Source organism: Leclercia sp. UBA2479 (assembly GCF_002341985.1).
Taxonomy (GTDB): domain Bacteria; phylum Pseudomonadota; class Gammaproteobacteria; order Enterobacterales; family Enterobacteriaceae; genus Enterobacter; species Enterobacter pneumoniae.
In genome coordinates this window covers 1-115,343 of the sequence record NZ_DDPB01000002.1, presented here as the reverse complement: position 1 = coordinate 115,343, position 115,343 = coordinate 1, and the positions used below count along the sequence as shown (strand labels likewise).

General features: G+C 55.0%; 96 protein-coding genes, 1 tRNA gene and 1 pseudogene (1 of these 98 running past the window's edge). 42 read left to right on the top strand and 56 right to left on the bottom strand.

Annotation, left to right across the window (positions count from 1 at the left end):
* Positions 1–949, bottom strand: partial view of a bifunctional glucose-1-phosphatase/inositol phosphatase gene (agp, locus tag B3B59_RS01650; RefSeq protein WP_046886642.1) — the 5' portion only. Its footprint begins 293 nt before the window's first position; the window shows 949 of its 1,242 coding nt (coding positions 1–949); the start codon lies at positions 947–949; its stop codon lies beyond the left edge, outside the window.
* 658 nt (positions 950–1,607) lie between these two features.
* Positions 1,608–2,219, bottom strand: a complete 612-nt coding sequence (locus B3B59_RS01645) for a hypothetical protein (RefSeq protein ID WP_286807974.1) — start codon at positions 2,217–2,219, stop codon at positions 1,608–1,610.
* 746 nt (positions 2,220–2,965) lie between these two features.
* On the opposite strand from B3B59_RS01645, the gene B3B59_RS01640 reads away from it, so the two are divergent.
* The gene (locus tag B3B59_RS01640) at positions 2,966–4,225 is read left to right on the top strand and encodes an amino acid permease (protein WP_414671901.1); all 1,260 of its coding nucleotides are present in this window, start codon (positions 2,966–2,968) and stop codon (positions 4,223–4,225) included.
* 481 nt (positions 4,226–4,706) lie between these two features.
* On the opposite strand, the gene B3B59_RS01635 is transcribed toward B3B59_RS01640, so the two are convergent.
* Positions 4,707–5,102, bottom strand: a complete 396-nt coding sequence (locus B3B59_RS01635) for a VOC family protein (RefSeq protein WP_286807972.1) — start codon at positions 5,100–5,102, stop codon at positions 4,707–4,709.
* A gap of 167 nt (positions 5,103–5,269) precedes the next feature.
* The gene (locus B3B59_RS01630) at positions 5,270–6,346 is read right to left on the bottom strand and encodes a LacI family DNA-binding transcriptional regulator (RefSeq protein WP_040076244.1); all 1,077 of its coding nucleotides are present in this window, start codon (positions 6,344–6,346) and stop codon (positions 5,270–5,272) included.
* A gap of 269 nt (positions 6,347–6,615) precedes the next feature.
* Between B3B59_RS01630 and B3B59_RS01625 the strand changes: the two genes are divergently transcribed.
* A complete protein-coding gene (locus B3B59_RS01625; protein ID WP_286807971.1) occupies positions 6,616–7,881 on the top strand; it encodes a maltoporin in 1,266 nt (421 codons plus the stop codon).
* 103 nt (positions 7,882–7,984) lie between these two features.
* Here B3B59_RS01625 and B3B59_RS01620 read toward each other — a convergent pair whose 3' ends face one another.
* The 6 genes from B3B59_RS01620 to B3B59_RS01595 all read right to left on the bottom strand — a co-directional run bounded on the left by B3B59_RS01620 (position 7,985) and on the right by B3B59_RS01595 (position 15,112).
* Positions 7,985–8,233 carry a PTS transporter subunit EIIB gene (locus tag B3B59_RS01620; protein ID WP_080346648.1) on the bottom strand — a complete coding sequence of 83 codons (249 nt, stop codon included), beginning with the start codon at positions 8,231–8,233 and terminating at the stop codon, positions 7,985–7,987.
* Positions 8,234–8,376: 143 nt separating this feature from the next.
* Complete coding sequence (locus B3B59_RS01615) at positions 8,377–10,434, bottom strand: beta-galactosidase (RefSeq protein ID WP_286807970.1); 2,058 nt, start codon at positions 10,432–10,434, stop codon at positions 8,377–8,379.
* A 29-nt stretch (positions 10,435–10,463) separates the two neighbouring features.
* Entirely contained in the window at positions 10,464–11,666 is a 1,203-nt protein-coding gene (locus B3B59_RS01610; RefSeq protein WP_286807969.1) for a glycoside hydrolase family 53 protein, read from the bottom strand.
* 4 nt (positions 11,667–11,670) lie between these two features.
* The gene (locus B3B59_RS01605; protein WP_207293435.1) at positions 11,671–12,522 is read right to left on the bottom strand and encodes a sugar ABC transporter permease; all 852 of its coding nucleotides are present in this window, start codon (positions 12,520–12,522) and stop codon (positions 11,671–11,673) included.
* An 11-nt stretch (positions 12,523–12,533) separates the two neighbouring features.
* Positions 12,534–13,838 carry a carbohydrate ABC transporter permease gene (locus B3B59_RS01600; RefSeq protein WP_286807968.1) on the bottom strand — a complete coding sequence of 435 codons (1,305 nt, stop codon included), beginning with the start codon at positions 13,836–13,838 and terminating at the stop codon, positions 12,534–12,536.
* A 56-nt stretch (positions 13,839–13,894) separates the two neighbouring features.
* Complete coding sequence (locus B3B59_RS01595; protein WP_286807967.1) at positions 13,895–15,112, bottom strand: extracellular solute-binding protein; 1,218 nt, start codon at positions 15,110–15,112, stop codon at positions 13,895–13,897.
* A 329-nt stretch (positions 15,113–15,441) separates the two neighbouring features.
* Between B3B59_RS01595 and B3B59_RS01590 the strand changes: the two genes are divergently transcribed.
* Positions 15,442–16,557: an ABC transporter ATP-binding protein gene (locus B3B59_RS01590; RefSeq protein WP_046886652.1), complete on the top strand. Its 1,116-nt coding sequence runs from the start codon at positions 15,442–15,444 to the stop codon at positions 16,555–16,557.
* Positions 16,558–16,580: 23 nt separating this feature from the next.
* Here B3B59_RS01590 and B3B59_RS01585 read toward each other — a convergent pair whose 3' ends face one another.
* Complete coding sequence (locus B3B59_RS01585; RefSeq protein ID WP_046886653.1) at positions 16,581–17,042, bottom strand: MarR family winged helix-turn-helix transcriptional regulator; 462 nt, start codon at positions 17,040–17,042, stop codon at positions 16,581–16,583.
* A gap of 91 nt (positions 17,043–17,133) precedes the next feature.
* On the opposite strand from B3B59_RS01585, the gene B3B59_RS01580 reads away from it, so the two are divergent.
* The 11 genes from B3B59_RS01580 (at position 17,134) to B3B59_RS01530 (ending at position 28,700) form a co-directional block, all read left to right on the top strand.
* Positions 17,134–17,703, top strand: a complete 570-nt coding sequence (locus B3B59_RS01580; RefSeq protein ID WP_286807966.1) for a UbiX family flavin prenyltransferase — start codon at positions 17,134–17,136, stop codon at positions 17,701–17,703.
* Between the two features lie 10 nt (positions 17,704–17,713).
* Positions 17,714–19,171 (top strand): UbiD family decarboxylase, encoded by a 1,458-nt coding sequence (locus B3B59_RS01575; protein ID WP_286807964.1) that lies wholly within the window; start codon positions 17,714–17,716, stop codon positions 19,169–19,171.
* Between the two features lie 129 nt (positions 19,172–19,300).
* Positions 19,301–20,314 carry an alpha/beta fold hydrolase gene (locus tag B3B59_RS01570; protein ID WP_286807963.1) on the top strand — a complete coding sequence of 338 codons (1,014 nt, stop codon included), beginning with the start codon at positions 19,301–19,303 and terminating at the stop codon, positions 20,312–20,314.
* 146 nt (positions 20,315–20,460) lie between these two features.
* A complete protein-coding gene (locus tag B3B59_RS01565) occupies positions 20,461–21,483 on the top strand; it encodes an ABC transporter substrate-binding protein (RefSeq protein WP_286807961.1) in 1,023 nt (340 codons plus the stop codon).
* Positions 21,480–22,532, top strand: a complete 1,053-nt coding sequence (locus tag B3B59_RS01560; RefSeq protein WP_286807960.1) for a FecCD family ABC transporter permease — start codon at positions 21,480–21,482, stop codon at positions 22,530–22,532. The genes B3B59_RS01565 and B3B59_RS01560 overlap by 4 nt, the downstream gene beginning before the upstream one ends.
* The gene (locus B3B59_RS01555; RefSeq protein WP_286807959.1) at positions 22,529–23,287 is read left to right on the top strand and encodes an ABC transporter ATP-binding protein; all 759 of its coding nucleotides are present in this window, start codon (positions 22,529–22,531) and stop codon (positions 23,285–23,287) included. Before B3B59_RS01560 ends, B3B59_RS01555 begins: the two co-directional genes overlap by 4 nt.
* Positions 23,288–23,410: 123 nt before the next feature.
* On the top strand, positions 23,411–24,082 hold the full coding sequence (gene paoA / locus B3B59_RS01550) for an aldehyde dehydrogenase iron-sulfur subunit PaoA (protein ID WP_040076262.1): 672 nt from the start codon (positions 23,411–23,413) through the stop codon (positions 24,080–24,082).
* The gene (locus tag B3B59_RS01545; protein WP_207293424.1) at positions 24,079–25,035 is read left to right on the top strand and encodes an FAD binding domain-containing protein; all 957 of its coding nucleotides are present in this window, start codon (positions 24,079–24,081) and stop codon (positions 25,033–25,035) included. The genes paoA and B3B59_RS01545 overlap by 4 nt, the downstream gene beginning before the upstream one ends.
* The gene (gene paoC / locus B3B59_RS01540) at positions 25,032–27,230 is read left to right on the top strand and encodes an aldehyde oxidoreductase molybdenum-binding subunit PaoC (RefSeq protein WP_286807958.1); all 2,199 of its coding nucleotides are present in this window, start codon (positions 25,032–25,034) and stop codon (positions 27,228–27,230) included. The genes B3B59_RS01545 and paoC overlap by 4 nt, the downstream gene beginning before the upstream one ends.
* 7 nt (positions 27,231–27,237) lie before the next feature.
* Positions 27,238–28,164 (top strand): XdhC family protein, encoded by a 927-nt coding sequence (locus tag B3B59_RS01535; protein WP_286807957.1) that lies wholly within the window; start codon positions 27,238–27,240, stop codon positions 28,162–28,164.
* Positions 28,164–28,700, top strand: a complete 537-nt coding sequence (locus B3B59_RS01530) for a nucleotidyltransferase family protein (RefSeq protein ID WP_286807956.1) — start codon at positions 28,164–28,166, stop codon at positions 28,698–28,700. Before B3B59_RS01535 ends, B3B59_RS01530 begins: the two co-directional genes overlap by 1 nt.
* A 44-nt stretch (positions 28,701–28,744) precedes the next feature.
* Here B3B59_RS01530 and B3B59_RS01525 read toward each other — a convergent pair.
* Both B3B59_RS01525 and B3B59_RS01520 read right to left on the bottom strand, forming a co-directional pair.
* Positions 28,745–28,832: transfer RNA gene (locus B3B59_RS01525), tRNA-Ser, on the bottom strand.
* A gap of 144 nt (positions 28,833–28,976) precedes the next feature.
* Positions 28,977–30,605: an ABC transporter substrate-binding protein gene (locus B3B59_RS01520; RefSeq protein WP_286807955.1), complete on the bottom strand. Its 1,629-nt coding sequence runs from the start codon at positions 30,603–30,605 to the stop codon at positions 28,977–28,979.
* Positions 30,606–30,874: 269 nt separating this feature from the next.
* Between B3B59_RS01520 and yccA the strand changes: the two genes are divergently transcribed.
* Both yccA and tusE read left to right on the top strand, forming a co-directional pair.
* Positions 30,875–31,534, top strand: a complete 660-nt coding sequence (gene yccA / locus B3B59_RS01515; protein ID WP_286807954.1) for an FtsH protease modulator YccA — start codon at positions 30,875–30,877, stop codon at positions 31,532–31,534.
* A 92-nt stretch (positions 31,535–31,626) separates the two neighbouring features.
* Positions 31,627–31,956 carry a sulfurtransferase TusE gene (gene tusE, locus B3B59_RS01510; RefSeq protein WP_040076271.1) on the top strand — a complete coding sequence of 110 codons (330 nt, stop codon included), beginning with the start codon at positions 31,627–31,629 and terminating at the stop codon, positions 31,954–31,956.
* On the opposite strand, the gene yccX is transcribed toward tusE, so the two are convergent.
* Complete coding sequence (gene yccX / locus B3B59_RS01505) at positions 31,953–32,234, bottom strand: acylphosphatase (protein WP_172657829.1); 282 nt, start codon at positions 32,232–32,234, stop codon at positions 31,953–31,955. The genes tusE and yccX overlap by 4 nt on opposite strands.
* Before the next feature lie 92 nt (positions 32,235–32,326).
* Between yccX and rlmI the strand changes: the two genes are divergently transcribed.
* Complete coding sequence (gene rlmI / locus B3B59_RS01500; protein ID WP_233803883.1) at positions 32,327–33,517, top strand: 23S rRNA (cytosine(1962)-C(5))-methyltransferase RlmI; 1,191 nt, start codon at positions 32,327–32,329, stop codon at positions 33,515–33,517.
* Positions 33,518–33,577: 60 nt separating this feature from the next.
* The gene (gene hspQ, locus B3B59_RS01495; protein ID WP_040076275.1) at positions 33,578–33,895 is read left to right on the top strand and encodes a heat shock protein HspQ; all 318 of its coding nucleotides are present in this window, start codon (positions 33,578–33,580) and stop codon (positions 33,893–33,895) included.
* A gap of 37 nt (positions 33,896–33,932) precedes the next feature.
* Here hspQ and B3B59_RS01490 read toward each other — a convergent pair whose 3' ends face one another.
* Positions 33,933–34,346: a CoA-binding protein gene (locus B3B59_RS01490; RefSeq protein WP_040076277.1), complete on the bottom strand. Its 414-nt coding sequence runs from the start codon at positions 34,344–34,346 to the stop codon at positions 33,933–33,935.
* A gap of 171 nt (positions 34,347–34,517) precedes the next feature.
* Here B3B59_RS01490 and csgI point away from each other — a divergent pair, with 171 nt between their 5' ends.
* Together csgI and mgsA are read left to right on the top strand one after the other, a co-directional pair.
* Positions 34,518–35,180 (top strand): curli synthesis inhibitor, encoded by a 663-nt coding sequence (csgI, locus tag B3B59_RS01485; protein ID WP_040076278.1) that lies wholly within the window; start codon positions 34,518–34,520, stop codon positions 35,178–35,180.
* Positions 35,181–35,260: 80 nt separating this feature from the next.
* Entirely contained in the window at positions 35,261–35,719 is a 459-nt protein-coding gene (mgsA, locus tag B3B59_RS01480) for a methylglyoxal synthase (RefSeq protein WP_040076279.1), read from the top strand.
* A 34-nt stretch (positions 35,720–35,753) separates the two neighbouring features.
* Here mgsA and helD read toward each other — a convergent pair whose 3' ends face one another.
* Entirely contained in the window at positions 35,754–37,808 is a 2,055-nt protein-coding gene (gene helD, locus B3B59_RS01475) for a DNA helicase IV (protein ID WP_286807951.1), read from the bottom strand.
* A gap of 122 nt (positions 37,809–37,930) precedes the next feature.
* On the opposite strand from helD, the gene B3B59_RS01470 reads away from it, so the two are divergent.
* Complete coding sequence (locus B3B59_RS01470) at positions 37,931–38,380, top strand: YccF domain-containing protein (RefSeq protein WP_040076281.1); 450 nt, start codon at positions 37,931–37,933, stop codon at positions 38,378–38,380.
* 15 nt (positions 38,381–38,395) lie between these two features.
* A complete protein-coding gene (gene yccS, locus B3B59_RS01465) occupies positions 38,396–40,531 on the top strand; it encodes a YccS family putative transporter (protein ID WP_286807949.1) in 2,136 nt (711 codons plus the stop codon).
* Positions 40,532–40,533: 2 nt separating this feature from the next.
* On the opposite strand, the gene B3B59_RS01460 is transcribed toward yccS, so the two are convergent.
* Positions 40,534–41,139 (bottom strand): TfoX/Sxy family DNA transformation protein, encoded by a 606-nt coding sequence (locus B3B59_RS01460; RefSeq protein WP_286807948.1) that lies wholly within the window; start codon positions 41,137–41,139, stop codon positions 40,534–40,536.
* Between the two features lie 216 nt (positions 41,140–41,355).
* Between B3B59_RS01460 and sulA the strand changes: the two genes are divergently transcribed.
* Together sulA and ompA are read left to right on the top strand one after the other, a co-directional pair.
* The gene (gene sulA, locus B3B59_RS01455) at positions 41,356–41,865 is read left to right on the top strand and encodes an SOS-induced cell division inhibitor SulA (protein ID WP_046886668.1); all 510 of its coding nucleotides are present in this window, start codon (positions 41,356–41,358) and stop codon (positions 41,863–41,865) included.
* A 356-nt stretch (positions 41,866–42,221) separates the two neighbouring features.
* On the top strand, positions 42,222–43,277 hold the full coding sequence (gene ompA, locus B3B59_RS01450) for a porin OmpA (RefSeq protein WP_046886669.1): 1,056 nt from the start codon (positions 42,222–42,224) through the stop codon (positions 43,275–43,277).
* Positions 43,278–43,340: 63 nt separating this feature from the next.
* Here the strand turns inward: ompA and matP are convergent, their stop codons facing one another.
* Positions 43,341–43,793 (bottom strand): macrodomain Ter protein MatP, encoded by a 453-nt coding sequence (gene matP, locus B3B59_RS01445; RefSeq protein WP_040076287.1) that lies wholly within the window; start codon positions 43,791–43,793, stop codon positions 43,341–43,343.
* A gap of 185 nt (positions 43,794–43,978) precedes the next feature.
* On the opposite strand from matP, the gene B3B59_RS01440 reads away from it, so the two are divergent.
* Together B3B59_RS01440 and fabA are read left to right on the top strand one after the other, a co-directional pair.
* Positions 43,979–45,739 carry a Lon protease family protein gene (locus B3B59_RS01440; RefSeq protein WP_286807947.1) on the top strand — a complete coding sequence of 587 codons (1,761 nt, stop codon included), beginning with the start codon at positions 43,979–43,981 and terminating at the stop codon, positions 45,737–45,739.
* Between the two features lie 68 nt (positions 45,740–45,807).
* Positions 45,808–46,326: a bifunctional 3-hydroxydecanoyl-ACP dehydratase/trans-2-decenoyl-ACP isomerase gene (gene fabA / locus B3B59_RS01435; RefSeq protein WP_040076289.1), complete on the top strand. Its 519-nt coding sequence runs from the start codon at positions 45,808–45,810 to the stop codon at positions 46,324–46,326.
* 67 nt (positions 46,327–46,393) lie between these two features.
* On the opposite strand, the gene rmf is transcribed toward fabA, so the two are convergent.
* The 6 genes from rmf to rlmKL all read right to left on the bottom strand — a co-directional run bounded on the left by rmf (position 46,394) and on the right by rlmKL (position 54,323).
* Positions 46,394–46,561 (bottom strand): ribosome modulation factor, encoded by a 168-nt coding sequence (gene rmf / locus B3B59_RS01430; RefSeq protein ID WP_010429337.1) that lies wholly within the window; start codon positions 46,559–46,561, stop codon positions 46,394–46,396.
* A 254-nt stretch (positions 46,562–46,815) separates the two neighbouring features.
* The gene (pqiC, locus tag B3B59_RS01425) at positions 46,816–47,382 is read right to left on the bottom strand and encodes a membrane integrity-associated transporter subunit PqiC (protein ID WP_040076290.1); all 567 of its coding nucleotides are present in this window, start codon (positions 47,380–47,382) and stop codon (positions 46,816–46,818) included.
* A complete protein-coding gene (gene pqiB / locus B3B59_RS01420; protein WP_046886671.1) occupies positions 47,382–49,019 on the bottom strand; it encodes an intermembrane transport protein PqiB in 1,638 nt (545 codons plus the stop codon). The genes pqiC and pqiB overlap by 1 nt, the downstream gene beginning before the upstream one ends.
* Entirely contained in the window at positions 49,012–50,277 is a 1,266-nt protein-coding gene (gene pqiA, locus B3B59_RS01415; protein WP_286807945.1) for a membrane integrity-associated transporter subunit PqiA, read from the bottom strand. Before pqiA ends, pqiB begins: the two co-directional genes overlap by 8 nt.
* 17 nt (positions 50,278–50,294) lie before the next feature.
* The gene (locus B3B59_RS01410; protein ID WP_040076294.1) at positions 50,295–52,202 is read right to left on the bottom strand and encodes an ABC transporter ATP-binding protein; all 1,908 of its coding nucleotides are present in this window, start codon (positions 52,200–52,202) and stop codon (positions 50,295–50,297) included.
* A 12-nt stretch (positions 52,203–52,214) separates the two neighbouring features.
* Entirely contained in the window at positions 52,215–54,323 is a 2,109-nt protein-coding gene (gene rlmKL / locus B3B59_RS01405; RefSeq protein WP_212477533.1) for a bifunctional 23S rRNA (guanine(2069)-N(7))-methyltransferase RlmK/23S rRNA (guanine(2445)-N(2))-methyltransferase RlmL, read from the bottom strand.
* 98 nt (positions 54,324–54,421) lie between these two features.
* On the opposite strand from rlmKL, the gene B3B59_RS01400 reads away from it, so the two are divergent.
* Positions 54,422–55,531, top strand: coding sequence for a YcbX family protein (locus B3B59_RS01400; protein ID WP_286807944.1), 1,110 nt, complete (start codon positions 54,422–54,424; stop codon positions 55,529–55,531).
* On the opposite strand, the gene zapC is transcribed toward B3B59_RS01400, so the two are convergent.
* Together zapC and pyrD are read right to left on the bottom strand one after the other, a co-directional pair.
* Positions 55,528–56,070 (bottom strand): cell division protein ZapC, encoded by a 543-nt coding sequence (gene zapC / locus B3B59_RS01395; RefSeq protein WP_040076298.1) that lies wholly within the window; start codon positions 56,068–56,070, stop codon positions 55,528–55,530. The genes B3B59_RS01400 and zapC overlap by 4 nt on opposite strands.
* Before the next feature lie 166 nt (positions 56,071–56,236).
* The gene (gene pyrD, locus B3B59_RS01390) at positions 56,237–57,247 is read right to left on the bottom strand and encodes a quinone-dependent dihydroorotate dehydrogenase (protein WP_040076299.1); all 1,011 of its coding nucleotides are present in this window, start codon (positions 57,245–57,247) and stop codon (positions 56,237–56,239) included.
* Between the two features lie 248 nt (positions 57,248–57,495).
* On the opposite strand from pyrD, the gene ssuE reads away from it, so the two are divergent.
* From ssuE to ssuB, 5 genes are read left to right on the top strand one after another with little or no spacing between them, the layout of a single operon-like run.
* The gene (gene ssuE, locus B3B59_RS01385; RefSeq protein WP_046886677.1) at positions 57,496–58,071 is read left to right on the top strand and encodes an NADPH-dependent FMN reductase; all 576 of its coding nucleotides are present in this window, start codon (positions 57,496–57,498) and stop codon (positions 58,069–58,071) included.
* Positions 58,064–59,026: a sulfonate ABC transporter substrate-binding protein gene (locus tag B3B59_RS01380; RefSeq protein ID WP_286807942.1), complete on the top strand. Its 963-nt coding sequence runs from the start codon at positions 58,064–58,066 to the stop codon at positions 59,024–59,026. The genes ssuE and B3B59_RS01380 overlap by 8 nt, the downstream gene beginning before the upstream one ends.
* A complete protein-coding gene (gene ssuD, locus B3B59_RS01375) occupies positions 59,023–60,168 on the top strand; it encodes an FMNH2-dependent alkanesulfonate monooxygenase (protein ID WP_286807941.1) in 1,146 nt (381 codons plus the stop codon). Before B3B59_RS01380 ends, ssuD begins: the two co-directional genes overlap by 4 nt.
* Before the next feature lie 9 nt (positions 60,169–60,177).
* A complete protein-coding gene (gene ssuC, locus B3B59_RS01370; RefSeq protein WP_040076304.1) occupies positions 60,178–60,969 on the top strand; it encodes an aliphatic sulfonate ABC transporter permease SsuC in 792 nt (263 codons plus the stop codon).
* Positions 60,966–61,736, top strand: coding sequence for an aliphatic sulfonates ABC transporter ATP-binding protein (gene ssuB, locus B3B59_RS01365; RefSeq protein ID WP_286807939.1), 771 nt, complete (start codon positions 60,966–60,968; stop codon positions 61,734–61,736). Before ssuC ends, ssuB begins: the two co-directional genes overlap by 4 nt.
* An 85-nt stretch (positions 61,737–61,821) precedes the next feature.
* Here the strand turns inward: ssuB and pepN are convergent, their stop codons facing one another.
* Positions 61,822–64,434, bottom strand: coding sequence for an aminopeptidase N (gene pepN, locus B3B59_RS01360; protein WP_286807938.1), 2,613 nt, complete (start codon positions 64,432–64,434; stop codon positions 61,822–61,824).
* A gap of 265 nt (positions 64,435–64,699) precedes the next feature.
* Here pepN and pncB point away from each other — a divergent pair, with 265 nt between their 5' ends.
* From pncB to aspC, 4 genes are all read left to right on the top strand, one after another.
* Positions 64,700–65,902, top strand: a complete 1,203-nt coding sequence (pncB, locus tag B3B59_RS01355; RefSeq protein WP_046886683.1) for a nicotinate phosphoribosyltransferase — start codon at positions 64,700–64,702, stop codon at positions 65,900–65,902.
* Positions 65,903–66,068: 166 nt separating this feature from the next.
* On the top strand, positions 66,069–67,469 hold the full coding sequence (gene asnS, locus B3B59_RS01350; RefSeq protein WP_046886684.1) for an asparagine--tRNA ligase: 1,401 nt from the start codon (positions 66,069–66,071) through the stop codon (positions 67,467–67,469).
* A gap of 600 nt (positions 67,470–68,069) precedes the next feature.
* Positions 68,070–69,164 carry a porin gene (locus B3B59_RS01345; RefSeq protein WP_286807937.1) on the top strand — a complete coding sequence of 365 codons (1,095 nt, stop codon included), beginning with the start codon at positions 68,070–68,072 and terminating at the stop codon, positions 69,162–69,164.
* A gap of 184 nt (positions 69,165–69,348) precedes the next feature.
* Positions 69,349–70,539, top strand: coding sequence for an aspartate transaminase (aspC, locus tag B3B59_RS01340; protein ID WP_046886686.1), 1,191 nt, complete (start codon positions 69,349–69,351; stop codon positions 70,537–70,539).
* Positions 70,540–70,582: 43 nt separating this feature from the next.
* On the opposite strand, the gene B3B59_RS01335 is transcribed toward aspC, so the two are convergent.
* The 7 genes from B3B59_RS01335 to cmoM form a co-directional block, all read right to left on the bottom strand.
* The gene (locus tag B3B59_RS01335) at positions 70,583–71,230 is read right to left on the bottom strand and encodes an MBL fold metallo-hydrolase (RefSeq protein WP_046886687.1); all 648 of its coding nucleotides are present in this window, start codon (positions 71,228–71,230) and stop codon (positions 70,583–70,585) included.
* A 19-nt stretch (positions 71,231–71,249) separates the two neighbouring features.
* Positions 71,250–71,798 (bottom strand): YcbK family protein, encoded by a 549-nt coding sequence (locus tag B3B59_RS01330; protein WP_286807936.1) that lies wholly within the window; start codon positions 71,796–71,798, stop codon positions 71,250–71,252.
* 178 nt (positions 71,799–71,976) lie between these two features.
* Positions 71,977–73,800 (bottom strand): L,D-transpeptidase, encoded by a 1,824-nt coding sequence (ldtD, locus tag B3B59_RS01325; RefSeq protein WP_263616811.1) that lies wholly within the window; start codon positions 73,798–73,800, stop codon positions 71,977–71,979.
* Positions 73,801–73,980: 180 nt separating this feature from the next.
* Positions 73,981–78,429 carry a chromosome partition protein MukB gene (gene mukB / locus B3B59_RS01320; RefSeq protein ID WP_286807935.1) on the bottom strand — a complete coding sequence of 1,483 codons (4,449 nt, stop codon included), beginning with the start codon at positions 78,427–78,429 and terminating at the stop codon, positions 73,981–73,983.
* Entirely contained in the window at positions 78,429–79,133 is a 705-nt protein-coding gene (gene mukE / locus B3B59_RS01315) for a chromosome partition protein MukE (RefSeq protein ID WP_046887179.1), read from the bottom strand. The genes mukB and mukE overlap by 1 nt, the downstream gene beginning before the upstream one ends.
* Entirely contained in the window at positions 79,114–80,436 is a 1,323-nt protein-coding gene (gene mukF, locus B3B59_RS01310; protein WP_040076318.1) for a chromosome partition protein MukF, read from the bottom strand. Before mukF ends, mukE begins: the two co-directional genes overlap by 20 nt.
* Before the next feature lie 3 nt (positions 80,437–80,439).
* Positions 80,440–81,219, bottom strand: a complete 780-nt coding sequence (gene cmoM / locus B3B59_RS01305) for a tRNA uridine 5-oxyacetic acid(34) methyltransferase CmoM (RefSeq protein WP_040076319.1) — start codon at positions 81,217–81,219, stop codon at positions 80,440–80,442.
* A 124-nt stretch (positions 81,220–81,343) separates the two neighbouring features.
* Between cmoM and elyC the strand changes: the two genes are divergently transcribed.
* On the top strand, positions 81,344–82,123 hold the full coding sequence (gene elyC / locus B3B59_RS01300; RefSeq protein WP_286807933.1) for an envelope biogenesis factor ElyC: 780 nt from the start codon (positions 81,344–81,346) through the stop codon (positions 82,121–82,123).
* Here elyC and B3B59_RS01295 read toward each other — a convergent pair.
* From B3B59_RS01295 to B3B59_RS01235, 13 genes are all read right to left on the bottom strand, one after another.
* Positions 82,100–82,993 (bottom strand): YcbJ family phosphotransferase, encoded by an 894-nt coding sequence (locus B3B59_RS01295; protein ID WP_286807932.1) that lies wholly within the window; start codon positions 82,991–82,993, stop codon positions 82,100–82,102. The genes elyC and B3B59_RS01295 overlap by 24 nt on opposite strands.
* Before the next feature lie 137 nt (positions 82,994–83,130).
* Positions 83,131–83,877: a 3-deoxy-manno-octulosonate cytidylyltransferase gene (gene kdsB / locus B3B59_RS01290; protein ID WP_040076322.1), complete on the bottom strand. Its 747-nt coding sequence runs from the start codon at positions 83,875–83,877 to the stop codon at positions 83,131–83,133.
* Complete coding sequence (gene ycaR / locus B3B59_RS01285) at positions 83,874–84,056, bottom strand: protein YcaR (protein WP_040076323.1); 183 nt, start codon at positions 84,054–84,056, stop codon at positions 83,874–83,876. The genes kdsB and ycaR overlap by 4 nt, the downstream gene beginning before the upstream one ends.
* Before the next feature lie 45 nt (positions 84,057–84,101).
* On the bottom strand, positions 84,102–85,331 hold the full coding sequence (locus B3B59_RS01280) for a winged helix-turn-helix domain-containing protein (RefSeq protein ID WP_286807931.1): 1,230 nt from the start codon (positions 85,329–85,331) through the stop codon (positions 84,102–84,104).
* 15 nt (positions 85,332–85,346) lie between these two features.
* A complete protein-coding gene (gene lpxK / locus B3B59_RS01275) occupies positions 85,347–86,351 on the bottom strand; it encodes a tetraacyldisaccharide 4'-kinase (protein ID WP_286807930.1) in 1,005 nt (334 codons plus the stop codon).
* Complete coding sequence (gene msbA / locus B3B59_RS01270; RefSeq protein ID WP_040076326.1) at positions 86,348–88,096, bottom strand: lipid A ABC transporter ATP-binding protein/permease MsbA; 1,749 nt, start codon at positions 88,094–88,096, stop codon at positions 86,348–86,350. Before msbA ends, lpxK begins: the two co-directional genes overlap by 4 nt.
* Positions 88,097–88,132: 36 nt before the next feature.
* Complete coding sequence (locus tag B3B59_RS01265) at positions 88,133–90,397, bottom strand: ComEC family protein (protein ID WP_286807929.1); 2,265 nt, start codon at positions 90,395–90,397, stop codon at positions 88,133–88,135.
* 212 nt (positions 90,398–90,609) lie between these two features.
* Positions 90,610–90,897 (bottom strand): integration host factor subunit beta, encoded by a 288-nt coding sequence (ihfB, locus tag B3B59_RS01260; RefSeq protein ID WP_040076328.1) that lies wholly within the window; start codon positions 90,895–90,897, stop codon positions 90,610–90,612.
* A 168-nt stretch (positions 90,898–91,065) separates the two neighbouring features.
* On the bottom strand, positions 91,066–92,739 hold the full coding sequence (gene rpsA, locus B3B59_RS01255) for a 30S ribosomal protein S1 (protein ID WP_006174462.1): 1,674 nt from the start codon (positions 92,737–92,739) through the stop codon (positions 91,066–91,068).
* 111 nt (positions 92,740–92,850) lie between these two features.
* A complete protein-coding gene (gene cmk / locus B3B59_RS01250) occupies positions 92,851–93,534 on the bottom strand; it encodes a (d)CMP kinase (protein ID WP_040076329.1) in 684 nt (227 codons plus the stop codon).
* Between the two features lie 185 nt (positions 93,535–93,719).
* A complete protein-coding gene (gene aroA, locus B3B59_RS01245; RefSeq protein ID WP_046887185.1) occupies positions 93,720–95,003 on the bottom strand; it encodes a 3-phosphoshikimate 1-carboxyvinyltransferase in 1,284 nt (427 codons plus the stop codon).
* A 68-nt stretch (positions 95,004–95,071) separates the two neighbouring features.
* Entirely contained in the window at positions 95,072–96,160 is a 1,089-nt protein-coding gene (gene serC, locus B3B59_RS01240) for a 3-phosphoserine/phosphohydroxythreonine transaminase (protein ID WP_286807928.1), read from the bottom strand.
* Positions 96,161–96,322: 162 nt separating this feature from the next.
* The gene (locus tag B3B59_RS01235) at positions 96,323–97,015 is read right to left on the bottom strand and encodes a DUF421 domain-containing protein (RefSeq protein WP_046887186.1); all 693 of its coding nucleotides are present in this window, start codon (positions 97,013–97,015) and stop codon (positions 96,323–96,325) included.
* A gap of 206 nt (positions 97,016–97,221) precedes the next feature.
* Between B3B59_RS01235 and B3B59_RS01230 the strand changes: the two genes are divergently transcribed.
* The 5 genes from B3B59_RS01230 to pflA all read left to right on the top strand — a co-directional run bounded on the left by B3B59_RS01230 (position 97,222) and on the right by pflA (position 103,856).
* Complete coding sequence (locus B3B59_RS01230; protein WP_207293363.1) at positions 97,222–97,449, top strand: hypothetical protein; 228 nt, start codon at positions 97,222–97,224, stop codon at positions 97,447–97,449.
* A 107-nt stretch (positions 97,450–97,556) separates the two neighbouring features.
* Positions 97,557–99,317, top strand: a complete 1,761-nt coding sequence (ycaO, locus tag B3B59_RS01225; RefSeq protein WP_046887188.1) for a 30S ribosomal protein S12 methylthiotransferase accessory factor YcaO — start codon at positions 97,557–97,559, stop codon at positions 99,315–99,317.
* 405 nt (positions 99,318–99,722) lie between these two features.
* Positions 99,723–100,580 (top strand): formate transporter FocA, encoded by an 858-nt coding sequence (gene focA / locus B3B59_RS01220; RefSeq protein WP_046887189.1) that lies wholly within the window; start codon positions 99,723–99,725, stop codon positions 100,578–100,580.
* Between the two features lie 50 nt (positions 100,581–100,630).
* The gene (gene pflB / locus B3B59_RS01215; RefSeq protein ID WP_046887190.1) at positions 100,631–102,913 is read left to right on the top strand and encodes a formate C-acetyltransferase; all 2,283 of its coding nucleotides are present in this window, start codon (positions 100,631–100,633) and stop codon (positions 102,911–102,913) included.
* A gap of 202 nt (positions 102,914–103,115) precedes the next feature.
* Complete coding sequence (pflA, locus tag B3B59_RS01210) at positions 103,116–103,856, top strand: pyruvate formate lyase 1-activating protein (RefSeq protein WP_040076337.1); 741 nt, start codon at positions 103,116–103,118, stop codon at positions 103,854–103,856.
* Between the two features lie 35 nt (positions 103,857–103,891).
* On the opposite strand, the gene B3B59_RS01205 is transcribed toward pflA, so the two are convergent.
* From B3B59_RS01205 to ftsK, 9 genes and pseudogenes are all read right to left on the bottom strand, one after another.
* Positions 103,892–104,398, bottom strand: coding sequence for an anti-virulence regulator CigR family protein (locus B3B59_RS01205; RefSeq protein WP_286807927.1), 507 nt, complete (start codon positions 104,396–104,398; stop codon positions 103,892–103,894).
* Positions 104,399–104,521: 123 nt separating this feature from the next.
* The gene (locus tag B3B59_RS01200; protein ID WP_046887192.1) at positions 104,522–105,670 is read right to left on the bottom strand and encodes an MFS transporter; all 1,149 of its coding nucleotides are present in this window, start codon (positions 105,668–105,670) and stop codon (positions 104,522–104,524) included.
* A 274-nt stretch (positions 105,671–105,944) separates the two neighbouring features.
* Positions 105,945–106,808, bottom strand: coding sequence for a dimethyl sulfoxide reductase anchor subunit family protein (locus tag B3B59_RS01195; protein WP_286807926.1), 864 nt, complete (start codon positions 106,806–106,808; stop codon positions 105,945–105,947).
* A gap of 1 nt (position 106,809) precedes the next feature.
* Positions 106,810–107,427: a DMSO/selenate family reductase complex B subunit gene (locus tag B3B59_RS01190; protein WP_040075798.1), complete on the bottom strand. Its 618-nt coding sequence runs from the start codon at positions 107,425–107,427 to the stop codon at positions 106,810–106,812.
* 10 nt (positions 107,428–107,437) lie between these two features.
* The gene (gene dmsA / locus B3B59_RS01185) at positions 107,438–109,882 is read right to left on the bottom strand and encodes a dimethylsulfoxide reductase subunit A (protein WP_286807925.1); all 2,445 of its coding nucleotides are present in this window, start codon (positions 109,880–109,882) and stop codon (positions 107,438–107,440) included.
* A 210-nt stretch (positions 109,883–110,092) separates the two neighbouring features.
* Positions 110,093–111,385: a serine--tRNA ligase gene (serS, locus tag B3B59_RS01180; protein ID WP_040076342.1), complete on the bottom strand. Its 1,293-nt coding sequence runs from the start codon at positions 111,383–111,385 to the stop codon at positions 110,093–110,095.
* Positions 111,386–111,557: 172 nt separating this feature from the next.
* Entirely contained in the window at positions 111,558–112,901 is a 1,344-nt protein-coding gene (rarA, locus tag B3B59_RS01175) for a replication-associated recombination protein RarA (RefSeq protein ID WP_286807924.1), read from the bottom strand.
* A 9-nt stretch (positions 112,902–112,910) separates the two neighbouring features.
* A complete protein-coding gene (lolA, locus tag B3B59_RS01170; RefSeq protein WP_286807923.1) occupies positions 112,911–113,525 on the bottom strand; it encodes an outer membrane lipoprotein chaperone LolA in 615 nt (204 codons plus the stop codon).
* 132 nt (positions 113,526–113,657) lie between these two features.
* Positions 113,658–115,343 (bottom strand): annotated as a pseudogene (gene ftsK / locus B3B59_RS01165) (DNA translocase FtsK); the annotation flags it as partial.

Below are 115,343 nucleotides of genomic sequence, written 5' to 3'. Positions count from 1 at the left end.
AAGCGATATTGGAATCATGCCCGACCAGTACCGTGATTTTCGGCGCCTTCGCCTGGTCGGTGACCAGCGCGTTATCGATATATTTCACCAGCGGTTTAGCCACGTTACGTGCCACCTCTGGCGAGGTGAACAGCGAATCCTGATAGCCATTTTTCAGCTTCGACAGTAGCCGCCACTGCTGGTCGGTTTTGATTTCGCCCCACGCCACCTGATCCATCGGGAAGCCTTCGTAATACTGCAGCGTAAAGGCATCCACCAGCGAGTTCCCCACCTTCAACGGGCCCGAAACGCCCGGCTCTTTTTGGTAGTCTGCACTGAAGGTGTCTTTCGCCTCGCTCAAATCACACACCTGCTTCTCCTTACAGGAGGGGGAGTCGGCATAGTGGGTCATCTGCTCCAGCAGTTTGTAACTCTCACCAAGCTGCATCTTTTGCCGCTCGGCCTCCATCGCCTTAAGGGCTTTTTCTTTAAACGCTGGAGAGTTATCGGTAATCACCGGGTTGAAGGTCGGATCCATGGTGCCCATCTGTTCTTGATGATGGACAGGCACGTCGCAGCCCGGGAAGGCGCCGGTGATAAAGAACTGCGCGGTAGCGACCGTGCGTTGTAGGCTGTTGGCGTAGGCATAGACGTTACTGGCCGGCGGACACTCCCCAGCCTTAACCATCCCCTCGTCGGCGAGCCATTCCCGCATGTAATGGCCCATATACACTTCCAGGACGCCGCCCTTGGTGGTGAGCTGCCCGCCCGGTACATCCCACTCCGGCCACTGGCTGGGCGTGGATTGTTCGAGTACGCTGCCGTTATTGGCCAGCGGAGCGCGCAGATTATGGCGGCTCATAATTAAAACCTGCTGAAGCTGATACCCTTCCGGCGCGGTTTGCGCCTGTACCCCAGAACTGAGTGCGACGCTGCTTGCCACGGCGATCGCCAGGAGTGCTCTTTTCATCCCTTCTTCCTCTTTTTTTTACGCATCGCCTTGAGTGTGACATGTTTATGACAGATTGCGCGGATGCGGGTCGCAAAGTGAAACGTTCGACGGTTCACGCCACGAAACGGGTTTTACGCGGTCACCCGAGTTACAACCCCGGCTTGCATCTTCATTAACGAAGGCAATATAGCGCAGACTGTGAAGAAACCACGCCGCAGAGGTGGGATAATCTGGGCTTAGTATTCGTTAGCATGAGGATATGATGGCGAAGTTTGAGATCATTCGCATGGGCGACGAGAGAGGCATCGGCAGTATCGTTCAGCGGAGGGGACTCTTTGGCAGAAAATCCACCTGGACGGTGAAGCCATCCCGGGACGCCAGATGTAAAGATGACTGGTTTCTTGATGAGTGGATATGCAGAGAGGACACCCGGGCGGTCTACCGGGACGATACGCCCCTCGACGCGTTTTATACGGCTCAGTACGCGTTGCAATGCGGTAAGGCGTGAGCACACTCCTCACTTTTTATGAAGGAGAGAGATAGTCGGTTTCGCTTTGTGACGGCCGTTAAATATCCCCCTTTCGCGGCATAAAGAGGGGGAGTCGAGCCTGGCTGCTATTTTTGTTTTGCCATCATGCCGTAAAAACACAGCATGACGACTCGTGATAGCGATTAATTATGTGCGCGTTATCGATGCTTCTCTGTTATCGGTACGGTTTCGAACCGGATGTGCTAAGGCTAATTTATCAATCCGCATGTAATAACATGCCGTCACAAATAGTGCGACCATAAAGGGTATTTCATACAGCTCTTCAATAATATCCTGATGTTCAGGGCGATCAACGAAAAGGAAGGCGAGCACTCTTTTATGCTCAACCGTATCGGAGATGAGGAAAGAGATGAGCGCCAGGGAAAAGATAGCCACCGGGAAAGGAATATCTCTGATTTTGCGTGCTATTTCTGCCCTGAGAGCCCTGGAAAAAAGCGCAACGATCAGCGGTGCAATCCAGAGCACGGAGATGATACGGAAACAGAGATGTGGCACATCCGGGAAATATTCACGCCCCCAGCTAATGCTTCTCCCCAGCAGTACAAACCACCAGTATGCAGACCAGATCCAGAATAGCCGGGTGGGCTTACTAAGGGAGAGTGGCAACATCGCGGCCAGTGTGAATACGCCGCAAAAGAGTAACCAGAGTGCCTGATAATTTTCTATCTGACCCACCATAGAGGCATCAAATAAGGGTAAGGGAGAGAACCGTACCGCCATAAACAGTAACGGCAGCATTAAGGTGAACCAGAACGCAGGACTAAGGTTTTTGGATATTTTCATAATGTTATAACTTTGACAAAAAATTAGGGTAACTTATGAAAATGGCCATCTTTTGTTAATAGATGCTATAAAATTATCAAATTTGTGCGGTTTAGCGATCATTGCTGCCGACCTGTGACAATATATAAACAAACAGACAAAATTCACCCAACCGGCAATGTCCTGTCGCCACAAAATTATGGCATCCCACACTCGCTATTTTCAGCAGCACCCTTAGCGCGCATAACGCTATAGGCTGGTTATGAGATTGTATTGTTTATGATTTTTTAATTCCCCCCAAGCGCATCTATTCAGCTCCGCTATAAAATATTCGAATAAGCTTCTCCTTCAGAAATAAAATTACTTATGGTAATTAATTATTAAGGTATTTTTTTCTGATTAACAGGCGTACAGGCAGGGAAAGTCAGGCGTTATTTAGTCGTTAATGTCACAAATGCCTTTTCTTATTAACCGCCTGTTAAAGCATACTCTATAAATAATGACAGTTGCTTACAGGTATACTGACAAGGTTTTGAGTATGCGAAAGCACCTCCTCTCGGCCCAGTACGTGATAGCACTGGACGTTATGTCTCTACCGCGATTTCCAGAGGCAGATGATCTCCTTTTTACACCCCTCACTGGCAAGATGACCGGCAACACTTATTCGATTTCCCGGTTTGGTCTCCCTGTTTCAGGCTTTATTCTCCACGCGGTAAAACATGATGAATAGTTCAACGACGACAGTCACCCTCCCTGTACGTAAGGGCTGGCGCTGGCAGGACAATATCTGGACCCTGGGTCTGTATGGCACAGCGGTCGGGGCGGGAACGCTTTTCCTGCCGGTGGAAATTGGTACGCGCGGGCCGGTCATCTTCCTGGTGATGCTGCTGCTGGGCCTGCCATTATCCCTGATACCGCACCTGCTCTTATGTCGGGTCTATCTGCGGGAGGAGCAGACCGAAAAAGGTATGCTGCCCATCTTCGGTTCTTTCTTTAGTGGTCACGGCGAGAAGTTGATGACCTTATTCTACTGCGTGACCTTCTTCCCTGTGACCCTCGTTTACGGGGTGGCGCTGGTCAATGCGCTGGATAACTTCCTCGTGGATCATCTGCAGATGACCAGCATCCGCCGTGGGCCGCTTTCATTTATCGTGGTCGCTGCGCTATATGGGGTACTGAGTAAGGGGCGCGATAAGGTCGTCGCGACGATGAGCGCGCTGGCACTGCCCTTCGCGGCATCGGTGCTGCTTATCGCCGTTTCACTGATCCCGGAGTGGCATCTTGCAAATTTCACCGGTGCGGTTGCTGAGGTGAAAACCACTCCGCTGCCGGTGACGCTGAAAGGCATCTGGCTGACGCTGCCGCTGATTACGTTTTCGTTCTGTTGTGCGCCGATGATCTCCCCCCTCACCTCCTGGTATAAAGAGAAAAAAGCCGGGGGCGAGGAAAAGGCGTTGTGGGTGATCCGCGTGGCTTATATCGCCATCTTTACCAGTATCATCTTCTTCGTGCTGAGCTGCGTGCTAAGTATTCCGCATGACAGCTTCGTGCAGGCGAAGGCGGAGAACCTGAACGTGCTCTCTGTGATTAAAGGAAACGGCAGCTTCAACTTCATCTTTTATGTGGCCCCGTTCATCGCCATACTCGGCATGACAAAATCTTTCCTCGGGGTGGGCCTGTCGGTAGCAGAAACCTTTAGCCAGCTGGTGGCCAGCGGATCGGGTAAAAACGCGGCGTCCCGCAAGCGCGCCGCCTCTCTGGGACTTTTTCTGCTCACGTTCGGCATCGTCTACGCGAACCCGGACGTCATCAACCTGATCGAGACGTTTTGTGGGCCGCTCATTGCGGTGATCGTGTTCCTCATTCCCGCCTGGCTTATTTGCACGCGTACTGCGCTGGCGCAGCTGCGTGGCATGACCGTGGTGTGGGTGGTTCTCGGCGGGCTGGCGACTCTCTCGGCGCTACTCTGGCCGATGTTGTAGGACAACGCTGGCAGCTCCAGTGCGTTGTTCCTCAGCCTCCGCCAGACGCCCCGAAATGCCCGGTGCGAAACGAAGCATTTAACAAAAAGAGCGCACTGGATTATTAAGGGAGGAAAATTTGAAAACAGCGTCTACGCTTTCTGAGAAACGTGTTATCAGAAGGGATTAACCGATGGCAAATTTTGTATTGCTGGCCGCTTTGGCAGCGCTCATAGTGTTGGGTCTTATCAGTGTGTTGAAGGCGTTACTCGGCGCCTGGTGCGGTTCAGAACAGCGTTAACAGAACACGCTTTTTTGGGCAGGCCATAAGGTACAAAAAACTGTAATTTCACGTGCTATCTGCGCCTTTATTTTCACTCTAAAGGCGCAGTCTCCCGTGGTGGGATAACGCATACAGCCATTCCTGTTGTTTATCGCGTGCGTAAGCCTGTGTGCATGGCGATTCTGCATGCGTACCAGGCAGTGCCGACATTCTGATCCGTTATTTAGGTGACTCCCAGGCTCGGTTCTGGATAACGACCCTGTACCCGTCAGGATCAATAAAGGTTGCCCCCTGCTTATCCCAGTATGGATTGAACGCGCTCACCACCCTGAAGCCCGCCGCGCTCATCTTTTCACAGGCCTCTTCCCACGCCTGCTTTTCCGGATAGTACATGACCAGCAGATCTTCTGCTGTCGGGGAAGGCTGTACCGGATGGTGCAGACAGAGGGTTAACTCCATATGCCAGTGCAGCCCGGCACGGCCCAGCATGATGCCGCTAAAGCCGTCATGATCGTCAAAGTCGGCAATCTTTTGCAGCCCCAGGCCGCTAGCGTACATATGGAAAGATCGTGCAAGATCGGTCACGGGTCTGGCAATGCGCAGGTGAGGAAACATTCAGCGGGCTCCTGTTGGGCTATTTTCCGGGGTCAGAAGCCTGAGTTTATCGCTGAATCTTATAGGTATTTGTCCATTAGAGCTTACCTCCCTGCCGCTGCCCTTGCGCCTCTGTGCGTGAGGCACGCTCAGAGGCAACTCTGCCCAGTCGCCATAATGAGGGGGCTTTACCGCTCCTCCAGTTGATGGGCAATGGCCCGCAGCTGGTCGGCGAGCGCCTGCAGGTTTTTACCCTTCTCCCCTTTCGGGCCGGTGGAGTGCCGCACCACCAGCCGCGCCGGTAGGATGGACGACAAGCGCAGCGTACTTTCCTCTCCGTGGTCCAGAATGCGGCGCACCGCTTCTTTACCCTGCAGATCCAGATCCAGCGAGACGGTCGTCAGTGCCGGATAGAAGAATGAGCTTTCATAGGTGTCATCGTAACCAATCACCGATTTCTCGCCCGGAATCGGGATCTGATGTTGATGGAAGGCGCTTAGCACCCCCAGCGCCATCTGGTCGTTCCCCACCAGCACGGCGGTAAAGTGGGCTGTCTCACGCAGCATTTGCAGCGCCCCCGCGTAACCGCTCTGCGCATCCCAGTTGCCGCGCACGATGGTGGCAGGCTCCAGGCCATAACTCTTCAACGTCTCCACCCAGCTTTTCAGGCGCAGCTCTGCCGAGACTGAACTGGCCGGTCCCGCCAGCAGCGCGATCTCTCGGTGGCCGAGTTCATGCAGATATTTCACGCTGGCGCGCGTGCCATCCGCCGGGTTAAACGAAACGTTAAACACAGAGCTGTAGGGATCAACATCCAGGAACAGGCAGACGATGTCGTCGTTATCTGACGCGATTTTCTGCGCCTCGTCAGCCTCCAGCGGCACGTTGATGATCACTTTGTTTACCAGCTGAGACTTCAATTCGTTGATCGAATCCTGAATGCTGTGGTTGACGTTCTCATCGATCATGGAGATCAGCACCTGGTAACCTTCAAGATTGGCATAGCGTTTTACCGCCGCCGCCACCTGTGAAGGGGCATGCAGGGCCAGAGATATGGTGACCAGCCCTACGGTCTGCGTCTGCTTGCCGACCAGTTGCTGTGCCAGCCGGTTCGGAACATAACGCAGTATTTCAATGGCTTTCTCCACCTTATGGCGCGTGGCTTCGGATACATTGGCAGATTTGTTCAGTACCCTGGACACGGTCTGATAGGAGACGCCCGCATGGCGAGCCACATCCTCTAACGTCGCGCTTTTCGACTTCATGGTCCGGTTCCTTGTGTCGTTATTGTTTAATTGTAACAGGGGCCATTTAAAAAAACGCTCATCGCAGCATCATGGCGCGGCTCACGCTCTAAAAAAGTATGACGCTCACATTGCCACATTTCTGTCTGAATCTCATCTCTCGTAACAAATATCGCTGTTTTATTTGCACTTAATCACACATTTATGACATCACAATTGCCACGAAAAGAGTTTAGGCATTTTATGACAGCGGATTTGTGAACGTATTACAAAACAATAAGAGGGTTACAATGAACACTACGATCCGCTCTGTATCCGTTGCGTTGGCGGCTGCGCTGGCCTCACCTTCGCTGTTAGCGGCGTCTTCAGTACCTATTGATTTCCATGGATATCTTCGCTCTGGTGTGGGCGTCTCGCGGGATGGCGGGATGGAAGAGTGGCAAAAAAACAAGATTGGTCGTCTGGGTAACGAGACCGACACCTACGGTGAGCTGGAGTTAGGCTCAGAAGTTTACAAGAAGAACGATGTCAGTTTTTACCTCGACAGTATGGTCAGCATGGTGTCCGATGGCTCGAATGACAACGAATCGACCCTGGATGACGACGCCGAGTTCGGCTTGCGTCAGCTCAACCTGCAGATCAAAGGGCTGATCCCGGGCGATCCTAACGCGGTAATTTGGGGCGGTAAACGCTATTACCAGCGTCATGACCTGCACATCATCGATACCAAATACTGGAACATTTCCGGCACCGGTGCCGGTATTGAAAACTATACCCTCGGCCCCGGTGCCATCTCCGTGGCGTGGATCCGTGGCGATGCCAATGACGTGGATTACCGCGTGGATGGCGACAACGATGTCAACATCAACTATATCGACGTACGCTACGCCGGCTGGAAACCCTGGGCAGGCGCGTGGACCGAAGTGGGCATCGATTACGCGATGCCAAACCCCACCAACAAGCAGAAAGAGTACGGCGGCTTGTATGACGCTGATAACGGCGTGATGGTCACCGGCGAGATTAGCCAGGAGATGCTGGGAGGCTATAACAAGCTGGTGCTGCAGTATGCCAACAAAGGGCTGGCGCAGAATATGGTCTCTCAGGGCGGAGGCTGGTATGACATGTGGAACTATGTCAACGATGCTTCGGGTTACCGTGTTATCAACACCGGCTTGATTCCCATCACCGATAAGCTCTCTTTCAACCACGTTCTCACCTGGGGCTCGGCGGATGACACCACCCTCTACACCGAGAAGTCACGCCTGATCTCCCTCGTCGGCCGCGCGCAGTATCAGTTTACGGAGTATGTGCGTCTTATCGGCGAGGTAGGCGGGTTCTATCAGAAAGACACTTACACCGACGGCGCGAAATACAAACAGAGCGGCGAGAAGTACACCATCGCTCTGGGTCTGGCGGATGGCCCTGATTTTATGTCGCGTCCGGAACTGCGCGTGTTTGCCTCTTATCTGAATGACTCTGAGAAGGGTCAATCATTCCAGGATGGCACCGCGAATAATAACTGGAACTTTGGCATCCAGGTTGAAGCCTGGTGGTAAGCATTATTCTCTGATTTGCCTGTTATCATTATTTTATCTCCAACACTGGGTAGTTATTTTGGCCTTTACGGGATAACCATTTATTGGCTATCCCGTTTTTTATTTATTTACGGCCATTAAAATGGTCGTCGAGTAATTGGCGCAAGGTATCGGATTGTCGGCCAAATATCGCATGGACTTGTTGCCCAATAATAATGACCCCTAACGCCCCCTCCTCCTGTATTGCCTGCGAATCCACCTTATTTAAATCTTTTACCGTGACGCGCAGGCGGGTAATACAGGCTTCGATATGTTCGATATTCTCTTCTCCGCCAAACGCCGGAATTAAACGCTGAGTGATTTTGGTATCCATCAGTAGCCTCTCAGTTATATCCGTCATCCTTCACGCTGCAAACGCGATACGCATCCTGGTCTGCAAGCCGAATGATTTAGGGTATCCAGGGGTAAAAAAATGCCTGCTCATTTGAGCAGGCGTGTTATGCGTGGCGCCGGGCGTTATGCCCTGCGCTTCAGCACGCGACAATCCCACGGCAGGAGCACGGTGTCGCCCACCGCCGCGGCATCGGTCATACTGTCGGTATAGCCCTCTGGCAGCGTGACCAGTTGCTGCTGCGCCGTGAAGTTCTGCACAAATACCCAGGTACTCTCGCCATCAGTACGGGCGGTAGCCACCACGCCCGGTGGGAAGTCAGCATTGACGGCCTGCGGCAGCGCCAGTTCGTTAATAATGCCTGCGAAGAAGTCACGCTGGAATTGCAGATCGTTGCGCGACGCCACGTGCCAGGCTTTGCCGTTGCCAAAGCGGTTAACCGTTACCGCCGGTCGACCGGCATAAAAATCATCCCGGTAGGTCGCCAGCGCCTGGGCGGTTTCGGTGTGGATCAGCTCGCAGAGATGACGCACCTGGTACGGCCCCTGCAGACCCGACGCATTGCCCGCCAGCCCCTGCACCAGGTTACGTTCCCCCTCGCCCAGACAGTCGATCTCTTCCGCCCAGATCCCGAGCAGCTTGCGCAGCGGGCCAGGGAAGCCGCCCGTAAAGCAGAGATCGGTTTCATCCACAATACCGCTCCAGTAGGTCGTGACCAGATGGCCTCCCTCGGCCACAAAGGCTTCGGCGCGTTCGGCGAATCCCTGGCGGACCATGTAGAGCATAGGGGCAATCACCAGCGCGTACTGGCTCAACGGCTGGTCGGCATCGATCACGTCAACGGCAATGCCTTTCTCCCAGAAGGGACGGTAGTGCTCATTCACGGTTTTTTCGTACTCCAGGCCCATATTGCGCGGGCCTGCGGCATCGTCCATCGCCCAGCGGCTCTGCTGGTCAAAGATTATGGCCACCCGCGCCTCGGTGCGGCAACCCGCCACAACCGACAGACGCGCCAGCATATCGCCGAGCTTGCTCACTTCACGCCCGACGCGGGTATCCAGATGCCCCACATGGTCGATAACTGCCCCGTGGAACTTCTCTACCGAGCCGCGGCTTTTACGCCACTGGAAATACTGCACCGAATCCGCCCCGTGAGCCACCGCCTGTAAAGACGAGAGGATGTGCATCCCCGGTTTTTTCAGCTTACTGATGGGCTGCCAGTTGGTGGTGCTGGGCGTAGACTCCATCAGCACAAAAGGCTTGCCGCCTTTAAGCGAACGCATCATGTCGTGATACATGGCGGTGTAGCAGGCCAGCGTCGTTTCCTCTTTCTCACGGTGCCACATCGGATAGCTGTCCCAGGAGATAAAATCGATCTCTTTCGCCAGCTGCCAGTAGTCGTAATCGTAAAAGTACTCCATAAAGTTGGTGGTCACCGGCAGGTCGACATTTACCGCTTTGAGTGGCGCCACTTCATGACGGCAGAAGTCGCTCACCTGCGCGGTGTTAAAGCGTCGCCAGTCCAGATTCAGGCCGTGGATGGAGACCTCACCCTGCGGCGCGGGCGATTCAATTTGCGACCAGTCCGTGTAGGTGTGACTCCAGAAGGTGCTCCACCACGCATGGTTGAGTGCATCCAGCGTCTTATAACGCGCTTTCAGCCAGTCGCGGAATTTTTGCTGACACAGGCCGCAGTGGCACTCGCCACCATATTCATTAGAGATATGCCAGCCCAGCACGGCGGGGTGCTGCGAGTAGCGCTCCGCCAGCAGGCGATTAATCTTCAGCGTTTTTTCACGATAGACCGGCGAGGTCATGCAGTGGTTGTGTCGCCCACCGTGCAGCGCCGGTACGCGGTCACGCCCTACCCGAAGCACTTCCGGATATTTTTGCGACATCCACGCCGGACGCGCACCGCTCGGGGTGGCGAGGAATATATGAATACCCGCCGCGTAAAGTTTCTCAATTACCGCATCCAGCCAGGCAAAATCATATTCCCCTTCGCGCGGTTCGAGTTTCGCCCAGCTAAATATCCCGACTGACATCACATTACATTTTGCCTGCTGCATCATGGTAATGTCTTTTTCAATAATACCGGGGTAATTTCCCCATTGTTCCGGGTTATAATCGGCGCCATGCAGTAACGCAGCAACCTTAGGAAATAAAGGCGCGAATTTAGTCATATTTACAGCTTCCTGAAATCAGAGGGGGATTATTTAAATACTGTCATTGATGGCAACACTTTTCCCTGACAATCAAACAGGGCCTGATTCTCGCGGGCATTGCCCTCTTTCCACTCATCGTGGATATATTTCATGCCAGCTTTAGTGGCCCATGTGGTACCCGGAACGGCAATCCAGGTTGGCTCCCAATAAAAGATGCCTTTGCCACGCTGCGCCGGCACATCAATAACGGTCTGCATGAGGTCGTGTATATAGTCGTACTGGCCCTGGACGGTGCCAGGATAACCGCCATCTTTCTCTTCTTTGGCCCGGAAGCTATTTTCTGCGTTGTCACAGTTTTCCAGGGTATAGCCATAGGCGGCTTCCACTACGATCACATCTTTGTTGTAGCGTTGGCTGATGTCATCCATGTTGGCCTTCAGCGCGCTGAGGGGGCCGTTCCAGTAGGTGTACATTGACAGGCCGATAATATCGAACGGCACGTTACGCTTTGTGATTTCATCAAACCACCAGCGGAAGGTGTCATTTTTCGTACCTTCAGCCAGATGCAGCATAATTTTCACCTGCTCGCCTTCGGTGAGGTTCTCTTTCAGGCCGTCGATGGCCGCATTCAGCAGCCCGGCTAAGCGGTCAAACTCCCCGCCGTTTTGCCCCCAGCTTTTTCCCTCCGGCCAGAGGATCCCGCCGTTAATTTCGTTGCCAATCTGCACCATATCCGGCAACACACCCTCTTTCTTGAAGCGGGCTATAACGTCGTGGGTGTAATCGTGGATCGCCGTTTTAAGCTGCGGATAGTCCATTTTCTCCCAGGCTTTTGGTTTGTACTGTTTGCCCGGGTCGGTCCAGAAATCGCTGTAGTGGAAATCGAGCAGTAATTTGATCCCCTGGGCCTTTACGCGTTTCGCCAGCGCGAGCGTGTTCTCCAGGTTGTTGCTGCCGCCGCCATAGGTATTGCCCTGGCCGTCCTGCGGGTCAACCCACAGGCGCAGGCGTACGTAATTCACACCGTTCGCTTTCAGAATCGCAATGGCGTCCTGCTTCTGGTTTTGCGCATTGTAAAACGTCGCCCCATGCTGCTCGGCCTCCAGCAAGGTGGAGATATCCGCGCCTTTGATAAAATCATCCGGCATGCCGTTAAACGGACGGGTTTTCAGCGCATCAGCAGCGAAGGTGCTGACGGCGAATCCGCACGAGAGGCAGAGCGCAAGCAGAGCGGGCTGGAATCTTTTCATGTGCTTATCCTTTGGTACTGCCGGAGGTGAGGCCGGAGACGAAGTATTTTTGTAACGCCAGATAGAGGATCGCCACCGGCACGGCAATCAGCACTGCCCCTGCCGCGTAGGTGGTGTAACTGGCACCCATTTTTTGTGCCACCAGGTTATAAAGCCCGATGGGTAAGGTGTATTTGTCCGGGGTACGCAAAATGGTGCTGGAAAGAATGAAATCCCCCAGCGGCCCGGTGAAGGAGAAGAGCGCCACCACCGCCAGAATCGGCTTTGACAGCGGCATAATGATCTCAATGAAGATACGGAAGTTACTGGCCCCATCCATGCGGGCCGATTCGTCCAGATCCTTCGGGATCGCATCCAGATACCCTTTCATCAGATAGGTGTTCATCGGGATCATGCCGCCGACGTAAATCAACACCAGCGCCAGATGGCTGTTGATCAACCCCAGCAACTGCGAGAGGACGAAAATGGCAATCAGCGCCGAGAACTGCGGGATCATCTGCAGCAGCAAAAACAGCATCAGCCCGTTTTGGCGCCCCTTAAAGCGAAAACGCGAGAAGGCATAGGCGGTAAAACTCACGCTGATTAGCGTCAGCACCATGGTCATAAAGCTGATTTTCATCGAGTTCCAGTACCAGGTCATATAGTTCACCTGGCCATTGAACAGGTCGGCATAGTGCTGGAATGAGAGATTTTCCGGGATGATCGACGAGCTGAGCAGGCTGTTGCCCGCGTTCAGCGAAGCCCCTACCGTCCACACCAGTGGATAGATAATGACGGTGGAGACCAGCAGGATCACCAGCCAGGAGAGCGAGAGGCGGAGCCACTTCTCACGTTTAATACTTTGTGATTGAGCCATTGTTCTCTCTCCTATGCCATGTCGTCATTTTTGAACGATTTGGTGGCACGGAACTGCCACAGCGCCAGCCCGACGACAAAGATCGACAGCAGGATGGTGATAGTTGCGGCAATCGCATACTGGGACGAAGACATGGTGAGCTTATAGATCCACGACACCAGGATATCCGTCCCGCCGGCATTCGACCCCACTACCGCCGGCCCGCCGTTGTTGAACAGGTAGATAATGTTGAAGTTATTGAAGTTAAAGGTGTATTGCGTGATCAAAATCGGGGCAATGGCGTAGAGTACCAGCGGCAACGTAATGGTGCGCAGTCGGGTAAAGCTGCTGGCGCCATCCATGGTGGCGGCTTCGTAGAGATCGTCCGGGATCGCCTGCAGCACGCCGGTGGTCATGGCGAAAACAAACGGGAAGCCGAGCCAGGTCTGCATCATGATCAGCGCGGTTTTGGTCCAGAACGGATCGGTCATCCACGCCTTGGGTGCAATACCAAAGAAGGCCAGAATGGCATTGTTGATGACGCCAAAAGAGTCATTAAACATGCCGGCGAACACCAGAATAGTGACAAAACCCGGCACTGCCCACGGCAGAATAAAGATGGTGCGGATAAGCGGCTTGAAGCGCAGATCTTTCTGGTTCACCAGGATGGCTAATAGCACGCCGACGGAACACTGCAGCGTGGTCGCCAGCAGCGTCCAGACCACCGTCCACTGCAGCACGTCCAGGAAGGTGGAACGCCAGATGGAGAGGGTGAAAATGTTGATAAAGTTCTTGAAACCAACCCAGTCCACCAGCTTCGCCGGCGGGGTGTGGTAGAGGTTGTAGTTGGTGAAGGCGATGGCAAACCCGAACAGAATCGGAAAGACCACCACAAACACCAGCAGAATAAAGCCGGGCGAGATCATCAGATAGGGGAAGCCTTCGCTCAGCAGCATCTGGTACTGCTTGCGCACGCTGTTAAGCTGTTGTCCCTCGTCACGTTTACGACCGTTGGCCCACGCGTCCCGCAGCGAAAGCGCATAGAGTCCCACGCCGAAGGCGATGATCAGCACGCTGATAATCCCTTCTGCCAGCAGGAAGATAGAGTTGTCGCGCGGTACCTCTTCGCCTAACGTCACCAGCCCCCAAAGCCCTTCGCCCAGGAAGTCTGCAAACACGCCGACAAAGCTTACCAGCAGCACGAGAAAGATAACGCCCTTGAGCCACTGACGATGATAAAGCTGGCCGAAACCCGGGATGAGCGCCAACAGCAGGCCGCACCAGGCATGACGCCCGGCTGGCCGCGCGCTGGCATAATTTTCTGGGATGATACTCACTGACCACTCCTTTCAAAAAACGGGCGCGGGGGCGCCCGTTTTGTTACCTCTGACAATTACTGATTGCTGGCCTGCATGGCTTCGATCTGCATCTGAACCTGTTTTTCTGCGCCATCCAGCGCCGCTTTCGGATCCTGCTTACCGGTGAGGCTCAGCTCCAGCGCGGCGTTTGCCGGGCCCCACACTTCACCCATCTCCGGAATGCCCGGCATGGCAGATGCACGCGCGGCCTGCACCGCCACCGCGCTGGCTTTCTCGTCATTCTTGATAAGCGGATCGTCAATCATTGCCGTCAGCGGTGGGATCTCACGGGTGGCCACGTAGCGGGTTTTTACGTACTGCGGCTGATTAATAAACTCGATGAATTTCTGCGCCAGCGCTTTGTCTTTACTCCAGGTCGAGACCACATAGCCCTTCACACCCAGGAATGAGCTCATCGGCTTGCCATCCGGCAGGGTCGGCAGTGGCGCCACGCCGTAGTTGATGCCCGCGGCTTCATACGGCTGGAAAGCCCAGGGGCCGTTGATCACCGCCGCCGCTTTTTTCTCGGTAAACAGGGAGTCGATGGCGTTCAGGCCGTTGTCGCCGATAATCCCCGCCGGGAAGACATTGTCGGCATAGAATTTTTTCAGGAAGGTAACCGCTTCGACCGCGCCCGGTTTGTTCAGCCCAACGTCCTGCGGGTTATAGCCGCCTTTGTCATTTTTACCGAAGATGTAGCCGCCCATCGGCTCAATCGCGCCCCAGCTGTAGTAAATCTGGTCAAATTTCGCCAGCAGGCCGTACTGATCATTCGCCCGCTGTTGCTTAGAAAAGTCGTACCACGCCTGCAGGCTATCCAGCGGTTTGTCGATGAGGTCTTTGTTGTAGATTAAGACCAGCGTTTCGACCGCTTTAGGCACGCCATAGAGGACGTTATCCATTTTGAAAGCGTTAATTGACGCCGGTGTGTACTGCTCAGTCGCGCCAGCCGCCATATTCAGGGGGGTTAACAACCCTTGCACCACGGCCCCGCCCAGTTGATCATTAGGGATGACCAGGACATCCGGGCCGATACCTGCCGGGCCATCCAGACGCAGTTTTTCCAGCTGCTGTGCGTAGGGCATTTCCTGCACGTTGACCTTAACGTCGTACTGCTTTTCAAAGTCGCTCACCGCATCTTTGATGCCTGAAGATTTCTTGATGTCTTCCCAGACGTTAAGTTGCTGCGCGGCATGAACCTGAACGGTGGCGATAGCAGAGAGGATAAGAGCAGCGAGAATGTTCTTTTTCATTATCAACCTCATGTGAAGGTATAACAATTTTAGGGTTGTTATGGTGCCAAGCGATCTATCCTTGCGCCTGCAAAACCTGCTATAGCTGGCCTGCGAAGAATGATGCCTGACCTCTTTGGTTTGTTATACGCTACCCTTCACATCATGATAACTCTACAAAAAACTGTAAGTTGTGTGATCCTCATAACATTAATGAAATATCTGTATAGGGCATGCAAATAGAGGAAGTTATAGTCGTGACAGATAATTTGCGCCGCCGGACAACGTCTTTGTGAATTGTTATACGTAATACACAAACGACAGAAACGACGGCTTACCGGGGAACGTTAATGTCGAATATACAATTGAGGAGTGTCACCAAACGTTTTGGCGACACCGTTACGCTGCACAATGTGAATCTGGATATTCAGGACGGTGAGTTTGCCGTTTTCGTCGGCCCTTCTGGCTGCGGTAAATCGACCCTGCTGCGGATGATTGCCGGCCTGGAAGAGGTGAGCGAAGGTGAGGTGCTGATTGGCAACGAGGTGATGAATGACGTGGCGCCGTCTCATCGCGGCGTGGCGATGGTATTTCAGTCCTATGCGCTCTATCCGCATATGACGGTGGCCGAGAATATGGGCTACGGGCTAAAAGTGAATAAGGTGCCTAAAGATCAGATTCGCCATCAGGTTGAGATGGTGGCCAAAACGTTACAGCTCTCGCATCTTCTGGACCGTAAACCAAAGCAGCTCTCCGGCGGCCAGCGTCAGCGTGTAGCCATAGGCCGCGCCATCGTGCGTAACCCACGCGTTTTTATGTTCGATGAACCCCTCTCCAACCTGGATGCGGAACTGCGCGTGGAGATGCGTTTGCATCTGGCGCGCCTGCACCAGGAGTTGAAAACCACCATGGTCTATGTCACCCACGATCAGATAGAGGCGATGACGCTGGCCGACAAAATTGTGGTGATGAATTACGGCAAAGTGGAGCAGATGGGCGCCCCGATGGATCTCTATTACAAACCGGTGAACAAGTTTGTCGCCGGGTTTATTGGCTCACCCAAAATGAACTTCCTGCCCGCCACCGTCACCGCCTGGCAACCCGGGGAGCTGACCGTGAGCCTGTCGCAGCAACATTCTCTGACCCTGGCGATCCAGACCTCCCCGCTCGCCCCCGGTAGTCAGGTGACGCTGGGCATTCGTCCGGAACATTTAACCACCGATACCCGCCTGGGGACGCGCATCACGTTTAACTGCGAAGTGGTGGAGCGACTGGGTAACAATACCTATCTGTTCGGTCAGTGTTATGGTCACGACAACGTGAAGATCCTCCTGCCGGGCGACGTGAAATTTGCCCCGTGGCAGAAGATTGAACTCGCTTTTGACGATCGCCACTGCATGATCTTTGATGCCGACGACGTGCGCGTCAGTGCGGATATCGAAGAGAACGCCCGCGCGGTCGCCTGACCTTGATCCTGTGGGACGCCCTTTCAGGGCGCCTGCAGGCCACCAATCTTGCTCAGCAGTCGCTTCAGATCGGCAATATCCTGCGCACTCATTCCTTCAGTAATCTCGTTTTCAGCCTGTTTTGCCTGCGTAATCATCTTCGCCAGCATTGCCTCGCCTTCAGCACTCATCGAGACCAGCTTGCGCCTGCGGTTGTCGGGATCGGTCTGCACCGTCAGTAATCCACTTTTACTCATACGATCAATCACATAGGTGCCGGTGGCTTTATCAAAGCCCGCCCGGCTGCCCAGCGTTTGCTGATCGCAAGAGGTCTCCTCGGCCAGCACCACCAGAATGGCGTACTGGACGGCAGATAATCCCGTGTCCACGCACTGACTCCAGCAGAGCGTGGCGTGCTGCCCCGCCCGGCGCATCAGGTGCATAAGTGAGCTATCACCGTGCGGCCACAGCGGCGCGGCATGAATTAAGTCGCGATGATTTGACATTGGCTGTCTTGACTCCCTGAATCGATATCCATATAGTTCGAACACAAACAGTTTAAGTTCAAACTATATCATAAAGGTTCTTATAAACCCCATGAAAATTGTTGTTGGCATGACGGGCGCAACCGGCGCCGCCATTGGTGTGCGCGTGCTAGTCGCGCTCAAAGAGCTGGGCGTCGAGACGCATCTGGTCATCTCGAAATGGGCACGCGCAACCCTCCAACTGGAAACGCCCTACAGTGTACAGGAGGTTCTGGCCCTCGCCTCAAAGAGTTACAGCGAACATGACCAGGCGGCGGCCATCTCCAGCGGTTCGTTTCGGGTGGATGGGATGATCGTCGTGCCCTGTAGCATGAAAACCCTCGCCGCCATTCGCTGTGGCTACGGTGATGGTTTAATTGCCCGCGCCGCCGACGTCACCTTAAAAGAGCAGCGCAAGCTGGTGCTGGTGCCGCGTGAGTCGCCGCTCAACGCTATCCATCTGGAGAACATGCTCGCCCTGACCCGTGCGGGCGCCATGATGTTGCCGCCCATGCCCGCTTTTTACAACAACCCGCAAAGCACCGACGACATCATTAACCACTGCGCGTCGCGCATCCTCGATCAGTTCGGGCTGGATAACGCATTAACGCAACGTTGGGGCGAACCGCGTCCCAGGACTTAAGGAAAGTCAGATGAAATATTACGATGATTTAAGAAGCTTTATTGATGCCCTGGATGAGATGGGCGATATCATGCACGTCCGCCGGGAAGTTGACGGTGATTTTGAGCCGAGCGCCATCACGCGTCGCAGCTATGAACGTCAGTCCCCTGCCCCGCTATTTCATAAGGTTGCCGACGTAGCGCCCGGTTTTCGTCTGTTTGGCGCCCCGGCCAGCCTCTCCTCCCGCAGCGACATGCCCTATGCCCGTGTGGCGATGTCCCTGGGGCTGGCACCCGAGTCCACTGGCCCGCAAATTATCGAAGCGTTATCCGCCGCGCGCAGTCAGCCCGGCATACCGCCGGTACGCGTGGGATCTGCCGATGCCCTTTGCCATCAGAACATTTTGCGCGGCGACGACGCCAGCCTCGATCGTTTCCCTATCCCGTTTGCCCATGATAAAGACGGTGGCCGTTATGCCAACACCTGGGGCACGCTGATTGTCAAAACCCCAGACGGTAAATGGGTGAACTGGTCTATCGCCCGGGTAATGAAGGTGGACGGCAAACGTATGGTGGGGCTGATCGTGCCAAGCCAGCATATTGGCCAGATCTGGGGCGAATGGGTGAAATTGGGTCAGCCAATGCCCTATGCGCTGGTGCAGGGCCCTGCGCCAGCGATTTCGTGCGTGTCCGGTATTCCCATTCCGGCACATGCGGATGAAGCGGACTACATCGGTACGCTGGCGGGAGCGCCAGTGCCGGTGGTAAGGGCAATCGGCATCGATCTGGACGTTCCCGCCACGGCCGAAATTGTTATCGAGGGGCATGTCTCCATCGAGCGGGATTGCCAGGAGGGGCCATATGGGGAGTACGGCGGCTATCTGGGAGAAGGCTCGTCCGCGCAGCCTACCTTCCACGTAGAGACCATTACCCACCGGGACGATCCTATCTGGCCCATGTCGATAACAGGGCGTCCTACCGACGAATCACATACCCTCTGGGCGATGGGCCTGGCCGCCGATGCGCTGACCTCGCTGCGCGAGGCAAATCTGCCGATTACAACCGCCTGGATCCCGGAGGATTCTACCGTGCACTGGCTGCTGGTGGTGGTGCCGCAAAACTGGCGCGAACGGCTGCCGGGCGTCAGTAGCGAAGCGTTAAGCCGCCGCATTGGCGAGGTGCTATTTAAAACCGATGCGATGGTCTTTATCCCGAAAGTGTACGTGGTGGATGACGATTTCGATCCGACCAACCTGCGAGAAGTGGTATGGGTGCTGTCGACCCGCGTGCACCCGGTGGGCCGCCGCGTGGTCTTTGATGACCAGCGAGTGATACGCCTGCCTCAATGCTATGACGAAGCGGAGTACATCGCAGGCAAAGGGGCGAAAGTGGTCTTTGATACCCTGCAGGAGAAACGTCATCTGCATGCCTCCTTTGACCAGGGTTACCCTGAAGCAGTACGCCAGCGCGTACTGGATAACTGGGAATAACCTTCCAGCGGGCTGCGGAAATTACCGCAGCCCCGGCCATCTTTACCCCGCTTTACACCCCCGTTCCGTCTGGTGCTCTACAGTGTGTCATTGTTGTTCACTTTCACTCTTTGCTATGGGAGAGCCTGCATGACCGCACGACGATTATCCTGCCTTGCGCTTTTCGTTGCCCTTTCCACTCCGGCACTGGCGGCCGATGCCCCGGCTTACGGGGAGAAACTGGAAGGCTTTGACTACGCGTGGCCGGTTCAGCACTTTACGTTTACCTCGCAGAAACAGCGTCTGGATATGGCTTATCTGGATGTCAAACCCGAGAACGCGAATGGCCGCACCGTGGTGCTGATGCACGGTAAAAACTTCTGTGCCGGTACCTGGGAGGCCACCATCAAAGCCCTGAGCGCCAGCGGCTATCGGGTCATCGCCCCGGATCAGATCGGTTTTTGCAAATCCACCAAGCCGGAACAGTATCAGTATACGTTTCAGCAGCTGGCAGATAATACCCACGCCCTTCTGAAGCAGTTGGGTGTTGATAAGGTGACGGTTATCGGCCACTCCACCGGCGGCATGCTCGCCACCCGCTACGCGCTGATGTGGCCGCAGCAGGTCGAGCAGCTGGTGATGGTGAACCCAATAGGGCTGGAAGACTGGAAAGCGCGCGGCGTACCGCATATCACCGTTGATGAGTGGAACCAGCGTGAGCTGAAAACCAGCGCCGAGGGCATTCGTCAGTACGAGAAGAATACCTATTACGCCGGGGAGTGGAAGCCGGAGTACGAGCGCTGGGTTACGATGCTGGCCGGGTTGAATAATGGCCCTGGTAAAGCGCGCGTGGCGTGGAACTCCGCCCTGCTCTACGACATGATCTACACCCAACCGGTGATGTATGAGTTCAGTGAACTGAAGATGCCGGTGCTGTTGATGATCGGCACCAAAGACAATACCGCCATCGGCAAGGATCTCGCCCCGCCTGAAATTCGCCAGCAGTTGGGGAATTACGCGGTGCTCGGGAAAGAGACGGCGAAGCGGATCCCCCATGCCACTCTGGTAGAGTTTGACGATATGGGCCATGCACCGCAGATGCAGGACCCGGTGCGCTTCCATCAGGCGTTGCTCGACGGCTTGCAAAAGCACGCCACGCAGTAACCTTCACGGGCGCAGTCGGACGCTGCGCCCGTTGCGTCTTCATACTTCCCTTCCTACCGCCGATCGACGCTTTGCTCTGTTCAGGGGTTGAACCCCGCCTCACTACATGTATTATGTTATAACATAACATTTTTGAGGTCTGGCACGTGTCCGTTAAACATTTACTTTCCCTGGCTGCATCTGCATGGCTCCTGTTCACCGCCCAGGCTTTTGCGGCTGGCCCCTTTCCGCTGACGCTGGAGAATTGCGGCGTCAAACACACGTTTACTCACCCACCAGAACGCGTTGTGACCGTGGGGCAACATGAAACCGAGCTGCTACTGGCGCTGGGTCTGGAGAAGAAAATTGCCGCTACCTCGGTATGGTTTGGCCCCTTACCGGATACGCTTGCCCCCCAGGGCAAAGGGCTGAAAAAGCTGGCCGATAACGCCCCCTCCTTTGAGGCGGTGGTCGCGCAAAAACCCGAGCTGGTACTGGCCCAGTATCACTGGCATATCGGACCCCAGGGCGAAGTGGGCACCCGCGACCAGTTCGCCGCGCTCGGGATCAACACCTGGATCTCCCCTGCGGATTGCATTGGCAAGCGCGTCACCGACAGCTCGAACGGGGATGGCGCGCGCAGCACCCCCTTCTCCATTGCGGAAATTGAACGCGAAATCCGCGAGCTGGCTACGCTATTCGCCGTCCCCCAGCAGGGCGACAGACTGATCAAGGCGTTGACGCAACGCATCGAAAAGGCGCAAAAGCAGGCCGCCAGTAAGCGGAAAACGCCGCTGAAGGTGCTGTTCTGGTTCTCCAGTAGCCGCCTGAACGGCGATCCCTGGGTCGCGGGCAATTTTGGCGCGCCGGGCTGGATCGGCCAGACCCTTGGGCTGAACAATGTTATTGACTCGCACGACGAGTGGCCTGCCGTCACCTGGGAGCGTATTGCCCAGGCGCAGCCGGATATTATCGTCATAGCTGAGATGGCGCGGCGGCTCTATCCCGCCGATGACGTCGCGGTGAAAAAGGCCTTTTTACGCAGCGATCCGGTTACCCAACATATTCCCGCGGTCAAAAATAACCACATCATCGTGGTGCCGGCCATGTCCTTAAATCCGTCTTTGCGCAACGTGGATGCGGTCGAGCTGATCGGTCAACAGCTGGCTACCTTCCAGGCGCAGCCATGAGCACTCTGGCCATGCGTCTGCCCGTCTCACCTCCGCGCTGGCGATACCGCATGCTGTTGGCGGCAGGCGTGCTGGCGCTACCCTTGATGCTGGTGCTCGCCGCCACTGAGGGGGAGATGGCGGTCTCCTTTATCACGGCAGGTCAGGCCATTCTTAACGGGTTAGGGTTGACCGCCTTCGACCTTCCCCAGGTAGAGGCGGGTATTGTCTGGGAGTATCGCATGAGCCGGGCGCTGATGGCGGCGTGCAGCGGCGGCGGGCTGGCCCTGTGCGGGCTGGTCTTGCAGTCGATTCTACGCAACCCGCTGGCGGAGCCCTATCTGCTGGGCATCTCCGCCGGGGCGTCGCTGGGGGCAGTATGCGTGATGTTGCTGGGCATCGGCGGTACCACGCTGGGCGTCAGCAGCGGTGCCTTTCTCGGCGCCTGCGGCGCTTTTGGGCTGATCATGGTCATTACGCGCGGCATGACCGACAGTCCGCCGCGCATTTTGCTGGCGGGCATTGCCGGTACCCAGCTGTTTAACGCGCTGACAGCCTATGTGGTAAGCACCTCGGCCAACGCCGAGCAGTCACGCAGCGTCATGTTCTGGCTGCTGGGGAGCCTGAGCGGGGTGCGCTGGCCCGATGCTGTACTGGCGCTGGCGGTTACGCTGGCGGGGTTGCTCATAATCGTGGCTTTCTCCCGGGCGCTGGATACCTTTACTTTCGGCGATGAAGTCTCTACCACCCTTGGGGTCCCGGTCACCTGGGTACGCGTGGTGTTATTGCTAACCTGCGCGCTGATCACCGCCGTGATGGTCAGCACCATCGGCGCCGTGGGCTTTGTCGGCCTCGTGATCCCACATATCTCGCGCATGGTGAGCGGCCCGGGCCATCAGCGATCCATTCCTTTAACCTTTCTTATTGGCAGCCATTTTATGATCCTCGCGGATATGGTTTCCCGGACGTTGATCGCCCACCAGGTGCTGCCGATCGGCGTGGTCACCGCGCTGGTGGGGGCCCCCGCGTTTGTCCTGATACTGTGGCGCAGCCGGGAGAGAAAAAGATGAATATCTCAGCGAAGGGACTGCAGGTGCAGTTGCAATCAAAAACCGTACTCCATGGTATCGATCTGGAGGTGAGCGCCGGGCAGCGTGTTGGCCTGCTGGGGCCAAACGGTTCGGGGAAGTCGACCCTGCTCCGCTGTCTGGCCGGGCTGCTGCCCGCCGGTGCGCAGCAGGTACGCCTGAATGGGATTGCCCTTGATGCCCTCCCCCTCAAGCAGCGTGCCCGTCAGATGGCGTTTGTTACGCAGCATGCCGAGGTGGATGGGGATCTTAGCGTCGGGCAGATTGTCGCCCTGGGACGTACCCCGCATCGCCGGCTGTTACAGGGCTGGCACGCCGAAGATGAGCAGGCTGTGGCAGAGGCGCTGCGCCTGATGCAGCTCACCTCGCTGCGCGATCGGCAGTGGCGTCATCTGTCCGGTGGCGAGCGCCAGCGCTGCCAAATCGCCCGCGCCCTGGCTCAGCAACCGCAGGTACTGCTGCTGGATGAGCCGACAAACCATCTCGACATTCAGCATCAGCTGGAGCTAATGCGCCTGATTGCCAGCCTGCCGCTGACGGTGGTCGTCGCGCTGCATGACCTCAACCTGGCGGCCCGATTCTGCCAGCGGCTGGTGCTGCTTAAAGGCGGGCGGGTCGTGGCAAGCGGCGAGCCCGCAACGGTATTCACCCCGGAGCAAATTGAACAGACCTGGCGGGTAAAATCCCGCGTACGGCAAGAAGAGGGCGTCACCGTTATCCGCTATCTCATGGACTAGCCTGCCTGCGCCAGCCTCCCGACAAACGAATTAGGAATAATCCTGCCGACAGCAGGGACTATGCTTGAAGCTTAAAAAAGCGTTTCAGGAATAACTTTTCTCATTTGATACCGGAGGCCTGGCATGAGCAACCATGGCAATACCCCTGACGAAGGCGAGCAGGATTTTAGCCTGACGCGTCGTACCCTGTTGAAAGTCAGCGCGGGCACCGCCGCCACCGCCGCCGTTGCGCCGGGTATGGCGTTTGGTGACGAGCGCCCTGCGGCCACGCCCCCCGCTGAACGTCTTCCCCTCTCTTTTACGGTTAACGGGGAACCGCGAACCCTGGAGGTCGATACCCGTACCACCTTACTGGATGCCCTGCGTGAGAATCTGCAGCTGACCGGCAGCAAAAAAGGGTGCGACCACGGTCAGTGTGGCGCCTGCACCGTGATGGTGGATGGCCGCCGTCTGAATGCCTGCCTGACGCTGGCGGTGATGCACCAGGATGCCGATATCACCACCATTGAAGGGCTGGGTACCCCTGAGGCGCTGCACCCCATGCAGGCCGCCTTTATTAAACACGACGGCTACCAGTGCGGTTACTGCACTCCGGGGCAGATCTGCTCTTCGGTCGCGGTATTGAAAGAGATCGAAGCCGGGATCCCGAGCCACGTGACTCTCGATCTGGTCTCGCCGCCGGAAATGACCCCTGACGAGCTGCGCGAGCGCATGAGTGGCAATATCTGCCGCTGCGGCGCCTATTCCAACATTCTTGCCGCCATCGAAGAGGCCGCCGGGGAGCTGAAATCATGAGAGCCTTTACCTATGAGCGCGTAAAGACCCCGGCCGAGGCCGCACAGAGCGCCCAACGCCACGAGGGGGCAAAATTCATTGCCGGCGGGACCAATCTGCTGGATTTGATGAAGCTGGAGATCGAAACCCCCGTCCACCTGATCGACATTAACCACCTCGGACTGGATAGCATTGAAGCCACCGACGACGGCGGTCTGCGTATCGGGGCGCTGGTGCGTAATACCGATCTGGCCGCCGATGCCCGGGTGCGCAAAGATTACGCGGTCTTGTCGCGGGCGCTACTTGCCGGGGCGTCCGGCCAGCTACGTAATCAGGCCACCACCGCCGGTAATCTGCTGCAGCGAACCCGCTGCCCCTATTTTTATGATACCAACCAACCCTGTAATAAGCGTCTGCCCGGCAGCGGCTGCGCGGCGCGCGAGGGCTATAGCCGCCAGCTGGCGGTGGTGGGCGCAAGTGACGCCTGCATCGCCACGCATCCCAGCGATATGGCGGTCGCCATGCGCGTACTGGACGCCAAAGTCGAAACGGTCGATCCGGACGGCAAGACACGGACCTTTCCCGTCGATGAACTGTGGCGCGCCCCGGGCACCACGCCACATCTGGAAACCGTCCTGACGCCGGGAGAGATGATCGTTGCCGTCACGCTGCCTCCGCCACCAGGGGGAACGCATATCTACCGCAAAGTGCGCGATCGCGCCTCCTATGCCTTTGCGCTGGTGTCGGTGGCGGCCATCGTTCAGCCTGACGGCACGGGCCGCGTGGCCCTGGGCGGCGTAGCCCATAAGCCGTGGCGGCTGGATGAAGCAGATGCCCGCCTTCCGGACGGGGCGCAGGCGGTGTATGACAGGCTGTTTGCGGATGCCCATCCCACGCCTGAAAACGCCTTTAAACTCACCCTGGCGAAGCGCACGCTCGCCTCCGTGTTGTCTGAAGCGAGGGCTCACGCATGAAATTCGACAAACCCGCCACCACTAACCCTATCGACACGCTTCGGGTTGTCGGCCAACCCCATACGCGTATCGACGGCCCCCGTAAAACCACGGGCAGCGCGCACTATGCGTACGAATGGCATGATATCGCCCCCAATGCTGCTTACGGCCACGTCGTCGGCGCCCCCATCGCCAAAGGGCGCATTAGCGCCATTGACACAAAGGCGGCGGAAGCGGCCCCCGGCGTGCTGGCAGTGATTACCGCCGATAACGCCGGACCGCTTGGCAAGGGAGAGAAAAATACCGCCACCCTGTTAGGCGGCCCTGAAATCGAGCACTACCATCAGGCGGTTGCGCTGGTGGTGGCAGAGACCTTCGAGCAGGCCCGTGCGGCCGCAGCGCTGGTCAAGGTGACCTGTAAACGAGCGCAGGGCGCCTACGATCTGGCGGCGGAAAAAGCTTCCGTCACCGAGCCGCCGGAGGATACCCCCGACAAAAACGTCGGGGACGTGACTGCCGCCTTTGCTTCGGCGGCGGTGAAGCTCGATGCGATCTACACCACTCCGGACCAGAGCCATATGGCGATGGAGCCCCATGCCTCTATGGCCGTCTGGGAGGGCGACAACGTTACGGTCTGGACCTCAAACCAGATGATTGACTGGTGCCGTACCGATCTGGCCCTGACCCTGAAGATCCCGCCGGAGAACGTGCGCATCGTTTCGCCGTATATTGGCGGCGGCTTCGGCGGCAAACTCTTTTTACGCAGCGATGCCCTGCTGGCGGCGCTGGGGGCGCGGGCGGTGAAGCGCCCGGTCAAGGTGATGCTGCCGAGGCCGACGGTCCCCAATAACACGACCCATCGTCCGGCCACCCTCCAGCACATCCGTATCGGTACCGACACCGAAGGAAAGATTGTCGCCATCGCGCATGATAGCTGGTCGGGCAATCTTCCCGGCGGCACGCCGGAAACGGCAGTCCAGCAAACCGAGCTGCTTTACGCTGGCGCAAACCGCCATACTGGCCTGCGGCTGGCCACGCTTGATCTGCCTGAGGGCAATGCCATGCGCGCGCCGGGCGAGGCCCCCGGCCTGATGGCTCTTGAGATCGCTATCGACGAAATTGCCGACAAGGCGGGCGTGGATCCGGTTGCGTTTCGTATTCTGAATGATACCCAGGTCGACCCGGCTAACCCCGAGCGCCGCTTCTCTCGTCGCCAGCTTGTCGAATGCTTGCAGACGGGGGCGGAACGCTTTGGCTGGCAGAAACGGCACGCGCAGCCCGGCCAGGTGCGCGATGGGCGCTGGCTGGTAGGTATGGGAATGGCGGCAGGCTTTCGTAACAACCTGGTGGCAACATCCGGCGCGCGGGTCCATCTCAACGCTGATGGCAGCGTGACGGTCGAGACGGACATGACCGATATCGGTACCGGGAGCTATACCATCATTGCGCAGACCGCCGCCGAAATGCTGGGCCTGCCGCTGGAGAAGGTCGACGTACGGTTGGGTGACTCACGCTTCCCGGTCTCTGCCGGATCGGGCGGCCAGTGGGGGGCGAATACCTCTACCGCAGGCGTGTACGCCGCCTGCGTGAAGCTGCGGGAAGCCATTGCCGAGCAGCTGGGTTTCGACCCGGCAACAGCTGAATTTGCCGACGAGACGATATCCGCTCAGGGGCGCAGCGCGCCGCTGGTTGAGGCGGCAAAATCGGGTGTGCTGACCGCCGAGGACAGCATCGAGTTTGGCGACCTGGATAAGGAGTATCAGCAGTCCACCTTTGCCGGACACTTCGTCGAGGTGGGTGTGGACAGCGCTACCGGTGAAGTGCGGGTGCGCCGGATGCTGGCCGTTTGCGCCGCCGGGCGGATCCTCAATCCAATCACCGCGCGCAGCCAGGTGATCGGGGCGATGACCATGGGGCTGGGCGCGGCGCTGATGGAGGAGCTGGCGGTAGATACGCGGCTGGGTTACTTCGTCAACCATGATATGGCGGCCTACGAAGTGCCGGTTCACGCCGATATTCCGGAGCAGGAGGTCATTTTCCTTGAGGATACCGATCCCATCTCCTCCCCCATGAAGGCCAAAGGGGTCGGCGAGCTTGGGCTGTGCGGGGTGAGCGCGGCGATTGCCAACGCTATCTACAACGCCACCGGCGTGCGGGTGCGTGATTACCCGATCACCCTCGATAAGCTTATCGATGCCCTGCCGGATGCGGTGTAAGGGAGGCATGATGCTCAATAACATTGCCTCCAACGCGCCGCTTCCCTCCCCTTCCCGCGCCTTTGTCACCGATGACAGCATCGCCGTGCTGCGCTTTGCCGTCGAGGCGCTCACCGCCGGAAAAGAGGCCGTGCTGGTGACCCTGACGGATATCGAGGGCGGCGCAGCCCGCGCGCTGGGGTCGCAGATGTGCGTGCGCGACGATGGCCACTATTGTGGCTTCGTTTCCGGCGGCTGCGTGGAGTCGGCTGTGGCCTTCGAGGCGCTGGATCTCCTGGCCAAAGGTCAGGATCGCCAGATACGGTATGGCAAAGGTTCGCCCTGGTTTGACATTGTCTTACCCTGCGGAGGCGGCATCACCCTCACCCTTCACCGGCTGCGTTCAGCTCGCCCGCTGCTGGCGGTCCTTAACAGCCTGGAAAGACGTACCCCGGCCGGTTTGCATTATTACCCCGCCACACAGCAACTCAGTGCGATAGAGGGCGTTGTCACGACGGGCTGGCGCAGCGGCGGGTTTGAACGCGGCTATCGGCCCCGCGTGCAGTTGGTCCTGCAGGGTCAGTCGGTCGAGGCGCAAGCGACCGCCGCGCTGGCCCAGGCGGCAGGCTATGAGGTAACCGGTTTTACGGACGCTTCAGACCCCCTTATCGATGCGGATACCGCCGTGGTGCTGCTCTGGCATGATCTCCACCGAGAGTTGCCAGTATTGCAGGCCGCTCTGCGCGCTCGCCCCTTTTATATCGGCGCGCTGGGCAGCCAGCGTACCCATTCGCAGCGCAGCGAAACCTTGCTCGCGCTGGGCTGGCATCAAGAGGATATCGCCAGGATTAAGGCCCCCATCGGCCTCTTTCCCCGGGCGCGGGATGCCAGCACGCTGGCCCTCTCCGTGCTGGCGGATATCGCCGCCACGCGGCAGGCCGGAGCGGCAAGTTAGTGGCCGCCCCGGTGGTGATTGTGCTGGCGGCCGGGCGCGGCGAACGCTTTCTGGCCTCCGGCGGGCTGAGCCATAAACTGGAGGCGAGGCTTAACGGGCAAAGGGTGCTGGACCATACCCTGGCCGCCGTTACGGCTTCGCGGCTTGAGTGGCATCTGGTGAGGCCCAAGGGAGGAACCGCCGGGATGGGCGAGTCAATTGCGCTGGGCGTGATGGCTACACCGGAGGCCTCCGGCTGGCTGATCTTGCCGGCCGATTTGCCCTTTATCCAACCCGACACGCTAAGGGCCGTTGCCCACGCCCTGACGCACACCTCTCTCGTCGTACCGCACTACTGTTATCAGCCCGGGCATCCGGTGGGCTTTGACCGTCGCTATTATGCCGCCTTGCGCGCGTTACGCGGCGAGGCTGGTGCGAGGTCTATTGTGCAGACTGCACGTCGTCAGGGGGCTGTGTCAGATCTAATGCTGGAGGATGAGGGAATTGTCAGGGATATCGATACCCTTGGTGATTTGCAGCGTGCTGGAGAAGCATAAAAGAAAAAACCCCGTGATATCGCTATCACGGGGTTCTTCGTATTTGGCGGAAGCGTAGAGATTCGAACTCTAGAACCCTTTCGGGTCGCCGGTTTTCAAGACCGGTGCCTTCAACCGCTCGGCCACGCTTCCAATGAGGCGCACTATAAACACCTCAGTACGCCCTGTAAAGCACCATTGTGTTCGTTTGCCTGAAAAACAGCCAAATCGCAGTCAATCGGTTGAAATAACAACGCACTGACCGTTTTATCAGCACAAAATCTCACGTTTTAAGCCTTAATGCTTTTTGATGTACATATCTTTGGTGTAGTAGTAGCCCAGCTTATCTGGCGTAAAACCGCCCACCCAGGGTTTCACTATGTGCGTACGCACATAGTGATAGACCGGAATAGCAGGAACATCGCGCGCCAGCAGATCTTCGGCCTGCTGATAAAACTTACCGCGCTCCGCCGGGGTTTTGGCCTTCGCGGCGTTAACCAGCGCCTGGTCATAGTCCGGGTTGCTGTACTGGCTGGTGTTCTGGCTGTCACCGGTGCGGTAGTTATTCAGGAAGGTGGCGGCATCGTCATAATCCGCAATCCAGGCGTAGCGCACCGCATCAAACGTATGGGTGTGCATGGTATCCAGCATGGTTTTCCACTCCTGATTTTGCAGCTTTGCTTCCACGCCGAGATTTTTCTTCCACATTGAGCTTGCAGCAATGGCGATGCGCTGGTGCGACTCAGAGGTGTTGTAAAGCAGGTTGAAGCTCAGCGGGTGGCTTTCGTTAAAGCCGGCTTCGTTAAGCAGCTTTTTCGCCTCCGCGATGCGTTTATCCATCGGCCAGCTGGCGTAGTCCGGGTTCTTCAGCGTGACGCCGCCGATATCTGGCTGGCTGATCAACCATGCCTGTCGCTGCCCTTGCCCCAACACTTTATCGGCGATGATCTCTTTATCGAGCGCCAAATTCAGCGCCTTACGCACGCGGACATCGTTAAATGGCGCGCGGGTGGTATTGAACTGGTAATAGTAAGTGGCAAGCTGCGGGGAGACGTCCAACTCGCTGCCCAGCGTTTTTTTCAACTGGGCAAACTGATTGATAGGCACCGTATAGACAATATCGATCTCTCCTGCCCGGTAGCGGTTAACGTCAGACGCTTCAGAGGTGATTGGCAGATAGGTCACTTTGTTAATCACGGTGTGGGCGTTATCCCAGTAACGCGGATTGCGCTCGGCAATGATGCGTTCGTTTACCACCCACTGCGACAGCTTGTAAGCTCCACTGGAGACGATGTGCTCGGGCTTGGTCCACTTCTCGCCAAAACGACTCACCAGGACTTTATCGATCGGCACCATAGACGGGTGCGCCAGCATCGCAAGGAAGGCCGCATTCGGCTGGGTGAGTGTTACTTCGAGCGTGGTGTCATTAATCGCCTTCACGCCCAGCTTATCCGTGGGCTGTTTGCCTTCGGCAATCTCGGCGGCATTCATGATATGCATACTGCCCGGATAGCTGGCGTAAGGAGAGACGGTTTTCGGATCGACCAGCCGCTGCCAGCTCCAGACCACATCCTGCGCGGTAATCGGTGTGCCGTCGCTCCAGGTAATGCCCGGACGCAGATGGAAGGTCCAGACGGTATTGTCTTTGTTTTCCCATTTTTCCGCCAGGCGCGGCTGAATCTCACCCTGCGGAGAGACACTCACCAACCCGTCGAATATATCGCTGATAATATTGAATTCGACATCGCTTTCGACTTTATGTGGGTCGAGCGAGGCCGGTTCATTGCCATTATTCCTGACCAGTTCCTGCTTCTCTGCAAGCTGCGTTCCTGCCGGCACGCTGGCCGCAAACGCCGTTGCGCTAGCGCACAGGATGCCTGCCGTCAGCAAAGAGAGTGTAAAGATAGTGCGTGGTTGTGGTTTCATTTCCTTCGCCTTATTGTCTGTTTTTTGACGATGCGGATTTAACTCTTAGCTGGGTAACTAAAATAAAGCAATATATTTCAGAGACCTATAAGATCTTGATCTCGATAATCTGCTGAAACCATTTTTCCTTCTGCGGTAAAAGCCTTTTAGGAGAGATCATGCTGGGTAAAGCCCTGAAGAACTGAGTAAAGATGGGTAAAATCACTTTGTTACGGCTGCGTCGTTCTCTATTCTTCCCGTTAATTACATCTGTCATAAGAGAGTGACTCATGGATCGTATAATTACTTCTTCCCGCGACCGCGCGTCGCTGCTTAGCACCCATAAAGTGCTGCGTAATACCTATTTCATGCTGAGCCTGACGCTGGCGTTTTCGGCCCTCACCGCGACTGCCAGCACCGTGCTGATGCTGCCTTCTCCAGGGCTGATTCTGACGCTGGTGGGCATGTATGGCCTGATGTTCCTGACTTATAAAACCGCAGATAAACCTGTTGGTATTTTATCTGCCTTCGCCTTTACCGGCTTCCTGGGGTATATCCTCGGGCCGATCCTGAATACTTACCTGTCAGCAGGTATGGGTGACGTGATAGGTATGGCGCTGGGCGGTACGGCCCTGGTCTTCTTCAGCTGCTCGGCCTATGTGCTGACCACCCGTAAAGACATGTCCTTCCTCGGCGGTATGCTGATGGCAGGTATTGTGATTGTGCTGGTGGGTATGGTAGCAAACATCTTCCTGCAGCTGCCGGCTCTGCACCTGGCGATCAGCGCCGTGTTTATCCTGATCTCCTCTGGCGCTATTCTGTATGAGACCAGCAACATCATTCACGGCGGCGAGACTAACTACATCCGCGCCACCGTGAGCCTGTATGTGTCGCTGTACAACATCTTCGTCAGCCTGCTGAGTATCCTGGGCTTCGCCAGCCGCGATTAACCCCCTCACTGTGCTGTATCCCCGGGCCCCGCTTATGCGGGGCTCTGTTTTTTGCTACACTGCAGCGGTTTTTGACTGACGTGTGATGAACTATGTTGAGCTTTGACGGTAAAGAGATCGAGACCGATAACGACGGTTATCTGAAAGAGAGCAGCCAGTGGAGCGAAGCGCTGGCGGAAGTGATTGCCGAAAAAGAGGCCATCACTTTGTCGCCTGAACACTGGGAAGTGGTGCGTTTCGTGCGTGATTTCTATCTGGAATTTAATACCTCCCCTGCGATTCGTATGCTGGTGAAGGCGATGGCTAAAAAGTTTGGCGAAGAGAAAGGCAACAGCCGCTATCTCTATCGTCTGTTCCCGAAAGGCCCGGCGAAACAGGCGACCAAGATCGCCGGCCTGCCTAAACCGGTGAAGTGTATTTAATAGCGAATACCAAAGTTGGTATATTCCCGGCCGGGTTGATGCGGTTCTGATAAGACCTTTTCAACCCGAGCACTGCGCGGCCCCCCTGCCTTCAGCCAGGCGATGAGCTTTTCCACCTGTGCTGCATCACCACAAGCCACAACCTCAACGCTGCCGTCATCCATGTTTCGCGCGTAGCCGGTCAACCCAAGCTGCGTCGCTTCTCGCTGGGTGCTGTAACGAAAGCCCACCCCCTGAACCGTGCCGTGGACCCATGCGATCGTGCAGATATTTGACATCATCGTTCTCCTTATCCTCGTGGCGCGTTGCATTTCCCCCCTGAACTCGGGAAAATGGCGGCCATTTCATTGAATCGACAGAATAGCCAATTATGAGTGTACGTTTAGTGTTAGCCAAAGGGCGCGAGAAGTCATTACTGCGTCGTCATCCCTGGGTCTTTTCCGGTGCCGTTGCCCGAATGGAAGGAAAAGCCAGCCTCGGTGAAACCATCGATATCGTTGACCATCAGGGGAAATGGTTAGCCCGCGGCGCATACTCGCCCGCGTCACAGATCCGTGCGCGCGTCTGGACCTTTGATCCTCAGGAAACTGTCGATATCGCCTTCTTTACCCGCCGCTTGCAGCAGGCGCAGCAGTGGCGAGACTGGCTGGCACAGCGTGACGGGCTAGACAGCTATCGTCTGATTGCCGGGGAGTCCGACGGCATGCCGGGCGTGACGATCGACCGCTTTGGCAACTTCCTGGTTCTGCAGCTGCTGAGCGCGGGGGCGGAGTATCAACGCGCGGCGTTGATCAGCGCCCTGCAAGGCCTCTATCCGGAATGCGCGATTTATGACCGCAGCGACGTGGCGGTGCGCAAAAAAGAGGGCATGGAGTTGACCCAGGGCCCGGTCACCGGCGAACTGCCACCTGCGCTGCTGCCGATTCAAGAGCACGGCATGAAGCTGCTGGTGGACATCCAGGGCGGACATAAAACAGGCTATTACCTCGATCAGCGTGACAGTCGTCTGGCGACCCGCCAGTATGTAAAAGACAAACGCGTCCTTAACTGCTTCTCTTACACGGGCGGCTTTGCGGTTTCTGCGCTGATGGGCGGCTGTGCCAGCGTGGTGAGCGTGGATACCTCTCAGGAGGCTCTGGACGTGGCGAAACAAAACGTTGAACTCAACAAGCTGGATCTGAGTAAAGCTGAGTTTGTGCGCGATGATGTGTTTAAGCTGCTGCGTAAATATCGCGATCAGGGCGAGAAATTCGACGTTATCGTGATGGATCCGCCGAAATTTGTGGAAAACAAAAATCAGCTGATGGGTGCCTGCCGCGGTTATAAAGACATCAATATGCTGGCGATACAATTGCTTAACCCAGGCGGTGTGCTCCTGACCTTCTCCTGCTCTGGCCTGATGACAAACGAATTGTTCCAGAAAATTGTGGCCGATGCCGCTGTAGATGCTGGTCGTGATGTACAATTTATAGAGCAGTTCCGTCAGGCGGCCGATCACCCGGTGATCGCAACCTATCCTGAAGGGCTTTATCTGAAAGGATTTGCCTGTCGCGTCATGTAACTTGAAAAGTGGAATGTTGCCCACACTTATAGTGTAAGTAACGTTTCCCGGGAGGTGACTATGATTGCCAGCAAATTCGGTATCGGCCAGCAGGTCCGCCACTCTCTGTTAGGGTATCTGGGCGTGGTAGTTGATATCGACCCGGAATACTCACTCGATGAACCGTCCGCCGATGAGCTGGCGGTTAACGCAGATCTCCGCGCCGCACCCTGGTACCACGTGGTAATGGAAGATGACGATGGCCAGCCGGTGCATACCTATCTTGCCGAAGCCCAGTTGAGTGGCGAAGCACAGGATGAACACCCTGAACAGCCGACACTGGACGAACTGGCGCAGACCATCCGTAAACAGTTGCAGGCGCCACGTTTACGGAACTAAAAAAAACCCGGTAGCCAGGGCTGACCGGGTTTTTTTATTATTTTGCCATTCCCAGACGGGGTATTTCGATAGCCGGGCAACGATCCATGACCACGTTCAGCCCCGCCTCACGCGCCAGCACGGCCGCCTGTTCGTTAATGACGCCCAACTGCAGCCACAGTGTTTTCGCCCCCACGGCGATAGCCTCCTGCGCGACGCCCCAGGCCGCTTCTGAATTGCGGAACACATCGACCATATCGATTTTTTCTGGCACCTCGGCCAGAGTCCCGTAGCCCTGCTGGCCTAATAGCGTTTTACCGGCGACTTTGGGGGAGACAGGGATCACATGGTAACCCTGATCGAGCAGATACTTCATGACCCGGTAGCTTGGACGCTCGGGCTTATCGCTTGCCCCCACCAGCGCAATGGTGCGGGTCGATGTCAAAATGTTAACGATATCGTTCTCTTTCATCTTTTCCTCCTGGCTTTTTGTGAGTGTAAGCCAAAGCTGAGCAGGCAACCATCTAACCCATACGTTCGTATGAGGGCAAACGGCGCAACTATGTCTATATGTTAGTAAACATGATCACCGAAAAATTTAGATACATTATTCCGCGACGTATCGGATACCCAGGAGCCTGTTATGAAAACCGGCATTGCCACACTGATGATGGTATTGATGATGCCGGTTTGCGCTTCCGCTACCACGCTGAGACTCTCCACCGATATCGATCTGCTGGTGCTGGATGGTAAAAGGGTCTCCAGCTCGCTGTTACGTGGCGCAGATAGCATTGAGCTGGATAACGGCCCCCATCAGATCGTTTTTCGGGTTGAAAAAACCATTCGTCTCGCCAGCCATGAGCAGCGGATCTATATCTCCCCACCGCTGGTTGCCAGCTTCAACACGCAGCGCATCAGCCAGGTCAACTTTAGTTTGCCGCGTCTGGAGACGGAAAAAGAGTCTCAGTCATTTGATAACGCGCCGCGCATTGAGCTGCTGGACGGAGATGCGATGCCGATTCCGGTCAAACTGGATATCCTCGCCATCACCACCACCTCAAAAGGGATCAATTACGAAAGCGATACTGAGCGGTATAACAGCGCCGGGCTGACAGCCTCGCTGCCGCAGTTTGCCATCAGGATGGCCGACGACAGTACGCTCCTGTCGGGCGTGTCTGAACTGGATATGCCGCCCCCTCAATCGCAAACTTTGACCGAACAGCGGTTAAAATACTGGTTTGCGCAGGCAGATACGGAGACCCGCAACCGTTTCATGCAATGGGCGAAGCAACAACCCCCCTCCTGAGCCGCAATTTTTTGCCCTTTCTCTTGCAGCGTCAGATGCTTCCAGTAATCTGTAGCCATTTACATTGATGGAAACCGATAATGGAACTGACTACCCGCTCACTCCCGGAACGTAAACACATTGCGCTGGTCGCCCACGATCACTGCAAACAGATGCTGCTCAACTGGGTGCAGCGCCATAAACCCCTGCTGCAACACCATGCCCTTTCCGCGACCGGGACCACCGGCAATCTGATTAACCGTGAAACAGGTCTTGACGTGAATGCCCTGCTTAGCGGCCCGATGGGCGGCGATCAGCAAGTAGGCGCGCTGATTTCGGAAGGCAAGATTGATGTACTGATCTTTTTCTGGGACCCGCTTAACGCCGTTCCACACGATCCGGACGTGAAAGCGCTGCTGCGTCTGGCCACGGTGTGGAATATCCCGGTTGCCACAAACCTGTCGACGGCTGACTTTATTATCGAGTCACCGCAGTTTAATCGTCAGGTTGATATTCTGATTCCAGATTATCAGCGTTATCTCGCAGAGCGTCTGAAGTAAGTTCTTTGCCGGGTGGCCCCCACCCGGCACGATCTCAAGGTTTTCTGGCTACTGGCACATCCAGGTCACGCAATACCGCCACAAAAGACGACGGCTGCGCTTTATTGAAGAGTAACCACACGCGATGCCGGGCGCGGGTTATCGCCACATACAATAGTCGCCGCTCTTCGGCATCGGGGAAATCTTCCGGAACGGGCAGCAGCGCTTGCTCCATGACCGACTCCCTGGCAGGGGCCGGGAATGCGTCACTTCCCTCCTGCAATCCCAGCACAATGACGTAATCCGCCTGTTGCCCCTTACTGGCGTGGATAGTCATAAAGTCGAGCTGTAATTTCGGCCAGCGGGTCGCGGCCTTTTCCAGCGTGGCAGGCTTCAGATGATGGTAGCGCGCCAGCAGCAGAATCCGCTCCTCCGGTTTGGCATAACCACTCAGCTTATCCAGCAGCGCGTCGAGCTGATCGTCAGCCAGCAGGGTGACCGCTTTTTTATCCCCCGCGGCAAGGCTGTTTAACGGCTTCGCCAGCTGATGCGGATTTTGCTGTATAAAGCGGTTGGCGATCTCACCGATTCGGTTGTTGAAGCGATAGGTGGTATCCAGATCGCAGCGGTCCCCCTCACCAAAATAGTGGTGGAAGGCAGTAGTAAGCGACAACTGCGCGCCGCTAAAGCGGTAGATAGCCTGCCAGTCATCGCCGACCGCAAAGAGCGAGGTGTGTTTGTTTTGCCCCCGCAGCGCCGCCAGCAACGCCGCGCGCTGAGGCGAGATATCCTGAAACTCGTCCACAAGAATATGTTTCCAGGGACTCACAAAGCGTCCTTTCTCCAGAATGAGAATCGCCTGATGAATAAGCCCCGAGAAGTCCACGGCATTCTCCTCTTTCAGGGCCGTTTTCCAGGCTTTTAACAGAGGCGCCATTAGCTTCACCCGCTTCGAGAAGAGATCGCGGATCTCCTCCGGCGCACCGGCAATCATCTCGCTCTGCGCGCCGCCGTGCATACGCATCAGGCTCACCCAGCGGTCCAGGCGCGGCGCCAGACGGCGAGCCAGCTTCTCGTTCTGCCAGAAACTCCCTTCCGGGACGGTCCAGTTAAGCTCCTCTTCAAGCCACTGCCGCCAGCCTTTTGCCTGCGCTTTTTTCTCGCTGCACTGCTGTTGCCAGGCCTTGATAAACAGAGCCTGTCGGGCGGGGGTGTCGTTTTCAAGCTTACTGACGACCGGCACTTTTTTACTGCCCTGCTGAATAATATGCAGCGCCAGCGCGTGGAAAGTTCTGGCGGTGATCTCCTGCGTATGCAGACGCGCTTCGATCCGTTCATCCATCTCCTGCGCGGCTTTACGACCAAAAGCCAGCAGCAGGATCTGATCTGCTGTCGCTTCGCCGCGGGTGAGCAACCACCCGGCACGCGCCACCAGTACTGACGTTTTACCGCTACCCGCACCGGCCAGCACTAATAGCGAGTGTTCGCCGTTGACCACTGCGCGCGCCTGCGCCGGGTTGAGGGGCGAAGATTCTATTCCGGCAAAAAAATCGGCGTAGCGCGTCAGCATGGTATCCGTCCACGCCTGGTTATGCAGCAGACGGCTCTGATCAATATCTTTCAGCCACGCCTGACACTGCCGCCACGCGTCACGGCAGTTATCAAACTCCTCCAGCCGGGAGGCGGGTAATGGCAGCGCCGTCAGCGCCTGGGTGATTTTTTGCTGCAGGCCAAGGGTCTTGTCGCGGGTTAACCAGCTGTTCTGCTCATTGCTCTCTGCGATATCCGCCAGCACCTGCTGTAAGACCTGCGCCGCGATGTCGCTCATCTCAGCACTCCACGTTTGCCACAGTGCATTCAGATGATGATGAAAACGTTGGGTCTCAGCCCACTCGGTACCATGAAGGCGCACCACTTTATCCGCCGGTAGCACGAACTCCAGCTCACCCCAGACCAGACCGCGCTTACAGTGGATAGCCAACAGTTGGTTAAAGGGGATGAGATATTCATGCTTCTCGCCTGAAACCTTAACGCCTGCGTTGAGCAGGACAACCCTGTCATAGGGATGTTGTGCCAGGCGCTTGCCTAACGAAGTTGCTTTCAGTTCCATGTCCAGCCTGATCCACGGGGTGATAGTTGCCTGATAGTGTAACTGCCAGTTTTAAGGTGCTCCAGCGCAAAAAAACGTTACAATCATCAGGCTGTGAACAAACCGGAAGGAATTGAGGGATTATGCGTACCGTTTTGAATATTTTGAATTTTGTGTTGGGTGGTTTTGCCACCACCCTCTCCTGGCTGCTGGCAACCCTGGTGAGTATCGTCCTGATTTTCACCCTGCCGCTAACGCGATCATGCTGGGAAATCACCCGTCTGTCGCTTTTCCCTTATGGTAACGAAGCCGTTCACGTCGATGAGCTAAACCCGGACGGGAAGAGCGCAATCATGAACACCGGCGGTACGCTGCTGAATATTCTCTGGCTGATCTTTTTCGGTTGGTGGCTGTGCCTGATGCACATTGCGGCGGGCATTGCTCAGTGTATTTCTATTATTGGTATCCCGGTTGGTATCGCCAATTTTAAGATTGCCGCTATCGCCCTGTGGCCGGTCGGACGTAGAGTGGTCCCGGTGGAGGTCGCCCGTGCCGCCCGTGAAAATAGCGCCCGTCGTCGATTTCAGTCATAAGGATTACCTGCGCGCATGCTCAGCCCACTGCTACGTCGCTATACATGGAACAGCGCCTGGCTTTATAACGTCAGGATCTTCATCGCCCTTTGCGGCAGCACCGCCCTGCCCTGGTGGCTGGGCGAGGTAAAGCTGACCATCCCCCTGACGCTGGGGGTGGTTGCTGGCGCCCTGGCCGATCTTGACGATCGCCTCGCCGGACGACTGCGTAACCTGGTTATTACCTTAATCTGCTTTTTTATCGCCTCGGCCTCCGTGGAGCTGCTCTTCCCCTGGCCCTGGCTCTTTGCATTAGGACTACTGCTCTCGACAAGCTGCTTTATCTTGCTGGGTGGCCTGAGCCAGCGCTATGCCACTATCGCGTTCGGCGCGTTGCTGATAGCCATTTACACCATGCTGGGCGTATCGCTTTACGACCAGTGGTATCAACAGCCGGTGCTGCTGCTCATTGGCGCTATCTGGTATAACTTGTTAACCCTTGCGGGTCATCTGATCTTCCCCATTCGCCCGCTGCAGGACAACCTGGCGCGCAGCTATGAACAGCTGGCCCACTATCTGGAACTTAAATCACGGCTTTTCGATCCGGACATTGAAGATGAAAGCCAGGCTCCCCTTTACGATGTGGCGCTGGCGAATGGCCAACTGGTGACAACGCTAAACCAGACGAAAGCCTCGCTCCTTACCCGCTTACGCGGCGACCGCGGTCAGCGTGGCACCCGCCGTACCCTGCATTACTATTTTGTGGCGCAGGATATTCATGAGCGCGCCAGTTCCTCTCACGTTCAATACTCGGCCCTGCGCGAGAAATTTCGTTATAGCGATGTCATGTTCCGTTTTCAGCGTCTGCTGTCGATGCAGTCGCAAGCCTGTCAGCAGCTCTCTCGCTCTATTTTATTGCGCACGCCTTACCAGCATGATCCCCGTTTCGAGCGAGCCTTTAGCCATCTGGATGCGGCGCTCGATCGCGTGCAGGCTAGCGGTACCTCGGCCGAGCAGATGAAAGCCCTCGGCTTCCTGCTCAATAACCTGCGGGCGATTGATGCCCAGCTCGCCTCCATCGAATCCGAACAGGCCCTGGCGCAGCCCGGCAATGAGGCGGAAAACCAGCTGGCAGACGACAGTATGCATGGTTTCAGTGATATCTGGCTGCGCCTAAGCCGCCACTTCTCGCCCGAATCGGCGCTGTTCCGCCATGCCGTGCGGATGTCGGTGGTGTTATGTGTGGGTTATGCCTTTATCCAGATTACCGGGATGCACCATGGCTACTGGATCCTGTTGACCAGCCTGTTTGTTTGCCAACCTAACTACAATGCCACCCGCCACCGTCTGGCGCTGCGTATTCTTGGCACCCTCGCCGGGGTGGCGCTGGGCCTGCCGATCCTCTATTTCGTCCCTTCAGTGGAAGGACAGCTGATTCTGATTGTTATTACCGGGGTGTTGTTCTTTGCCTTCCGTAATGTGCAGTACGCTCATGCCACCATGTTTATAACCTTGCTGGTTTTGCTCTGCTTTAATCTCCTTGGTGAAGGGTTCGAAGTGGCATTGCCAAGAGTGATAGATACCCTGATAGGCTGCGCTATCGCCTGGGCTGCAGTGAGTTTTATCTGGCCCGACTGGCGGTTTCGCAACTTACCGCGGGTGCTGGCTCAGGCGGTCAATGCCAACTGTCGTTACCTGGATGCGATCCTCGAACAGTACCACCAGGGGCGCGATAACCGCCTGGCTTATCGTATTGCCCGGCGGGATGCGCACAATCGCGATGCCGAACTGGCCTCGGTGGTTTCAAATATGACGCGGGAGCCACGCGCCACGGCGGAGATCCGCGAGGTGGCTTTCCGGCTGTTATGCCTGAATCACACCTTCACCAGCTATATATCTGCACTGGGCGCGCACCGTGAGCGGCTCACGAACCCAGCGATACTGGATCTGCTGGATGATGCTGTCTGCTATGTGGATGATGCACTGCATCAGCGCCCGGCGGATGAGCCGCGTGTAGAGCAAGCATTAAATGAACTGGCGCAACGTATATCGCATCTTGAACCCGGCACGGAGAGCAAAGCGCCACTGGTTCTACAACAGATCGGTCTGCTTATTGCGTTGCTGCCAGAAATTTGTCGACTACAACAACAGGTTGCTCACTTGCCAGAGTAGCGTTATTGCGCTGGCAATGTTTTATACCACTCAATCAGCTCCCGGCGTCGTATTGCCGGGAGAGCCGCTTCATGTAGCCCCTGGATCGCCCCTTCCAGTGCAAACAGCACTTTGTAACTAAGGTGCTTATTCAACCGCTTGATCCTCAACCAGCATGCCTCAGCGCCGAGTTTGCGTAATGCCTCTTCGTTTGGAATTCCGGCTTCGCATAGAAGCAGTTCGAGTTGGAAGGTCAGGTTGGGGAGATCTTTCAGGCGGTCCTGTTTAAAGCGTTTACAGCGTTCCCGGCGGGCGGCTTCGAGCGCAAACGACGAGAGCCGTAGCAGTCGCTCTTGATCCTGCCAGAGGGTCTCATCCACTCGATAATAGTTTAGTAAGACGGGCCGCCCACGTTTTAACAGCGTTAAGAATGAGGCGCCCTGTTTGACGAAATAGGAGGCGCTTTCTTCGCAGGCCCGCAGGTACAACTCGCCTGCTGAAACCATGGCGAACACCGTGTTGTCTACGGCCAGTGCGTACCCGCCAAACAACGCGCGATGCTCAACTTCTCCCAATGAGGACAGGTATTTTTCAGATTGATAGATCCGTTCATAGGATATCTTTTTCATAATAATTCCTTTTAAATCATGAAGTAACAAATGAAGTTTTTATTAACGGATCCGTTAGTCAAAAAATAGGTAAGTTGCGGGCGATGGGCAAGATGATTTTGAAAGAGGCAGCAACAACGAGTGAATTTTGCGAGACGCTTTCAGAAAATGAGGTTGATCTTTAGTCGTACAGGGGTTACTGTATATCCATACAGTAACTACAGGGCTGGATTGATTATGTACTCTTCAGGCTATTCAAATCGCACAACATCTTTCACTTCAACTGCAGGCAATAGCGCAATGACTTCTTCTGCGCGTCCCTCCACCGGGCTGATTAGTGAAGTGCTCTACCGTGAAGACCAGCCCATGATGACCCAACTCCTGCTGCTGCCGCTTTTACAGCAACTGGGGCAGCAGTCTCGCTGGCAGTTGTGGCTCACGCCTAATCAGAAATTAAGCCGCCAGTGGGTGCAGTCAGCGGGTCTGCCTTTGACTAAAGTTATGCAGGTTAGTCAGCTTGCGCCTTGCCATACTGTTGAATCCATGGCCAGAGCATTGCGCACCGGTAATTACAGTGTGGTTATTGGCTGGTTTACTGAAGCGTTAACGGATGATGAGCAATATTTGCTCGCTGAAGCGGCTGAAGAAGGAAACGCGCTGGGCTTTATAATGCGTCCGGTTCAGGTTGGTCCCCAGGGCAAGGGACACTTTTCTGGGCTAAAAATTCACTCGAATTTGTATCATTAAGTAAAAATAAGAGTTTTCCTGGAATTTTTTTTGCGGCACTTGTACACCATTAATTCCATGTGTAAATCCGACGAAGAGTCTTGTCTGGTGCGGTTTCTCTGATTTCGTCTGGCATGAAAAACCACAATTTATGTTAAATATTGTGTATACAAAACTTTTTTTTTCATATGCCTGACGGAGTTCACACTTGTAAGTTTCCAACTACGTTGTAGACTTTACATCGCCAGGGGTGCTCGGCCTAAGCCGAAGATATCGGTAGAGTTACTCTATTGTCCCCGCCCCCCGGTGAAGGATTTAACCGTGAACTCTCATTGAGATTCTCATGGCGATTTTTGGATGATAACGAGGCGCAAAAAATGAAAAAGACAGCTATCGCGATTGCAGTGGCACTGGCTGGCTTCGCTACCGTAGCGCAGGCCGCTCCGAAAGATAACACCTGGTATACTGGTGCTAAACTGGGCTGGTCTCAGTTCCACGATACTGGTTTTATCAACAACAATGGTCCAACCCACGAAAACCAGCTGGGCGCTGGTGCATTCGGTGGTTACCAGGTTAACCCGTATGTTGGCTTTGAAATGGGTTACGACTGGTTAGGTCGTATGCCATACAAAGGCGACAACATCAACGGCGCATTCAAGGCTCAGGGCGTTCAGCTGACCGCTAAACTGGGTTACCCAATCACTGACGATCTGGACGTTTATACCCGTCTGGGTGGTATGGTTTGGCGTGCAGATGCTAAAGCTAACGTTCCTGGCGGCGCTTCCTTCAAAGACCACGACACTGGCGTTTCCCCAGTATTCGCTGGCGGCCTGGAATGGGCAATGACCCGTGACATCGCTACCCGTCTGGAATACCAGTGGACCAACAACATCGGTGATGCAAACACCGTTGGTACCCGTCCAGACAACGGCCTGCTGAGCGTAGGTGTTTCCTACCGCTTCGGCCAGCAGGAAGAAGCTGCACCAATCGTAGCTCCAGCTCCGGCTCCAGCTCCAGAAGTACAGACCAAGCACTTCACTCTGAAGTCTGACGTTCTGTTCAACTTCAACAAAGCAACTCTGAAACCAGAAGGCCAGCAGGCTCTGGATCAGATGTACAGCCAGCTGAGCAACCTGGATCCGAAAGACGGTTCCGTAGTGGTTCTGGGCTTCACTGACCGCATCGGTTCTGACGCTTACAACCAGGGTCTGTCCGAGAAACGTGCTCAGTCTGTTGTTGATTACCTGATCTCTAAAGGTATCCCAAGCAACAAGATCTCCGCACGTGGTATGGGCGAATCTAACCCAGTTACCGGCAGCACCTGCGACAACGTGAAAGCACGCGCAGCGCTGATCGACTGCTTGGCACCAGATCGTCGCGTAGAGATCGAAGTTAAAGGCATCAAAGACGTTGTAACTCAGCCTGCGGCATAAGTTATCGTCTTATAAAAAAACCCCGCTCTGCGGGGTTTTTTATTGCCTGCGAAAAAGCTAACGCTATTTTTTGCCCAGCAATGCCTGCAGATCGGTCTTCAGCGTCGACATCTTGCTGGCGTATTTTTCTTTATGTTCAGCATCTTCAATCAGCTGAACAATGGTCTCAGACAAGGTTTTCCCCCGACGTTGAGCCAGCCCCGCCAGACGCTGCCAGACTAAAAATTCCAGATCAATCGACTTCTTACGGGTATGCTGGTGTTCAGCATTAAAATGCCGTTTACGCCGCGCGCGGATAGTCTGCTTCATGCGGTTCAGCAGCGTGGGGTTGATATGGCGTTCAATCCAGCCGTTAACCCGAACGGGGTCATTCTCGAGGGTCAACAATAAATCTACCGCTTCTTTCGCCGCACTGGCTTCAAGGTAGCAAGTTATCAATTCTCCTTCGCGGTGTTTTTTGACCAGGTACTTCCATTTCCAGCCGCTTTCGAGATTTTCCAGTTGTTGATATTTCATTGCGATCCCAATGTGACCGTGTAACTCTGTCCAGAATATCAGTTTTTTGCCAATCTGCTGAAAAGAAATCAACGCCTGTGACCGCCAGATGAGATTCACCGCGTGAAACTCCTATTCCTTCGTGGGCAGAGCCTGAGCCTTACGGTATAATCCATCGTTTTACATCTGACTAAAAAACATCAACTTTGACGATTACGAAATTAGCATGGCGTGACCTGGTTCCGGATACCGATAGCTATCAAGAACTGTTTGCACAGCCCGACCTCGCGAAAGAAGACGAATCCGCATTAAGCGACACGCAGCCACGTTTGCATTACGCAATGGAGCAGGCGTTAAGCCCCTGGGCAACGTCGCCTTTTATGTTGCTGAAAGCACCGGATGAAGCGGAGTATCTCAACCTGCTGGCGGACGCCATGCGGCAGTTGTTGCCGGAGAATGACGCCGTCTCTGGCGGTACGTATTGCGTCAACGGCACGACTATCACCTTTACCCCCACTGAGATTTCAGATGGCCGTTTTGCGGTCACTGGCGGTGTTACAACGGCCGGTTGGGTAGAGGCTGAACAGCTTTTTGGCTGCTTGCGTCAGTTTAATGGTGAGGTCAGCCTCCAGCCGGGTCTGGTGCACCAGGCCAATGGCGGTGTCTTGCTTATCTCCCTGCGTACCCTGCTGGCCCAGCCGCTCTTGTGGATGCGCTTAAAGAATATCGCGAGTCAGCAGCGCTTTGATTGGGTCGGTTTTGACGAGTCTCGTCCACTTCCGGTCTCCGTTCCTTCTATGCCACTGTCATTAAAAGTGGTCCTGGTGGGTGATCGCGAAGCACTGGCCGATTTCCAGGAGATGGAACCGGAGTTGGCCGATCAGGCCATCTACAGCGAATTTGAAGACAACATTCAGATTGCTGATGCAGAAGAGATGCAGCAATGGTGTTTATGGGTAAACGCCCTGGCCGAAAGTGCTGGTCTGCCTGTCCCTGCCCCTGATGCCTGGCCAGTGCTGATTCGTGAAGCCGTCCGTTACACAGGCGATCAAGAGACCTTGCCGCTCTGCCCTCTGTGGCTGGGTAAGCAACTCCGTGAAGTGGCCGCATTAACGCCGGATGCCTTCTTCACTGGTGAGCAATTGAGCCAGATGCTTTTGCAACGCCAATGGCGTGAAGGGTATCTTGCTGACCGGATGCAGGATGAAATCCTGCTTGATCAGATCCTGGTCGAAACGGAAGGTGAACGTGTCGGGCAGATCAATGCCCTGTCGGTGATTGAATTCCCGGGCCATCCGCGCGCCTTTGGCGAACCTTCGCGCATCAGCTGCGTTGTGCATATTGGCGATGGCGAATTTATCGACATCGAGCGCAAAGCGGAACTGGGCGGTAATATTCATGCTAAAGGCATGATGATCATGCAGGCCTATCTGATGTCAGAGCTACAGCTTGAGCAGCAGATCCCCTTCACTGCCTCGCTGACCTTTGAACAATCGTATAGCGAAGTAGATGGCGATAGCGCCTCCATGGCCGAGCTGTGTGCCCTGATTAGCGCGCTGGCCGACGTGCCAGTTAACCAGAGTATCGCCATAACCGGCTCAGTGGATCAGTTTGGTCGTGCCCAACCGGTAGGCGGCCTCAATGAGAAGATTGAAGGCTTCTTCACGGTTTGTCAGCAGCGTGGTCTGAACGGCAAACAGGGTGTGATCATTCCGCTGGCAAACGTGCGTCACCTGAGCCTCAGCCAGGATGTGCTGAAGGCAGTGGAAGAGGAACAATTCTTCCTCTGGGCGATTGAAGATATTGCGGATGCGCTACCCTTACTCACAAACCTGATATGGGATGGCGAGGGGCAGACAACGCTCATGCAGACCATTCAGGAACGCATCGCCCAGGCGACTCAGCAGGAGTCTCGTCATCGTTATCCGTGGCCGCTGCGCTGGTTGGGATGGTTTAGTCCAAACTGATCGGACTTGTTCAGCGTACACGTGTTAGCTATCCTGCGTCCTTCACTAAAATAAGGCTTACTGAGAACATGGTAGATAAACGCGAATCCTATACAAAAGAAGATCTTCTTGCCTCTGGTCGCGGTGAACTGTTTGGCGCGAAAGGCCCACAGTTACCGGCCCCGAACATGCTGATGATGGACCGTGTCGTGAAGATGACGGAAACCGGCGGCAACTTCGATAAGGGTTACGTAGAAGCAGAACTCGATATCAACCCGGACATGTGGTTCTTCGGTTGCCACTTTATTGGCGACCCGGTAATGCCAGGCTGCCTGGGCCTCGACGCGATGTGGCAGCTGGTTGGTTTCTACCTCGGCTGGCTGGGTGGCGAAGGTAAAGGCCGCGCGCTGGGCGTGGGCGAAGTAAAATTCACCGGTCAGGTTCTGCCAACTGCGAAGAAAGTGACCTACCGTATTCACTTCAAACGTGTTGTGAACCGTCGTCTGATCATGGGCCTGGCAGATGGTGAAGTGCTGGTAGACGGTCGTCTGATTTACAGCGCAACCGACCTGAAGGTCGGCCTGTTCCAGGATACGTCAGCTTTCTGATTGCTGACTGAAGGCGTTAAAGGCGAAACCTCCGCAATGCGGAGGTTTCTTTTTTAAAGAGACGCTATCAAGCAAGTACTGCCCTGTCTCCGATGGCTTCTCGCCAGCCCCCTAACCATTGCGACCTTTGATTTAAGGTCTGATAGGGACACATTTCTTTAGAACGTCCGGCGATGCCAGCCTGATAACCACGTTGATGAGCCCTTTCAAGGCGATCTCGTTTCTGTCTCTTCATGCCTCGTTTCCCTCATTATTTGATCTGGTGGAAAAGAAAACAGTGATTACTAAATGTGCAATCACATCTAACGAATACCGCGAATAAAGCTCAGCGTCAATGCGCAAAATTCACGCCAGTGTCATAAATGTGAACTATACGGAAGTTCGTTTGTACAAAATCTGTGATGCGGCACAAGTAACAGACTGAGATACCATCAAAAAAAAACCGCAATCAGCGAGAGGCAGATTGCGGTTTTGGATAATGAATTTTACTTATGGCAAGCGTGAAATCTCACTGGCGATGCTTTTGGCTTCCTGCGCCCAGCCCTGCCCCAGCACCTTCACCATCTCTTCGTAGCCATCGTTCTGCTGTTTCAGCTCCAGATGGAAAGGACGTTTAATCAGCTGCCCCTGATGGTTAACCAGCCATTCGCCACTGATAATCACGCGCCCGTCATAGCGCCCGTGAAAACCGGTCACATTGACGTTAAGCGTATCCTGATCGCTACCCAAAGGCTGCGAAGCGACAACCCAGCCAGGTAACTGGCTGCTGAGGTTGGCCACCAGCGAATTGCGCAACTGCTGATCAAGCGGGCTTGCCCACAGATTATTCGTTGCGATGACATACTTAACATCGCTGGTTTGATAAACCACGCCATTACCTGCCAGATAATCCGGCACCGCGACCTGTTCTACCCACAGTAAGCGGTTACCCTGGCTGGCCATGCTGTTGCCTCCCGTTTGGCTAGCCAGCGGCAACTGGTAATAGCTCTTGTTGTCGCTACCCGAGCTACAGGCAGTCAGCACTGCTGCTGCGGCGATCAATAACCATTTTTTCATTATTTAGCCCCCTTCGGCTCAGGGTCCTTTTGATCTTTCGCTTCAAAGACCAGCGCGTTGCTCTTCGTATTCAACGTCTTTAGCACCGGCTGGAGTTCACGCAATACCTGATCGAGGCGCTGCATATCCGCCACCATCTTGTTATACGCGGCGGAGCCTGGCTGGAAGCCCTGCATGCTGCGATTTAGCTCGCGCAGCGTTTTCTGCATATCCTGAGGCAGCTGCTGCATCGACTGGCTGGCAGTGAGCTTATTCAGATTATCCAGCGTGGTCTGTAGACGACGCATCGTGGCCTGGCTCTCATTCAGAGAATGCGTGGCCGCTTCAAGCATCGGGTTCAACGGCAGATTGTTAATCTTATCCAGCGTATCCATCAGGCGCTGCTGGATCTGCGCCAGCCCGCTGCTCATGGTTGGGATGATTTTATACCCGCCAAACTCCCGCATTCCGGTAATGGCTGGCGCTTTCGGATAGAAATCCATATCTACATAGAGCGCGCCGGTCACCAGATTACCGGTCTTCAGCGAGCCGCGCAGACCACGGTTCATCAGCTCGGTAATATGCGTCCCGATATCCTGATCTTCACCAATCTGGTTGATCAGACGTTCCGGCTCAATGCGGATGAGCACCGGAATACGGTAGTCGTCATCCAGCACCTGTTTCAGTCCGGGTACAAAGAAGGGAACCTGACCAACCGTACCCAGGCGGATACCCCGGAATTCTACCGGCGCGCCCGGCTGCAGACCGCGGACAGAGTCTTTGAAGAACATCAGGTAATCGATGTGATCGGTGTAGAGCGCATCCTGTATCGATTTCTGGTCGTCGAACAGCTTAAAGGCGCTTTTCTCTGCAACAGGCTGACCCAGCTCTTGTCCTTCCGGCACATCAAAGCTGACGCCGCCGCCAAACAGCGTGGTGAGCGAGCCCATTTCAACCCGCATACCGGCCGAGGTCAAATCGACGGCGATACCGCTATCCTTCCAGAAACGCACATTACTGGTCACCAGACGATCGTTTGGCGCATTGATAAACAGTTGATAGCTTATGGTGCGTTTTTGGGTATCGAAGGTGCTGGTTTCGACCGAACCGACGCGATAGCCCCGGAACAGCACCGGGTCGCCCGGACTCAGCTGCCCGGCTTTATTGCTGTCGAGAATGACGCGGATACCCTTGGCATCAGGTGGCGCAAGGGGCGGAGAATCCAGAAGCTGATACTCATTTTTTTGCCCGCCTTTGGTTCCCGGCTGCAGCTCAATATAGGCCCCGGAAAGCAGTGTCCCCAGGCCGCTAATGCCCTCGCGGCCAACCTGCGGCTTAACGACCCAAAAAACGGAGTCGCCCTGAAGTACCTTTTCCATACCGGCATTCAGGCGCGCTTTAATTTCGACATGGGTCAAATCGTCGGTCAGCGTCGCACTTTCCACTACGCCCACGTTTACGCTACGGCTTTTAATGGTGGTTTTACCCCCCTCTATGCCCTCTGCGTTAGTGGTAATAAGGGTGACTTCTGGTCCCTGGTGGCTGTAATGATAAAACAGGATCCAGGCACCGATTAGCGCAGTCACGATGGGGAAGATCCAGACCGGCGACCAGTGTTTAACCTTCTGCACTTTCGCCTCTCCACTTTTGTTATCCATGCTTTTTATTATCCTCATGGTCTGGCTCTGGCTCACGATCCCACGATAAACGAGGGTCGAAGGTCAGGGCCGCAAACATGGTCATAATCACGACCAATGCAAACATCAGCGCTCCCAGAGCGGGATAGATATTCATCAATCCCCCTATGCGCACCAACGCCGATAAAACTGCAATGACAAACACGTCTATCATGGACCACCGGCCGACAAACTCGACGACTTCATAAATCAGGTGCATCCGTTCGCTATCACGTTGTCCGTGCCCATTTGCATCCCAGCAGAGCCAGCCAATCGCAATCATCTTCAGGGTCGGCACCATAATACTGGCAATAAAAATAACCAGCGCCACGGGATACGACCCCTCCCCCCACAGCAGAACAACCCCGGCCATAATGGTCGAGGGCATCTTGTCGCCAAGCAGATCGGTAATCATGATCGGCAGAATATTGGCAGGGAGATAGAGCATGATGGAGGTAAAGAGCAGCGCCAGTGTCCACTGAATGCTGTTTTTGCGCCGGACATGCCCTTTGGTGCCACAACGCGGGCAGACTCGCTGATCGGCCGGTAAAATCGCCGTACAGCAAGGGCATGAGCGCAGACCCTGGCGAATTCCGGGAACGCCCACCTGCGGCGCATGCGGGAGCGCTGGCGCAGGAGCGATATCGTCCCATGCCCAGCGGCGATCCACGCACTGGAAAGCGCGCAACTGCAGTACACAGTACAGACACCAGGGAATAAAGCTGCTGCCGACCCCCACATCACCGTAAGCCATGAGCTTCACGAAACTGACCAGCACCCCGGCGAGGAAAATTTCAGCCATTCCCCAGCTTTTCAGCTGGAAGAGGATCCGCGCCAGCAAAATCTTTACACTCAGGGGCATTTTGACGCGATTTACCAGCAGCAAAATGACCACCAGACAGAACGCCGGCACCAGTTGAACGAACAACAAGCAGAAGGTGCCGAGGCTGGCATAATCTTCGCTGAACATAACGCGGGGGATCTCCAGCAGTTCGACTTCGCTGGTGATACCCCCGACCTTCATATAGATGAACGGGAACAGGTTAGAGAGCAGCAGCATAAACAGGGCTGCAAACGCATACGCGGTGGGACGCTGGCGCGGTGCGTCCCACTCGGTTGTCAGCGTTGTCCCACAGCGGGGGCATGCCGCTTTATGACCATGCTCAAGTGCCGGGAGCGCCACGAGCAGGTCACACTGTGAGCATAAAATGTGCCTGTCGGCATGGTGATCTTCACACATTCTGGCTCCATATTTACTTAAGCGCCGTTTTTCAGAGCCTCAAGGTACTCCCAGCGTTCGAATGCTTCTTCCAGCGCCTGCTCGGCCAGTGCCAGATCCGCCAGGACTTTTTGAGTGTGGTCATGCGGCTGGTTGAAGAACGCGCCATCGGCGACCTGGGCCTGCAAGGCTTCAAGGTTTGCTTCCAGCTCTTCCATACGCTGCGGCAACCCTTCCAGCTCGCGCTGGAGATTATAGCTTAGCTTACTGCTGCCTCGTTTTACCGCTTCGGATTTGGTGACAGCGGCTTCCGCATCATTTTTGCTGCGGGATTGCTTCAGCGCCTGTGATTGAGACTGCTGCCCGCGGGCATCGTGATACCCCCCGACATATTGCCCGATGCGGCCTTCGCCTTCGAAGATCCAGCACTCGGTCACGGTATTGTCCACAAACTGACGATCGTGGCTAACCAGCAACACGGTGCCCTGATAACTATCAATCAGTTCTTCAAGAAGTTCCAGCGTTTCCACATCAAGATCGTTCGTCGGTTCATCGAGGATCAACAGGTTGCTGGGTTTCAGGAACAGACGTGCCAGCAGCAGTCGATTACGCTCTCCCCCGGAAAGTGCGCGCACCGGCGTCATGGCGCGTTTCGGGTGGAAGAGGAAGTCCTGCAGATAGCCCAGCACATGGCGCGGTTTCCCGTTTACCATCACCTCTTGCTTACCTTCCGCCAGGTTATCCATCACCGTTCTGTCAGGATCGAGCTCAGCACGGTGCTGATCAAAGTAGGCCACTTCCAGTTTGGTACCGCAGTGGACCCGGCCGCTGTCGGCTTTTAGCTGGCCGAGCATCAATTTCAGCAGCGTGGTTTTACCACAGCCGTTAGGGCCGATCAGGGCTATTTTGTCACCGCGCTGAACCTGAGCCGTGAAGTTGTTTACCAGCACTTTGCCATCAACCTGATAATTGACATTTTCCAGCTCGAAGACGATCTTCCCGGAACGGGCCGCCTCTTCTACCTGCATTTTGGCACTGCCCATTACTTCACGGCGTTGGCTACGTTCGTTACGCATCGCTTTCAGGGCGCGTACGCGGCCTTCATTACGGGTACGACGGGCTTTGATGCCCTGGCGGATCCAGACCTCTTCCTGCGCAAGCTTGCGGTCAAACTCGGCATTTTGCAGCTCTTCAACGCGCAGGTTCTCTTCTTTCTCCAGCAGATAGGTGTCGTAATCGCCCGGATAGGTCACCAGCTTGCCGCGATCGAGATCGACGATACGGGTGGCCATATTGCGAATAAACGAACGGTCATGCGAGATAAAGATAATTGTCCCGTTAAAGGTCTTCAGGAACCCTTCCAGCCAGTCGATAGCTTCGATATCCAGGTGGTTAGTCGGTTCATCCAGCAGCAGCACTTTCGGGCCGCTTACCAGCGCCCGGCCAAGCGCCGCTTTACGCAGCCAGCCGCCGGAGAGGGATGCCAGCTCCATGTCCGGATCCAGACCGAGCTGTTCCAGCACTTCGGTGATGCGGTTTTCAAGCTGCCACAAGCCATGATGATCCAGCAACTCCTGCAGGCGAGCCATCTCATTGAGATTTTTTTCGCTCGGATCGGTCATCACCAGATGTGAAATGTCGTGGTAGCCCTTCAGGTATTCGGCTTGCTCAGAGATCCCTTCCGCAACGAAATCATAAACCGTGCCCGCCACATTACGCGGTGGGTCCTGCTGCAGACGCGAGACGATAAGATCCTGTTCATAGACGATACGACCATCGTCCAGCCCCTGTTCACGGTTCAGGATCTTCATCAGGGTAGATTTACCCGCGCCGTTGCGGCCTACCAGACAGACGCGTTCGTTATCCTCGATATGCAGTTCAGTATCATCGAGAAGGGGAGCATCGCTAAAGGAGAGCCATGCGCCGTGCATACTGATTAATGACATTTACTATTCCTTTCAGGCGGCGGTAATAAGCCAGCAGTTGTGGATCTGACGGTTACGGGCGAAGTCCTGAGAGATCGTCTTTTGACTGATCTCTTCAGCTTTCAGCCCCAGAGCGCTCAGGCCGTCATGATCCATGCGGAAGCCGCGTTTGTTGTTCGAGAACATGATGGTGCCGCCTTTGCGCAGCAGGCGCTTCAGGTCGGTCATCAGGCGCAGGTGGTCACGCTGGACGTCAAACGAGTCCTCCATACGCTTAGAGTTGGAGAACGTCGGTGGATCGATAAAGATCAGATCGAATTGTTCGTCGGTATCGCGCAGCCAGCCCAGTACATCGGCCTGCATCAGGCGATGCTGGCGGCCGGTCAGGCCATTCAGGCGCAGGTTACGTTCAGCCCACTCCAGATAGGTGCGGGACATGTCCACCGTGGTGGTGCTACGCGCACCGCCCAGGCCGGCGTGTACGCTGGCGCTTCCGGTATAGGAGAAGAGATTAAGGAAGTCTTTTCCTTTGCTCATCTGGCCCAGCATCTTACGGGCGATGCGGTGATCGAGGAACAGGCCAGTGTCCAGATAGTCCGTAAGGTTGACCAGCAGACGCGCGTTATATTCTCCCACTTCCAGGAAATCGCCCTTCTCGCCCATCTTCTGGTACTGATTTTTACCTTTCTGGCGTTCACGGGTTTTCAGCACCAGCTTATTCGGGGCAATACCCAGCACGCCGATGGTTGCCGCAATCACATCCAGCATACGCTGGCGGGCTTTCTGCGCGTCGATGGTTTTCGGTGGCGCATACTCTTGCACAATGACCCAGTCGGCGTAACGGTCTACGGCAACGTTGTATTCAGGCAGGTCGGCGTCGTACAGGCGATAGCACTCAATGCCCTCCTGCTTCGCCCACTTTTCATATTTCTTCAGGTTCTTACGCAGACGGTTCGCGTAGTCTTCCGCCACGGTGGTCGGCTTGTTTTCGCCGGATTTCTCTGCGAGATGATAGTTTTTCTGCACGCAGTCCAGCGGGCCGTTTTTGGCTTTGAACTGGCGGTCGGCGCGCAGCTGCAGGCAGCTCAGTAGTTCCGGAGAGGCGCTAAACAGCGACAGATTCCAGCCGCCAAACTGATCTTTCATGATCCGGCCCAGCAGGCTGTGCAGAGCGATCAGAGCCGGCTCGCTGTCCAGACGCTCGCCGTAAGGCGGGTTGCTAATAACCGTGCCGTACGGCCCTTTCGGCAGTGGATTGCTCAGCTGCGCCACGTCTTTCACGTTGAAATCGATAAGCTCGCCAATGCCCGCCCGACGGGCGTTGCTGCGCGCGCGCTCAATGACGCGGGAGTCGCTGTCCGAGCCGTAGAAACGCGAACCGTAAGCCGCCAGCCCGGCACGGGCACGGGTCTGTGCCTCGGCCTTCACCTCTTTCCAGATGGCGTCATCGTGCTGCGCCCAGCCGCTGAACCCCCAGTTGCCACGGTGCAGACCCGGCGCACGATCGGTGGCATACATAGCGGCTTCAATCAGCAGAGTACCTGAACCACACATCGGATCGAGCAGCGGAGTGCCCGGCTGCCAGCCAGAACGCATGACAATCGCGGCGGCCAGGTTTTCTTTGATCGGCGCCGCACCGGCGCGATCGCGATATCCGCGCTGATGCAGACCTTCACCGCTCATGTCCAGTGAAAGGCTCGCCGTCTCTTTGTTCAGCCACACGTTAATACGCAGATCGGGGTTTTCACGATCAACGTTCGGGCGCTCACGATTTTTACGGGTAAAACAGTCGACCACGGCGTCTTTCACACGCAGCGCGCCGTACTGGCTGTTGCGGATCTCATCATTCACGCCGTTGAAGTGCACCGCAAAGGTCGCCCCCGGCGCAAAGATCTCTGTCCAGTCGATCATCTGTACGCCGGTGTAGAGATCGAGATCGCTATAGACCTTAAACTCTTTCATCGGCAGCATGATGCGCGAGGCCAGGCGGCTCCACATCAGGCTCTGGTAAATAAGCCGTGTGTCGCCCTCAAAATGGACACCACCCTGAACCACCTGACACGCTGTCGCGCCCAGGCTTTCCAGTTCAGTTTTTAACAGCTCTTCCAGCCCACGGGCCGTACTGGCAAACAGAGAATTCATATCGTCACTTTTACTCTTAGAAAATTGCTGCGCATTATAGCTAATATGCGCTCTATGTCATAAAGTTGAGGGCTTATTTTCATTTGCGGGAGATTGCCGTGCCTACGTTATCCAGGCTTTTTATCCATCCGGTCAAATCGATGCGTGGTATTGGGCTGACGCATGCACTGGCAGATGTCAGCGGTTTTGCCTTTGATCGTATTTTTATGCTCACCGAAACGGATGGTACTTTCATTACTGCGCGTCAGTTCCCGCAGATGGTACGCTTTATCCCTTCTCCGCTGCATGATGGTTTACACCTGACCGCGCCGGACGGCTCCAGCGCCGTGGTACGTTTTAGCGATTTTGCGCCGGACAACGCACCGACGGAGGTATGGGGTAACCACTTCACCGCGCATATCGCGCCTGATGCCATTAACCGCTGGCTGAGCGGCTTTTTCGCCCGTGAGGTGCAGCTACGCTGGGTCGGACAGGCTCCTACGCGTCGCGTGAAGCGCCACGAGGGCGTTCCCCTCTCCTTTGCCGATGGCTACCCCTATCTGCTGGCCAACGAGGCCTCCCTGCGCGATCTGCAAAACCGCTGCAAGGCCAGCGTGCAGATGGAGCAGTTCCGCCCCAATATTGTGGTAACCGGTGCGCAGCCCTGGGAAGAGGACACCTGGAAAGTTATCCGCATTGGTAGCGTCATTTTTGACGTGGCGAAGCCGTGCAGCCGCTGTATCTTCACCACCATCAGTCCGGAAAAAGGGCAGAAACATCCTGCGGGCGAGCCGCTGAAAACGCTGCAATCATTCCGTACGGCGCAAGATAACGGCGACGTGGATTTCGGTCAGAATCTGATAGCGCGCAATAGCGGCGTGATCCGCGTGGGCGATGAGGTTGAAATTCTCGCAACCGGGCCGGCGAAAATTTACGGCGCCGGCGCAACGGAAGACGAGATCGAGGTAGAGAGCCAGCCGCAAAGCACCGTGACTATTCAGTGGCAAGATAAAACCCTGAACGGCAATAATCAGCAGATTTTACTTGAGCAGCTTGAGCAGGCAGGTATTCGCGTACCCTATTCCTGCCGTGCGGGCATTTGTGGGAGCTGTCGTATTCGGTTGCTGGATGGGGAAGTGACCGCATTGAAGCAATCCGCCATGGGTAATGACGGCACGATTTTGTGCTGCAGCTGCGTCCCTAAAACGTCGCTACAGCTGGCGCCTTAAACGGCCTGCTCCAGACTGAACGAATCCACCCGCATTTGCGGTTTGAGGCGGTCATTCATTACTTTTATTGCATCACCTAACTGCATTGTGCGCCCGGCAATCACCACACCGGGCTGCGCCAGCAGGCAGAGCGCGGCGTTTTCGCCAGACTCAACCACCAGCAAACTCACCTCTTCTGCCGTATCGCTCAAATGAACGCAGGCAGCATCCCCCATCGCCGGACTCCAGCGCTGACCATGGGCGAGGAAATGCCAGCTTTTAGGCATTTGAGGTTTGAGGAAGCGGATCGCCACCAGAGCATTAAGCACCAGTTCAGCACGCTGTTCTTTAGAGAGTTCCAGGTCGCGGCATTTCTCTTCAAAAGAGAAATAGAGCGCGGCATCATCCACGCAAAAACCGCTGGGGGCGAAGGCGTCTGGGGTTAACATCCGGCGGGCAAAACGAGAACGAAAAAGCATGCCATTGGCTAAATCCAGCATCATGCGATCGTGCTCTTCACAATAATACCAGCGCCAGTTATCGTCAGGTTTAATTCGCATTTGCCTCTCCCGTCCCGAAACGTCCTGTCGTAAGAAAGTCCTTATTACCGTCTCGTTTTTTTACTTCAATAATCAAAGACTATAATGTCTAAATAAGCAACAGTCCCGGAATATAAAACAACCAGAGCTGGAAATAAAGCCCTGGTCGTCATAATGAGAGAAAAGATTAGAGGTGATTAACGATTTCTTTTATCAGCGGCGGGCCTTTAAAAATAAAGCCAGAATAAATTTGCACCAGCGAAGCGCCGGCGGCCATTTTTTCGCGGGCCGCCATTATCGAGTCGATGCCACCCACGCCAATAATCGGCAGTTGACCTTTTAATTCCGCTGACAGGCGGCGAATAATTTCTGTACTTTTTAATTGCACCGGTCGGCCACTGAGTCCTCCCGCTTCGTTGCAATGCTTCATTCCCTGTACCAGGGATCGATCCAGTGTCGTATTGGTTGCAATAACGCCATCAATATTATGGCGAACTAAGCTGTCGGCAACCTGGATCAATTCTTCTTCAGAAAGATCCGGGGCGATCTTCACGGCGACCGGTACATATTTATGATGCCGGGACTGAAGATCATTCTGCTTATTTTTTATCGCAATTAATAAATCGTCGAGGGCATCGCCATATTGCAACGAGCGTAAGCCGGGGGTGTTCGGCGAAGAGATATTCACCGCAATATAACCCGCATAGGCATAGACTTTTTCCATACAAATCAGATAGTCATCTTTACCCTGCTCTACCGGCGTATCTTTATTTTTACCGATATTGATACCCAGCACGCCATCGAAATGGGCCTTTTTCACGTTCTCGACCAGGTGGTCCACACCGAGGTTGTTAAAGCCCATCCGGTTGATCAACCCTTCGGCCTCGACCAGGCGGAACAGACGCGGTTGCTCATTGCCCGGCTGCGGGCGTGGCGTGACGGTGCCGATCTCAATAGAGCCGAACCCCATCGCACCCAACGCATCGATGCACTCTCCGTTTTTGTCGAGTCCTGCTGCGAGACCCAACGGATTTTTAAAGGTCAGCCCCATACACTGCACCGGTTTATCCATCACTTTCTGGCGCACTAGCGCTTCGAGCGGCGTTCCTGTGATACGGCGTAATTGCTGGAATGTAAATTCATGGGCGCGCTCTGGATCGAGCTGAAAAAGGGCTTTACGAACGAAGGGGTAGTACATGAACTCTCCTGGATTCCCGGTGTGCAAACCGGGGGCGTATTATCTGCGAATCTTGCCCGAAAGGGAATTGACCTGCGGCAAAAAAAGCGTGGAGCAACGCAATCGTTTACTTTCCCTCTCCTCCTTATTCGTTTTTTAGCATTTCACTTGCGTATAAATCATTTAGTGGAATAAGCGCGCAATGACACACTGCCTGTAAATGTTATCAATGTTAGATAAAAGCAAACAATTGGTTATAAGGAGCATGTATGCGCGTTATTACTCTGGCTGGAAGTCCGCGTTTTCCTTCACGCTCCAGCGCACTGCTGGAATATGCCCGCGAGAAACTTACCTCGCTGGAGGTCGAAGTATGCCACTGGAATCTGCACAACTTTTCCCCAGAGGATCTGCTTTATGCCCGCTTCGATAGCCCGGCATTAAAGGCTTTTAGTGAGCAGCTGCAAGGGGCAGACGGCCTGATTGTGGCGACCCCGGTCTATAAAGCCTCGTTTTCTGGGGCGCTGAAAACGCTGCTTGATCTGCTTGCGGAACGCGCCCTTGAGGGCAAAGTGGTGCTACCTCTTGCCACGGGCGGCACGGTGGCGCACATGCTGGCGGTAGATTATGCCCTCAAACCGGTGCTTAGCGCCCTGAAAGCGCAGGAGATCCTGCACGGCGTATTTGCCGATGATTCGCAAGTCATTGACTATCAGCATAAACCGCATTTCACCCCCAATCTGCAAATCCGGCTTGATAGCGCCCTTGAGACCTTCTGGCAGGCGCTGCATCGTCGTGACGTCCAGGTTCCTGCTTTTGGTCAGTTGAAAGGAGTCGCCCATGTTTAACATCCTCGCCCGCCTGAGCCTGGCCGGTATCATCGCGATCGCCTCCTTTGCCCAAGCCGCCGAACCCGCACCGGAAAATCTGCGGATTGGTTATCAGAAAGGTAGCGTCAGCATGGTGCTGGCTAAAAGCCATCAGTTACTGGAAAAACGCTACCCGAACACCCATTTTTCATGGGTCGAGTTTCCTGCGGGGCCACAAATGCTGGAAGCCTTAAATGTGGGCAGCATTGATTTGGGTAGCACCGGCGATATTCCCCCCATCTTTGCTCAGGCCGCCGGCGCAGACCTTGTGTATGTTGGCGTCGAGCCGCCAAAACCAAAAGCGGAAGTGATTCTGGTGCCGGAAAACAGCCCGATCAAAACCGTCGCCGATCTCAAAGGCCGCAAAGTGGCGTTCCAGAAAGGCTCCAGTTCACACAATCTGTTGTTACGAGCCCTTCAGCAGGCTGGTCTGACGTTTAAAGAGATACAGCCAGTCTATCTTTCCCCGGCCGATGCCCGCGCCGCGTTTCAGCAACATAATGTGGACGCCTGGGCTATCTGGGATCCCTACTACTCCGCAGCCTTGCTGCAGGGGGGAGTTAGAGTGCTGAAAGATGGGGAAACCCTGAAACAGACCGGCTCTTTCTATCTGGCAGCGCGTCCTTATGCGGAAAAGAACGGTGCCTTTATTCAGGGAGTGCTGGATACCTTCAGCGACGCAGATGCCCTGACCCAGAGCCAGCGGCAGGCCAGTATCGCTCTGCTGGCAAAGACTATGGGTCTTCCTGAGCCGGTCATTGCCAGCTATCTGGATCACCGCCCACCCACCGTCATTAAGCCGGTGGATACTCACACCGCGGCGTTGCAGCAGCAGACCGCCGACCTCTTCTACGAAAATCGACTGGTACCGAAAAAAATCGATATCCGTGGCCGTATCTGGCAACCGACAGCGCATAAAGGAGCAAAATCATGAGTCTGAATCTGTTCTGGTTTTTACCTACCCACGGTGATGGTCACTATCTTGGCACCGAGTCCGGTGCACGTCCGGTGGATCAGGGCTATCTTCAGCAGATTGCCCAGGCGGCGGACCGGATTGGGTTTACCGGGGTGCTTATCCCGACCGGACGTTCCTGTGAAGATGCCTGGCTGGTCGCGGCTTCGATGATTCCGGTGACTCAGCGCTTAAAGTTTCTGGTGGCATTGCGCCCGAGCGTCACCTCGCCAACGGTGGCAGCGCGTCAGGCCGCCACGCTGGACCGTTTATCCAATGGCCGCGCTCTGTTTAACCTGGTGACCGGGAGTGACCCACAGGAACTGGCTGGCGATGGCGTGTTTCTGGATCACACTGAGCGTTACGAAGCCTCGGCTGAATTTACCCGCGTCTGGCGGCGTCTGCTGGAGGGGGAGACGGTTACCTTCGAGGGCAAACATATCCACGTCCGCGATGCGAAGCTCTACTTCCCGCCGGTGCAGCAGCCGCGCCCACCGCTCTATTTTGGCGGTTCATCAGATGTGGCCCAGGATCTTGCCGCTGAGCAGGTCGATCTCTATCTCACCTGGGGCGAGCCGCCGGAACTTGTGAAAGAAAAGATTGAACAGGTTCGCGCCAAAGCGGCGGCGCGCGGGCGCAACGTGCGTTTTGGTATCCGCCTGCACGTGATTGTGCGTGAAACGAACGAAGAAGCCTGGCAAGCCGCCGATCGCCTGATTGCCCATCTGGACGATGAAACCATTGCCAGAGCGCAGGCTGCTTTCGCCAGAACCGACTCCGTAGGACAGCATCGGATGGCCTCCCTCCACCAGGGTAAACGCGAAAATCTGGAGATTAGCCCTAACCTGTGGGCCGGGGTCGGTCTGGTGCGCGGGGGGGCCGGCACGGCGCTGGTGGGGGATGGTCCGACCGTGGCGGCGCGGATTAATGAGTATGCCGATCTGGGTATCGACAGTTTTATTCTCTCTGGTTATCCCCATCTGGAAGAGGCGTACAAAGTGGGTGAGCTTCTTTTCCCTCATCTGGATGTTGCTATCCCGGAGGTCCCACAGCCGCAACGCCTGCAACTGCAGGGCGAGGCGGTCGCCAACGAATTTATTCCGCGTAACGTCGCGCAGAGCTGAGGAGGACGTATGGCGAAACCTTCCCCAACCTGGCTGCTGCGTATTGCGCCCTGGGTACTGCCTGTCAGCATCGTGGCTATCTGGCAACTGGCCTCGTCAGTGGGCTGGTTGTCGAGCCGGATCCTCCCCTCACCGGAAGGGGTGATAGAGGCTTTCTGGGCGCTAAGTTCAAGCGGCGAGCTGTGGCAGCATCTGGCGATCAGCTCCTGGCGCGCGTTGATTGGCTTCACGATCGGCGGGACGATCGGTCTGACGCTGGGGCTGATCAGCGGGCTTTCCCGCTGGGGCGAGCGGCTACTGGACACCTCCATCCAGATGCTGCGAAACGTGCCGCATCTGGCGTTGATCCCGCTGGTGATTCTGTGGTTCGGCATTGATGAGAGTGCCAAGATTTTCCTGGTGGCCCTCGGCACCCTCTTCCCTATCTATATCAACACCTGGCACGGTATTCGTAACATTGATCGTGGGCTGGTCGAGATGGCACGCAGCTATGGCTTATCGGGCTTTGCCCTGTTTATCCATGTGATCCTCCCCGGCGCCCTGCCCTCGATTATGGTGGGGGTACGTTTTGCCCTCGGCCTGATGTGGTTAACGCTGATTGTGGCAGAGACCATTTCGGCCAACTCCGGTATCGGCTACCTCGCAATGAATGCCCGAGAGTTCCTGCAGACCGATGTCGTCGTGGTGGCGATTATTCTATATGCCCTGCTCGGCAAACTCGCCGACGTCAGCGCCCAGTGGCTGGAACGTATCTGGCTGCGCTGGAATCCGGCCTATGTCAAAAGTGAGGCACACGCATGAATACTGCACGCTTGAACCAGGGAACGCCGTTGCTGCTGAACGGCGTGACCAAACGCTACGGTGACAATACCATTCTGAACCAACTGGATCTGCATATCCCCGCCGGGCAGTTTGTAGCAGTGGTTGGCCGTAGCGGCGGTGGCAAGAGTACGCTGCTGCGCCTGCTCGCCGGGCTGGAGGCCCCCAATGGTGGTGAACTGCTGGCGGGCAATACGCCGCTGGCGGAGATTCAGGATGATACCCGAATGATGTTTCAGGACGCGCGCCTGCTGCCGTGGAAAACGGTTATCGATAACGTGGGTCTGGGGCTGAAAGGTCACTGGCGGGAGGCGGCAAGCCAGGCGCTGGCCGCCGTGGGTCTGCAGGATCGCGCGAGCGAATGGCCTGCAGCGTTGTCCGGGGGGCAGAAACAGCGCGTCGCTTTAGCCCGGGCGCTGATTCACCGCCCGGGTTTGCTGCTGCTGGATGAACCGCTTGGCGCACTCGATGCTCTGACGCGGATAGATATGCAGGGCTTGATTGAATCCCTCTGGCAGGAACACGGGTTTACGGTATTGCTGGTAACCCATGATGTGAGCGAAGCCGTGGCGATGGCCGATCGCGTGCTGTTAATAGAAGAGGGGAAAATTGGTCTGGATCTGAACGTGGATATCCCGCGTCCGCGGCGCGTCGGGTCGGCGAGGCTGGCGGAACTGGAAGCGGAGGTGCTGGATCGGGTGATGAAGCGTGGGGTAAGTGAGCGGGCATTGATTAAGGTTAATGCCTGATGCCCTCACCCCGGCCCTCTCCCATGGGGAGAGGGAGAAAATAAGAAACGGCAACCAGGGTTGCCGTTTCGCTATTACCTGCTTATCAGGCCAGTGCCTTGGTGATCTTCTCGTACAGATCGCCAGACAGGTTCTCCAGCCCTTTCAACTGCTCGAGCGCCGCACGCATCTTCGCCTGACGCTTCTCGTCGTAACGCTTCAGTCGAATCAGTGGCTCAATCAGACGCGACGCCACCTGCGGGTTGCGGCTATTCAGCTCCGTCAACATCTCGACCATAAACTGATACCCACTGCCGTCTTCGGCATGGAAAGCCGCCGGGTTGCTGCTGGCAAAGGCGCCAATCAGAGAACGTACGCGGTTCGGGTTACTCATGGTAAATGAACGGTGCTTCAGAAGACGGCGAACAGTGTTCAGCACGTCTGCCGCCGGGCTGGTGGATTGCAGAATGAACCACTTATCCATTACCAGGCCATCCTGATGCCACTTGTCGTCATACGCCTGCATCAGCGCGTCGCGGCACGGCAGCTCAGCGGCCACCGCAGCGGCCAGGGCAGCCAGCGCGTCGGTCATATTATCCGCGTCGTGATACTGCTTGCTTACCAGCGTATCAGCCAGTTCGGTTTCGCCGAAGGCCAGGTAGCGCAAACAGGTATTACGCAGTGAACGTTTGCCGATATCAGCATGTTCGATACGGTATTCGTCAAGCTTATGCGCGTTGTACAGCGCCAGGAACTCATCGGCCAGCTCGGTCGCCAGGGTGCGGGTCAGCGCTTCGCGTACCGCCACAATGGCGATCGGATCGATGATCTCAAACAGCTCAGCAATTTCACTGGTGGAAGGCAGGGTCAGGATCTCTGCCGCCAGCGCCGGGTCGATGTTCTCGTCCAGCAGAATGGCGCGGAAAGCGTCAGCCACGTGGACCGGCACCGACAGCGGCTGTCCTTGCTGATGGCGGTTTACGTTCAGCTTAATGTAGGTCGCCAGCAGGCTCTGGGCCGCATCCCAGCGGGAGAAATCGTTGCGCGCGTGACGCATCAGGAAGGTGAGCTGTTGATCGCTCCACTTATATTCGAGCTTAACGGGTGCAGAGAACTCGCACAGCAACGCCGGCACCGGCTGGAAATAGACTTTATCGAATACAAATGTCTGCTCCGCCTGGGTAACGTTGAGCACATTGTGCACCGGGTGACCCCCTTTTTGCAGCGGGATCACGTTTCCTTCGTTGTCATACAACTCGATGGCAAAAGGAATGTGCAGCGGGTGCTTCTCTTCCTGCTCGGCCGTTGGCGGCGTACGCTGGCTGATGGTCAGAGAGTACTGCTCGGTTTCAGGATTGTAATCATCTTTTACGGTAACAATCGGCGTACCGGCCTGGCTGTACCAGCGGCGGAAGTGCGAAAGATCAACGTTGGAAGCATCTTCCATCGCCTGCACAAAGTCATCGCAGGTGGCGGCGCTGCCGTCATGACGCTCGAAGTAGAGCTGTATCCCTTTCTGGAAGTTCTCTTCCCCTAATAGGGTGTGGATCATACGGATGATTTCAGAACCCTTTTCATACACCGTCAGGGTGTAGAAATTATTCATCTCAATCACTTTGTCCGGGCGAATCGGGTGGGCCATCGGGCTGGCATCTTCAGCAAACTGCAGACCGCGCATGGTGCGCACGTTGCTGATGCGATTAACCGCACGCGAACCCAGATCGGAGCTGAACTCCTGATCGCGGAAGACGGTTAAGCCCTCTTTCAGGCTCAGCTGGAACCAGTCGCGGCAGGTCACGCGGTTACCGGTCCAGTTGTGGAAGTATTCATGGCCAATCACGCGCTCGATATCCAGGTAATCTTTATCGGTCGCGGTATCGGTACGGGCCAGCACGTATTTAGAGTTAAAGACGTTAAGGCCTTTGTTCTCCATCGCCCCCATGTTGAAGAAGTCGACGGCGACGATCATGTAGATGTCGAGATCATATTCGAGGCCAAAGCGCTCCTCGTCCCACTTCATGGAGTTGATGAGCGACGTCATCGCCCATGGCGCGCGGTCGAGGTTGCCACGGTCAACGAACAGCTCCAGCGCCACGTCGCGTCCGGAGCGGGTTTTGAAGGTGTCGCGCAGCACATCGAAGTCGCCTGCCACCAGCGCAAACAGGTAGCAAGGTTTCGGGAACGGATCTTGCCACTGCACCCAGTGACGCCCGTTTTCCAGCTCGCCTTCGCCCACACGGTTACCGTTGGAGAGCAGGAATGGATAGCGAGTTTTATCGGCAATGATTTTGGTGGTGAAGCGCGCCAGAACGTCCGGGCGATCCAGATACCAGGTAATATGGCGGAAACCTTCGGCTTCGCACTGCGTACAGAGTGCTTCACCTGATTGGTACAGCCCTTCCAGCGCGGTGTTGGCTGCCGGGCTAATTTCGGTCACGATGCGCAGGGTAAAACGCTCCGGCAGGTTATAAATAACCAGTTGGCCGTTCTCTTCTTTATAGTCTGTCCAGGCCTGGTCGTTTACCGCGATGGAAACGAGCGTCAGGTCTTCACCATCGAGGCGCAGGGGAACAGCCGTCGCGCTCTGGCGCGTCACCTGGCTTACGGCCGTAACAAGAGTTTTTGTGGCATCCAGGTCAAAAGTCAGATCAATATCGCTAATCAGGTATTCAGGCGCACGGTAGTCGTGGCGGTATTTGGCTTGTGGCTGTTGTGTCATAGAAAACCTTTTGCATCGTTTGTCGAATAACGAATCCAGTCTATTCCTGTTGTGTAGATCGCGCTACGCAGAATGTTCATCTTTTCAGTTACAAACACCCTTTTTGCTACATTTGTATAACACGGGGCACGAAATGCCCTCGACCCTAATTCCAGCTTATGGTGTGATCGGGGTTCAATAAATCGCTAAACAAGGTATACTCCAGCGGTTTCAATAGTTGTTTATTGTACTAAACGCTCCCGTGAGAGGATGCTACTGCGCACCTATGACTCAATTCGCTTCTCCTGTTCTGCATACGTTGCTGGATACCGATGCGTATAAATTGCATATGCAGCAAGCCGTTTTTCACCATTACTACGATGTACAGGTAGCGGCGGAGTTTCGCTGCCGTGGTGACGACCTGCTCGGCATCTATGCTGAAGCTATCCGCGAACAGGTCGATGCTATGCAGCATCTGACGCTGCGGGACGACGAATATCAGTGGCTCTCGGCCCTGCCTTTCTTTAAAGAAGACTATCTCAACTTCCTGCGTGATTTCCGCTATAACCCGGAACAGGTCACTATCTCCAACGAAAACGGTAAGCTCAATATCCGCCTTGCCGGGCCATGGCGTGAAGTGATTATGTGGGAAGTCCCACTACTCGCGGTCATCAGCGAACTGGTACACCGTTACCGCACGCCTGATGCCGGCGTCGATCAGGCCCTGATGATGCTGGAAGAGAAACTTGTCGACTTCTCTCGTCTGACGGAATCGCTGGATATGTCTCGCTTCCGCTTAATGGATTTTGGCACGCGTCGTCGTTTCTCTCGCGATGTGCAGCAGGCTATTGCGCAACGGCTTCAGCAGGAGCCGTGGTTTGTCGGCACCAGTAACTATGATCTGGCGCGTCGCCTCTCCCTGACGCCGATGGGCACCCAGGCGCATGAATGGTTCCAGGCACATCAGCAGATTAGCCCCGACCTCGCCACCAGCCAGCGTGCAGCGCTTGCCGCCTGGCTGGAAGAGTATCCCAATCAGCTGGGTATTGCCCTGACCGACTGTATAACCATGGATGCCTTCCTGCGCGATTTCGGGCCAGAATTTGCCGAGCGCTATCAAGGTTTGCGGCATGATTCCGGGGATCCGGTTGAATGGGGTGAGAAAGCCATCGCCCATTATCAAAAGCTGGGCATCGACCCGCTCACTAAAGTGCTGGTCTTCTCGGATAACCTGGACCTGACCAAAGCCGTCGATCTCTATCGCCATTTCTCATCAAGAGTGAATTTAAGCTTCGGCATTGGCACCCGCCTGACCTGCGACATCCCCCAGGTGAAACCGCTAAATATTGTCATTAAACTGGTAGAATGTAATGGCAAACCGGTGGCTAAACTTTCGGATAGCCCGGGCAAAACTATCTGCCATGACAAAGCATTTGTACGCGCTTTGCGCAAAGCCTTCGACCTGCCCCAGGTTAAAAAAGCCAGCTGACGTTTTCAGGGAGCCTTGTGGGCTCCCTTCTCTCATTTATTTCTTATTTCTTCTCTTTTGACTGCGAAATCTGCTTGTCTGATGGCAGATGCCAGGTAACATAGATATCCCCCCATCGTGGGCGGACAAGTATTTATTTTTTCCGACTAATTACAGAGAGAATATTATGAGCGTTGTGCCTGTAGCCGACGTACTCCAGGGCCGTGTCGCCGTTGACAGTGAAGTCACCGTGCGCGGATGGGTGCGTACCCGCCGAGATTCTAAAGCTGGCATCTCCTTCCTTGCCGTCTATGACGGTTCCTGCTTTGATCCTGTACAGGCCGTCATTAATAATTCTCTGCCCAATTACAATGATGACGTTCTGCACCTGACCACGGGCTGTTCCGTGATTGTTACCGGCACCGTGGTAGCCTCCCCGGGCCAGGGCCAGAGCTTCGAACTGCAGGCGACCTCCGTTGAAGTCACCGGCTGGGTTGAAGATCCGGACACCTACCCCATGGCGGCGAAGCGCCACAGCATTGAGTATCTGCGCGAAGTGGCTCACCTGCGCCCACGTACCAACATGATTGGTGCCGTGGCCCGCGTTCGTCATACCCTTGCACAGGCGCTGCACCGTTTCTTCCATGAGCAGGGCTATTTCTGGGTTTCGACTCCGCTGATCACCGCCTCTGACACCGAAGGTGCAGGAGAGATGTTCCGCGTGTCCACGCTGGACATGGAAAACCTGCCGCGTACGCCAGAAGGCAAAGTGGATTACGACAAAGACTTCTTCGGTAAAGAGGCGTTCCTGACCGTATCCGGCCAGCTGAACGGTGAAACCTACGCCTGTGCGTTGTCAAAAATCTACACCTTCGGTCCTACCTTCCGCGCAGAAAACTCCAACACCAGTCGCCACCTGGCGGAGTTCTGGATGCTGGAGCCGGAAGTGGCGTTTGCAGATCTGGACGATGTTGCTGGCCTGGCTGAAGCGATGCTGAAATATGTCTTTAAAGCCGTTCTTGAAGAACGTGCAGACGACATGAAGTTCTTTGCTGAGCGCGTAGATAGCGACGCCATTGCACGCCTCGAACGCTTTGTTACCACAGACTTCGCTCAGGTGGATTACACCGACGCTGTCGCGATTCTGGAAAAATGCGGCGAGAAGTTTGAGAACCCGGTGTTCTGGGGTGTTGATCTGGCGTCCGAGCATGAACGCTACCTGGCTGAGAAGCACTTTAAAGCCCCTGTGGTCGTTAAAAACTATCCTAAAGACATTAAAGCTTTCTATATGCGTCTTAACGAAGACGGGAAAACCGTCGCCGCGATGGACGTACTGGCCCCGGGCATCGGTGAAATTATCGGTGGCTCGCAGCGTGAAGAGCGTCTGGATGTGCTGGATGCACGTATGGTAGAGATGGGTCTGAACCCGGAAGATTACAGCTGGTATCGCGACCTGCGCCGCTACGGCACCGTGCCGCATTCCGGTTTTGGCCTGGGCTTTGAGCGTCTCATTGCCTATGTCACCGGCGTGCAAAACGTGCGTGACGTGATTCCGTTCCCGCGTACGCCGCGCAACGCCTCGTTCTAAATATTTAATTTATGGCCAGCCTTGCTGGCCATTATTTTATGCTGCAATGTCAACTTCTGTCAGTTGAACGTCAATCATTTCTAAAAGCAACCCCGCTAAATCCTCTCAGCTGTTACCTTTTATTTCCAGAATCATCTACAAACAAAAAATAAACCCCAGTCTTATTGCGCCTAATACTTTTCTAAAGCATTAGCACATTTTTTGTGCAATTTTTTGGCGGTCTGGATGTCTGGAGATACATATAAGAAAAAGAGGCTGTAAATGTTTTTGGTAATAAGAAATGCCATTATCAAAAATTAAGATAAGCAATTCATATAGATAGAAATCGAGACGGCGTTTTTATCACCACTCAGCTCTGAAGTTTGAGGTGCTTCACAAAGTTCCTCAAAATTCATATTTAGTTACACATAATTGCTTTTTGTAACCGATTCTTGATGTTTGTAGCACTTTCAGGCTAGCGAAAGGGTAATTTGAATGGAAAGATGCCTGTCAGATACATAAAGACACCAAACTCTCATCAATAGTTCCGGAAACATTTATTGACAGAATTTATTGACGGCAGTGGCGAGTGTCATAAAAAACCAATGAGGGTAATAAATAATGATGAAGCGCAATATCCTGGCAGTGGTTATCCCTGCCCTGCTGGTAGCCGGTGCAGCTAACGCAGCAGAAATCTATAACAAAAACGCTAACAAACTGGATCTGTACGGCAAAGTCGTTGGCAAACACGTTTGGGATAAATCTGGCGGCGACAGCAACAGCGCAGATGACTCTTATGCTCGTATCGGTTTCAAAGGCGAAACTCAGGTTAATGATCAATTAACCGGTTACGGCCAGTGGGAATACAACCTGAACGCCAGCAGCGCGGAAGGTTCTCAGGACACCCGTACCCGTCTGGCCTTTGCTGGCCTGAAAGCGGGTGACTACGGCTCATTCGATTACGGTCGTAACTATGGCGTGTTCTACGATGCGCTGGCTTCTACCGACATGCTGGTTGAATACGGTGGCGATACCCTCTGCCAGACCGACAACTTCATGACCTGCCGTACTACCGGTGTTGCTACCTACCGTAACTCCAACTTCTTCGGCCTGGTAGATGGTCTGTCACTGGGTCTGCAGTACCAGGGTAAAAACGTAAGCGGCCACGATGTTGAGCGTCAGAACGGCGACGGCGGCAGCTACTCTCTGGGTTATGACTTCCTGGACGGCTTCAACGTTACTGCAGCCTACACCAACTCCGATCGTACCAACGATCAGGAAGCTGATGGTAAAGGTAAGCGTGCTGAAGGCTGGGCGACCTCCGTTAAATACGATGCGAACAACCTGTACGCAGCGGTTATGTACGGCGAATCCAGCAACATGACGCGTGAAGCTGATGATCAGTTCGCAAACAAAACTGAAAACTTCGAAGCGGTAGTTCAGTACCAGTTCGATTTCGGCCTGCGTCCTTCCGTAGGTTACGTTCAGTCCAAAGGTAAAGAGCTGTCTGGACGTGCTGACAATGGTGCTGTCTTCAACGGCGGCAGCGCTGACCTGGTTAAATACGTAGAAGTGGGTAGCTGGTACTACTTCAACAAAAACATGAACGTGTACGGCGCATACCGTTTCAACCTGTTGGATGACAACGATTACACCGCTGCAGCGGGTCTGGCAACTGACGATACCTACGTTCTGGGCCTCGTTTACCAGTTCTAATCAGTACACCACTTTGTTATATGCTTAACAAACAGGGCTTCGGCCCTGTTTTTTTATGTGCCAAAGAAAAAAATAGCGACTTTTGAAAAGCCGCACGCTTTTTATCGCAAACGGTTGGCAATGTGTAAATCAACCGTTAATCTGGTAGCGGATTTCACTTCTGTAATCACAATGGAACCTCGTCATGTTTGAGAACATTACCGCCGCCCCTGCCGACCCAATTCTGGGCCTGGCCGATCTGTTTCGTGCCGATGACCGCCCCGGCAAAATTAACCTTGGTATTGGTGTCTATAAAGATGAAACCGGCAAAACCCCGGTGCTGACCAGCGTTAAAAAGGCTGAGCAGTACCTGCTGGAAAATGAAAACACCAAAAATTACCTCGGCATCGACGGTATTCCGGAATTTGGCCGCTGCACTCAGGAGCTCCTGTTTGGCAAAGGCAACACCCTGATTAGCGATAAACGTGCTCGCACTGCGCAGACCCCTGGCGGTACCGGTGCCCTGCGCGTAGCCGCCGATTTCCTTGCAAAAAACACCTCTGCGAAAACTGTCTGGGTAAGCAACCCGTCCTGGCCTAACCACAAGAGCGTGTTTAACTCCGCAGGGCTGGAAGTACGCGAGTATGCCTACTACGACGCGGCAAACCATACCCTCGACTTTGACGGCCTGCTGGCAAGCCTGAGCGAAGCGCAGGCCGGTGATGTGGTGCTGTTCCACGGCTGCTGTCATAACCCTACCGGTATCGATCCGACTCTTGAGCAGTGGCAACAGCTGGCGCAGCTCTCCGTAGAGAAAGGCTGGCTGCCGCTGTTTGACTTCGCCTATCAGGGCTTCGCTCGTGGTCTGGAAGAGGATGCAGAAGGTCTGCGTGCTTTCGCAGCGCTGCATAAAGAGCTGATTGTGGCCAGCTCCTACTCCAAAAACTTCGGTCTGTACAATGAGCGCGTGGGTGCCTGTACGCTGGTTGCTGCTGATGCAGACACCGTTGACCGTGCGTTCAGCCAGATGAAATCCGTGATTCGCGCCAACTACTCCAACCCACCAGCACACGGTGCTTCAGTGGTTGCGACCATTCTGAGCAATGACGCGCTGCGTGCCCTGTGGGAGCAAGAGCTGAATGACATGCGTGAGCGCATCCAGCGTATGCGTCAGCTGTTTGTCACCACCCTGGCAGAGAAAGGGGCAAATCGCGACTTCAGCTTCATCATCAAACAGAACGGGATGTTCTCCTTCAGCGGCCTGACCAAAGAACAGGTGCTGCGTCTGCGTGAAGAGTTTGGCGTGTACGCCGTCGCCTCTGGCCGCGTTAACGTGGCAGGCATGACGCCAGATAACATGGCGCCGCTGTGCGAAGCCATCGTCGCAGTGCTGTAAGACATAGATAAAAAAAAAGCCCGCGATGCGGGCTTTTTTTTGCTTACCAGACAGGCATCTCGTCCTGCAGGAAAGGGTTGTGCAAACGCTCATACCCCAGCGTAGACATCGGGCCATGTCCCGGAATAAACGTCACGTCATCGCCAAGCGGCAATAACTTCTGTTTAATCGCCTGAATAAGCTGGTTATGATCGCCGCGCGGGAAATCACTGCGGCCGACGCCGCCTTTGAAGATCACATCGCCGGAGACGAGCAGTCGGGATGCGCTATCAAAGAAGACGATATGCCCTGGCGTATGCCCCGGACAGTGCAGCACCTGCAAAGAGATATTGCCGACGCTAACGTTATCGCCTTCATTTAACCAGCGGTCAGGCGTTAGGGGCTGGCACTCATCAAGACCAAACATTCGGCTTTGAGAGGGTAATCCCTGCAGCCAGAACTCATCTTCTTTTTCCGGGCCAATTACCGGCACAGCATAATGTTGTGCCAGTTCTGCAGCCGCCCCAACGTGATCGAGATGACCATGGGTTAACAGAATCTGGGTCAAAGTCACCCCGGATGCTGCCACTTCTTGTTTGATCTTCTCTGCGTCACCACCGGGATCAACCAGCGCCGCCAGGCGGGTCTGTTCACACCAGATCAATGAACAGTTTTGGGAGAACGCGGTAACCGGAATAATACGATAGTTCATACTGCTCCTGTGTTCGTTATTACCAGTGCCGGACTGGACCGGTATCAATATGCACAAAGTTGCTACGTGGGTAATATCCTACACCACCTGCGCGCAGAGATAACGCCGCTTTGCGAATATTGGCTAACGAAACACCTTCAATATGAAAGTCCATCGCCTGCCCTTTAGTGTGATAACTTTTTTTAGCCACGCCACGACTGTGCGCACGGAGCTCATTATTAGTATCAAGGGAGCGATAGCCGGAGATAAGTTGCACGGGCTTACGCGTGCCTAACAATCCTTGTAGACGGAAAAGCTGATCGAACAGCAAGGGGTCGATGGCTTTAACTTTATTCGCGCGGAAATCACGGAAAAAATGGTTCAGTTTTGCTAATTCATCCTGAATATAGCCTCTGCCATCAAAAAACTCGGCCTTAATTGACTCACCTGTATGCAGGTTGTTGAGGGTCAAAATACGCGGACGTGGCGTTGAGAGGGTGGCAAATGATGGCGTCGGTAAGAGTGCTGCGCCCAGCGCAACGCCCCCTAATGCCAACAACTTGCGGCGATTAGCGTCAAATTTGTCCATGATAATCAGGTCTACAGGTCAATGTTATCGTTTATATGCACTTCAGCGCACGAAGGGCACCTTACCGGGCTATAAAGCTAACGTCAAGGCGCCCAAACCCAGGAAAGACGGGGCTCACAGCCAGATTGCCCCGTTTTCACCCAAAGTTACGACAACAGAATTTTCCGAACTGCTTCATTTACCTGATTAAAAGTTCCGCTTTCGGCAAGATTTGTGCGCCGGATCGCGAGATTGCATCGTAATTGTAAATATCTGTACGATACTGAGTCTGGCCATTCTCACCAACGAAAGCCGTCAGATAGTAGAGATTAACCGGAATATTATGACGGATATTCACATAACGCGTATCACCCTGCTTCAGGGCATCTGATATTCGGGTGTCATTCCAGCCCGCATCCTGCAATAACATATTCGCAAGCTCAGAGGCTTTATTCACCCTCACACAGCCTGAACTGAGCGCACGAGCCTCTTTCTGGAACAGATTATGGTTTGGGGTGTCGTGCAGGTAAATGGCATCCGAGCTGGGCATATTGAACTTATAGCGGCCCAGAGAGTTATGGGCTCCTGGAGCCTGCTGGAAGCGGAAAGGCAGATTCGACGGGGTGATGGTGCCCCAGTCAACACGCCAGGGATCTATCGGCTCTTTACTGTTCCAGCCACGCAGCACGGTATAGTTATGACGCTCGAGATACCCCGGATCGTTCCACACCTTAGGCAGAATATCTTTGCGCGCCAGGGTCGGCGGGACATTCCACGGCGGGTTGACCACGACGTTGTTTAACGCGCTGCTCATCATCGGCGTTTTCCGATCCGGCCGGCCGACAATAACCCGCGATGCCAGCACTTCGTTGCCGTTCTGATAATAGACCAGCGAGTAAGCCGGAATATTCACCATAATGCCGGTCGTGAGTGTTCCCGGCAGCAGGCGCAGTCGTTGAATATTAAGCGCCAGTACACCAGCACGCTGAGCCGGCGTCAGATTCAGGGCGTCCCGCGTTGAGGGGCCAATCACCCCATCAGCACCCAGCCCCTGGGAGGACTGGAAAGCTTTGACCGCGGCCACCAGGTTGCGATCATAGGCCGCAGGCTTGTTCGGCGCAGCCTGGGCTTTTTTACTGACGGCCGGTGCGGACGGGCTCACCACCACGTTTTGCGGATCGTCACCCGGCAGGGCAATTTTCGGGCCACCGTCAATGACGCCCGACCGCTGCAATATTTCGCGCAGTGCAGGCACATCGCTACTCCACTGTCCCGGACGAAGCGTCGCTGTGCTTTGCAGCTGTGGCCAGGTCTGGGTAGCGGCCACCAGCGTCAGCAACGACTGGTGCATGACCGAATACTGCGGATGTGCGGGTGCAAGGCTAGTGATAAAACGCGGCACCGAGCCTTTGTCCAGCGCTAGCTGCCACTGGTTAATCACCGACAGTGGCGGCGTGGCCAGTTTGTAGGGCTTGTTGCTGTAAAGCCACCGATTCCCGTTAACCGGAATACCGGCAACAAACTGCAGGTAGCCCATCATGGCGTCGGAAAGCACCACGTCGCGGGCCATGCCAGTGACGTCAGGATTGGTCAGCAGTTCAACCCAGGTGGTGAACTGTGGCTGAAAGCCGGCAATGGCTACCTCAGCGAGCTGCTGCTGGAAAGCGCGAACCGCATCGCGATCCTCCCACATGGGCTTCATATCACGGGCGGCATATAACAGCGTCAGTTGATTAACGTAGGCAGGGGTATAACCCGCGGGCAGGTTTGCCAGCAGTTCTTGTCGCAATTGTGCCGTGTTGGTATCGGCAGGCAGCGGTTGAATACCCGCCATTATTGCTGTTGCCGGTGATTGCTCCAGCGGCTGTAATAACGCCGTCGGCTGCGATCCGGTGGTGGCAGAGCTATCTGTCGGCACCAGTTCCGGCTCATCGGCCCATGCGTTGACCAGCGGTGCGGCCAGTAATGCCAGGCAGATGCTCAGCGCAGACAGCCGGCCCCCATATTTCTCGTTTAGCAACATCCCTTGCCCCCTGTTAGCAGTGTACAACGCCCTCTTCAGCGGGCTTTTTTACAGTATAGGAAGGCATACCGCGGTAAGCCTTGCCTTATGTAAAGAATTTTAAAGATATCGTAGCCGCGGGTACATCATCAAGGAATAAAAAAGGCGGCTCATTCGCCGCCTTTTTTATTTTCGAAGTGTTCAGGAGGCGTCTGCCGTGCCCGGGAAGGATTCCGGCGGCTGTGGGGCAAAACCGCGCAGGCCGACAACATGTACGTGTTCGCTGTTCTGGAACACTTTACGCACCAGTTTGTAGGTGGTGCCCTTCTCAGGACTGATATTCTCTGGCGCCGCGATGATCAACTGCATCTCCAGACGATCGCACAGTTCGAACAGCGTGGCGATAGAGCGGGCATCCAGACGCGCCGCTTCATCCAGGAACAGCAGACGGCATGGCGAGATATCCTTGCCACGCAGACGCCGCGCTTCATCTTCCCAGCTCTGAACAACCATTACCAGAATCGACATACCGGTACCGATCGCTTCCCCGGTAGAGAGCGCCCCCGATTCTGCGCGCAGCCAGCCGTCGGAGCCACGGTTAACTTCCACTTCCATTTCGAGGTAGTTACGGTAGTCCAGCAGCTCTTCGCCGATGGTTTGCGGCGTACGCTGCCCCATGTCGATCTGTGGATTCAGGCGCTGATAGAGCTTCGCCAGCGCTTCAGAGAAGGTGAGACGATTACTGTTAAACAGATCCTGATGCTGTTCGTGTTGCTCCGAGAGAACATCCAGCAGCGTGGCATGCGTCTCACGCACGTTTACGTTCAGACGCACGCTATTCACCTGACCGAACGAGACGCTCTGCAGCCCCTGGTTGAGCTGGCGGATACGGTTCTGTTCGCGCTGGATGGTTTTGCGAATGATGTTCGCCGCGCTGCGGGAGCTAATAGCCAGCTTCTGCTCACGCGAGGTCAACTCTTCGGTCAAACGCCCCAGTTCAATCTCCATCTGCTCGATGGCTTCAACCGGATCGTCCGTACGAATAATATCCTGGCGAATACGTTCACGCAGGTGTTGATACACCGCCACGAAGAACTGAATTTTACGCTCAGGGCGTTTTGGATCTTCCGACATGCGCAGCACATCGCGCAGATGTTCGTTATCTGCCACCGCCAGACGCAGCGCACCCAGCGCCTTATCCGACATTGAACGCAGCTCATCCCCGGAGAGATAGGCCAGTTCGCGACGGTGCAGACGACGTTCCACGCCATTGTCTTTTACCATACGCATTACTGCGCACCAGCCCGCCTTGGCGGTGACCACCTGCTCGCGCATTTCGTGGTAGTCACGTTCCAGCTTGCGCAGACGACGGGTCAGGTTGTCCATCTCCGCTTCACAGAAGGTGAGCGCTTTTTCCAGCTGATTGCGACGGGCACGGTTGTTACTGAGTTGGCCGTGGAGTTCATCGCGACGCTGACGCGCGCGCTCTTCTGCCCCACTGTCTGCACGCACGCCAATATCCTGCAGCTCTTTATGCAGGTCGGTTAACAGCTCTTTCTTGGTGTCATAAGAACTTTTCAGGGACGCCAGCACCTGATTGTACTGGTTCAGTTGTGCCGCGTGACCGCGCATCGCTTCACGGGCGCGGGTACGTTCACCTTCGGCCTGCTCCAGGCGATGGCGCAATTTTTCGTTCAGATCGCTGTTTCCGCTCAACATGTCGGCGGAGTCAGAGTAACTAAAGTGCGCCCGGCGCTGGGCGACTTCCGTCAGGGCAAATGCTTGCTGACGTGCTTCGCGCTGTACCTGCTGGGAGTACGCATAATCCTCTTTTAGCTGTTCGAACTGCTCCGGGTCACTCTGCAGAACAGAGACCATCGGCTCCAGCTTCGCCAGCTGATTACCGTACTGCTGCACAAAGCGCGCGGCTTCCTGCGCGTCAGCCAGACGCTCCTGAATCTCATCGACGCGATCGGCGAGTGTGTCATCCGCCAGCAGATTCAGCCGCGGCAGAATACGGTTCAACGCAGCCACGCCCTCTTTCGCCTGGTCAAACTGCACGCGGCTCTGCTGGTTATCATTCTCATGGTTGGCGATCGCACGTTCCAGCTCAGCACGGCGGGTGGTGAGCTTACGGATTTCAGCTTCCGGATCGTCTTCAAAGGCCACGCCCAGATGGCTGCCGATAAAGCGACTAAAGGCCTGGTGCAGACGCTGGGTTTTCTGGACGTCAAAGGACAAGGTCGCATAACGTTCAGAGAGCTTTTCACGCTCGGCGTGCAGGCTTTCAATGCGGTTTTCACGCGCGGCGCGGCCAAACAGCGGCAGCTCCGGGAAGCGCGAGTAACGCCACTGGCGATCGGCGATCTTGACCACAACCGCCTTTTCCAGCTCGTCGACGCTGAAAACACTGTCATCGAACGACTGCGGATCCCCTTCGATCAGGTAGAGATCTTCCGGACAATCTTCCAGGCCCGCCAGCTGCTCTGAAATCAGCGACAGATCCGGCACGACAATGGCGTTTCGCGACGGGCCATACAGCGCGGAGAAGTAAGGCGCATCATCCAGACCGACATCATCGTAAATTTCTGACAGCAACACGCCGCCAAACCGCTCTGCCAGCGTATTCAGACGAGCATCTTCTGCACCGCCCGGCTGGCTTAAGCGTTCAATCTCTTCATCAACTTCACGTTTACGCGCGCCAACTTCGTCACGCTCAACAATCGCTTCACGCTCACGCTCAAGCAACTGCTGCAAGTATTCTGTCACCTCCTGACTGGAGGTAAATTCTTCGCCACACTGCTCGCTCAGCTGATTCAGGCTACTCTGGGCGGCCAGCCAGACCGGTGCTCTTTGCTGCAAGCGCTGCATACGCGATTGCAGCTGTTCCTGTTCCTGACGCAGCGTCATACGCTGTTCACTGGCGCTGGATACCGTGTCGGAGAGAGAGGCAATGCGGGTCTCCAGCTCGTGGTGCAGCGATTCCAGCTCGTCGATATCGACGCGCTTGCCATGGCGTTTACAGAACTCCGCCAGCAGACGCTCAGCATCCTGTTGCTCGCGCAGGCGCTGTTCCAGCTCAGTCAGACGCATGCGCAGGGGCTGCACCTGCTCTGCCTGGTGGCGCTGATTGACGCCGTCACGCAGTAATTCACGCGCCACATCCCAGGCATCATTACGCGCCAGCGGGCCATTAATAGCCACCACCAGCTGATAAGCCTGTTCAAACTGGCTGTGCGCCGTTTGGGCTACACTCATTTTCTGCTCGAGATTGAGCAGTTTCTCGGTGGCTTCCTGCTCTTTGGCCTGGAAGGTTTCCAGCCATTCGTCGGCGCTATCCGGCGTCAGATCCGGCAAATGACAGAGGGCTTTAGCCCGTTCAAGCGCCTGCAGCGCCTGGGTGTACTGAATGGCACGGGTCTGCTGAACATCCAGCGCCTGCTGGTAATCGGCGAGCTGGCTTTTCAGCTCATCCACTTCCAGTTCGGCTGCTTCGGCACGGGCTTCGTTCTCTTCCTGCTTGTCGGCCGCTTCGGCCACCACTTCGTTCTGCTCTTCCAGACGAATTTGCAGCTCATCGAGATCCGCTTCGTAACGCTCAATTTTTTCTTGCTGACGCAGGGCCGTCTGCACCAGGTTCAGGTGATCGCTGGCCGCCTGGTAATCGGCTTCCAGATCCCCTTCGGCACCGTTGTGCTCGCCCAGCTCGCGGGCCATCTCAACGTGTTTGTACTGTTCTGCCACCAGCTGTTTACGCGAGGTAAAGAGCTCGCGACGGTACTCAAGGGCCTTATCCAGATGGATGCGACGCTCGTTGGCGTGGCGCATGTAGTCTGCCGCCACATAGTTGGTGGCTTCGCTGATCAGATGCTTAAACAGATCGCGGTCAGACTGGGTAACGCGAATCGCTTCCAGCGTCATGCGGTTTTCGCGCAGGGCAGCTTCCATGTCCTGGAAGGCTTTACGCACGCCGCTATTTTCTGGCAACAGGTAGTCGCGCAGCGAGCGGGTAATGGCGCTGGAGATCCCCCCGTAAAGCGAGGCCTCAATCAGACGGTAGTATTTGCTACGATCGGAAGCTGAGCGCAGGCGACGGGCCACAATACCCAGATCAAACATTAACGAGTGGTAGTCGGTAATGGAGTTGAACTGTTTAAACTGCACGCCTTCGATCTCATCAAGCTTATCTTTCAGCTCCTGCAGACTCAGGACGCGGGCCTGACGATCGTTCAGGGTCTCGGTGAGCAGTGCGGTAGGCTGAATAGAGGTCGGGAGGCCCTGAATGGCAAAGGGTTTGATATCGACTTTACGATCGCGACCGGCAACCTGTTGCAGACGAACACCCACCACCACGCGCTGGTGGCGGGAGTTAATCACGTCAAGCACCGAATAACAGACGCCCGCCTTCAGCTTACCGTGCAGGCCCTTGTCACGAGAGCCGCTGGTGGCACCCGCTTCGGTTGTATTACGGAAATGCAGCAGGGTTAAATCCGGGATTAACGCCGTAACAAACGCCGCCATGGTGGTGGATTTACCCGCCCCGTTACCACCGGAGAGCGTCGTGACCAGCTCATCCAGATCGAAGGTACGCGCAAAGAAGCCGTTCCAGTTAATCAGCGTTAGTGAGCGAAACTTACCGCGTTCAATCATTACTCTTCCTCCCCGCTATCCGGCTGGTTCTCTTCGTTCTCATCATTGAGTTGCAGATGGTTCTCCACCGGCATCGCTTCACCGTCACGGATCATGCGCAACTGTGCTTCACGCGGATCGTCGCCGGTGCGCACATCGGCACCAAAGCGGAACACTGATTCAGTGATGCGGAACTTGCTGCTGTCATGGCCCATAAACCAGACCATCCCAAGACGGCGCAGGCGGTTCAGAGAAGAACGCACTTTTTCCTGTAATTTCTGACGATCGAGATCCGAACCCGTCGAGCGGTTGTTCACCAGCTTCAGCAGCTTGTTCTCTTCGGCCAGATTCAGCAGTTCGTCATACAGCTCCTGCTGGGTGAAGATACCTTCATTCGCCAGACGTTCCGGGCTGAGGTAGAGATAACAGAGGATCTTACCGACCATCATATCCAGTTCGGAGAGGACCGAACGCGGAATGAGGGTGGTGGAGCGTGGGCGCAGGTAAAAGAATCCTTCTGGCGCACGGATGAGCTCCACGTTATAACGCGCGTAAAACTCTTCGAGGTATTCCTGAAAATCCATCAAAAAGGCGTGATTATCCAGCTCGTCCAGGCCAATGTGACGGCCGGCACGCAGCTGGCTGTCCAGCGCAGGAAATAACGGATTTGCCAGCGCCTGGGCCAGCTTAACTGGCATCACTTGTTCAATATTTGTCAATGACATGCGCCTGTACCTTGGCTCCGTAATCGTTAATCGGCTGCCACTTCGGCGGCAGTCCGGTGAAATCTGCTTGCGCGACGCCCAGACGTACGGCCTGGTCGACCACGATGCGCGCAATATCGAAATGGCGCGCGCGCGGGTATTGGGCAAGATAGTCACGCACCACCAGACCGAGGTCCAGTGGCGTTTGTTTGGCTTTATAAACCGCCAGCTGCTCTTCAATCATTGCTGCCAGCTGCTCACGAATTTCGTTGAACTCTTCATATTCCAGATCGGGCGGCAGCTCCCCGGTCACCTCTTCGTCGCGCAGAGCCATCTCTTCATCGCGCATATCCAGCAGACGGTCAGCGCTGGCGTAGGTCAATGCCCAGGGGGCATCAAAATAGTTCTGTACGGACTGGCGCAGGCGCTGAGCGAAGACGCGGTTTTTATCCATATCGATTGCGGTACGGATGAACTTATGCACGTGGCGATCGTAGCCGATCCACAGATCGATAGCCTGCTGACCCCAGCTGATAATACGGTCGAGCTTGCTTTGTAGATCGAAGACCAGACGATCGACAAAGTGAAGATCGTCGTGGGACAGGGTCGCATCCTGGATGCGCAGCAGATTTGCCTGCAGTTTGTCCCCTGCCGCTTCGAGCGTATCCTGCAGTTCCCGCAGCGTACCGGAGGTTTCTGATAGTAAAAGTTCACAGCTGGAGATGGCCGCACGCCAGTCTTTGTTCAGCAACTGGGCAATATCGTCTTTCACCAGCTGCTGCTGTTCGTCCATCAGGCGCTGGGTAAGGTCGATACTGTCAAAAATCTCGGCCACCGAGTATTTCAGCGGGGCGTAAACATTACGATGCCAGTGGAACTCATCGCCACCTTCATCCGCCGCATCGGCCGCGCGCTTCAGCTCGCCGGCCACAATCGACAGCTGCATAGAGAGACGCAGGGTCGAGAATTCACGCTGGCGAATATAGTAATCGGTGATACCAATACCGAGCGGGGTCAGACGATAGATGGCATTGCCTTCCGCCAGCTCGCTGGTAAAGCGGTTCAGCAGACGTTGACGCACCATATCGTTAATTGCGTTGTTGGCACGCACGCTAATGGTTTCGCTGGTTTGCTCAAACGCATCACTGACATGGCGGAACGCATCCACCAGTTCACCCTCACTCATTTCACCATCCAGCCGTTCGCCATTCAGCGTGGCAACCGCCAGCAGGAAAGAGAGTCGGTCTACCGGCAGCGAGATGGAGAAATCGTTTTTCCTGGCCCAGGCAACCAGTTCGGGGACTGTCTGGGAAAATTCACTCATAGATTATCCTTGCATCTGCGGCTTGCGCGCGGTGACGTGAATATAGCGGCCAAGGCTTAAGTAAGGCTCCTGGCGACAATACCGCGTTTCAATTTCTGTTAAGGCGTCTAAACAGTCATGCTGTTTTTGTTTATCACGCAGATAATCATGAAACACCCTCACGCCTGTTTTACCGGTGATCTCCCAGCCAATCTCCTCCAGCCAGCCATAGACCTGCTGCGGTTCACGGGGGAAATCCGGCGAAAGCGTGCGCCGTTTCTTTTTGTACATACCCTGCTGCACATAGCCGAAATTGCCCACCAGTACGTTACGCATCAGCAGGCCATTGGCGTTGTAAAACATCAGCGATAACGTACCGCCAGGCGACAACATCGACCACAGCGTTTTTAACACCGCCTGCGGCTCAGCCACCCATTCCAGCACAGCATGGAACAATATCAGATCAACCTGCGTTTCCAAATGCTGCGGGATGTCCTGAGCGGCGCAATGTATAAAATGCATGTTCTCGCTCACACCTTTCTCTTCTGCGGCCCGTTGTGCACGCGCAACCATTTCAGAAGAGAGATCGCAAAGTGTGACGTGGTGACCACGCTGCGCCATCAAAATGGCAGTCTGCCCCTCCCCGCCACCAGCATCGAGTACACGCAACGTACGGTCACCCGCTTCGGCAAGAATGTTGTCCAGATCCTGCCAGAGGATCGTCTGACGTAACTGCCCTTTCGTGGTGCCGTAAATATTGCGCGAAAACTTTTCCGCGATGTCATCAAAATTGCGATCCCGCATTGGGAGAGTTCCACTCGCTAACTGCAAAACCGCTATTTTGTCACACCCGCGCGGAGAATGAACCTCTCTGGTGTAATATCACCGGTATTAGCCTGCTATATGGTTAAAAAAGGAACCAAAAAGGATGCTTTTTACACTGAAGAAATACCTTGGCGGCATGATGTTGCCGCTGCCGCTGCTGCTGTTGATTATCGCGCTGGGGCTGGCGTTGCTGTGGTTCAGCCGGTTTCAGAAAGCGGGAAAAATTTTGACCACCGTCGGTTGGCTGGCCTTGTTGCTGTTAAGCCTGCAGCCAGTTGCCGATGGGCTCTTGCGACCCATAGAGGAGCGCTATCCTACCTGGCAGAATACACAGAAAGTGGCCTACATTGTGATTCTGGGGGGCGGCTATACCTGGGATCCCCAGTGGGCACCCAGCTCTAACCTGATTAACAATAGCCTGCCGCGGCTTAACGAAGGTATTCGCCTGTGGCGGGCGAACCCCGGATCGAAGTTGATCTTCACCGGCGCGGCAGCGAAGACGAACCCGGTAAGCACGGCCGAAGCGGGTGCACGCGTAGCAGAATCACTGGGAGTACCGCGAAGCGAGATCATCACACTCGATAGCCCGAAAGATACGGAAGAAGAGGCGGCAGCGGTCAAGAAGGCGATTGGCGATGCGCCCTTCTTGCTGGTGACCTCCGCGTCACATCTGCCACGTGCGGTGATTTTCTTCAGGCATGTGGGGCTGCATCCGCTACCTGCGCCGGCAAACCAGTTGGCGATCAACGCCCCGCTCAACCCCTGGGAGAAGGTCATCCCCTCTCCAGTCTGGTTAATGCACAGCGATCGCGTAGCGTATGAGACGCTGGGCCGAATCTGGCAATGGCTGAAAGGTGCTTCAGACGAGCCAGGGGAGCAGTGATTTAGAGGCCAGATCGAAGTTGGCACGGCTGAAACGGCCGGTATTCACCAGCTGTGCCACTTCATCCCACAACATATAAAGCCAACGACGCCAGAGGAAGGATTCGGACACGGGCGCGCGCTGTAGGTAGTGCCAGAGCAATCCTTCTGCCAGGCCGCTGTCGCTCAGACGAAACAGCTCGTACTCGCGCGGTGCCCAAAGCATAACCCCCGGCCCCACCATCGCCAGCAACTGATCGCTACGTGGATCTTTAAGCATGCTACGCAGCGTAAAGTTGCCGTGAATCAGAACGCTGTTGTCGTTGAAACCTTCGAAAAGTGCGGGCAGACACTGCCGGGTACGAAACAGGATCCGCCTGTCCTGCATCGTTAATCCGGTGTTCTGATACTGATTCAGTGTTCCCCAAAGGACTTCAACGCGCTGGCGATACCAGAGCGGCCAGAGGTTTTCCTGAGTGCTGTCGACCGGGCCGACCAGCCCGCCACTATCGTGTCGATGCCAGGAGAGCAGCGCCTCGACGATCTGATCTTTAAGTTGTTCCCAGCGATCCGGCGTGCGCGCCGGGGCTTCAACAGAGACCCCGCGCAGACGTTCAATCAGTAATACATCCGGGCCGGGATGATCCTCGTGGGTCATGACACCGTAAACCGTGGGCATGCGCACGGTACCGCTGCGCGCCAGCATGGAGATCTTCCACGCCAGCTGCCGGGCAACGCCCGGGGAGGAGAAACTTCTGGCCAGTAGCGGCAGCGGATTACCCTGGCTGTCATACAGAGACCAGAGCGTGGTATCGGCCTTTTCGTGGACACACTCCACGCGGCTCAATTTTTCTCCCAGCAGATGGCTGAGCTCCACTCGCAGCTGTTCCATTTGAGATTACCCCCATCAAGACTACTGCTTTTATAATGAGCGCGCGGACGACGGATGTCACCCTTCTGAGATCAATCCGGGAAAAGATTTCATCAAATGAAGCGAAAAAATCCCCTCGACGGAGGGGATGGGCGGGATTAGCGTAACTCTGCGCGAACGCGCTCAAGATCTTCCTGGGTATCAACTCCTGTCCCGGGCACCTGTTCGGCCACGGCGACATGGATCTTCTCGCCGTACCAGAGCACGCGCAGCTGCTCAAGCAATTCGATCTGCTCCAGCGGGCTCGGAGCCCAGGTCACATAGCGGCGGATAAACCCGGCGCGGTAGCCGTAGATCCCCAGATGACGGAGAAAAGTATCGCCCACGGTTTCGCGCGAAGCGGCAAAACGGTCGCGATCCCATGGAATGGTCGCGCGGGAGAAGTAGAGCGCGTAGCCTTCGGCATCCATCACCACTTTTACGGCGTTAGGGTTAAATGCCTCTTCCGCACTGTGAATGGGCACCGCCAGCGTGGCCATTCCCACCTGACGCTGCGCCAGATTTTCCGCGACCTGACGGATAATCACCGCCGGGATCATGGGCTCATCGCCCTGGACGTTAACAATGACCGTGTCGTCGCTAAAACCGCACTTCTCAACCACCTCGGCCAGACGTTCGGTACCGGACTGGTGATCGGCACGGGTCATGCACACTTCGCCCCCGGCGGCTTCCACCGCACGAGCCACCTCTTCATGATCGGTTGCCACGATCACACGCTCGGCACCCGATTCCCGCGCACGCTCAAGGACATGCACAATCATGGGTTTGCCATTGATATCGACCAGCGGTTTACCCGGCAGACGGGTGGAGGCAAAACGCGCAGGAATGATGACCACAAAACTCATGGTTTGCTCTCTTCTGCCGCCAGCGCGCGGGCTTCGGTTTCCAGCAGGACAGGGATCCCGTCACGCAGAGGGAACGCCAGGCTATCCACTTTACAGATAAGTTCCTGCTTATCCTGGCTGTAATAGAGTTTGCCGTTGCACACCGGGCAGGCAATGATTTCAAGTAAACGGTGATCCATGATTCCTCCGTATAGGTTATGGCTAAAGCTTACCATATTCCTTTTTCAGACCGCGTCTATTTCCCAGCCACTTCGACAGGTAGCAAACAGACCGTGCGGCAGTTGACCCAGCCGAACGCGCGTTGCGCCCTGCCAGGCAGCAAATTCGGTTATTGCGGCGTGCAGCCCCTTCACCAGCCCGGCGGTGACTCGCGTCCCCTCTTCCAGATAGAGAGAAATAATCTCAAGCTCGCCAGCTTTACGGTGCATTTTGGCATCCATTCGCCCCACCAGTTGCCCTTTATGCAGCAAGGGCAGGACAAAATAGCCATACTGGCGTTTGGGAGCCGGGGTATAACACTCCAGCCGATAGCTAAAATCAAAAAACTGTTCGGCGCGTTTGCGGTCCCATACTACCGGGTCAAAGGGGGATAAAACCGCACTGCGGGTTGCTGTCAGTTTTCCCGCCAGCGCGAGTTCCAGTTCAGGTAGCAGATCGCTGTGCAGCCACATTGCGCCTAACGACTCTACCTCCACGGGAATGATCCGCCGTTGCGCCTGCCACTCCTGCAAAAGGGGCGCCAGGGCTGGCTGGCGCAGCCGATAATAATCGGCCAGCCATTGCGGGCGAAAAATGCCCAGACTGCGGGCGCTGTTTTCCAGCATGATAGCTTCAGCCGCGCTCTGAGAGAGCATATCCCGCTCATCGTCCCAGTGCGGCATCATCCGGTGGGTCAAATCGTAGACCCGCTGGAAATTCCGCCGCGCGATCACCATCACTTCCCCGGCGGTAAAGAGTCCTTCGAGATGGCGTTTATGGGGCTTCCACTCCCACCAGCCGCTAGCACCTTTACGCGGATGTTCAAAGTCAGCGGAACGGACCGGGCCGTTTTGCTGGATATGCTCTGTCAGCGCTTTAATTTCCTGGGCGTGTTGTTCCATCCACTCTTTACGGTATTTCCAGCCCATCTTGTCCGGAGCGCGCATGCGATGGCGCACCAGGGCAAAATCACTGCGCGGCAGAAAGCAGGCCTCATGGGCCCAGTACTCCATCAGTTCGCCGTTACTGAGGGCGTTATCAAGCCACTCAGGCGAATACGCACCAAGACGACTGAAGAGCACTAGGTAAGGGCTGCGGGCGACAATATTGATGGTATCGATTTGCAGCAACGACATGCGTTGAATGGCAGGAAGGATGTCCGTAGGCTTTGCGCGGCGGCGAGGCTTTTTTAGCAGCCCCTGGGCAGAAAGATGAAGATGACGTGCAGCTGAAAGCGTAAGCCAGGGGAGAGCCATAGCGTGTCCTGTCAGTTAATGCGCGGTGGCGACCTCATTAGCCTGGCGCGCGAGGGCGATCAGTTCCAGAAGCAGTTTTTCAGGGCGCTCGCCCTCTAACTCTGCATCGACAGGCAAATACCACCAGTTATCACGCGCAAAGGGGCGACATTTTACAGCGTCTTTTTCGGTCATGATTAATGTCTGGCCCGAAGTGGTCATCGCCGCAACCTGCTGCTGGCTCACTGCCTGATGGTCAGCCAGCGGGATTTTTTTTACCAGCGTGGCGCCGCACTGCTCCAGGGTGGCGAAGAAGCGCGGCGGATGGCCAATGCCCGCCATCGCAACCAGGCCCGGGAGTTCAGCCACGTTACGACGTTCACCGCTGAGCAGATTAACTGCCAGCCCCGGCTGCAGCCGCATCGGGATCTCACCCGCCTGGGCCGCGCCGCCATTGACGATGATCGCATCGACGGAATCTAAACGGGAAGCCCGCTCGCGCATCGGCCCGGCAGGCAACCACCAGCCATTCCCAAAACGACGGACACCGTCCACGACCACTATCTCTTTATCACGCGCCAGCGCGTAGTGCTGCAGACCGTCATCCGTAATGACCAGCTGTACCGGAGCATATTCCAGCAGCGCCTGTACGGCTTCGCTGCGTACCGGGGACACCGCCACCGGCACTCCGGTACGCTGGAAGATTAATACCGGTTCATCGCCAGCTTCTGCTGTCGTTGTCTGCGCATTAAGCACCAGAGGATAGCTAGCCGCTTTGCCGCCATAACCCCGTGAGACAACGCCCACGCGAATCCCCTGACGCGTTAACTGCTCTACCAGCCAGATAACAACCGGCGTTTTGCCGTTGCCACCGGCGGTAAGATTTCCAACGACCACAACGGGCACGGGAGCACGCCATGCTTTTTTCAGGCCCAACCTGTAGCTGAGGCGTATGAGACCGCTCACCAGGCCATACAGCCAGGAGAGCGGTAACAGCAACAGCCACAGGGGTGACTCACCGGACCAGATGCGGGCAATCATGCGCCAAACTGCATCTTATGAAGCTGAGCATAGACACCGCGTTGTTCAAGCAGATCGGCATGGCTGCCGCGCTCAACAATGACGCCATCTTCCACCACCACAATCTCATCGGCCTGTTCGATGGTAGAGAGACGGTGCGCAATCACCAGCGAGGTACGGTTTTTCTGCAGCTCATCCAGTGCCGACTGAATGGCACGCTCTGACTCGGTATCGAGCGCAGAGGTGGCTTCGTCGAGAATCAGTATCGGGCTATCACGCAGCAGCGCGCGGGCAATCGCGATACGTTGACGCTGACCGCCGGAGAGCAGCACGCCGTTTTCACCAATAACGGTATCAAGACCGTTATCCATCTTATTGATAAAGTCCATCGCATAGGCCATACGGGCAGCGTTTTCGATCTGCTCGCGGCTGTACTCTTCTGTACGGGCATAGGCGATGTTATTGGCAACGGTATCATTGAACAGGTGGACGTTCTGAGAAACCAGCGCAACCTGGTTACGCAGCGACTGCAGGGTATATTCCCGCAAATCGTGCCCATCGAGTAAAATCTCACCCTCATCGATATCGTAAAAACGGGTCATCAGACTAGCGATGGTCGATTTACCCGAACCAGACCGGCCAACCAGTGCCACGGTTTTACCTTCCGGAATATCCAGATTGATATTACGCAGCGCAGGCGCTTCACGGCCCGGGTAGGTAAAGGTGACGTTGCGGAACTGGACATTGCCTTTTGCACGCTCAATCACGCGCGTCCCTTCGTCTTTCTCCTGCTCTGAATCGAGGATACTGAACAGCGTCTGGCAGGCTGCCATACCGCGCTGGAACTGCGCGTTGACGTTAGTCAGCGATTTGAGCGGGCGCATCAGGGCAATCATTGACGAGAAGACAACGGTAATCGTACCGGCCGTCAGGGTTTCCATCACGCTTGGGAAGCTCGCAGCATACAGTACAAACGCCAGGGCAAGGGAGGCAATCAGCTGAATGATTGGATCGGAGATGGATGAAGCGGAAACCATTTTCATCCCCTGGGTACGCATTTTGTTGCTGACCTTATCGAAGCGTTTGGTTTCAACTTCCTGACCGCCGAAGATCAGCACCTCTTTGTGGCCTTTCAGCATCTGCTCTGCGCTGGTGGTCACTTGTCCCATGGTGTTCTGCATATTTTTACTGATATTGCGGAAACGTTTGGAGACGACGCGAATGGCGATAGAGACAACCGGGGCGAGTACGATGAGTATCAGCGACAGCTGCCAGCTGTAGTAAAACATCATGATGAACAGGCCGATAATCGACGCGCCTTCACGCACCACGGTAATCAGCGCGCCGGAAGAGGAAGAGGCAACCTGTTCTGAGTCGTAGGTAATGCGCGACAACAGCGTCCCGGTGGACTGCTTGTCGAAGAAGGAGACCGGCATGCCCATCATGTGGCTGAACAGACGGCGGCGCATCGTCATTACCACTTTTCCTGACACCCAGGAGATGCAGTAGCTAGAGACATAGCTGGTGATACCACGCATGACCATCAGGCCGATAACCACCAAAGGCATCCACAGCAGCACAGAGCGATCCGTTTTACCAAAACCCTCGTCCAACAGTGGCTTGAGAAGCGATAGCATGAAAGTATCGCTGGCAGCGTTGAGAATTAACGCGACGGCTGCCACGATCAGACCAGGCTTGAAAGGTGCAATCATCGGCCAGAGACGGCGGAAGGTCTGCCACGTGGAGAGATCTTTATCGTTATGCATTCATAAAACCAGCATTTGTTGAAATAGCCGCATATTCTACCCGTTATCGCCGGGCACGCCAAACCACTGATGATACCAACGACGGAAATATTGATATCGTAAACGTTGGATTTGCCACGCTTGCGGTGTAAACGTCACCGTGATTTGCCCGCTCTGGGGCGTAGTGACCCACTGATAACCCTCCTTACGATAGCGATTTGCCACTTTCACCGACGGCAAGCGCCAGGCGTTAAATCGTGAAGCAGAGACCAGTGCGATATGCCCATTAACGCGCTGTATCAAAGGCAGCGTTGAGGAGGTATTGCTCCCGTGGTGAGGCACCTGGATAAGTGTAGACGGAAGATATTGCCAGTGGTGACTCAGCATCGCCTTTTCCGCCTCAGCTTCAATATCGCCTGTTAATAATACGCTGTGTACCCCGTCATCCACTTTCACCACGCAGGAGCGATTATTTCCGCGCCAGCGAACGGCATCGACAGGCCAGTGTGCGGTAAAGGTCAGCCCCTGCCATTGCCAGCGTTCACCGCGAAAACAGGGCATATGGTCTTCCTGACGCAGCGGACTACGAACCCACATATCTGGCCAGGTTTTGCGCAAAGTGTTCAGGCCTCCGGCGTGATCCAGATGATCGTGACTGAGAATAACGCCGTCAGGATATAAATGATGCCAGCGTAGCCAGGGAATAATGTGCAGTTGAGCGCTGTCTCCCCCCGGCCACGCTGGGCCTGTGTCATAAAGCACCGCCCTGCCCTGACGTTCAATGACCATAGCCAGCCCCTGTCCAACATCCAACATATGCAGTGCCCAGCTGTTATCGTGCCTGGCTCGCCAAAACGGGAACGTGAACACAATGATGACCACCAGACCGAGTACCGGCGAGCTCTTCCAGACGCGCATCCGCCAGCCGATAAGCGCAAGCCAGGGAAGGAGTGCCAGCCCGGTCCACCGATTGTCTACCCCAATCCAGCCATTGGGCAGAATTTTCAAAAACCTGAACAGCAGATCAAGTACGGCATCAGTGGCCATCCACAGCCCATTTTCAACCATGCTCAGGGCCACAAGATGGCAAAACATTCCCAGCAAAATGAGCGGTACCGCCACAAAAGTGACCAGCGGTACGGCAACCAGATTCGCCGCCAGCGAAGAAAGGCTGAAACCATGAAACAACGCAACCTGCAGGGGCAGTAGTAAAAACAGCATTCCCAACTGTAGATGCAGCAAGTTCGCAATGGGCTGCACTCCCCGGGGTAACCTCCTATTCGTCACGGGCAACCACTGAAACCAGAAGATAAGCGCCGCTACCGCAAAGGCGGAAAGCAGCAGGCTATGAGAGAGCACAGCCAGCGGATCGACAAACAGGATCGCGGCTATGCAAACCCGCCATACCTGCCATGATGACCAGCGTCGCCCGCTGAGTTGTAAGGCGAGGCAAACCGCCAGCGATACCACGGTACGCAGCGCAGGAGGCTGCATACCGGTCAGCCCCGCGTAAAATGTAGCAAAGCAAAAACCGGCAACTAGCGGGCTTCGCCAGCCTATTCGATGTACAGGGATAAAAAACTGGAAAGCACGCACCAAAAGCCAGAGAGCTGATGCGGCCAGCGCAATATGTAATCCTGAAATCGCCATCAGATGGGATGTACCGGTTTCCCGCATCAGGTCATTTACTTCTGGCTTGACCGTCAGCCGCTCCCCCATCCCTAATCCCAGCATGACGGCTCCCCATTGATATGGCTCCAGCGTCGCACTCAGAGAGGCGAGATAGCGGGCACGCAGACTGCAGCGGGCATCCAGCAGTTGGGCGTGCGCGAAACGCCCGGTCAACGGTAAATGTTGTGACAGGGCATGGCGCTGCGCGTCAAAACCCCCTTCATTGAGCTGTCCATGCACTGGACGCAAGGCGAGCGTCATGCGCCAGCGTTGCCCTGCACACCCGGCCTGGGGAAGCGCCTGACCATAGAGCTTCACCCCGACGGCAGGTGAAAGGCGTTGACCATTGATGCGGATAATTTTCGCCCGGTGCGTAGTGTCACCATCGCTGGCGGTAAGAATGACCTCGGCCTCCTGCCGGCCTTTGGTCAGGTGGGTCATCGGCCAGACTATCGCCTGCCCGGCAAGCAGCCCCCAGGCCATAAAGAGAAGCCAGAAGCCGGTCAACCGCACAGGCCGACAGCGACACCAGGCACCGATGGCCCCTGCGAAGGCGATAGCCTGAATAACATGTAAATCTGGCAACGCAGGCAGCCATAGCAATGGCACGATCGCCAGGATGACGCATGTTGATAGTCCAGTCAGACTCATTTCCACCTCCCTGTTAGCAGGGAGTGTGCCCGGTCATTCAGTCCTGGTCATATGGCTTAAGATGAATAAGGAAGCGCGTACGAAAAGTTTTCAAGATGATTGCAAGGTTGCACTAAAAATTGCGCGGTTCTTTCAGGAAGAGGAATTTAAGACGAAAAAAAGCACCCGCAGGTGCTTTTCTTCAACAACTCATTCACGCCAGCAGGGCAGAATCAGTCGCCATAAATATTGGCGCGATCGCGCAATTCTTTACCCGGCTTGAAGTGCGGAACGTATTTACCTTCCAGCTCTACTTTATCGCCAGTCTTCGGGTTACGCCCGGTGCGTGGTGCACGATAGTGCAGTGAAAAACTTCCGAAACCGCGGATTTCAATGCGCTCGCCCTGTGCCAGAGTCGAGGCCATATGCTCAAGCATCTCTTTCACTGCATCTTCGACAGCTTTTGCAGGGATGTGTGATTGCTGGCTGGCAAGTCTTTCGATCAATTCTGACTTGGTCATGATTCCTCCGGTTCCTTCAAACCTATTAGCTGAACAGCTTATTAAACAAGGGCGGCCGTAGCCGCCCTTTGTTATTGATTACAGGACGAATCCTGCAATCTGTCAAGTAGACTCGTTATCCTTAGAGCCGTAACTGCGTTATAGCTCAAAGGAATCGGATTACTTGAATTACTCGCCTTTAGCTGCTTTGAAAGCTTCAGCCATTGCGTTGTTAGAGAAGTTTGCATCTTCCTGTTTGTTAACAGTTGCGATTGCATCTTTCTCATCAGCTTCGTCTTTAGCACGAACAGACAGGCTGATTGCACGGTTCTTACGGTCAACACCGGTGAACTTAGCTTCAACGTCATCGCCAACGCTCAGAACCAGAGTTGCATCTTCAACGCGGTCACGGGAAGCTTCGGAAGCGCGCAGGTAACCTTCAACGCCGTCAGCCAGTTCTACGGTTGCGCCTTTAGCGTCAACTGCAGTTACTTTACCGTTTACGATTGCGCCTTTCTTGTTCAGTGCAACCCAGTTGTTGAACGGATCTTCTGCCAGCTGCTTAACGCCCAGGGAGATACGCTCACGTTCTGCGTCAACCTGCAGAACAACTGCAGCGATTTCGTCGCCTTTCTTGAATTCACGTACTGCTTCTTCGCCTGCAACGTTCCAGGAGATGTCAGACAGGTGAACCAGGCCATCGATGCCGCCGTCCAGGCCGATGAAGATACCGAAGTCAGTGATAGACTTGATTTTACCTTCAACACGGTCACCCTTGTTGTGGGTTTCCGCGAACTGCTGCCACGGGTTGTTTTTGCACTGCTTCAGGCCCAGGGAGATACGACGACGTTCTTCGTCGATATCCAGAACCATCACTTCCACTACATCACCAACGTTAACAACTTTGGATGGGTGGATGTTTTTGTTGGTCCAGTCCATTTCGGAAACGTGCACCAGGCCTTCAACGCCTTCTTCGATTTCAACGAAGCAGCCGTAGTCGGTCAGGTTGGTAACGCGACCAGTCAGTTTAGTACCTTCTGGGTAACGCTTAGCGATAGCTACCCATGGATCTTCGCCCAGCTGTTTCAGGCCGAGGGATACACGAGTACGCTCGCGGTCGAACTTCAGCACTTTAACAGTGATTTCGTCGCCCACGTTCACGATTTCGCTTGGGTGCTTAACGCGTTTCCACGCCATGTCGGTGATGTGCAGCAGGCCATCAACGCCGCCCAGGTCAACGAATGCGCCGTAGTCAGTGAGGTTCTTAACGATACCTTTGACTTCCATGCCTTCCTGCAGGTTTTCCAGCAGCTGATCGCGTTCTGCGCTGTTTTCGGATTCGATAACGGCACGACGGGATACAACAACGTTGTTACGCTTCTGGTCCAGCTTGATTACTTTGAACTCAAGCTCTTTGCCTTCGAGGTGCAGGGTGTCACGGACTGGACGAACGTCTACCAGTGAACCTGGCAGGAACGCACGAATACCATTCAGCTCAACAGTGAAGCCACCTTTAACTTTGCCGTTGATAACACCGACCACAGTTTCAGCTTCTTCGTAAGCTTTTTCCAGGGTGATCCATGCTTCGTGACGTTTAGCTTTCTCACGAGACAGCAGGGTTTCGCCGAAGCCGTCTTCTACTGCGTCCAGTGCAACGTCAACTTCGTCACCGACCTGGATTTCCAGCTCGCCCTGGGCGTTTTTGAACTGCTCAGCCGGAATGGCGGACTCAGATTTCAGACCGGCGTCAACCAGTACTACGTCTTTGTCGATAGCAACAACAACACCGCGAACGATGGAACCCGGACGGGTTTCGATTGTTTTTAAGGATTCTTCAAATAGTTGAGCAAAAGATTCAGTCATGTTTAATCTTCAGGTTAATATTAACGTCCACCTGGCTCCGTGCCGGATGGGGTTGTTTCACATACCCGCCGTCAATCCATTGCAGCGGGGGTACTACTAAATCGGTCGCGATTACGCGAGAGCCAATTTCTGGCGCGCATATTGTAGCGCTTTTTCAATCACTTGCTCAATAGTTAAACTGGTAGAGTCCAGCACTAACGCATCTTCTGCAGGAACAAGTGGCGCGACGGCGCGGTTACGATCGCGGTCATCACGTTCTTTTATCTCGGATAAAAGGCGATCAAAGTTAACACTAAACCCCTTCTCCTGCAACTGAAGCATGCGGCGTTGCGCTCGCTCTTCCGATGAGGCATCAAGGAAAATTTTCACAGGCGCATCAGGGAAAACCACGGTTCCCATGTCGCGACCGTCGGCGATCAAACCGGGTGTTTCACGGAATGCACGCTGGCGTCGTAACAAGGCTTCACGTACGCGCGGGAAGGCGGCAACCTGCGAAGCCGCATTGGCCACTTCCTGGGTGCGGATTTCACCGCTCACGTCTTCACCTTCGAGAATGACTTCAAGGTTGCCGTCGGTCGAGACAAAACGAACATCCAGATGCGCAGCCAGCGGGACCAGTGCCTCTTCAGACGCGACATCCACATGGTGGTGCAGCGCAGCCAAAGCCAGTACGCGATAGATTGCTCCCGAATCTAAAAGATGCCATTGCAATGCTTCCGCCATTGCTTTGCACAGCGTACCTTTCCCTGCGCCACTTGGCCCATCAATGGTGATTACCGGGGCAACTGCCGTCATCGTTTTCTCCTTAAATAAGGCATACCGTTCATATAAACGCCGCGCATTATACGCGTCATCTTGCGCAACTGTTACCTTTGCGTGCAAATAACGAAATTAATGAAGCAGAGTGTAGAAGAAATGCGCGGGAGTGTGGGTCAGGAAACGTAAGGAAATGCCGCATCCGATGATGCGGCAAAGGATGATTACGCCAGCGTACTGATGCGCGCCAGCTGTTCGAAGTAGTCCGGGAAGGTTTTCGCGGTACATTTCGGATCGAGAATGGTCACCGGGGTATCCGAGAGCGCCACCAGCGAGAAACACATCGCCATGCGGTGATCGTTATAGGTGCCGATTTCAGCCACCTGCAGTTGTGCCGGCGGTGTGACGCGGATGTAGTCTTCGCCCTCTTCTACCTCTGCGCCCACTTTGCGCAGTTCGGTTGCCATTGCAAACAGACGGTCGGTCTCTTTCACACGCCAGTTATAGATGTTACGCAGCGTGGTGGTCCCTTTTGCGAAAAGCGCTGCCGTCGCAATGGTCATCGCCGCATCCGGGATATGGTTCATGTCCATGTCGATGGCGTTGAGTTCGCCACGCGTACAGGAGATGAAGTCCTCCCCCCAGGTCACCGTGGCGCCCATCTTCTCCAGAACGTCTGCAAAGCGGATATCGCCTTGCACACTATTACGGCCGATGCCGGTTACTTTAACGGTGCCGCCCTTAATCGCCCCCGCGGCCAGGAAATAGGAGGCGGAAGAGGCGTCGCCTTCAACAAGATAGTGGCCCGGAGATTGATACTGCTGTGCACCGCGCACTACGAAGCGCTGATAAGCGTGGTTTTCCACCTCGATGCCGAAAGTTTGCATCAGATGCAGCGTGATATCGATATAGGGCTTAGAGACCAGATCGCCTTTGATGGTAATCACGGTGTCCTGCGGTGCCAGCGGCGCGGTCATCAGCAGCGCGGTTAAGAACTGGCTGGAAACGCTGCCATCTACCTCAACATGACCGCCGGTGAAGCCTCCGCGCAGGCGCAGTGGTGGATAGTTTTCCTGCTCCAGATAGTCAATTTTCGCGCCGCCCTGACGCAGGGCATCCACCAGATGACCAATCGGACGCTCTTTCATACGCGGTTCGCCCGTCAGCACAATATTGCTGTTACCCAGACACAGGGCTGCGGCCAGGGGGCGCATAGCGGTGCCGGCGTTACCCAGGAACAACTCGAGCTCTTCGGCTGCGCGCAGCGCCCCACCGTTGCCAGTAACTTCACAACGGGTTCGATCGTCAGAGAGCGTGTAGTGAACGCCCAACGCTTGTAACGCATTGAGCATATGACGTACGTCATCGCTATCCAGCAGGTTGGTCAGGACTGTCGTGCCATTTGCCAGCGCTGCCAGCAACAGGGCGCGGTTCGAAACACTCTTTGAACCCGGCAGATTGATGGTGCCGTCTACTCGCGCGATTGGTTGTAACGTCAGGGATTCCATGAAACTTAACTCTCAACTCAACATAATAAAAACCCCGCAGCGATGCTGCGGGGGTGAAAACAGCGCGATTAACCGTGACGACGTTCGAAGTCGATCATGAAATCGGTCAGGGCCTTCACGCCTTCCAGCGGCATCGCGTTATAAATAGAGGCGCGCATTCCGCCAACGACGCGGTGGCCTTTCAACGCATGCAGACCCGCAGCGAAGGACTCTTCCAGGAACACTTTATCCAGATTGCTATCCGCCAGCTGGAACGGGACGTTCATGCGGGAGCGGTTGGCTTTAGCCACATCGTTGCGGTAAAAGTCGCTCTTATCGATGGTGCCATAAAGCAGTTCAGCTTTCTGCTGATTGATCTTATCCATCTGCGCCACACCGCCATTTTGCTTCAGCCACTTGAAGACCAGACCGGAGAGATACCAGGCAAAGGTTGGCGGGGTGTTGAACATAGAGTCGTTATCGTTCAACACGGTGTAGTCCAGAATGGATGGGCAAGCTGTATGGGCTTTACCCAATAGATCCTCACGTACGATGACGATAGTCAAACCCGCCGGGCCGATGTTCTTCTGCGCGCCAGCGTAGATAACACCGAAGCGGCTGATATCGAGCGGCGCGGAAAGGATAGTGGAGGAGAAATCGGCGGCAACGACAACATCTTTACCGAAGTCCGGGGTCTTATCAATGGCAATACCGTCGATGGTTTCATTCGGGCAGTAGTGCAGATACGCGGCGTTATCAGAAAGCTGCCATTCGCGCATTGGCTTCACAGCGCGCAGTCCGTCGACGGTGACTTTGGCGTCGATAACGTTCGGCGTACAGTATTTGTGCGCTTCTTTTACTGCGCTTGCCGCCCAGTAGCCCGCATCCACGTAATCTGCCGTGGTTTTGTCACCGAGAATATTCAGCGGAACGCCAGCAAATTGACCGCGTCCCCCGCCGTGGCAGAACAATACTTTGTAGTTCGAGGGAATATTCAGCAGATCGCGAAAATCCTTTTCTGCCTCTTCCGCCACCTGGATAAACTCTTTACCACGGTGGCTAATCTCCATCACCGACGTACCGAGACCCTGCCAGTCAACCAGCTCTTGCTGAGCTTGCTTAAGTACCTCTGCCGGTAACATTGCCGGACCTGAACTGAAATTAAAGACCTGAGCCATTTCCCCTCACCACGCTTAAAGCAATAAGTTATAACTGTGGATATCGGTTTTATCATTCAGTGACACGCGCCGCAATGTCTAAAACTTATGACCCTGGAAATGTGGCGCAGGTCACACAATACAATCTACCACCGCCCTGTCACAAAACCGACAAATTGGCTGTCAGGCGAGCCGTTTGGCCCGACTAACCTTCGTCCATTCTGGATTGGTACAGCGCGGGCATAACATATGATCGCCTGCCTGCATGGACACGACATGGCTACACTTTATGCAGGCATACTGCCCGCTCTCAGGTACGGTATTAAAACGGTCAATCAGCATATCCGGCAAGATACACAGCCCGGGCTTGACCTCGTCATCGGGGTAGTAATAGACGCTGATCTGCCCATTGGTTTCCATAATAGCCAGTCGGACCTGGCCCAGTTGTTCAACGCTGTTGAGACGTAGCTCCATAAAGAACTCAAACTCCGTCATATTCGCGCTTTGCACTTTTTCCCAGGCCAGTTGCCCCTCTTCAATGATAACGACCGGCTTCCCTTCGAACAGGTCTTCCAGCTTTTCACTTTTAGACATCAGCCACATCACCAGTCGGTAGAGCAAGGCAAGTGACACAAAAACAATAAACACGGGCACCATCGGCACGTCGTCATAAAACGCGACGTCTCCGGCCGCGGAGCCCAGGGTTAAAATGATTAACACTTCGAAAAGCGACATCTGACGCACGCCGCGTCGACCGGTTATTTTGAGAAATAGAAACACCAAAACAAAGGTATAGAGGCTACGCAGCGCAACTTCACCTAAAAATTCAGGAGGGACTTTATCGAATGCCATCCGTTGGAGATCGAACGCTTTCATTTTTGTTGTTCCTTTACAGTAAGTTACTCCCTGTAAGCATAGCTCAGGTTCCGCTTTCCGCCGCCTGACTGCGCTGCTCAGGGGCTAAATCAAATCTGATTTCTTCTGATTTCAGACGTTGCTCCCAATCGCGGGATTTACTCCCGGTATGCCTGTTCCCTAAAATCTTTCGTCTGGAAATCAAAACTCATTGAAAAGGATTTTTTATGCGTGAATTAACCTGTGACGAAATCTGCGTCGTCAGTGGTGGCTTTGGGCTGCTATCTTTACCGGCCGGCCTTGGTCTGGGGGCGTTTATTCCCACTATTGTGCTTGGCGCTATCGCCGGGCCCTTTACGCTGGGCATTGGCTTCGCCGTTATGGCGGCCGGAATTGTTGGGACCAGTCTGTCGGGTGCCGCAATGATCGTGAGTATCTGCGCCCCTATTCTTTAATCTTTCAGGGTATGCGGTCACCCCATGCCCTGACACTCTCCCGTTAATAGCCATCCTTCCTTAAAAGCCGTATTATTGCGCATCCTGCCATCAACAACTGACTAATCATGACCCAAACCTTTATCCCCGGCAAAGACGCCGCTCTGGAAGATTCCATCGCACGCTTCCAGCAAAAACTGACCGATCTGGGCTTTAATATTGAAGAAGCGTCCTGGCTGAACCCTGTACCTCACGTCTGGTCCGTGCATATTCGCGATAAAGACTGTGCCCTGTGCTTTACTAACGGTAAAGGCGCCACGAAAAAAGCGGCCCTGGCTTCTGCGCTGGGTGAGTACTTTGAGCGTCTCTCCACCAACTATTTCTTTGCGGATTTCTGGCTGGGCGACACCATTGCCAACGGCCCGTTTGTGCACTATCCGAACGAGAAGTGGTTCCCGCTGACCGAAGATGACGAGCTGCCGGAAGGTATTCTGGACGATCGTCTGCGCGCGTTTTACGATCTGGACAACGAACTGACCGCCAGCATGCTGGTGGATCTGCAATCCGGCAATGATGAGCGTGGGATTTGTGCCCTGCCGTTTACCCGTCAGTCCGACGAACAGACCGTCTACATTCCAATGAATATCGTTGGCAACCTGTATGTCTCTAACGGTATGTCCGCCGGTAACACCCGCAACGAAGCGCGTGTGCAGGGTCTGTCTGAAGTGTTTGAGCGTCATATCAAAAACCGCATTATCGCCGAATCAATCAGCCTGCCGGAGATCCCGAGCGAGGTTCTTGCGCGTTACCCGGGCGTGGTGGAATCCATTGCTAAACTGGAAGCCGAAGGTTTCCCTATTTTCGCGTATGACGGCTCGCTGGGCGGTAAATACCCGGTTATCTGTGTGGTCCTGTTTAACCCGGCTAACGGGACCTGCTTTGCCTCCTTTGGCGCGCACCCAGACTTCGGCGTGGCGCTTGAGCGTACAGTTACCGAGTTGCTGCAGGGCCGCGGTCTGAAAGATCTTGACGTCTTTACGCCACCCACCTTTGACGACGAAGAAGTCGCTGAACACGCTAACCTTGAAACCCACTTTATCGATTCCAGCGGTCTGATCTCCTGGGATATGTTCAAGCAGGATGCAGATTACCCGTTCGTGGACTGGAGCTTCTCCGGCACCACCGAAGAGGAATTCGCCACGCTGATGGCTATCTTCCGTGAAGAAGATCAGGAAGTGTATATCGCCGATTACGAACATCTGGGTGTCTATGCTTGCCGTATTCTTGCGCCTGGCATGTCTGATATCTATCCGGTTGAAGATCTGTGGTTGGCCAATAACACCATGGGCACGCATCTGCGCGAAACCCTGCTCTCCCTCCCGGAAAGCCGTTGGGAAAAAGAAGATTATCTCAACCTCATCACCCAACTCGATGACGAAGGTAATGACGATTTTACTCGCGTACGTGAATTGCTGGGGCTGGCAACCGGTAAAGACAACGGCTGGTACACCCTGCGCATCGGTGAGCTAAAGGCAATGCTGGCCCTGGCGGGCGGCGATCTGGAGCAGGCTCTGACCTGGGTTGAATGGACCATTGAGTTCAACGGCTCTATTTTCTCGGCTGAGCGTGCGAACTACTACCGTTGCCTGCAGACCTTGCTGCTGCTCTCTCAGGAAGAAGAGCGTGAGCCGCTGCAGTATCTGCACGCCTTCGTTCGTATGTATGGCGCAGACGCCGTTGAGGCTGCCAGTGCAGCCCTGAGTGGTGAAGCACCGTTCTACGGCCTGCAGGCTGTGGACAGCGATTTGAAAGCCTTCCCGGCGCATCAGTCGCTGTTAAAAGCCTACGAGAAACTGCAGAAAGCCAAAAGCGCTTACTGGGCAAAATAACCGCAAATAGCATTATAGAGAGTAGGCGTATTCCGTCGCCTACGTTATATTACGGGGCAATTTAATTGCCCCGTTTTTTATTTATAAGGCAATCAAGTTTAATTGTAATAATAAAGTTAAATAACGGTAACTATAATAATAGCGACCTGGTTACTGTTGTAACTTTTTATAGTAAATACTCCATTATAATTAACTGTTATGGAGGACGGCCAAAGAAAAAAATCAAATCATTTTATAACTTTTAAAATTTATTTTTATACGGATAATCAAATACTTACTCCGCTTTTGCTGTAAAACCATGCAGAGTGCGGGCCTATAAGCCAGGCGAGATATGATCTATATCAATTTCTCTTCTATAATGCTTTGTTAGTATCTCGTCGCCGACTTAATAAAGAGAGAGTTAGTGTGAAAGCTGACAACCCTTTTGATCTTTTACTCCCAGCTGCCATGGCGAAAGTTGCCGAAGAAGCGGGTGTCTATAAAGCAACGAAACAGCCGATGACCACGTTTTTCCTGGCGATTACTGCCGGTGTGTTCATCTCCATAGCCTTCGTTTTCTACATCACTGCTACCACCGGCACCGCCGCTATGCCCTTTGGTATCGCGAAATTGATTGGCGGCATTTGCTTCTCGCTGGGTCTGATTCTTTGCGTCATTTGCGGCGCCGACCTCTTTACCTCCACGGTGTTGATCGTTGTCGCCAAAGCGAGCGGTAAGATTACCTGGGGGCAGTTAGCGAAAAACTGGGTCAACGTTTACATCGGCAACCTCATTGGCTGCCTGCTGTTTGTACTGTTGATGTGGTTGTCGGGTGAATATATGACAGCCAACGGCGGATGGGGGCTAAATGTCCTGCAGACCGCTGACCACAAAATGCACCATACATTTATTGAAGCCGTGGCGCTGGGTATCCTTGCAAACCTGATGGTCTGCCTGGCGGTCTGGATGAGCTACTCCGGCCGTAGCCTGATGGACAAAGCCATGATTATGGTTCTGCCTGTCGCCATGTTTGTCGCCAGCGGCTTTGAGCACAGTATTGCAAACATGTTTATGATCCCGATGGGCATCGTCATCCGTAATTTTGCAAGCCCGGAGTTCTGGACCGCTATCGGTTCTTCCCCGGAAAGTTTCTCTCACCTGACTATTATGAATTTCATCACAGATAACCTGATCCCTGTCACTATCGGGAACATTATCGGTGGGGGTCTGCTGGTCGGGTTGACATACTGGGTCATTTACCTGCGTGGCGATAATCATCATTGATGATGTCTCAGGCAGTAAATAAAAAATCCACTTAAGAAGGTAGGTGTTACATGTCCGAGCTTAATGAAAAGTTAGCCACAGCCTGGGAAGGTTTTGCGAAAGGTGACTGGCAGAATGAAGTCAACGTCCGTGACTTTATTCAGAAAAACTACACCCCGTATGAAGGTGACGAATCCTTCCTGGCTGGCGCAACTGATGCGACCACCAAGCTGTGGGACAGCGTAATGGAAGGCGTTAAACTGGAAAACCGCACTCACGCGCCAGTTGATTTTGACACCTCCGTTGCTTCCACCATCACTTCTCACGATGCTGGCTACATCAACAAAGCCCTTGAGAAAATCGTTGGTCTGCAAACTGAAGCCCCACTGAAACGTGCGATTATCCCGTTCGGTGGTATCAAAATGGTTGAAGGTTCCTGCAAAGCGTATAACCGCGAGCTGGACCCAATGCTGAAAAAAATCTTCACCGAATACCGCAAAACCCACAACCAGGGCGTATTCGATGTTTACACCAAAGATATTCTGAACTGCCGTAAATCTGGCGTTCTGACCGGTCTGCCAGATGCGTATGGCCGTGGCCGTATCATCGGTGATTACCGTCGCGTTGCGCTGTACGGTATCGACTTCCTGCTGAAAGACAAATACTCCCAGTTCCTGTCCCTGCAGTCTGACCTGGAAAACGGCGTAAACCTGGAAGCGACTATCCGTCTGCGTGAAGAGATTGCTGAACAGCACCGTGCGCTGGGTCAGATTAAAGAGATGGCAGCGAAATACGGCTGCGATATCTCTGGTCCTGCAACTAACGCTCAGGAAGCTATCCAGTGGACCTACTTCGGCTACCTGGCCGCCGTTAAGTCTCAGAACGGCGCCGCCATGTCCTTCGGTCGCGTATCCACCTTCCTGGATGCGTACATTGAACGTGACCTGAAAGCGGGCAAAATCACCGAACAGGACGCTCAGGAAATGATTGACCACCTGGTCATGAAACTGCGTATGGTTCGCTTCCTGCGTACCCCTGAGTACGACGAACTGTTCTCTGGCGACCCAATCTGGGCAACCGAATCTATCGGCGGTATGGGCGTTGACGGTCGTACGCTGGTAACCAAAAACAGCTTCCGCTTCCTGAACACCCTGTACACCATGGGTCCTTCTCCGGAGCCGAACATTACCGTTCTGTGGTCTGAAAAACTGCCACTGAACTTCAAGAAATTCGCCGCTAAAGTGTCCATCGATACCTCTTCTCTGCAGTACGAGAACGATGACCTGATGCGCCCTGACTTCAACAACGATGACTACGCTATCGCTTGCTGCGTAAGCCCAATGGTTGTTGGTAAGCAAATGCAGTTCTTCGGTGCGCGTGCAAACCTGGCGAAAACCATGCTGTACGCAATCAACGGCGGCGTTGATGAAAAACTGAAAATGCAGGTAGGTCCTAAGTCTGAGCCAATCAAAGGCGACGTGCTGAACTATGACGAAGTCATGGACCGCATGGATCACTTCATGGACTGGCTGGCTAAGCAGTATGTGACTGCACTGAACGTTATCCACTACATGCACGACAAGTACAGTTACGAAGCCTCTCTGATGGCGCTGCACGACCGTGACGTTGTTCGCACCATGGCATGTGGTATCGCAGGTCTGTCCGTTGCGGCTGACTCCCTGTCTGCTATCAAATATGCGAAAGTTAAACCAATTCGTGACGAAGACGGTCTGGCTATCGACTTCGAAATCGAAGGCGAATACCCGCAGTTTGGTAACAACGACGCACGCGTTGATGACATGGCGGTTGACCTGGTAGAACGTTTCATGAAGAAAATTCAGAAACTCACTACTTACCGTAACGCTATCCCGACCCAGTCTGTTCTGACCATCACTTCTAACGTCGTGTATGGTAAGAAAACTGGTAACACCCCAGATGGTCGTCGTGCTGGCGCGCCATTCGGCCCAGGTGCTAACCCAATGCACGGTCGCGACCAGAAAGGGGCCGTTGCCTCTCTGACCTCCGTTGCTAAACTGCCGTTTGCCTACGCGAAAGATGGTATCTCTTACACCTTCTCCATCGTGCCAAACGCGCTGGGTAAAGACGACGAAGTGCGTAAGACCAACCTGGCAGGCCTGATGGATGGTTACTTCCACCACGAAGCGTCCATCGAAGGTGGTCAGCACCTGAACGTGAACGTCATGAACCGTGAAATGCTGCTCGATGCGATGGAACATCCTGAGAAATATCCTCAGTTGACCATCCGTGTATCTGGCTACGCAGTACGTTTCAACTCGCTGACTAAAGAACAGCAGAAAGACGTCATTACCCGTACTTTCACTCAGTCCATGTAACGGGAATTGACTGAAATCACGCGGTAAAGCGCGTACAATAAAGGCTCCACGCAAGTGGGGCCTTTTTAACACCTCCCCGCAATAGTCTCTTTTGCCCGCTATCTATACTTGATGGATAACAGCCAAAATAGACTCGACACAGTCAGCACGAGCTGTGCACATAACAGGCCCCGGACGGGCCGAAGCTGGAGATATCACCGCAATGTCAACTATTGGTCGCATTCACTCCTTTGAGTCCTGTGGCACCGTCGATGGCCCGGGCATCCGTTTTATCACCTTTTTCCAGGGCTGCCTGATGCGCTGCCTGTACTGCCATAACCGTGATACCTGGGATACGCACGGTGGTAAAGAAGTTACAGTCGAAGAGCTGATGAAAGAGGTGGTAACCTACCGCCACTTTATGAATGCTTCCGGCGGCGGCGTGACGGCATCAGGAGGCGAAGCCATCCTGCAGGCAGAGTTTGTCCGCGACTGGTTCCGGGCCTGCCACGAAGAAGGCATCCATACCTGCCTCGATACTAATGGCTTTGTGCGTCGTTACGATCCCGTCATTGATGAACTGCTGGAAGTGACCGACCTGGTCATGCTCGATCTCAAACAGATGAACGATGAGATACACCAGAACCTGGTTGGCGTGTCGAACCATCGTACCCTGGAGTTTGCGAAATACATCTCCGGCAAAGGCATCAAAACCTGGATCCGCTACGTCGTGGTGCCAGGTTGGTCAGACGATGACGATTCTGCCCATCGTCTGGGAGAATTTACCCGCGATATGGGTAATGTCGAAAAAATTGAGCTGCTGCCATACCACGAGTTGGGAAAACATAAATGGGTGGCAATGGGCGAAGAGTATAAGCTGGACGGCGTTAAGCCGCCGAAGAAAGAGACCATGGAACGCGTAAAAGGCATTCTTGAGCAGTACGGTCATAAGGTCATGTATTAACAAATACGCCCGGTATTCACCGGGCGTATTATTTATTAGTCAAAGACGCCATTAATAATGGTGGTCACAATCGCCGTACTCAGCGCAATTAAGACCAGATCCTTCCCGACCACGCGCCATTCATAGCCCGGATAAGAGGGTAATTGCCCCAGCATCGACGCCGGAACGGCTTTTTTCGCGATGCCCGGAGGCAGAGGTTTGCCGCGCGCAAGGTTTTTCGCAATCCCCGGCGGCAGTGAATCATACCCCGTTAAGCCGTAATTCAACGCCAGATGCCGGGCATGATCGTAGCTGACGCGGGCATCGACATCATCCCTGACGCTTTTATTTGATTTGCCCTGGTTCTGATGACCGTTTTTTTGTTTATGGTCCGGGTTGCCAGCATTACCTTTATTGGCATTGCCGTTGCCATGATTGCCGCTAATACCCTGCCCGTTACCGTGGCCATTTCCATTTCCCGGATTAGCCATCGCAGGTACGGTTGCAAAGCTTAAGGACAACACTATCGCCAGCGCTGTAGTGATAAAACGACGAGTAGACATGATTGCTGCCTTATTGTGGTAGTACTCGTGTGAATTATTACCTGGCGTAATAAACAAACAATGCGTAAAACTCTGATATGTGATGAGGACAAAAAAGCCTGTCATCGACAGGCTTTTATTTAATCAGGCATGTGCAACCGGGGTTGGATGCTTGCCCGCTTTGCGCAGCAACATCAACAGATAGATAAACGACACGCTGGCAATCATGATGAACAACAAATTGTCGGAATAGTTCTGCATCAGCATGGCGGTAAAGGTGGGCCCCAACAAACTGCCAATCGTGTAGCTCAGCAGCAGCGCCTGGTTCATTGCGACCAGCTGATGATGTTCTACTTTCTCGCAGGCCCAGGCCATCGCCACCGGATAGAGCGTAAAGCCCGCTGCGCCTAAAATGAATAGCGCGGGCGCCATCGCCGCGTTGCTAAGCATCGCCAGACAACCCATGATCACCACGAAGACCTGTACGCGCAAAACCAGCAGGCGACCAAAACGGTCGGCAAGGCGGCCGACAGGCCACTGCCCGACGATGCCGGCACTGACCATCACCGCCATCCAGAAGCCAATTCCGGAATCGCTGACGCCCTGGTGATTCAGATAGAGCGGCATCAGGCCATAGAGTGAACCCAGTACAATGCCAGAAATAATACATCCATTAACGCCCAGACGCGCCTGGCGCAATCTCAGCATCGGCCAGACGTGCGTGGCTTCCTGATGTTCGCTATGTTGGTTCACAATGCGCGTAAAGAGCAGAGGCAGGATTGCCGCCAGCACCATGCCGGTGACCCACGGCAGCACGCTCATCAAGTCGGTCGGGAATTTGCTGACCATTAACTGTCCCAGCACGGTACCGATGTAGTAAACCATCATATAGGCAGCCAGCAGACGCCCACGGTTGCGGGAGGTTCCGCTGCACATCAGCGCACTTTCCACGACCACCCAGATCATCGCGCAGCCCACGCCCGCAATAAAACGCCAGACCATCCAGCTCCAGAAGCCCACCATCAGCCCTAATCCGGCACATCCCACGGCAAATATCAGCGACGCCACATAATAGCTACGGTTAAAACCAAAACGTTTGATCAGGCTTCCCGTCATTAAGGTGCCAAGCAGGTTACCCGTAAAGAAAGACGAGCTAACCATACCCACCTGCCAGGTCGGTAAGTTTTCATGGGCGAGCCAAAGCGGGACGAGGGTATTTAACACCGCAATCGCCAGCGTCAACAAAAGAAGGCCGCAGAGCAGTAACAGCACTGGCCGGGTATAGGTGGACATGGATTAAAAACCGTGAGGAAGTATAGATTTCGTGCGCATCATGCCACTGGTAAAAACAAAGTCAATCCACTGGTTTCAGGGCCTCGCACGATTTGTTCCACGTCGATTGATAAAACTAATCCTGCTAAGCAATGTGGCGCACTCAGCAGAATTCATCCCACTGTTTTTATTGATTTAATGTTTATTGCAAGCGAAACGCTCAGTTGAAAAATTTCATGAAGAAAAAAGAGAAAGCCGGGCACGACGGCCCGGCTTGATATAACAAACAAACGCGTTAACTTGCGACAGCCATACCCACCGTCATATGCAGACCATAAAAGACGCCACGGCCAATCATTTCACCAATCAACACCAGTATAAAAGCCAGTGAGAGAAGCGGCAGCGCAGGCTGATTCCCTTTCAGTTGGGGCACAATCCAACACACCAGCGCGGCGACCAGAATCACCACCCGCCAGGCCATCAGGGAACCGTATGCCGGTACCAGCCACGAGGCCTGCTGGATAGCGCTATGGATAGTCGCCAGCTCTGCCCCCTGCATCAGCGCCACCACCACGCTTACCGTCAACGCAATGAGCGTGATGACCGGCAGCAGACGCATTGCCCAGCCGTCAACATCCGCTATACGCAGTAACAGATAACCCAGCAGCGGCCCGCCAATAAACAGAGTCAGGAAGAAGCTCAGTGGCGTCCAGATGCTGTACCACGTCGGTACCGTGTCGATGGTGTTATAGACCCGCACCATCATCCAGATGAAGATCACGCCGAGCACCATGGTGACGATCAACCACAGCGTACGCAGACCCGCAGGCAGTTTTTTCACTATCGCCAGCAGCCAGCCAAGCCCACCAACTGCAAAGAAGAGTGCGCCGCTGGCAATTTCGTTGCTGAGTGCCGAATCACCAATACGATTCAGGGAATTGAATGCCCGCATCGGCGAACCCAGGTGCAGGGTAGAGGCGATAAAACCGATTCCCATTAGCACCCATAGCCCAAACATGGTGCCTATCAGCCGTTGCTGTTTATCTGCCCGCAACGACCCTTTTAACAGCGCCAATGAGAGGACAATAAAGCCTCCTACCACGCACTGCCCAAACACCGTGAAGATCATTAACGGCCATTCATGCCATCCGCTTCCCATCTCACACCTCCTTCGGATTGGCCAGATAGCCGGTGGTATCACCCGTTGGTCGGCTGTTGGCATTGGGTTTAATGACAATACTTGGTTTTGTAAAGTGCGCCGACGGCAGCGGCGCAACGGCTGCCAGCTTGCCGTGTTTCTGCCGCAGCTCGTCGATCGGGCCGAAGTCCAGCGCACGCAGCGGGCAGGACTCTACGCAGACCGGCTTTTTGCCCTCTGCCACGCGATCGTAACAGCCATCGCATTTGGTCATGTGGCCTTTGGCGGCATTGTACTGTGGCGCGCCGTACGGGCAGGCCATATGGCAATAACGGCAGCCAATGCAGACCTCTTCGTTAACCACCACAAAGCCGTCTTCCCGCTTGTGCATGGCGCCGCTCGGGCAGACTTTGGTGCAGGCCGGGTCTTCGCAGTGGTTACAGGCAATCGACAGATAGTAGGCAAAGACGTTCTGCTGCCAGACACCGTTATCCTCCTGCCAGTCGCCCCCTGCGTATTCGTAAATGCGACGGAAGCTCACGTCCGGGGTCAGATCTTTGTAATCTTTACAGGCCAGCTCGCAGGTTTTGCACCCGGTGCAGCGGCTGGAGTCAATATAAAATCCATACTGAGTGGTCATCGGCTACTCCTTATGCCTTCTCAACCTGGACCAGGTTACTGTGTGATGGGTTGCCCTTCGCCAACGGAGAAGGCCGCTGCGTCGTGAGCACATTGATGCAGCCCGCCTGATCGACGCGGCTGGCATCCGGGTTGTACCAGGCCCCCTCCCCTAGCGCGACCACGCCAGGCAAGATGCGGGGCGTCACTTTGGCCTCGATATGTACTTCACCGCGACCGTTGTAGATGCGCACGCGATCGCCATTTTTAATGCCTCGCTTTTGCGCATCGAGCGGATTGATCCATATCTCCTGGCGGCAGGCCGCCTTCAATACATCGACATTGCCATAGGTTGAGTGAGTACGCGCTTTATAGTGGAACCCGGTTAATTGCAGCGGATAATCCTTGCTCTGCGGGTCGTCATAGTTTTCAAAGCCCGGGCTATAAACCGGAAGCGGATCAATCACGTCGCCTTTTTCCAGCTCCCAGGTGGCCGCTATCTCAGCCAGCTGCGCAGAGTAGATCTCAATTTTGCCGGACGGTGTGGTCAGCGGATTGGCTACGGGGTCGGCGCGGAAGGCTTTATAAGCCACGTGGTGTCCTTGCGGATCGCGTTGTTTGAAGATGCCTTGCTTACGAAATTCGTCAAAAGGAAGCAGATCCGGGATCGCCTCGCGGGATTGCTCATAAAGATGTCGCATCCACCCTTCCTGAGTACGCCCCTCGGTGAACTGTTGCGCCACGCCCATGCGCTTCGCCAGCTCGGTGGTCATCTCATAGATGGTTTTGCATTCGAAGCGCGGCTTGATGGCCTGATCGGCAAAGATGACGTAGGCCATGTTGCCGCATGAGGCATCCAGTGCGAAATCCATCTGCTCAGATGCGGTGCAGTCCGGCAGCAGGATATCGGCATACTTCGCAGATGAGGTCATGTGGCAGTCAATGACCACAATCAGCTCGCATTTTTTGTCATCCTGGAGGATTTCGTGGGTGCGGTTGATCTGCGAGTGCTGGTTAATGAGGCAGTTGCCGGCATAGTTCCAGATCATTTTAATCGGCACATCCAGCTTATCTTTACCGCGTACGCCGTCGCGCGTGGCGGTCATTTCCGGGCCGCGCTCGATGGCATCGGTCCACATAAACATGGAGATACTGGTCTGCACCGGGTTTTCAAGGGTTGGCATCCGCTCAAACGGGAGGGAGTAAGAGCCTTCTCGCGCCCCGCTGTTGCCGCCGTGGATCCCTACGTTACCGGTCAGGATCGCCAGCATGGCAATGGCACGGGAGACCAGCTCGCCGTTGGCATGGCGCTGCGGCCCCCACCCCTGTGAAATAAAGGCCGGTTTCGCCCCCGCGATTTCACGCGCCAGCTTGACGATCCGTTCTTGTGGAATGCCGGTAATCGCAGAGGCCCAGGCCGGCGTTTTGGCGATACCGTCATTGCCCTGGCCCAGAATCCAGGCTTTGTAATGGCCATTAGCCGGTGCGCCTGCAGGCAGCGTGGTTTCATCGTATCCCACGCAATATTTGTCGAGGAAAGGCTGATCAACGAGGTTTTCCGTGATCATCACCCATGCCAGCGCCGAGATCAGCGCGGCATCGGTGCCTGGACGGATAGGGATCCACTCATCCTCACGCCCTGCGCCAGTATCGGTATAGCGCGGGTCAATGATGATCATCCGCGCACTGGATTTTTCGCGGGCCTGCTCTACATAGTAAGTGACCCCGCCGCCGCTCATGCGTGTTTCACCGGGGTTATTACCGAACAGCACGACCAACTGGCTATTTTCGATATCGGACGGGCTATTGCCATCGGCCCAGCCGCCATAGGTATAGTTCAGACCGGCGGCAATCTGGGCGGTGGAGTAGTCACCATAGTGGTTCAGGTATCCGCCGCAGCAGTTCATCAGACGGGCAATAAGCGTCTTACCCGGCGGCCAGGAGCGCGTTAAGGTACCGCCTAACGTACCTGTACCGTAATTCAGATAGATCGATTCGTTACCGTACTCTTTGATTAAGCGCTGCATATTGCCAGCGATGGTATCGAACGCCTCTTCCCAGCTGATACGCTCAAATTTGCCTTCGCCACGTTTCCCCACACGCTTCATCGGATACCTGAGTCGATCCGGGTTATAGACCCGACGACGCATTGAGCGGCCGCGCAGACAGGCGCGTACCTGATGCAGCCCTTCGTAGTTATCATCGCCCGTATTATCGGTCTCGACGTATTTGATCTCGCCATCAACAACGTGCATGCGCAGTGGACAGCGACTGCCGCAGTTAACAGTACATGCGCTCCAGACTACCTTTTCATTTACACCTGCGGGCGCCAGCGCATTCGCGGCTGACGCCAGACGGGTAAAAGGGAGTGTGATCGCGCTACTTGCCACAGCCAGACCGCCAACCGCCGTAGTTTTCATTAACCCACGACGACTGACTTCCGCTGTCAGCAAAGCCTCTGGCGCTTTGATTTTCATAGCTATTCGCTCTGGTTGCTCACAAAGAAAGAGAGTGCGGTAGTTACCGCTATATATTTATATAAATAACGAGATTAGCCCTTTAGCAGTATTTTGTGCTGGCAAATCTGCAGGGAAGTATTACTACTTTAGAGGGAGGGGTTATTGCGTCGAGTCAAAACAAAGGGATAAAAAAAGCGCCCGTAGGCGCTTTTTATGCTTGAAAGCAAATCAACCGATGAACTGCTGACCTTTCATATAAGGACGCAGCACTTCAGGGATTTCGATGCGGCCATCGGCCTGCTGGTAGTTTTCCAGCACTGCAACCAGCGTACGTCCCACAGCCAGACCAGAACCGTTCAGGGTGTGTACCAGACGGGTTTTCTTGTCAGACTTGCTGCGGCAGCGTGCCTGCATGCGGCGCGCCTGGAAATCCCAGACGTTGGAGCAGGATGAGATTTCGCGATAGGTATTTTGCGCCGGCACCCACACTTCGAGGTCGAAGGTTTTACACGCACCAAAGCCCATATCACCGGTACAGAGCGCCATACGACGGTACGGCAGGCCCAGCAGCTCCAGCACTTTTTCAGCGTGGCCGGTCATCTCTTCCAGCGCATCCATGGAGTTTTCAGGACGCACAATCTGCACCATCTCAACTTTGTCGAACTGGTGCATACGGATCAGACCGCGAGTATCACGACCGTAGGAGCCCGCTTCAGAACGGAAGCACGGTGAGTGTGCGGTCAGCTTAATCGGCAGATCGTCCTCATCGATGATTTCGTCACGCACCAGGTTAGTCAGCGGCACTTCTGCGGTTGGGATCAGCGCGTAGTTGCTGCTATCAGCCTCTTCGTCCAGCGGACGGGTATGGAACAGATCGCCCGCAAACTTCGGCAGCTGACCTGTACCGTACAGCGTATCGTGGTTTACCAGATACGGAACGTAGGTTTCGCTATAGCCGTGCTGTTCTGTGTGCAGATCCAGCATGAACTGCGCCAGCGCGCGGTGCAGATGTGCGATCTGACCTTTCATCACCACAAAACGAGAACCGGTCAGCTTAACCGCAGCGGCAAAATCCAGCCCCGCGTGCATCTCGCCTAAGGTCACATGATCGCGAACCTCAAAGTCGAACTCGCGAGGCGTACCCCAGCGTTTCACTTCAACGTTGTCATTTTCGTCTTTGCCGACAGGGACGCTGTCGTCAGGAATGTTCGGGATAGCCAAGGCAATATCACGAATTTCGGTCTGAAGAACGTCCAGTTCAGCTTTCGCCTGATCCAGCTCTTCACCCAGTTTGTTCACTTCCAGGCGTAATGGCTCAATGTCTTCCCCGCGCGCTTTCGCCTGGCCGATGGATTTCGATCGAGAGTTGCGTTCAGCCTGCAGATTTTCAGTTTGTACCTGCAGAACTTTACGACGCTCTTCAAGAGCGCGCAGCTTATCTACATCCAGCTTAAAGCCCCGGCGTGCCAGTTTTTCAGCGACTGCGTCTGGCTCATTACGCAGCAGATTGGGATCGAGCATGCTTATCCTGTGCTTATCGAATTAAAAGAGGAAAAAGTAACCACAGCCTGCGGTCACAGTAATAGACCCTGGATAATTCAAGCTGCGCGAAGGCGGCAAGCAAGCGCAGCCAATGCACATGCAGCTTGAAGTCGAGCGGGTGTACAGTGCCAACATTACCGCAACGATGGACCTAACGGTAGCGTTTTATAGGGCTATTTTGATCCTGTCCGGCCAGCCAGGCGAGCTTTTCGCCAATCTTGCCTTCAAGACCTCTGTTTGTGGGGTGATAATAGCGCGTTTGTGCCATTTCCTGCGGGAAGTACTCCTCACCGGCAGCGTATGCGTTGGGCTCATCATGGGCATAGCGATACGCCTGCCCGTAGCCCATCTCCTTCATCAACTTGGTTGGGGCGTTGCGTAAATGCACCGGCACGTCGTAGTCTGGCCGTTCGCGAGCATCCGCCATCGCGGCTTTGAAGGCCGTATAAACAGCGTTACTTTTGGGGGCGCAAGCCAGATAGACAATGGCCTGCGCAATGGCGCGCTCGCCCTCTGCTGGCCCCACCCGCGTGAAGCAATCCCAGGCTGAGAGAGCCACCTGCATCGCACGCGGATCGGCGTTGCCTACATCTTCCGAGGCAATCGCCAGACAGCGCCGCGCCACATACAGTGGGTCGCCGCCTGCGCTGATGATACGGGCATACCAGTAAAGCGCCGCATCCGGCGCGCTACCGCGCACCGATTTGTGCAGAGCGGAGATAAGGTCATAAAACCGATCGCCTTTGTTATCGAAGCGGGCGCTGCGCTCTCCGGCAATCTCCGTCAGTAATTCGGGCTTCAACACCCGCTTGCTGGCCCCGTCCAGCTCGGCCATATCGGCCATCATTTCCAGGGTGTTTAGCGCCCGACGCGCATCGCCGTTCACCAGCTCGGCAATGGCACGACGCGTTTCATTGGGCAAAACGATATCCTGACCACCATAGCCCCGCGCTTTGTCCTCCATCGCCTGCGTCAGCACCTGCTCAATATCCTCGGTTGTAAGGGATTTAAGCAGATAGACGCGCGCGCGGGACAGCAGCGCCGAGTTCAGTTCAAAAGAGGGGTTTTCGGTGGTCGCACCAATAAAGGTGATGGTGCCATCTTCGATATGCGGCAGAAAAGCATCTTGCTGGCTTTTGTTGAAGCGATGAACTTCATCAACAAAAAGAATGGTGCGACGCCCGGCGTTACGGTTCTGCCGCGCGCGTTCTATCGCTTCGCGGATCTCCTTAACGCCGGAGGTCACTGCAGAGATACGCTCGACATCTGCATTGGCATAGCGGGCAATGACTTCAGCGAGGGTCGTTTTACCCGTACCCGGCGGCCCCCAAAGGATCATTGAATGCAGATGCCCGGCCTCAATCGCTCGTGGCAGCGGTTTACCCGCAGCCAGCAGATGTTGCTGGCCGATGTACTGCGCTAAATTTTCTGGCCGCATACGGGCGGCCAGAGGTTGAAACGCATTATCTGAAAAATCGAGCGACAGATTGCCCACTCACGCCTCTTACTTATTACGTTGGTCATCCACCGTTACGCCCTGCGGCGGGGTAAAGGTGAATTTTGATGCGTCTACAGCGCCATTTTGCTGGGATTTGAGCTGATAGCTGCTGCGCTGGTCGTCTTGCTCAACCGCACCAAATTGATTGATGGTGCCGTTGCTGCTCACGTTGATGGTGAACTGCTTCAGGTTGCCATTGTTCCCTTTTGGGGTCAGGGCAAATTCATCGCCATTCTGCTTAATGTTATACTGCTGCCAGTCGCTGGACTGGTTACGCGCAATCAGCATGAAGGGCGTATTGCTGGTGGCATCTTTTAGCCAGGTCGCCGTGGCCTGCTCGACAAACGGGTTAAAGAACCACAAGGTTTTACCGTCGGAGACCAGGATGCTTTCATCCGGCTGGGTCATATGCCAGTTAAACAGGTTAGGACGTTTAACCCACAGGTCACCTTGACCTTCCTGTACCGCGTTCCCGCTACCGTCGGTGACTTTCTGCGTAAAGCTGGCATGGAAGCTGCTCACTTTATCCAGACGGCTTTTCAGGTCGCTGGCGGCATCAGCCCAGACGCTGCTGGTGACAAGGCTACTCAGTAATGCACAGGCGATTGCGATTTTTTTCATTGTTAGTCCTTCAAAAACGTCGTCCCGGAATGGGCGCTCTTTGTCCACTATTCTGGACCTGCCCGCAGGCAGGTGACAGAAGAAAATGCTTAAATTTAGCTGCTTTACGCATCTTTGCAATAAGCAGCCGCATCACTCAAAGGGAGGCGGCGCCAACACTTCGCGGTTACCGTTATGCCCGGCTTCACTCACAATGCCCTGCGCTTCCATCTGCTCGATAATACGGGCTGCCCGGTTGTAGCCGATACGGAACTGACGCTGCACGCCCGAAATAGAGGCTTTACGCTTTTCGGTAACGAAGTTAACAGCCTGGTCAAACAGCTGATCCAGCTCTTCTCCACCATCGAAACCACCTGCACCACCGCCTTCGCTCTCGCTATCGGAGGTAATGCCATCCACATACTGCGGACGGCCACGCGCTTTCCAGTCCTGCACTACGGCATGCACTTCCTGGTCGCGGACAAAGGCACCATGAACACGGACCGGCGAGGTAGAGTTCGGGCCGGAGTAGAGCATATCGCCCATCCCCAGAAGCGACTCCGCGCCCCCCTGATCGAGGATGGTACGGGAGTCAATTTTACTCGACACGGTAAAGGCGATACGGGTCGGGATATTCGCTTTGATAAGACCCGTAATGACATCTACGGAAGGCCGCTGAGTCGCCAGAACGAGGTGGATACCGGCGGCACGCGCTTTTTGCGCCAGACGGGCAATCAGCTCTTCCACTTTCTTACCCACGGTCATCATCAGGTCGGCGAATTCATCCACCAGTACGACGATATAGGGCAGTTTTTCCAGTACCGGATGTTGCGCGTCCATGCTATCGCCCGGCTTCCAGTAAGGATCCGGAATCGGACGGCCCATCCGCGCGGCTTCAGCAATCTTCTCGTTATAACCCGCCAGATTACGCACGCCGAGCGCAGACATCAGCTTGTAGCGACGCTCCATCTCATTGACGCTCCAGCGCAGGGCGTTGGCCGCATCTTTCATGTCGGTGACCACTTCAGTCAGCAAATGCGGAATGCCTTCATAAACTGACAATTCAAGCATTTTCGGGTCAATCATGATGAAGCGGACATCTTCCGGCTGTGCCTTGTAGAGCATGCTCAGGATCATGGCGTTGACACCCACCGATTTACCGGAACCGGTGGTCCCCGCAACCAGCAGGTGAGGCATTTTCGCCAGATCGGCAACCACCGGATCCCCTGCGATATCTTTACCCAATACCACCGTCAGTGGAGAGGGATTGTCACGGAACTTGGTGTTATCCAGCACTTCGCGCAGGTAAACGGTCTGACGCTTCTTGTTCGGCAGTTCCAGGCCGACATACGGTTTGCCGGGAATAACTTCCACCACACGCACCGCAACGGTCGACAGCGAGCGAGCCAGGTCACGGGACAGGTTAGAAATTCGGGCCGCTTTCACGCCTGGTGCCAGGTTGAGTTCAAAACGGGTAATGACCGGGCCTGGCGAGTAGTTCACGACATCGGCTTTGATGCGGAAATCGGCCAGACGCGCTTCAACCAGGCGAGCCATCTGCTCGAGAGCGAAGGTATCAACCGGCTCCACTTCAGACGGTGGCGGCGTTAACAGATCGAGCGACGGCAGCGGCGTGGTTGGACGCTGAACTGGACGGCTGTCACCATTACGCATTAATAAAGGATGGATCAGACTGTCTTGCGGCTGTTGTTGTGGTGCCACAGGCTGTTGTTGGTGCGCTGGCGCAAACTGCTGCGGTGCCACAGGCTGCTGTTGAGGCGCTGGCGCAAACTGCTGCGGTGCCACAGGCTGCTGCTGAGGCGCTGGCGCATACTGTTG

Bases quoted from the DNA above. Each gene is read 5' to 3' on its own strand.
- B3B59_RS01645 (WP_286807974.1), bottom strand. From the start codon at position 2,219: ATGCTGCCGTTACTGTTTATGGCGGTACGGTTCTCTCCCTTACCCTTA.
- B3B59_RS01640 (WP_414671901.1), top strand. From the start codon at position 2,966: ATGAATAGTTCAACGACGACAGTCACCCTCCCTGTACGTAAGGGCTGG.
- B3B59_RS01635 (WP_286807972.1), bottom strand. From the start codon at position 5,102: ATGTTTCCTCACCTGCGCATTGCCAGACCCGTGACCGATCTTGCACGA.
- B3B59_RS01630 (WP_040076244.1), bottom strand. From the start codon at position 6,346: ATGAAGTCGAAAAGCGCGACGTTAGAGGATGTGGCTCGCCATGCGGGC.
- B3B59_RS01625 (WP_286807971.1), top strand. From the start codon at position 6,616: ATGAACACTACGATCCGCTCTGTATCCGTTGCGTTGGCGGCTGCGCTG.
- B3B59_RS01620 (WP_080346648.1), bottom strand. From the start codon at position 8,233: ATGGATACCAAAATCACTCAGCGTTTAATTCCGGCGTTTGGCGGAGAA.
- B3B59_RS01615 (WP_286807970.1), bottom strand. From the start codon at position 10,434: ATGACTAAATTCGCGCCTTTATTTCCTAAGGTTGCTGCGTTACTGCAT.
- B3B59_RS01610 (WP_286807969.1), bottom strand. From the start codon at position 11,666: ATGAAAAGATTCCAGCCCGCTCTGCTTGCGCTCTGCCTCTCGTGCGGA.
- B3B59_RS01605 (WP_207293435.1), bottom strand. From the start codon at position 12,522: ATGGCTCAATCACAAAGTATTAAACGTGAGAAGTGGCTCCGCCTCTCG.
- B3B59_RS01595 (WP_286807967.1), bottom strand. From the start codon at position 15,112: ATGAAAAAGAACATTCTCGCTGCTCTTATCCTCTCTGCTATCGCCACC.
- B3B59_RS01590 (WP_046886652.1), top strand. From the start codon at position 15,442: ATGTCGAATATACAATTGAGGAGTGTCACCAAACGTTTTGGCGACACC.
- B3B59_RS01585 (WP_046886653.1), bottom strand. From the start codon at position 17,042: ATGTCAAATCATCGCGACTTAATTCATGCCGCGCCGCTGTGGCCGCAC.
- B3B59_RS01580 (WP_286807966.1), top strand. From the start codon at position 17,134: ATGAAAATTGTTGTTGGCATGACGGGCGCAACCGGCGCCGCCATTGGT.
- B3B59_RS01575 (WP_286807964.1), top strand. From the start codon at position 17,714: ATGAAATATTACGATGATTTAAGAAGCTTTATTGATGCCCTGGATGAG.
- B3B59_RS01570 (WP_286807963.1), top strand. From the start codon at position 19,301: ATGACCGCACGACGATTATCCTGCCTTGCGCTTTTCGTTGCCCTTTCC.
- B3B59_RS01560 (WP_286807960.1), top strand. From the start codon at position 21,480: ATGAGCACTCTGGCCATGCGTCTGCCCGTCTCACCTCCGCGCTGGCGA.
- B3B59_RS01555 (WP_286807959.1), top strand. From the start codon at position 22,529: ATGAATATCTCAGCGAAGGGACTGCAGGTGCAGTTGCAATCAAAAACC.
- paoA (WP_040076262.1), top strand. From the start codon at position 23,411: ATGAGCAACCATGGCAATACCCCTGACGAAGGCGAGCAGGATTTTAGC.
- B3B59_RS01545 (WP_207293424.1), top strand. From the start codon at position 24,079: ATGAGAGCCTTTACCTATGAGCGCGTAAAGACCCCGGCCGAGGCCGCA.
- paoC (WP_286807958.1), top strand. From the start codon at position 25,032: ATGAAATTCGACAAACCCGCCACCACTAACCCTATCGACACGCTTCGG.
- B3B59_RS01535 (WP_286807957.1), top strand. From the start codon at position 27,238: ATGATGCTCAATAACATTGCCTCCAACGCGCCGCTTCCCTCCCCTTCC.
- B3B59_RS01520 (WP_286807955.1), bottom strand. From the start codon at position 30,605: ATGAAACCACAACCACGCACTATCTTTACACTCTCTTTGCTGACGGCA.
- yccA (WP_286807954.1), top strand. From the start codon at position 30,875: ATGGATCGTATAATTACTTCTTCCCGCGACCGCGCGTCGCTGCTTAGC.
- tusE (WP_040076271.1), top strand. From the start codon at position 31,627: ATGTTGAGCTTTGACGGTAAAGAGATCGAGACCGATAACGACGGTTAT.
- yccX (WP_172657829.1), bottom strand. From the start codon at position 32,234: ATGTCAAATATCTGCACGATCGCATGGGTCCACGGCACGGTTCAGGGG.
- rlmI (WP_233803883.1), top strand. From the start codon at position 32,327: ATGAGTGTACGTTTAGTGTTAGCCAAAGGGCGCGAGAAGTCATTACTG.
- hspQ (WP_040076275.1), top strand. From the start codon at position 33,578: ATGATTGCCAGCAAATTCGGTATCGGCCAGCAGGTCCGCCACTCTCTG.
- B3B59_RS01490 (WP_040076277.1), bottom strand. From the start codon at position 34,346: ATGAAAGAGAACGATATCGTTAACATTTTGACATCGACCCGCACCATT.
- csgI (WP_040076278.1), top strand. From the start codon at position 34,518: ATGAAAACCGGCATTGCCACACTGATGATGGTATTGATGATGCCGGTT.
- mgsA (WP_040076279.1), top strand. From the start codon at position 35,261: ATGGAACTGACTACCCGCTCACTCCCGGAACGTAAACACATTGCGCTG.
- helD (WP_286807951.1), bottom strand. From the start codon at position 37,808: ATGGAACTGAAAGCAACTTCGTTAGGCAAGCGCCTGGCACAACATCCC.
- B3B59_RS01470 (WP_040076281.1), top strand. From the start codon at position 37,931: ATGCGTACCGTTTTGAATATTTTGAATTTTGTGTTGGGTGGTTTTGCC.
- yccS (WP_286807949.1), top strand. From the start codon at position 38,396: ATGCTCAGCCCACTGCTACGTCGCTATACATGGAACAGCGCCTGGCTT.
- B3B59_RS01460 (WP_286807948.1), bottom strand. From the start codon at position 41,139: ATGAAAAAGATATCCTATGAACGGATCTATCAATCTGAAAAATACCTG.
- sulA (WP_046886668.1), top strand. From the start codon at position 41,356: ATGTACTCTTCAGGCTATTCAAATCGCACAACATCTTTCACTTCAACT.
- ompA (WP_046886669.1), top strand. From the start codon at position 42,222: ATGAAAAAGACAGCTATCGCGATTGCAGTGGCACTGGCTGGCTTCGCT.
- matP (WP_040076287.1), bottom strand. From the start codon at position 43,793: ATGAAATATCAACAACTGGAAAATCTCGAAAGCGGCTGGAAATGGAAG.
- fabA (WP_040076289.1), top strand. From the start codon at position 45,808: ATGGTAGATAAACGCGAATCCTATACAAAAGAAGATCTTCTTGCCTCT.
- rmf (WP_010429337.1), bottom strand. From the start codon at position 46,561: ATGAAGAGACAGAAACGAGATCGCCTTGAAAGGGCTCATCAACGTGGT.
- pqiC (WP_040076290.1), bottom strand. From the start codon at position 47,382: ATGAAAAAATGGTTATTGATCGCCGCAGCAGCAGTGCTGACTGCCTGT.
- pqiB (WP_046886671.1), bottom strand. From the start codon at position 49,019: ATGGATAACAAAAGTGGAGAGGCGAAAGTGCAGAAGGTTAAACACTGG.
- pqiA (WP_286807945.1), bottom strand. From the start codon at position 50,277: ATGTGTGAAGATCACCATGCCGACAGGCACATTTTATGCTCACAGTGT.
- B3B59_RS01410 (WP_040076294.1), bottom strand. From the start codon at position 52,202: ATGTCATTAATCAGTATGCACGGCGCATGGCTCTCCTTTAGCGATGCT.
- rlmKL (WP_212477533.1), bottom strand. From the start codon at position 54,323: ATGAATTCTCTGTTTGCCAGTACGGCCCGTGGGCTGGAAGAGCTGTTA.
- zapC (WP_040076298.1), bottom strand. From the start codon at position 56,070: ATGCGAATTAAACCTGACGATAACTGGCGCTGGTATTATTGTGAAGAG.
- pyrD (WP_040076299.1), bottom strand. From the start codon at position 57,247: ATGTACTACCCCTTCGTTCGTAAAGCCCTTTTTCAGCTCGATCCAGAG.
- ssuE (WP_046886677.1), top strand. From the start codon at position 57,496: ATGCGCGTTATTACTCTGGCTGGAAGTCCGCGTTTTCCTTCACGCTCC.
- B3B59_RS01380 (WP_286807942.1), top strand. From the start codon at position 58,064: ATGTTTAACATCCTCGCCCGCCTGAGCCTGGCCGGTATCATCGCGATC.
- ssuD (WP_286807941.1), top strand. From the start codon at position 59,023: ATGAGTCTGAATCTGTTCTGGTTTTTACCTACCCACGGTGATGGTCAC.
- ssuC (WP_040076304.1), top strand. From the start codon at position 60,178: ATGGCGAAACCTTCCCCAACCTGGCTGCTGCGTATTGCGCCCTGGGTA.
- ssuB (WP_286807939.1), top strand. From the start codon at position 60,966: ATGAATACTGCACGCTTGAACCAGGGAACGCCGTTGCTGCTGAACGGC.
- pepN (WP_286807938.1), bottom strand. From the start codon at position 64,434: ATGACACAACAGCCACAAGCCAAATACCGCCACGACTACCGTGCGCCT.
- pncB (WP_046886683.1), top strand. From the start codon at position 64,700: ATGACTCAATTCGCTTCTCCTGTTCTGCATACGTTGCTGGATACCGAT.
- asnS (WP_046886684.1), top strand. From the start codon at position 66,069: ATGAGCGTTGTGCCTGTAGCCGACGTACTCCAGGGCCGTGTCGCCGTT.
- B3B59_RS01345 (WP_286807937.1), top strand. From the start codon at position 68,070: ATGATGAAGCGCAATATCCTGGCAGTGGTTATCCCTGCCCTGCTGGTA.
- aspC (WP_046886686.1), top strand. From the start codon at position 69,349: ATGTTTGAGAACATTACCGCCGCCCCTGCCGACCCAATTCTGGGCCTG.
- B3B59_RS01335 (WP_046886687.1), bottom strand. From the start codon at position 71,230: ATGAACTATCGTATTATTCCGGTTACCGCGTTCTCCCAAAACTGTTCA.
- B3B59_RS01330 (WP_286807936.1), bottom strand. From the start codon at position 71,798: ATGGACAAATTTGACGCTAATCGCCGCAAGTTGTTGGCATTAGGGGGC.
- ldtD (WP_263616811.1), bottom strand. From the start codon at position 73,800: ATGTTGCTAAACGAGAAATATGGGGGCCGGCTGTCTGCGCTGAGCATC.
- mukB (WP_286807935.1), bottom strand. From the start codon at position 78,429: ATGATTGAACGCGGTAAGTTTCGCTCACTAACGCTGATTAACTGGAAC.
- mukE (WP_046887179.1), bottom strand. From the start codon at position 79,133: ATGTCATTGACAAATATTGAACAAGTGATGCCAGTTAAGCTGGCCCAG.
- mukF (WP_040076318.1), bottom strand. From the start codon at position 80,436: ATGAGTGAATTTTCCCAGACAGTCCCCGAACTGGTTGCCTGGGCCAGG.
- cmoM (WP_040076319.1), bottom strand. From the start codon at position 81,219: ATGCGGGATCGCAATTTTGATGACATCGCGGAAAAGTTTTCGCGCAAT.
- elyC (WP_286807933.1), top strand. From the start codon at position 81,344: ATGCTTTTTACACTGAAGAAATACCTTGGCGGCATGATGTTGCCGCTG.
- B3B59_RS01295 (WP_286807932.1), bottom strand. From the start codon at position 82,993: ATGGAACAGCTGCGAGTGGAGCTCAGCCATCTGCTGGGAGAAAAATTG.
- kdsB (WP_040076322.1), bottom strand. From the start codon at position 83,877: ATGAGTTTTGTGGTCATCATTCCTGCGCGTTTTGCCTCCACCCGTCTG.
- ycaR (WP_040076323.1), bottom strand. From the start codon at position 84,056: ATGGATCACCGTTTACTTGAAATCATTGCCTGCCCGGTGTGCAACGGC.
- B3B59_RS01280 (WP_286807931.1), bottom strand. From the start codon at position 85,331: ATGGCTCTCCCCTGGCTTACGCTTTCAGCTGCACGTCATCTTCATCTT.
- lpxK (WP_286807930.1), bottom strand. From the start codon at position 86,351: ATGATTGCCCGCATCTGGTCCGGTGAGTCACCCCTGTGGCTGTTGCTG.
- msbA (WP_040076326.1), bottom strand. From the start codon at position 88,096: ATGCATAACGATAAAGATCTCTCCACGTGGCAGACCTTCCGCCGTCTC.
- B3B59_RS01265 (WP_286807929.1), bottom strand. From the start codon at position 90,397: ATGAGTCTGACTGGACTATCAACATGCGTCATCCTGGCGATCGTGCCA.
- ihfB (WP_040076328.1), bottom strand. From the start codon at position 90,897: ATGACCAAGTCAGAATTGATCGAAAGACTTGCCAGCCAGCAATCACAC.
- rpsA (WP_006174462.1), bottom strand. From the start codon at position 92,739: ATGACTGAATCTTTTGCTCAACTATTTGAAGAATCCTTAAAAACAATC.
- cmk (WP_040076329.1), bottom strand. From the start codon at position 93,534: ATGACGGCAGTTGCCCCGGTAATCACCATTGATGGGCCAAGTGGCGCA.
- aroA (WP_046887185.1), bottom strand. From the start codon at position 95,003: ATGGAATCCCTGACGTTACAACCAATCGCGCGAGTAGACGGCACCATC.
- serC (WP_286807928.1), bottom strand. From the start codon at position 96,160: ATGGCTCAGGTCTTTAATTTCAGTTCAGGTCCGGCAATGTTACCGGCA.
- B3B59_RS01235 (WP_046887186.1), bottom strand. From the start codon at position 97,015: ATGAAAGCGTTCGATCTCCAACGGATGGCATTCGATAAAGTCCCTCCT.
- B3B59_RS01230 (WP_207293363.1), top strand. From the start codon at position 97,222: ATGCGTGAATTAACCTGTGACGAAATCTGCGTCGTCAGTGGTGGCTTT.
- ycaO (WP_046887188.1), top strand. From the start codon at position 97,557: ATGACCCAAACCTTTATCCCCGGCAAAGACGCCGCTCTGGAAGATTCC.
- pflB (WP_046887190.1), top strand. From the start codon at position 100,631: ATGTCCGAGCTTAATGAAAAGTTAGCCACAGCCTGGGAAGGTTTTGCG.
- pflA (WP_040076337.1), top strand. From the start codon at position 103,116: ATGTCAACTATTGGTCGCATTCACTCCTTTGAGTCCTGTGGCACCGTC.
- B3B59_RS01205 (WP_286807927.1), bottom strand. From the start codon at position 104,398: ATGTCTACTCGTCGTTTTATCACTACAGCGCTGGCGATAGTGTTGTCC.
- B3B59_RS01200 (WP_046887192.1), bottom strand. From the start codon at position 105,670: ATGTCCACCTATACCCGGCCAGTGCTGTTACTGCTCTGCGGCCTTCTT.
- B3B59_RS01195 (WP_286807926.1), bottom strand. From the start codon at position 106,808: ATGGGAAGCGGATGGCATGAATGGCCGTTAATGATCTTCACGGTGTTT.
- B3B59_RS01190 (WP_040075798.1), bottom strand. From the start codon at position 107,427: ATGACCACTCAGTATGGATTTTATATTGACTCCAGCCGCTGCACCGGG.
- dmsA (WP_286807925.1), bottom strand. From the start codon at position 109,882: ATGAAAATCAAAGCGCCAGAGGCTTTGCTGACAGCGGAAGTCAGTCGT.
- serS (WP_040076342.1), bottom strand. From the start codon at position 111,385: ATGCTCGATCCCAATCTGCTGCGTAATGAGCCAGACGCAGTCGCTGAA.
- lolA (WP_286807923.1), bottom strand. From the start codon at position 113,525: ATGAAAAAAATCGCAATCGCCTGTGCATTACTGAGTAGCCTTGTCACC.